Origin of the sequence: Shimia sp. R9_1, assembly GCF_017743775.1 — a bacterium.
GTDB lineage: Bacteria > Pseudomonadota > Alphaproteobacteria > Rhodobacterales > Rhodobacteraceae > Shimia.
This window is the reverse complement of sequence record NZ_JAGHRN010000006.1, coordinates 1-115,343: the sequence shown is the minus strand read 5'-3', so window position 1 is coordinate 115,343 and position 115,343 is coordinate 1. Positions and strand designations below refer to the sequence as shown.

Annotated in this window: 105 protein-coding genes, 1 tRNA gene and 2 riboswitches; of the genes, 50 read left to right on the top strand and 56 right to left on the bottom strand. The window is 55.4% G+C overall.

The window, feature by feature from the left end; genetic code table 11:
• Nucleotides 1-114 precede the first annotated feature (114 nt).
• From J7399_RS17800 to J7399_RS17775, 6 genes are all read right to left on the bottom strand, one after another.
• Complete coding sequence (locus tag J7399_RS17800; protein ID WP_209088299.1) at nt 115-1,017, bottom strand: hypothetical protein; 903 nt, start codon at nt 1,015-1,017, stop codon at nt 115-117.
• Nucleotides 1,008-1,697, bottom strand: a complete 690-nt coding sequence (locus tag J7399_RS17795) for a DUF1007 family protein (protein WP_209088296.1) — start codon at nt 1,695-1,697, stop codon at nt 1,008-1,010. Before J7399_RS17795 ends, J7399_RS17800 begins: the two co-directional genes overlap by 10 nt.
• Before the next feature lie 114 nt (nt 1,698-1,811).
• Complete coding sequence (locus tag J7399_RS17790) at nt 1,812-2,447, bottom strand: DUF1826 domain-containing protein (RefSeq protein WP_209088291.1); 636 nt, start codon at nt 2,445-2,447, stop codon at nt 1,812-1,814.
• A complete protein-coding gene (locus J7399_RS17785) occupies nt 2,444-3,658 on the bottom strand; it encodes a GTP-binding protein (RefSeq protein WP_209088287.1) in 1,215 nt (404 codons plus the stop codon). Before J7399_RS17785 ends, J7399_RS17790 begins: the two co-directional genes overlap by 4 nt.
• A gap of 462 nt (nt 3,659-4,120) precedes the next feature.
• Complete coding sequence (locus tag J7399_RS17780) at nt 4,121-6,052, bottom strand: methyl-accepting chemotaxis protein (RefSeq protein WP_209088284.1); 1,932 nt, start codon at nt 6,050-6,052, stop codon at nt 4,121-4,123.
• 22 nt (nt 6,053-6,074) lie between these two features.
• Entirely contained in the window at nt 6,075-7,001 is a 927-nt protein-coding gene (locus tag J7399_RS17775; protein ID WP_209088281.1) for a hypothetical protein, read from the bottom strand.
• Between the two features lie 286 nt (nt 7,002-7,287).
• A riboswitch (cobalamin riboswitch) is annotated at nt 7,288-7,488 on the top strand.
• A 102-nt stretch (nt 7,489-7,590) separates the two neighbouring features.
• On the opposite strand from J7399_RS17775, the gene J7399_RS17770 reads away from it, so the two are divergent.
• Genes J7399_RS17770 through J7399_RS17755 form a run of 4 tightly spaced genes read left to right on the top strand, consistent with a single transcriptional unit; the run spans nt 7,591 to nt 10,783 of the window.
• Nucleotides 7,591-7,998: a DUF1636 domain-containing protein gene (locus J7399_RS17770; protein ID WP_209088277.1), complete on the top strand. Its 408-nt coding sequence runs from the start codon at nt 7,591-7,593 to the stop codon at nt 7,996-7,998.
• Nucleotides 7,995-8,774: an ABC transporter ATP-binding protein gene (locus tag J7399_RS17765; RefSeq protein ID WP_209088274.1), complete on the top strand. Its 780-nt coding sequence runs from the start codon at nt 7,995-7,997 to the stop codon at nt 8,772-8,774. The genes J7399_RS17770 and J7399_RS17765 overlap by 4 nt, the downstream gene beginning before the upstream one ends.
• Nucleotides 8,775-8,800: 26 nt before the next feature.
• Nucleotides 8,801-9,754: an ABC transporter substrate-binding protein gene (locus tag J7399_RS17760; protein WP_209088271.1), complete on the top strand. Its 954-nt coding sequence runs from the start codon at nt 8,801-8,803 to the stop codon at nt 9,752-9,754.
• A 39-nt stretch (nt 9,755-9,793) separates the two neighbouring features.
• A complete protein-coding gene (locus J7399_RS17755; RefSeq protein ID WP_247742963.1) occupies nt 9,794-10,783 on the top strand; it encodes an iron ABC transporter permease in 990 nt (329 codons plus the stop codon).
• 11 nt (nt 10,784-10,794) lie between these two features.
• Here J7399_RS17755 and J7399_RS17750 read toward each other — a convergent pair whose 3' ends face one another.
• Nucleotides 10,795-11,652, bottom strand: coding sequence for a LysR family transcriptional regulator (locus J7399_RS17750; RefSeq protein WP_209088265.1), 858 nt, complete (start codon nt 11,650-11,652; stop codon nt 10,795-10,797).
• A 105-nt stretch (nt 11,653-11,757) separates the two neighbouring features.
• Here J7399_RS17750 and J7399_RS17745 point away from each other — a divergent pair, with 105 nt between their 5' ends.
• Together J7399_RS17745 and J7399_RS17740 are read left to right on the top strand one after the other, a co-directional pair.
• A complete protein-coding gene (locus J7399_RS17745) occupies nt 11,758-12,897 on the top strand; it encodes a TauD/TfdA family dioxygenase (RefSeq protein ID WP_209088260.1) in 1,140 nt (379 codons plus the stop codon).
• Nucleotides 12,894-13,490: an HD domain-containing protein gene (locus J7399_RS17740; RefSeq protein ID WP_209088257.1), complete on the top strand. Its 597-nt coding sequence runs from the start codon at nt 12,894-12,896 to the stop codon at nt 13,488-13,490. Before J7399_RS17745 ends, J7399_RS17740 begins: the two co-directional genes overlap by 4 nt.
• Here J7399_RS17740 and J7399_RS17735 read toward each other — a convergent pair.
• Together J7399_RS17735 and J7399_RS17730 are read right to left on the bottom strand one after the other, a co-directional pair.
• A complete protein-coding gene (locus J7399_RS17735) occupies nt 13,487-14,392 on the bottom strand; it encodes a CobW family GTP-binding protein (RefSeq protein WP_209088254.1) in 906 nt (301 codons plus the stop codon). The genes J7399_RS17740 and J7399_RS17735 overlap by 4 nt on opposite strands.
• Nucleotides 14,389-16,017: an amidohydrolase gene (locus J7399_RS17730; protein WP_209088251.1), complete on the bottom strand. Its 1,629-nt coding sequence runs from the start codon at nt 16,015-16,017 to the stop codon at nt 14,389-14,391. The genes J7399_RS17735 and J7399_RS17730 overlap by 4 nt, the downstream gene beginning before the upstream one ends.
• Nucleotides 16,018-16,116: 99 nt before the next feature.
• On the opposite strand from J7399_RS17730, the gene J7399_RS17725 reads away from it, so the two are divergent.
• The 5 genes from J7399_RS17725 to J7399_RS17705 all read left to right on the top strand — a co-directional run bounded on the left by J7399_RS17725 (nt 16,117) and on the right by J7399_RS17705 (nt 21,822).
• Nucleotides 16,117-17,058, top strand: a complete 942-nt coding sequence (locus J7399_RS17725; RefSeq protein WP_209088247.1) for a LysR substrate-binding domain-containing protein — start codon at nt 16,117-16,119, stop codon at nt 17,056-17,058.
• Between the two features lie 239 nt (nt 17,059-17,297).
• Nucleotides 17,298-18,296, top strand: a complete 999-nt coding sequence (locus J7399_RS17720) for a TRAP transporter substrate-binding protein (protein WP_209088244.1) — start codon at nt 17,298-17,300, stop codon at nt 18,294-18,296.
• Nucleotides 18,297-18,373: 77 nt separating this feature from the next.
• Nucleotides 18,374-18,913 (top strand): TRAP transporter small permease, encoded by a 540-nt coding sequence (locus tag J7399_RS17715; RefSeq protein ID WP_209088241.1) that lies wholly within the window; start codon nt 18,374-18,376, stop codon nt 18,911-18,913.
• Nucleotides 18,910-20,199 (top strand): TRAP transporter large permease, encoded by a 1,290-nt coding sequence (locus J7399_RS17710; RefSeq protein WP_209079718.1) that lies wholly within the window; start codon nt 18,910-18,912, stop codon nt 20,197-20,199. The genes J7399_RS17715 and J7399_RS17710 overlap by 4 nt, the downstream gene beginning before the upstream one ends.
• 9 nt (nt 20,200-20,208) lie before the next feature.
• Complete coding sequence (locus J7399_RS17705) at nt 20,209-21,822, top strand: amidohydrolase family protein (RefSeq protein ID WP_209088238.1); 1,614 nt, start codon at nt 20,209-20,211, stop codon at nt 21,820-21,822.
• 104 nt (nt 21,823-21,926) lie between these two features.
• Here the strand turns inward: J7399_RS17705 and J7399_RS17700 are convergent, their stop codons facing one another.
• From J7399_RS17700 to J7399_RS17665, 8 genes are all read right to left on the bottom strand, one after another.
• Nucleotides 21,927-22,529, bottom strand: a complete 603-nt coding sequence (locus J7399_RS17700; protein ID WP_209088235.1) for an NAD(P)H-dependent oxidoreductase — start codon at nt 22,527-22,529, stop codon at nt 21,927-21,929.
• A gap of 392 nt (nt 22,530-22,921) precedes the next feature.
• Complete coding sequence (locus tag J7399_RS17695) at nt 22,922-23,578, bottom strand: SDR family NAD(P)-dependent oxidoreductase (protein ID WP_209088232.1); 657 nt, start codon at nt 23,576-23,578, stop codon at nt 22,922-22,924.
• 20 nt (nt 23,579-23,598) lie between these two features.
• Nucleotides 23,599-23,970: a nuclear transport factor 2 family protein gene (locus J7399_RS17690; RefSeq protein ID WP_209088228.1), complete on the bottom strand. Its 372-nt coding sequence runs from the start codon at nt 23,968-23,970 to the stop codon at nt 23,599-23,601.
• Between the two features lie 23 nt (nt 23,971-23,993).
• Nucleotides 23,994-24,533: a nuclear transport factor 2 family protein gene (locus J7399_RS17685; RefSeq protein WP_209088225.1), complete on the bottom strand. Its 540-nt coding sequence runs from the start codon at nt 24,531-24,533 to the stop codon at nt 23,994-23,996.
• Nucleotides 24,534-24,558: 25 nt separating this feature from the next.
• Nucleotides 24,559-25,005 carry a nuclear transport factor 2 family protein gene (locus tag J7399_RS17680; RefSeq protein WP_209088220.1) on the bottom strand — a complete coding sequence of 149 codons (447 nt, stop codon included), beginning with the start codon at nt 25,003-25,005 and terminating at the stop codon, nt 24,559-24,561.
• A 46-nt stretch (nt 25,006-25,051) separates the two neighbouring features.
• Nucleotides 25,052-25,942, bottom strand: a complete 891-nt coding sequence (locus tag J7399_RS17675) for an SDR family oxidoreductase (RefSeq protein ID WP_209088216.1) — start codon at nt 25,940-25,942, stop codon at nt 25,052-25,054.
• A 93-nt stretch (nt 25,943-26,035) separates the two neighbouring features.
• Nucleotides 26,036-26,524, bottom strand: a complete 489-nt coding sequence (locus J7399_RS17670) for a nuclear transport factor 2 family protein (protein ID WP_209088211.1) — start codon at nt 26,522-26,524, stop codon at nt 26,036-26,038.
• Between the two features lie 26 nt (nt 26,525-26,550).
• Entirely contained in the window at nt 26,551-27,450 is a 900-nt protein-coding gene (locus tag J7399_RS17665) for an alpha/beta hydrolase (protein ID WP_209088208.1), read from the bottom strand.
• A gap of 102 nt (nt 27,451-27,552) precedes the next feature.
• On the opposite strand from J7399_RS17665, the gene J7399_RS17660 reads away from it, so the two are divergent.
• Nucleotides 27,553-28,452: a LysR family transcriptional regulator gene (locus J7399_RS17660; protein WP_209088205.1), complete on the top strand. Its 900-nt coding sequence runs from the start codon at nt 27,553-27,555 to the stop codon at nt 28,450-28,452.
• A gap of 245 nt (nt 28,453-28,697) precedes the next feature.
• Here the strand turns inward: J7399_RS17660 and J7399_RS17655 are convergent.
• Nucleotides 28,698-28,787, bottom strand: a tRNA-Ser gene (locus J7399_RS17655).
• A gap of 469 nt (nt 28,788-29,256) precedes the next feature.
• Here J7399_RS17655 and J7399_RS17650 point away from each other — a divergent pair.
• The 4 genes from J7399_RS17650 to J7399_RS17635 all read left to right on the top strand — a co-directional run bounded on the left by J7399_RS17650 (nt 29,257) and on the right by J7399_RS17635 (nt 31,306).
• Nucleotides 29,257-29,724 (top strand): YHS domain-containing (seleno)protein, encoded by a 468-nt coding sequence (locus J7399_RS17650; RefSeq protein WP_209065693.1) that lies wholly within the window; start codon nt 29,257-29,259, stop codon nt 29,722-29,724.
• A 78-nt stretch (nt 29,725-29,802) separates the two neighbouring features.
• A complete protein-coding gene (locus tag J7399_RS17645; RefSeq protein ID WP_348539479.1) occupies nt 29,803-30,174 on the top strand; it encodes a rhodanese-like domain-containing protein in 372 nt (123 codons plus the stop codon).
• Between the two features lie 2 nt (nt 30,175-30,176).
• Nucleotides 30,177-31,013, top strand: coding sequence for an alpha/beta fold hydrolase (locus tag J7399_RS17640; RefSeq protein ID WP_348539478.1), 837 nt, complete (start codon nt 30,177-30,179; stop codon nt 31,011-31,013).
• Nucleotides 31,013-31,306, top strand: coding sequence for a hypothetical protein (locus J7399_RS17635; RefSeq protein ID WP_209088200.1), 294 nt, complete (start codon nt 31,013-31,015; stop codon nt 31,304-31,306). The genes J7399_RS17640 and J7399_RS17635 overlap by 1 nt, the downstream gene beginning before the upstream one ends.
• On the opposite strand, the gene mdoH is transcribed toward J7399_RS17635, so the two are convergent.
• The 6 genes from mdoH to J7399_RS17605 all read right to left on the bottom strand — a co-directional run bounded on the left by mdoH (nt 31,289) and on the right by J7399_RS17605 (nt 40,194).
• On the bottom strand, nt 31,289-33,175 hold the full coding sequence (gene mdoH, locus J7399_RS17630) for a glucans biosynthesis glucosyltransferase MdoH (protein ID WP_209088197.1): 1,887 nt from the start codon (nt 33,173-33,175) through the stop codon (nt 31,289-31,291). The two genes, J7399_RS17635 and mdoH, sit on opposite strands and share 18 nt — an antisense overlap.
• Nucleotides 33,172-34,695 (bottom strand): glucan biosynthesis protein, encoded by a 1,524-nt coding sequence (locus J7399_RS17625; RefSeq protein WP_209088194.1) that lies wholly within the window; start codon nt 34,693-34,695, stop codon nt 33,172-33,174. Before J7399_RS17625 ends, mdoH begins: the two co-directional genes overlap by 4 nt.
• Entirely contained in the window at nt 34,682-35,902 is a 1,221-nt protein-coding gene (locus tag J7399_RS17620; protein ID WP_209088192.1) for an OpgC domain-containing protein, read from the bottom strand. Before J7399_RS17620 ends, J7399_RS17625 begins: the two co-directional genes overlap by 14 nt.
• Before the next feature lie 15 nt (nt 35,903-35,917).
• Nucleotides 35,918-37,282: a tetratricopeptide repeat protein gene (locus J7399_RS17615; RefSeq protein WP_209088189.1), complete on the bottom strand. Its 1,365-nt coding sequence runs from the start codon at nt 37,280-37,282 to the stop codon at nt 35,918-35,920.
• A gap of 109 nt (nt 37,283-37,391) precedes the next feature.
• Nucleotides 37,392-38,606, bottom strand: a complete 1,215-nt coding sequence (locus J7399_RS17610) for a CoA transferase (RefSeq protein ID WP_209088588.1) — start codon at nt 38,604-38,606, stop codon at nt 37,392-37,394.
• Nucleotides 38,596-40,194 carry a thiamine pyrophosphate-binding protein gene (locus J7399_RS17605; RefSeq protein ID WP_209088186.1) on the bottom strand — a complete coding sequence of 533 codons (1,599 nt, stop codon included), beginning with the start codon at nt 40,192-40,194 and terminating at the stop codon, nt 38,596-38,598. Before J7399_RS17605 ends, J7399_RS17610 begins: the two co-directional genes overlap by 11 nt.
• Before the next feature lie 231 nt (nt 40,195-40,425).
• On the opposite strand from J7399_RS17605, the gene J7399_RS17600 reads away from it, so the two are divergent.
• On the top strand, nt 40,426-41,034 hold the full coding sequence (locus tag J7399_RS17600; protein ID WP_209088183.1) for a d(CMP) kinase: 609 nt from the start codon (nt 40,426-40,428) through the stop codon (nt 41,032-41,034).
• Between the two features lie 6 nt (nt 41,035-41,040).
• Here J7399_RS17600 and J7399_RS17595 read toward each other — a convergent pair whose 3' ends face one another.
• Nucleotides 41,041-41,427: a helix-turn-helix domain-containing protein gene (locus tag J7399_RS17595; protein ID WP_209088181.1), complete on the bottom strand. Its 387-nt coding sequence runs from the start codon at nt 41,425-41,427 to the stop codon at nt 41,041-41,043.
• 155 nt (nt 41,428-41,582) lie between these two features.
• On the opposite strand from J7399_RS17595, the gene J7399_RS17590 reads away from it, so the two are divergent.
• From J7399_RS17590 to J7399_RS17580, 4 genes are all read left to right on the top strand, one after another.
• A complete protein-coding gene (locus J7399_RS17590) occupies nt 41,583-42,218 on the top strand; it encodes an NAD(P)H-dependent oxidoreductase (RefSeq protein WP_209088178.1) in 636 nt (211 codons plus the stop codon).
• A 123-nt stretch (nt 42,219-42,341) separates the two neighbouring features.
• Nucleotides 42,342-42,602, top strand: a complete 261-nt coding sequence (locus J7399_RS21005; protein ID WP_280637813.1) for a DUF6525 family protein — start codon at nt 42,342-42,344, stop codon at nt 42,600-42,602.
• Nucleotides 42,603-42,820: 218 nt separating this feature from the next.
• Nucleotides 42,821-44,497 carry a 30S ribosomal protein S1 gene (gene rpsA / locus J7399_RS17585; RefSeq protein WP_209088174.1) on the top strand — a complete coding sequence of 559 codons (1,677 nt, stop codon included), beginning with the start codon at nt 42,821-42,823 and terminating at the stop codon, nt 44,495-44,497.
• A gap of 136 nt (nt 44,498-44,633) precedes the next feature.
• Entirely contained in the window at nt 44,634-45,002 is a 369-nt protein-coding gene (locus J7399_RS17580) for a GFA family protein (RefSeq protein WP_209079699.1), read from the top strand.
• A 21-nt stretch (nt 45,003-45,023) separates the two neighbouring features.
• Here the strand turns inward: J7399_RS17580 and J7399_RS17575 are convergent, their stop codons facing one another.
• Entirely contained in the window at nt 45,024-45,782 is a 759-nt protein-coding gene (locus tag J7399_RS17575) for an isocitrate lyase/phosphoenolpyruvate mutase family protein (RefSeq protein WP_209088171.1), read from the bottom strand.
• 189 nt (nt 45,783-45,971) lie between these two features.
• On the opposite strand from J7399_RS17575, the gene J7399_RS17570 reads away from it, so the two are divergent.
• Nucleotides 45,972-46,352 (top strand): VOC family protein, encoded by a 381-nt coding sequence (locus tag J7399_RS17570; protein ID WP_209088168.1) that lies wholly within the window; start codon nt 45,972-45,974, stop codon nt 46,350-46,352.
• A gap of 59 nt (nt 46,353-46,411) precedes the next feature.
• On the opposite strand, the gene J7399_RS17565 is transcribed toward J7399_RS17570, so the two are convergent.
• From J7399_RS17565 to J7399_RS17555, 3 genes are all read right to left on the bottom strand, one after another.
• On the bottom strand, nt 46,412-47,323 hold the full coding sequence (locus J7399_RS17565) for an ABC transporter permease (RefSeq protein WP_209065612.1): 912 nt from the start codon (nt 47,321-47,323) through the stop codon (nt 46,412-46,414).
• Nucleotides 47,316-48,323, bottom strand: coding sequence for an ABC transporter permease (locus tag J7399_RS17560; RefSeq protein ID WP_209065611.1), 1,008 nt, complete (start codon nt 48,321-48,323; stop codon nt 47,316-47,318). The genes J7399_RS17565 and J7399_RS17560 overlap by 8 nt, the downstream gene beginning before the upstream one ends.
• Nucleotides 48,324-48,436: 113 nt before the next feature.
• Nucleotides 48,437-50,137: a peptide ABC transporter substrate-binding protein gene (locus tag J7399_RS17555; protein WP_209088165.1), complete on the bottom strand. Its 1,701-nt coding sequence runs from the start codon at nt 50,135-50,137 to the stop codon at nt 48,437-48,439.
• A 299-nt stretch (nt 50,138-50,436) separates the two neighbouring features.
• On the opposite strand from J7399_RS17555, the gene J7399_RS17550 reads away from it, so the two are divergent.
• The 3 genes from J7399_RS17550 (at nt 50,437) to J7399_RS17540 (ending at nt 54,412) form a co-directional block, all read left to right on the top strand.
• Nucleotides 50,437-52,257 carry an ABC transporter ATP-binding protein gene (locus tag J7399_RS17550; protein ID WP_209088162.1) on the top strand — a complete coding sequence of 607 codons (1,821 nt, stop codon included), beginning with the start codon at nt 50,437-50,439 and terminating at the stop codon, nt 52,255-52,257.
• Between the two features lie 4 nt (nt 52,258-52,261).
• Entirely contained in the window at nt 52,262-53,425 is a 1,164-nt protein-coding gene (gene argE, locus J7399_RS17545) for an acetylornithine deacetylase (protein ID WP_209088159.1), read from the top strand.
• Between the two features lie 165 nt (nt 53,426-53,590).
• Nucleotides 53,591-54,412 (top strand): arginyltransferase, encoded by an 822-nt coding sequence (locus tag J7399_RS17540; protein WP_209088156.1) that lies wholly within the window; start codon nt 53,591-53,593, stop codon nt 54,410-54,412.
• A gap of 245 nt (nt 54,413-54,657) precedes the next feature.
• Here J7399_RS17540 and J7399_RS17535 read toward each other — a convergent pair whose 3' ends face one another.
• From J7399_RS17535 to J7399_RS17525, 3 genes are all read right to left on the bottom strand, one after another.
• A complete protein-coding gene (locus tag J7399_RS17535) occupies nt 54,658-55,287 on the bottom strand; it encodes a 50S ribosomal protein L25/general stress protein Ctc (protein WP_209065606.1) in 630 nt (209 codons plus the stop codon).
• 103 nt (nt 55,288-55,390) lie between these two features.
• Nucleotides 55,391-55,897 carry a hypothetical protein gene (locus tag J7399_RS17530; RefSeq protein WP_209079691.1) on the bottom strand — a complete coding sequence of 169 codons (507 nt, stop codon included), beginning with the start codon at nt 55,895-55,897 and terminating at the stop codon, nt 55,391-55,393.
• 186 nt (nt 55,898-56,083) lie between these two features.
• Nucleotides 56,084-57,250 carry an alpha-hydroxy acid oxidase gene (locus tag J7399_RS17525; RefSeq protein ID WP_209088153.1) on the bottom strand — a complete coding sequence of 389 codons (1,167 nt, stop codon included), beginning with the start codon at nt 57,248-57,250 and terminating at the stop codon, nt 56,084-56,086.
• Nucleotides 57,251-57,393: 143 nt separating this feature from the next.
• On the opposite strand from J7399_RS17525, the gene J7399_RS17520 reads away from it, so the two are divergent.
• Nucleotides 57,394-57,939: a heme NO-binding domain-containing protein gene (locus tag J7399_RS17520; protein ID WP_209088151.1), complete on the top strand. Its 546-nt coding sequence runs from the start codon at nt 57,394-57,396 to the stop codon at nt 57,937-57,939.
• A complete protein-coding gene (locus tag J7399_RS17515) occupies nt 57,939-59,315 on the top strand; it encodes an ATP-binding protein (protein WP_209088148.1) in 1,377 nt (458 codons plus the stop codon). The genes J7399_RS17520 and J7399_RS17515 overlap by 1 nt, the downstream gene beginning before the upstream one ends.
• Before the next feature lie 63 nt (nt 59,316-59,378).
• Here J7399_RS17515 and J7399_RS21120 read toward each other — a convergent pair whose 3' ends face one another.
• The 4 genes from J7399_RS21120 to J7399_RS17495 all read right to left on the bottom strand — a co-directional run bounded on the left by J7399_RS21120 (nt 59,379) and on the right by J7399_RS17495 (nt 62,491).
• On the bottom strand, nt 59,379-59,753 hold the full coding sequence (locus J7399_RS21120; protein ID WP_348539477.1) for a trimethylamine methyltransferase family protein: 375 nt from the start codon (nt 59,751-59,753) through the stop codon (nt 59,379-59,381).
• 31 nt (nt 59,754-59,784) lie between these two features.
• Nucleotides 59,785-61,008, bottom strand: a complete 1,224-nt coding sequence (locus J7399_RS17505; RefSeq protein ID WP_209088145.1) for a trimethylamine methyltransferase family protein — start codon at nt 61,006-61,008, stop codon at nt 59,785-59,787.
• A 119-nt stretch (nt 61,009-61,127) separates the two neighbouring features.
• On the bottom strand, nt 61,128-61,919 hold the full coding sequence (gene trpA, locus J7399_RS17500; protein ID WP_209088142.1) for a tryptophan synthase subunit alpha: 792 nt from the start codon (nt 61,917-61,919) through the stop codon (nt 61,128-61,130).
• Nucleotides 61,920-62,005: 86 nt separating this feature from the next.
• Nucleotides 62,006-62,491, bottom strand: a complete 486-nt coding sequence (locus J7399_RS17495; protein WP_209088140.1) for an acyloxyacyl hydrolase — start codon at nt 62,489-62,491, stop codon at nt 62,006-62,008.
• Between the two features lie 336 nt (nt 62,492-62,827).
• Here J7399_RS17495 and ychF point away from each other — a divergent pair, with 336 nt between their 5' ends.
• From ychF to J7399_RS17430, 13 genes are all read left to right on the top strand, one after another.
• Nucleotides 62,828-63,925 (top strand): redox-regulated ATPase YchF, encoded by a 1,098-nt coding sequence (gene ychF, locus J7399_RS17490; protein ID WP_209088137.1) that lies wholly within the window; start codon nt 62,828-62,830, stop codon nt 63,923-63,925.
• A 472-nt stretch (nt 63,926-64,397) separates the two neighbouring features.
• Nucleotides 64,398-65,678, top strand: a complete 1,281-nt coding sequence (urtA, locus tag J7399_RS17485) for an urea ABC transporter substrate-binding protein (protein ID WP_209088134.1) — start codon at nt 64,398-64,400, stop codon at nt 65,676-65,678.
• Between the two features lie 64 nt (nt 65,679-65,742).
• On the top strand, nt 65,743-67,710 hold the full coding sequence (urtB, locus tag J7399_RS17480) for an urea ABC transporter permease subunit UrtB (RefSeq protein ID WP_209088131.1): 1,968 nt from the start codon (nt 65,743-65,745) through the stop codon (nt 67,708-67,710).
• Nucleotides 67,711-67,713: 3 nt separating this feature from the next.
• Nucleotides 67,714-68,895 (top strand): urea ABC transporter permease subunit UrtC, encoded by a 1,182-nt coding sequence (urtC, locus tag J7399_RS17475; RefSeq protein ID WP_209088126.1) that lies wholly within the window; start codon nt 67,714-67,716, stop codon nt 68,893-68,895.
• On the top strand, nt 68,892-69,632 hold the full coding sequence (urtD, locus tag J7399_RS17470; protein ID WP_209088123.1) for an urea ABC transporter ATP-binding protein UrtD: 741 nt from the start codon (nt 68,892-68,894) through the stop codon (nt 69,630-69,632). The genes urtC and urtD overlap by 4 nt, the downstream gene beginning before the upstream one ends.
• A 1-nt stretch (nt 69,633) precedes the next feature.
• Nucleotides 69,634-70,329 carry an urea ABC transporter ATP-binding subunit UrtE gene (urtE, locus tag J7399_RS17465; RefSeq protein WP_209088119.1) on the top strand — a complete coding sequence of 232 codons (696 nt, stop codon included), beginning with the start codon at nt 69,634-69,636 and terminating at the stop codon, nt 70,327-70,329.
• A 578-nt stretch (nt 70,330-70,907) separates the two neighbouring features.
• Nucleotides 70,908-71,933, top strand: coding sequence for a LacI family DNA-binding transcriptional regulator (locus J7399_RS17460; RefSeq protein WP_209088116.1), 1,026 nt, complete (start codon nt 70,908-70,910; stop codon nt 71,931-71,933).
• Between the two features lie 90 nt (nt 71,934-72,023).
• Nucleotides 72,024-73,340, top strand: coding sequence for a sugar ABC transporter substrate-binding protein (locus J7399_RS17455; RefSeq protein WP_209088115.1), 1,317 nt, complete (start codon nt 72,024-72,026; stop codon nt 73,338-73,340).
• Between the two features lie 109 nt (nt 73,341-73,449).
• Nucleotides 73,450-74,328, top strand: coding sequence for a sugar ABC transporter permease (locus tag J7399_RS17450; protein ID WP_209088112.1), 879 nt, complete (start codon nt 73,450-73,452; stop codon nt 74,326-74,328).
• Nucleotides 74,329-74,339: 11 nt separating this feature from the next.
• Complete coding sequence (locus tag J7399_RS17445; protein ID WP_209088109.1) at nt 74,340-75,170, top strand: carbohydrate ABC transporter permease; 831 nt, start codon at nt 74,340-74,342, stop codon at nt 75,168-75,170.
• A 12-nt stretch (nt 75,171-75,182) separates the two neighbouring features.
• Complete coding sequence (locus J7399_RS17440) at nt 75,183-76,187, top strand: ABC transporter ATP-binding protein (RefSeq protein WP_209088106.1); 1,005 nt, start codon at nt 75,183-75,185, stop codon at nt 76,185-76,187.
• Nucleotides 76,184-76,957 (top strand): L-iditol 2-dehydrogenase, encoded by a 774-nt coding sequence (locus J7399_RS17435; RefSeq protein ID WP_280637812.1) that lies wholly within the window; start codon nt 76,184-76,186, stop codon nt 76,955-76,957. The genes J7399_RS17440 and J7399_RS17435 overlap by 4 nt, the downstream gene beginning before the upstream one ends.
• Nucleotides 76,957-78,444 (top strand): mannitol dehydrogenase family protein, encoded by a 1,488-nt coding sequence (locus J7399_RS17430; RefSeq protein WP_209088101.1) that lies wholly within the window; start codon nt 76,957-76,959, stop codon nt 78,442-78,444. Before J7399_RS17435 ends, J7399_RS17430 begins: the two co-directional genes overlap by 1 nt.
• A 49-nt stretch (nt 78,445-78,493) precedes the next feature.
• Here the strand turns inward: J7399_RS17430 and J7399_RS17425 are convergent, their stop codons facing one another.
• Nucleotides 78,494-79,459, bottom strand: a complete 966-nt coding sequence (locus J7399_RS17425; RefSeq protein ID WP_209088098.1) for a sterol desaturase family protein — start codon at nt 79,457-79,459, stop codon at nt 78,494-78,496.
• Between the two features lie 44 nt (nt 79,460-79,503).
• Nucleotides 79,504-80,904, bottom strand: a complete 1,401-nt coding sequence (locus J7399_RS17420; RefSeq protein WP_209088093.1) for a DUF4856 domain-containing protein — start codon at nt 80,902-80,904, stop codon at nt 79,504-79,506.
• Nucleotides 80,905-81,286: 382 nt separating this feature from the next.
• Between J7399_RS17420 and J7399_RS17415 the strand changes: the two genes are divergently transcribed.
• Nucleotides 81,287-83,371, top strand: a complete 2,085-nt coding sequence (locus J7399_RS17415; protein WP_209088090.1) for a Hint domain-containing protein — start codon at nt 81,287-81,289, stop codon at nt 83,369-83,371.
• Nucleotides 83,372-83,497: 126 nt separating this feature from the next.
• Here J7399_RS17415 and J7399_RS17410 read toward each other — a convergent pair whose 3' ends face one another.
• Entirely contained in the window at nt 83,498-84,616 is a 1,119-nt protein-coding gene (locus J7399_RS17410; RefSeq protein ID WP_209088087.1) for an aminotransferase, read from the bottom strand.
• Between the two features lie 227 nt (nt 84,617-84,843).
• On the opposite strand from J7399_RS17410, the gene J7399_RS17405 reads away from it, so the two are divergent.
• Both J7399_RS17405 and J7399_RS17400 read left to right on the top strand, forming a co-directional pair.
• Nucleotides 84,844-86,322 carry a DNA polymerase Y family protein gene (locus J7399_RS17405; protein WP_209088084.1) on the top strand — a complete coding sequence of 493 codons (1,479 nt, stop codon included), beginning with the start codon at nt 84,844-84,846 and terminating at the stop codon, nt 86,320-86,322.
• A 59-nt stretch (nt 86,323-86,381) separates the two neighbouring features.
• Entirely contained in the window at nt 86,382-89,699 is a 3,318-nt protein-coding gene (locus tag J7399_RS17400; RefSeq protein WP_247742958.1) for an error-prone DNA polymerase, read from the top strand.
• Between the two features lie 89 nt (nt 89,700-89,788).
• Here J7399_RS17400 and J7399_RS17395 read toward each other — a convergent pair whose 3' ends face one another.
• The 7 genes from J7399_RS17395 to J7399_RS17365 all read right to left on the bottom strand — a co-directional run bounded on the left by J7399_RS17395 (nt 89,789) and on the right by J7399_RS17365 (nt 97,254).
• Nucleotides 89,789-91,153 (bottom strand): ArsB/NhaD family transporter, encoded by a 1,365-nt coding sequence (locus J7399_RS17395; protein WP_209088078.1) that lies wholly within the window; start codon nt 91,151-91,153, stop codon nt 89,789-89,791.
• A gap of 57 nt (nt 91,154-91,210) precedes the next feature.
• Nucleotides 91,211-91,696, bottom strand: a complete 486-nt coding sequence (locus J7399_RS17390) for a CBS domain-containing protein (RefSeq protein ID WP_209088075.1) — start codon at nt 91,694-91,696, stop codon at nt 91,211-91,213.
• Nucleotides 91,697-92,028: 332 nt separating this feature from the next.
• Entirely contained in the window at nt 92,029-92,931 is a 903-nt protein-coding gene (locus tag J7399_RS17385; RefSeq protein ID WP_348539481.1) for an endonuclease/exonuclease/phosphatase family protein, read from the bottom strand.
• A 113-nt stretch (nt 92,932-93,044) separates the two neighbouring features.
• Entirely contained in the window at nt 93,045-94,085 is a 1,041-nt protein-coding gene (gene ugpC / locus J7399_RS17380; RefSeq protein WP_209088072.1) for a sn-glycerol-3-phosphate ABC transporter ATP-binding protein UgpC, read from the bottom strand.
• Between the two features lie 11 nt (nt 94,086-94,096).
• Nucleotides 94,097-94,954 (bottom strand): ABC transporter permease subunit, encoded by an 858-nt coding sequence (locus tag J7399_RS17375; protein WP_247742956.1) that lies wholly within the window; start codon nt 94,952-94,954, stop codon nt 94,097-94,099.
• A gap of 50 nt (nt 94,955-95,004) precedes the next feature.
• Nucleotides 95,005-95,886, bottom strand: coding sequence for an ABC transporter permease subunit (locus J7399_RS17370; protein ID WP_209088065.1), 882 nt, complete (start codon nt 95,884-95,886; stop codon nt 95,005-95,007).
• A gap of 72 nt (nt 95,887-95,958) precedes the next feature.
• Complete coding sequence (locus J7399_RS17365) at nt 95,959-97,254, bottom strand: extracellular solute-binding protein (RefSeq protein ID WP_209088062.1); 1,296 nt, start codon at nt 97,252-97,254, stop codon at nt 95,959-95,961.
• A 241-nt stretch (nt 97,255-97,495) separates the two neighbouring features.
• Between J7399_RS17365 and J7399_RS17360 the strand changes: the two genes are divergently transcribed.
• The 6 genes from J7399_RS17360 (at nt 97,496) to J7399_RS17335 (ending at nt 102,365) form a co-directional block, all read left to right on the top strand.
• A complete protein-coding gene (locus J7399_RS17360; protein ID WP_209088059.1) occupies nt 97,496-98,509 on the top strand; it encodes a LacI family DNA-binding transcriptional regulator in 1,014 nt (337 codons plus the stop codon).
• Nucleotides 98,510-98,616: 107 nt separating this feature from the next.
• Nucleotides 98,617-98,817, top strand: a riboswitch (cobalamin riboswitch).
• Nucleotides 98,818-98,948: 131 nt separating this feature from the next.
• Complete coding sequence (locus tag J7399_RS17355; RefSeq protein ID WP_209088056.1) at nt 98,949-99,734, top strand: DUF4198 domain-containing protein; 786 nt, start codon at nt 98,949-98,951, stop codon at nt 99,732-99,734.
• Between the two features lie 6 nt (nt 99,735-99,740).
• Nucleotides 99,741-100,352: a cobalt transporter CbiM gene (gene cbiM / locus J7399_RS17350; protein WP_209088053.1), complete on the top strand. Its 612-nt coding sequence runs from the start codon at nt 99,741-99,743 to the stop codon at nt 100,350-100,352.
• Nucleotides 100,349-100,930, top strand: coding sequence for a cobalt ABC transporter permease (locus tag J7399_RS17345; protein WP_209088051.1), 582 nt, complete (start codon nt 100,349-100,351; stop codon nt 100,928-100,930). The genes cbiM and J7399_RS17345 overlap by 4 nt, the downstream gene beginning before the upstream one ends.
• Complete coding sequence (gene cbiQ / locus J7399_RS17340; protein ID WP_209088049.1) at nt 100,930-101,712, top strand: cobalt ECF transporter T component CbiQ; 783 nt, start codon at nt 100,930-100,932, stop codon at nt 101,710-101,712. Before J7399_RS17345 ends, cbiQ begins: the two co-directional genes overlap by 1 nt.
• Nucleotides 101,709-102,365 (top strand): ABC transporter ATP-binding protein, encoded by a 657-nt coding sequence (locus tag J7399_RS17335; protein ID WP_209088045.1) that lies wholly within the window; start codon nt 101,709-101,711, stop codon nt 102,363-102,365. The genes cbiQ and J7399_RS17335 overlap by 4 nt, the downstream gene beginning before the upstream one ends.
• 28 nt (nt 102,366-102,393) lie before the next feature.
• On the opposite strand, the gene J7399_RS17330 is transcribed toward J7399_RS17335, so the two are convergent.
• The 10 genes from J7399_RS17330 to J7399_RS17285 form a co-directional block, all read right to left on the bottom strand.
• Nucleotides 102,394-103,452, bottom strand: a complete 1,059-nt coding sequence (locus tag J7399_RS17330) for a 3-carboxy-cis,cis-muconate cycloisomerase (protein WP_209088042.1) — start codon at nt 103,450-103,452, stop codon at nt 102,394-102,396.
• 29 nt (nt 103,453-103,481) lie between these two features.
• A complete protein-coding gene (locus J7399_RS17325; protein WP_209088039.1) occupies nt 103,482-104,318 on the bottom strand; it encodes a 3-keto-5-aminohexanoate cleavage protein in 837 nt (278 codons plus the stop codon).
• Between the two features lie 34 nt (nt 104,319-104,352).
• Entirely contained in the window at nt 104,353-104,967 is a 615-nt protein-coding gene (gene pcaG, locus J7399_RS17320; RefSeq protein ID WP_209088036.1) for a protocatechuate 3,4-dioxygenase subunit alpha, read from the bottom strand.
• Entirely contained in the window at nt 104,967-105,695 is a 729-nt protein-coding gene (pcaH, locus tag J7399_RS17315; RefSeq protein WP_209088033.1) for a protocatechuate 3,4-dioxygenase subunit beta, read from the bottom strand. Before pcaH ends, pcaG begins: the two co-directional genes overlap by 1 nt.
• A gap of 15 nt (nt 105,696-105,710) precedes the next feature.
• On the bottom strand, nt 105,711-106,118 hold the full coding sequence (gene pcaC / locus J7399_RS17310) for a 4-carboxymuconolactone decarboxylase (protein ID WP_209088030.1): 408 nt from the start codon (nt 106,116-106,118) through the stop codon (nt 105,711-105,713).
• Between the two features lie 44 nt (nt 106,119-106,162).
• Complete coding sequence (pobA, locus tag J7399_RS17305) at nt 106,163-107,332, bottom strand: 4-hydroxybenzoate 3-monooxygenase (protein ID WP_209088028.1); 1,170 nt, start codon at nt 107,330-107,332, stop codon at nt 106,163-106,165.
• Between the two features lie 81 nt (nt 107,333-107,413).
• Nucleotides 107,414-108,727, bottom strand: coding sequence for a TRAP transporter large permease (locus tag J7399_RS17300; RefSeq protein ID WP_209088025.1), 1,314 nt, complete (start codon nt 108,725-108,727; stop codon nt 107,414-107,416).
• The gene (locus J7399_RS17295) at nt 108,724-109,308 is read right to left on the bottom strand and encodes a TRAP transporter small permease (RefSeq protein ID WP_209088023.1); all 585 of its coding nucleotides are present in this window, start codon (nt 109,306-109,308) and stop codon (nt 108,724-108,726) included. Before J7399_RS17295 ends, J7399_RS17300 begins: the two co-directional genes overlap by 4 nt.
• Nucleotides 109,309-109,365: 57 nt before the next feature.
• Nucleotides 109,366-110,418, bottom strand: coding sequence for a TRAP transporter substrate-binding protein (locus J7399_RS17290; RefSeq protein ID WP_209088022.1), 1,053 nt, complete (start codon nt 110,416-110,418; stop codon nt 109,366-109,368).
• A 236-nt stretch (nt 110,419-110,654) separates the two neighbouring features.
• A complete protein-coding gene (locus tag J7399_RS17285; protein ID WP_209088020.1) occupies nt 110,655-113,300 on the bottom strand; it encodes a molybdopterin-dependent oxidoreductase in 2,646 nt (881 codons plus the stop codon).
• Nucleotides 113,301-113,857: 557 nt separating this feature from the next.
• On the opposite strand from J7399_RS17285, the gene J7399_RS17280 reads away from it, so the two are divergent.
• A partial coding sequence (locus J7399_RS17280) for a family 16 glycosylhydrolase (RefSeq protein ID WP_209088018.1) occupies nt 113,858-115,343 on the top strand: 1,486 nt, incomplete at its 3' end.

Genomic DNA, 115,343 nt, shown 5'->3' with positions numbered 1-115,343 from the left:
GATCAGGGGTAAATTTTCGAAAGAGCCGTGGGATTTTCTGAAAAAATGATGCGCAGGATGGGCGGGTTTCGGCCAAAAAATGCGCATCTGGGCCTTTGTGGGGCGTAGGGGTTTTTAGAATGTGAAGCCGAGAAGGCCGAGGCTGAAGATCAGGATCATCAGGCCTGTCAACATCTGCAGCGCAGGCAGCATGGTGGCCACGCCGTGCAGGGAGCCCGATGACATCACAGCCAAGCGCCGGGCGGCAGTGCTTGAGACCGCCACGAGGCTTGTCAGGGCGGCAGTGCCCAACCCCATAACCACAACGGCCAAGGCACCGGCGGTTTTGATGTCCATTTGCCATGCGATGACCAGCAGGAAAACGGCGCCGGTGCAGGGCCGGATGGCAATGCTGAGGATCAGCGCGATGGCATCTCTGAAAGATGTAAGTCGGGCGGCTTCCTCAGCCGTCGGCCCATGCGCGTGACCGCAGCCGCAGTCATCATGGGCGTGGTCATGAGAATGATCATGGTGGTGGCTGTGCTTGGCCGTGCTTTTGGGAAGGGCGCGCGCACCCCGCCAGATGATCGCGAGCCCCACACAGGAAATGGCGAGATAGCTGGCCGGGGCCAGAATGTCCTCGGTCCACCCTGTCATCTGTTGCGCGCTGGCCTGCACAATGGAGAAGCCGCCATAGACCAAGATGATCGCCCAAAGCGCCTGTGCGAGGCTTGAGGTCACGGCGAGTGACAGCAGGCGCGTGGCGGAGACTTCTGTACCGAGCCCCACACCGCCAACGAGATATTTGCCATGCCCCGGCCCCAGCGCATGCACAAAGCCGTAGGCGGCGGTCGCGCTGAGAAGCGCAAAGTAAGCGCCCGGCTCGCCCATTTTCAAAGCGCGGACTGTTCCGGCCATCTGGTTTTGAAACCCACGCTGCGCCTCAACCGCCCAAGCGGTGACCGAGGAGAAATCCACCATCCAGAAAACCGCCAGCGCCAGAGCTGCGATCACACAGAAAGACAGTATCAAGCGCATATGAGGATGATCCTATCGGCAAATTCCTTGCCTACATTGGGGATGCTCGGGGTCTCTTCCCGGCTGAGCAGCGCCAATGAGGCTTGCAGGCTGTTGTTCTTGAGCGCTGGGTTGAAGGGGATCACCTCTGCGCGGCACCCTTCTGCGGGGCCCAAGAGTTCGGGCGTGTCGGTGATGGAGAATGCAAAGAAATAGGTGGACTCATAAAAGGCGACCTCTGCTGGGGACGCGCCCAGCGGGAGCGCCGTTTTGAGATCGCGTGTGAAGGTGAGCTGCAAGCGCCCGTCAATCAGCTGCGCATCGAGATCTTTGGGCCAATCGAGCGAAACACGCTCGCCATGCACTGACAAATGGGCGGAGCCGTTGAAATCCAGTGGCCAATTGCTTCTGATGCGGATGAGCTCCTGCCGGTCCGCTTCATCCAAAGAGCCTTCGGCGTTGAGAGACATGCCGTAGGAGGACAGAATGTAGAGCGTCTCAAAGGCGTCGTAGAGCCATGTGACGTTGAGCGCGGTCAGGCGGTTTTCCGCGTCAAACACGAAATCCACACCGCCGTCGACAAAGACATGCGGATGCGCCTTGGCTTGCGGGCTGAGCCCGCAGAGCAGGCCGCAGAGTGCCGTGATCAGAACATTGTGTCGAAGCGCAGTGTAGGCGCGACGCGAAGGAAGATGTCTCAAGACGGTATCGCCTCAGTCCTTGAGGTTGCATGTGATGAGAGGCCTTTGGACCCCTTGTCGTCTAATATCTCTCAGGTTGCGACGTGATCAAAGCCTTCTTAGAGGCAAGCGCGATCAAATTTCCTTTTCCAGATCAAAGACCGGGTCCAGCACCAACACAGAGCGTGTTTCTCCGGTGCCTTCGATGGGAGGCGAACGGTGGAGCAAACCGGATTGTGGGGTTTCCGGCCAGAGCGTGCCGCGCAGGACGATGGGCGCGCCGGTGGGAACTGTGAAGACCCGGTTTGGCTCTTCGCCGTTGGGAGAGATCCCATATTGCGTTCCAGTGCCGCGGTAGGTGCAGACGAGGCGGGCCGTCACCGCATCTATGTGGAAGCGACGGCAAGCGTTGGTGGTGATGATGTCAAAGCGTAGCCGCAGATACGGGGCGTTCAGGATATTGGCAAAGGCCATCGCCATTTCTGAAGCGTCGTCGATCAGAAGCGCGCGTTCCGGGCAGTCGGGCGTTCCTGAGAGGGCACAGACCTGCAACAACGTGTCTTTCACGCGGTCCGGCCGCAGGACCACCCGCGTTTTTGGCAGGTGATCAGAGGGAAGTGATTGCATCCATGTTGTCAGCTCCGGCGCCATTTGCCGCCGCCAGAGCACGGCGGCGCAGCCGGGATGATGAATGGCAGAAAGGGTCGCCAGATTTGGGGCCAAGCCAACACCAATTGCGGCGTCTTTCACCACCTCGCGTGAGACATTCATGCCACGTCCTCGACGCGGCGCCAGCCGGGGAAAGGATCCGGCATGTCCAGTGGGAGCGCCTCTGGCCCCGCTGCCGCGATCACGGGCAGCAAGCAGCCATCCAGCTTGGCCTTAAGCGCGGGCCAGTCGATGTTTGCGCCGATGAACACCAGCTCTTGACGGCGATCACCCCATGGCTCCACCCAATGCTGTTTTAAATACGCTTGTGCGGAGGCATGTTCGGGCCAGCGCTCTTTGGGCACGGTGGCCCACCAGGTGCCCATGGGTTTTACGCTGGACAGTGCGCCAGCCAGCGAGAATTCCGCAACCCATTCCGGGCGGGTGGCAATCCAGAAGTGGCCTTTGGCGCGGATCACACCCGGCATTTCGCCATTCAGGACCGCGAGAATTTTCTCTGGAATGAAAGGCTGGCGGGCGCGATAAACATAGCTTGTGACGCCGTATTCTTCGGTTTCGGGCACGTGATCGGCAAAGCCGTAAAGCTCTTTGGCCCACATGGGGTGTTCATGTGCTTTGTCAAAATCAAACAGACCGGTATCGAGAATTTTCTCTGCGGCCACGTCGGAGTGGTTGGTCTCAATGATTTCGGCATCCGCATTGAGGCTACGGATGATTTTGCGGGCGGCATCGACCTGTTCAGGCGTCGCATCAGCCACCTTGTTCAGGATCACCACATCAGCAAATTCCATCTGATCGGTCAGCAGGTGCACCAATGTACGTTCATCTTCCTCGCCCATGACCTCGCCGCGATCGCGCAGAAAGTCGTGGCTGGAGAAGTCTTTAAGCAGGTTGACCGCGTCCACAACGGTGACCATCGTGTCCAGCCGGGCAACATCAGACAGGCTTTCGCCGTATTCATCGCGGAAATCAAAGGTTGCGGCGACCGGGAGCGGTTCGGCAATGCCGGTGGATTCGATCAGCAGATAGTCAAAGCGGCCTTCGGAGGCGAGGCGGCGCACCTCGTCAAGCAGATCATCACGCAGGGTACAGCAAATGCAGCCGTTGGACATTTCAACCAGCGTTTCCTCGGTGCGGCTGAGTTCGGTGTCCGCGCGCACGAGATCGGCGTCGATGTTCACTTCGGACATGTCATTGACGATGACAGCCACGCGACGCCCCTCGCGATTGTTCAGAACGCGGTTGAGCAGGGTTGTCTTGCCGGCGCCCAGAAATCCGGAGAGGACGGTGACGGGAAGGCGTGTGTCGCGCATGAAGGGACCTCATCTGTGTTGGTGCCAGAGCTGGCGGGTGGTGACGGTTGGTCGGTCAAAAGGGGGAGGGCAATTTCAGGAAGGCACCTGAGGCGAGGCGGTTTGGACATACCGGCGCCAGCGCAGGCATTTAGGGGGTCTGTATGCGCTCCGAATTTGCTGACTCTCCAGATCGCGAATATGTAACGTTATACTATAACATTGTGCAAGGAGCTTTTTTGACCTGGCGCGATTTTCGCGGTGACTGCACCAGCACGCCCCGCATCAAACAAACGATGGGGCTAAGAGTTTGGTTTTTCAATTGAATTGACAGCGGGAGAGGTTCTTGCACCTCACCGTCTCGATGTCTTTGACACCAAGTTTAAGCGGGGGATCGCCGCTTTGCATAAGTCGCATTCAGGCGACTGCAAGGTAGGTGGCCCCTTCGGGAGGGGCCGCCCGATGAATTTGCGCAGGTGTGCCTTAGGCTGCGTTTGCCACAGACTGTTCTGAAGCGTTTGAGAGTGCGTCAGTTTGGAAGAAGCGCACCAATTGTTCCAAGTTGCTCACATCTGAGGCGACCATTTGAATGGCGGCGGTAGCCTCCTCGACCATGGCGGCGTTCTTTTGGGTCATGTTGTCCAGCTGGGACATGCCGACGTTGATTTCATCAAGGCCGACAGATTGCTCTGACGCGCCTTCTGCGATGCCTGAAATCAGTTGCGTGATTTCGTTGATGCGGGTCGAGATGCCGTTAATTGCTTCGCCTGCCTGGCTGACAAGGTCGACGCCATTTTCGATCTGATGCGCGCTGTCTTTGATGCGGGCATTGATCTGCAAAGCGGCGTTGGCAGATTTGAGCGCCAAGGCACGCACTTCGGATGCCACAACCGCAAAGCCTCTGCCAGCCTCACCGGCACGGGCTGCTTCTACGCCCGCGTTCAGAGCCAAGAGGTTGGTCTGGAACGCAATGTCGTCAATCACACCGATGATTTGAGAGATCTCATCGGAGGTGTGCTGCAGGTTGGTCATGGCCTCAACGGCATCATGGACCACTTTGCTGCTTTCTTCAGCCTGTTGTTGCGCGCCGAGTGTGTTTTCTTCCACGCTGCGGGCATTGTCGGCGGTTGTGCGGACGGTTTCTGTCATCGTGGCGAGTGCGGCGGCGGTTTCTTCCAAGGTCACAGCCTGGCTTTCGGTTCGATGGGCGAGACCTGTGGAGGCCTGATTGATTTCAGACGCGCCGTTGGAAATGGAAATCGTGGAGTCGACAACTTGACGCACGGTTTCTGAAAGCCGCTCTATGGCGTTGTTAAAGTCATGCCTAAGCTGCTGATAGCCTTCGGGAAGCTCGTGCGCGATGCGCGCAGAGAGGTCGCCTTGTGACAGTTGGGACAGTCCGGACCCGATGGCATCCACTGCCGACTTTTGTTCGGCAAAGCGCTGCTCTGCCTCTTCTTGTTGAAGTTGCTGCTGCTGCTCAATGCGTTTGCCAAAGGCGGAAACCGCATTCAGAATGTCGCCAATTTCATCGTTGCGGGTGGCTGTATCCGCGCTCTGTTCGGCGCTCTCTTGCTGTCCGGCCTGCTCAATGCGTGCAGGGACGGCGCGAATGGGGCGAATGATGCCGAAATGAACCGATACGAGGGCGGCTGTGGCGGCGACAAAGGCGGTTATGGCCAGAGCGATGTAGGACAGGGTTTCCCGCTGCTTTTGATCCACTTTGGCCGCTGCGATTTGCGCCTCGGTCACTTCGGATTGCACCAGCATCAAACGATCAGACAGGGCTGAGAACTGGATACTGGCCTCATCGAGGCTGCGGCGCAGTGCTTTGGTTTTCAGAAGCTCCTCGAACCGAAAGTTATTGCGGGCGGCCTGAAAATCTCCGGCGCTGGCCAGTCGGAGGGTGCGGCTGTTTGAAACTGTATAGAGCGATGCGAGACGATCAATTTGCCCTGCGGCTCTGGTCAGATAGAGGATGTGCTTTTCCAACTGATCGGTTGGCAAACCCGTGCGTTCGATGGCGGAGGCAAACCCGATGATGCCTTTCAGATAGGCGCGAATGGATTTTTGCAAATCCGCGCGTTTTGCGGCCTCGTCTTCAGGGGCAAAGCGATCAGCCGCCAGGTTGGCGCGGCGGGTGTTTTCCATCTGAACCATGGCGCGGTTGATGTTCAGCAGAGCGTTGGTGACGTTGTTGCTGTTCTGTGTGAGCAAGCGATTGCTGTCTACGATGAGGGATTTTTGTGACAGGAGGCCTGAGGATTGCACATGGGCGTTCCAGATTGAAATCACCACAATGGCGGACAAGAGGATCATCGGCCCGATGACCCATGCCAAAATCCGAGTGGCCAGCCGCATCTGGAACTTTCCGGTGAAGGGGCGTTTTCCGGAGGTTACATTCGAAATTTTCATATTTCTGGTCTCCTCGGAACGCTTAGATGGATGGCTTGGTGAGCGCGGCCAAGATCAGCTGTGCATGTTTGATTTCGCGGTAGACATCAGACGGGGTTTTGCCGCCTTCGTAGGGGGCGAAGACCACATGCGGGGCTGCGTTTGTAGCATTCATCAGCGCCATGGTGTCTGCATAGGCGCGCGAAAGCACCACAATCACATCATCGGGCGAGATCGGACCGGATTTGGCTGCAGGCACGGTGATTTTGCCGGGTACGGCAAACGCCGGATCGTTTTCGGAGAGAGACTGCAGATCTTGAAGAAGTGACAAACCCGCATGGTAGGCTTCTGATGGGGTGCGTCCGGATTCGGCTGCGAGATCGGATTCGTTGATGGAGAGCCCTTGTTTTGCCAGAACGGCGCTCAGGGACTGGCGGATGCTCACGGCCACGCGAAAAACGTCGTTTGGCACAGTGGCGGGCACGCCAAGCGCTTTGAGCTCACCAGACACTCTGAGCAGGCTGCCGTAGACATCTTTGGGTTTCTTGCCGCTTTGGAGATCGACGGAGATGGTGCTCTCCTCAAGTCCGTAAGTCGGGCGGAGATCCTGTGCCTCAATCAGCAGCTGGTCGACGAACTCTTTGACCTCTGCCGGAGTCACTTTGTGGACTTTGACCTGATTGAGACCGTGGGTTTCTAGCCCATTCATAAAGCGGAGCAGCTGAACTTTGCGCCACTGGTCGCGCGCCAAAAACAGCACGTGTCTTGGCATCGCGTCATCATCTGGTGTCGCCGCGGTCGCGCTCTTGGTGAAGTTTTCCTGATTCAGGACCTGAAGTTCTTGTACCAGTGCTTCGGTCACTTGGTAGACATGATCAGGTTTGACCCCCGACGCTGTTGATGGCTGTGCAAGGGCAATCAAGCCGGAAAATGCTATGCTGAATGAGAGAGTGATCTTGGTGATGCTCATTTTGAGGCTCCATCGGTCAGTGTCGCGCGTTTGGTGTCCTAACGTCATCTGGAGAAGAAAGCGTTAAACTGGCTGCCGGGGCTGCAAATTGAATTTGTAGTTGGGAGGTGGAGACTAAAGTGCAGCAAAATAACGATAAAACCGAAGGTTGTGTGAAAGGGACAAGGGCATTCCGTCCAGATTTACGGCGGTGAGCCGTTGTCTCGTGGTGCGAACGTCACGTCACCAAGTCGCTTCGGACCACGCCTCACTGTGCCAGATGGAGTTGACTCGAAGACGCGCATCGTGGATTGCTGCACGAGATGGTATCTGGTGCAGCAGCGCCGGATAAAAGGGAATACGGTGCGGCGATATATGCGCCAAGTCCGTGACTGCCCCCGCAACTGTAGGCGGTGAGCAACCCCAAATGCCACTGGGCCAGAGCCCGGGAAGGTGGGGAAGCCAAGCACCGCGAGTCAGGAGACCTGCCATCATCAAACGTAACTCAACCCGGGCGGGGTGACCCGGAAGGAGGCCAAGATGGCTCTTTTGGCTTATGCCGCAGACATGACTGGTTCCCTGTTCGCCCCGCGCTTTCGCGGAGGGCGAAATGAACCGAACACCCACTCATCGCATCACAGTCTGTACGTCCTGTCGCCACAAGGGCGAAACCTGCAAGCCGGGCTATGAGCTGATTGCGAAGCTCCGGACGGCCATTGCCGCAGCCGGGGACAGTATCGCCGAGGACTTTGAAATCACAGGCACGGCCCGTGTGGCCGCTTGTGACCGCCCCTGCACGGTGGCCTATCACGCAACGCGCAGTGCGTCCTATCTGTTTGGCGATATCACACCTGATGAGGACATTGACGCGCTGATGGATTTTGCCCGGCAACATGATGCGTTGGATGACGGTTGGGGCGGCCCGGTGGAGGTGCCGGATATGCTGTGCGCGTCCAATCTCTCGCGTGTTCCGGCGACCATTATGGCGATCGAGGATTGCATGGAGCGTGTGTCATGACCGCGGCGGCGCTGGAAGTGCGCAATGTGAGCTGGGCACCGCGCAAGCGCGACCCATTGCTGCTGGAAGACACAAGCTTCACCCTCAAGGAGGGCGAGGTGATGGGGCTTGTTGGCCCAAACGGTGCTGGCAAAACGACGCTGTTGCGCATGATTTATGGCTACAATCGCCCCTTGTCTGGCGACATCCTGCTTGGTGGTGACTCACTGCGCCAAATGGCACCGCGTGCCGTGGCTCGCAAAGTAGCAGCTGTTCTGCAGGAACAACCGTCAGATTTTGCGCTGACGGTCCGGGAAGTGGTGGCGCTTGGGCGTGTGCCGCATCGACTTGGCCTGTCCACGCCGGGCAAGCGCGATGCGGATGTGATTGACGGGGCGCTGGCGCGTCTTCAGCTGCAGCATCTGACCGACCGGAGCCTTTCCACGCTTTCGGGGGGCGAACGCCAGCGGGTGATGGTTGCGCGCGCGCTTGCGCAAGAGCCGCAGTTGCTCGTGCTGGATGAACCGACCAATCACTTGGACATCCGCCATCAGCTTGAGGTGCTGCAGCTGATCCGGGATCTGGATCTGACCATCGTCACCTCGCTGCATGATCTCAATCTGGCGGCGGATGTTTGTGACCGCATTCTTGTCTTGAAAGACGGTCGCCCGCAGGGGTTTGGCGCTCCGGTGGATGTGCTGAACGACGCGCTTGTCTCCGACACGTTTCAGGTTCAGGCGCAACGCGAACAGCTCAGCTTGAGTCTGAAGCCCCACCTCACTTTCCGACTTCAATAAAAATAGAGCTCAACAAAGGACCCATTATGAAAAAGAGCACTCTCACCCTCGGGCTGATCCTTGCAGCCCAAACCGCTGCGGCGGAAACCACCGTGCAAAGCTGTAACCGCACCGTCACTTTTGACGCGCCGCCAAAGGCTGCGATCTCCAACGATGTGAACCTGACCGAAATGATGCTGGTGCTTGGCCTTGCAGATCGCATGGTCGGCTACACCGGTATTTCCGGCTGGAAGACGCTGGATGAAGAGATGCGCGCGGGCGTGGAGGAGCTTCCAGAGCTTTCCGCAAAATATCCGTCAAAAGAAGTGCTGGTTGGCGCGGATGCTGATTTCTTCTTTGCGGGTTGGAACTATGGCATGAAGGTCGGCGGCGATGTGACCCCCGAAACCCTCGCGCCGTTTGGCATTGACGTCTACGAGCTGACCGAGAGCTGCATCCATATCGGCGAGAAAGCCAAGGTCAGCATGGACGACATGTATAACGACCTGCTCAACCTCGGCAAAATCTTTGACGTTGAAGCGAAGGCCGAAGCGCTTGTGGATGGTTATAAGGCGGAGCTGGCGGCGTTTACCGACGGCCTGGAAACCGCAGACGAGCCGCTGCGCGTCTTTGTGTATGACAGCGGCGAAGACACACCGTTCACCGCAGGGCTTTACGCCATGCCAACCGCGATGATTGAGGCCGCCGGCGGCACCAACATCATGGATGATTTTGAGAAAAGCTGGGGCACGGTCACCTGGGAAGCAGTTGTCGAGCGCAACCCTGAAGTGGTTGTGATTGTGAACTACGGTAAGGTCACCGCAGAAGAAAAGCGCGCGTTCATGATGAACAACCCGGCCTTTGCCGAACTGGACGCGGTGAAGAACGACCGTTTTGTTGTACTGGAATATGTCGAGGCGACCCCTGGTCCGCGCAACATCAAAGCCGTGAAGAAGCTGGCCGAAGGCTTCTGGGGCTCTGAAGGCGTGGCAAGCCACTAAATGAACAAGGAGCACTTCCGACAAAACGTCTCTTTCTGGATGGCTCTTTTTGGCAGCTTTGCCGCGTTGGGAGTGTCCTTGTCTTTTGCAATTTCGATGGGCGCTATTGCGGTGCCCATCGACACGGTTTGGGGTGTGTTCCTGGATAAGCTGGGTGTCTGGTCCGGCGATCCGACCTGGTCAAAGGGGCGCGCCGCCATCGTTTGGGAAATCCGTTTTCCGCGCGCGCTTTTGGCGGTCATGGTTGGGGCCGGGTTGGCTGTGGTGGGGGCCACGTTGCAGGCGGTGACCCGCAATCCGCTGGCCGATCCGCATCTGCTGGGCATTTCGTCCGGCGGGGCGTTTGGGGCCATTTTGGCTTTGCTGCACACAGGCCTGTTCCTTGGCCTTCTGACCGTGCCGCTTATGGCCTTCCTGGGGGCTGTGGTCGCGACGCTCTGCGTTTTGGTGGTGTCAAAATGGGCAGGTGCGATGAGTGCAGACCGGCTGGTTTTGACCGGTGTCGCCATTTCCTTTGTTGTGATGGCCTGCGCCAACATATTGATTTTTCTAGGTGATCCCAAGGCGACCCATACGGTTGTCTTCTGGATGCTTGGAGGTTTGGGGCTGGCGCAGTGGTCGCATCTGATCTATCCGCTGGCCATTTTGGTGCCCTGTAGCCTGTGGCTCTGGCTGCAGGCACCGCAGCTTAATGCGATGACCATTGGTGATGAGACCGCAAGCTCACTTGGCATTCCGGTGGCCCGATTTCGGCTGACGGTCTTTGTGGTGGGGGCGCTGATCACCGGCGTGATGGTCGCCTTTTCCGGTATGATCGGATTTGTGGGTCTGATGGTGCCCCACATCGTGCGGCTGATTGTTGGCGGCAATTACATCCGGTTGGTGCCGCTGTCGGCGATCTTTGGCGGGATTTTCCTGCTCTGGGCCGACATTGTCGCCCGTACTGTGATGGCGCCTGAAGATATTCCGGTTGGGATCGTGACGGGGTTGATTGGCGGGATCGCGTTTGTGCTGTTGCTGAAACGATGATTGGGAGCTGGCTAAACTGCCGACACGATGGCTTCTGACAGCGCTTTCCATTGTTTGCGCCCAATCGCTTCGCGTGATGCCAAAAGCCAGTAGGTCTCACGGTGCTCCATGACATCATTGCCCAGTTGATGAAGCGCGCCTGAGCGCAAGTCTTCTTCGCACAGCGGGAGGGAGCCAAGTGCAATGCCATGGCCCGCTTTGGCAGCGGCGATGGCGCCATGCAGTGTGTCGATCCGGATCTGCGGTATGGGCGTTGAGGGAATGCCAAACCGCGCGGCAAAAACGTCCCAGTCCGGCCGTGGCCCAGTGCAGGCGATGCGGGGCAGGTGGTGCCAGTCCGTCGAGGCAAGGCTTGGTGCGCAGACCGGAGCGAGCGCCTCTCTGAACAGCGGAAGCTTGTAGTGATGAGGCCAATCCCCTGCACCATACCGGATATGAAGGGAGCTGTCGGGCGTTGAGGTTTGCCCTGTTAAAACGAAGGACTGGAGTGAAACCTGCGCGCCTGTTGCCCGGGTCATCTGGGCCAGTCGTGGCGCAAGCCACATGGAAATCACAGATTGGCTTGCCAGAATTGTCAGGCGGGAGCGGCCTCTGGAAAACAACATCTCAGAACTGTCGCTGAGCGTGCGAAAGGCGGATTGCACATGGGGCAGCCAGGTTTCGCCTTCCACGGTCAGCGTGATTGTGCGGCTTTGACGCAAGAAGAGTTGCGTGCCGAGGAGTTTTTCGAGCTGGGAAATACGCTGGCTGATTGCCGGTTGCGTGAGGCCTGTCTCTTCTGCGGCGGCGGTAAAGCTGCCGAGGCGCGCGGCCGCTTCGAAAGCGCGTACCCATTCGAGGGGCGGTAGGGACGGGATTGGCTTATTCATAAGCTATTTCGATGCTCAGTCGGGCTATTTCAAATTTGAGTTTATGCGGTTTTCCAGGAAAATGTAAGGCGACCGTTCGTGCTGTTAGCCAAAAGGACACCGCCGATGCACACGACTTTGAGCCAAGATGGCGCCGTTTTAACCCTTCATTTTGATGATCAATCGCTCCGTTTCCACGCGATCTGGCTGCGAGACAATGCGCAGGACCCGGAAACGCGCGCCCTTGGCAATGGTCAGCGGCTGATCGCGTTGCGCGACATTCCGAAGGAGACGCATATCATCGCCGCTTCGGTTGCGGGGGAGGACGTAAACGTGACCTTTGCGCCGGAAGGTAAGCAGGTTGTCTTTAACGCGGAGTGGCTGGAGGCGCATGCGTATGATCGGCCTCAGAACGCGGTCCGTGGATGGTTGCCGGATGAGGTCTCCCCATGGGACGCTGGGCTTCAGGAAAATGTGCCGACCGGCGCATTCCCGAGGCTTGCGGAGGGGGGCACCCCATTTGCCACTTGGATTGATCAAGTTGCCCGCTTTGGTTTTGGCAAGATCGAAGGCGGCCCGGTGAAAGAAGGGGGGCTGTTTGACGTCGTCGAACTTTTTGGCCATGTGCGCGAGACCAATTATGGCAAGCATTTTGAGGTGCGCACCGAGGTGAACCCGACCAATCTGGCGTTCACTGGCCTCGGGTTGCAGGCGCATACCGACAACCCGTATCGCGATCCCGTGCCGACAATTCAGGTGCTTTATTGTCTGGAAAGCTCTGCCGCCGGAGGCGAGAATATGGTGGTTGATGGGTTCGCCTGCGCGCGCCGCTTGCAGGCAGAGAACCCGGCCTATTTCGATGTGCTTGCCGATCATTGTGCGCGGTTTGAATATGCGGGCGAAGATGGTGTTTGTCTGACCTCGCGCCGCCCTTTGATCGAGCTTGCGCCAGATGGTGAACTTATTGGGGTGCGTTTTAACAATCGCTCGCTTGCGGCTGTCACGGATGTGCCGTTTGAAAAGATGGACCTGTGGTATGCGGCCTATCGCCGGCTGGGGGAGATAATTGACGATCCGGAGATGGAGGTTGTGTTCCGCCTCGACCCCGGGGAAGCCTTTGTAGTGGACAACACCCGTGTTTTGCATGCGCGTAAGGCGTATTCGGGTACTGGAAAGCGTTGGTTACAGGGGTGTTACGCTGACAAAGATGGGCTGCGTTCCACACGCGATACGTTGCGTCGCAAATCTCCGGAGGCGGCGGAATGAACACTCCGGCAGAAGATTTGACAGCTGACACCATCGTCGCCTTTCTGGCGTCGATTTTTGAGCGCCGCGGATCAGAGGAGTATTTGGGCGAGCCTGTGACGATGGGCGAGCACATGCTTCAGGGCGCGACGATTGCAGAGCGGAATGGGCAACCTGATGAGATCGTTGTGGGGGCTTTGCTGCATGACATTGGCCACTTCACGTCCGAGTTCGGGATGTTCACGATGGATGACACAGAAGACCGGCATCATGAGGATGCCGGTGCGGAGGTGCTTGAGCGGTTCTTTCCGAGCGTGGTGACGGATTGTTGCCGCTATCACGTGGCCGCCAAACGCTATCTCTGTGCCACCAAGCCGAGCTATTTTGACCGATTGTCTGAGGCGTCAGTGCATTCGCTAAATTTGCAAGGCGGGCCTATGAATGCCCAAGAAGTGGCTGAGTTTGAAAAGAACCTAAACCTGAAAGAGATCATCGCGGTCAGGTATCTGGACGAAGCTGGAAAGATCGCCGGGATGGAGACGCCTGATTTCTGGCACTTTGCCCCAAAGGTGCAACGTCTGGTGGATGCGCACCTCGCTCAAGATAACGGCTAGCTTTGGAGCGCTGTTTGGTGGGCTGCTTGGTCGCAAGCGCCTTGCGCCCACCATTCATCACATGTCTCAGGCATAAGGCGCGCAGCAAGGCCGATGCCTATGAGTTCTGTTTGTGGCGGTTGCGCGATCTCGTGAACCTCGACAGATGAACCCACCACTTGAACCAAGTAGCCGGTGTCGTTTGGGCCGCGCATGTGCCCTTTGAGACGGTAGAGCGGCTCTGGCCGTGAGTGCAGCAATTCGGTCAGCTCAGTTTGACCAAGGGAGCGATCTCCGGAGTAGGACCATTTCGCATAAGCGGGGTGGGAGGATTGAAGGATCTGGGTTGGATCCTGCCCCGTCATCAGAAGTTGTTCGATGCCAAGTCGATCAACGGGCAGGATCGTTGCATCTGGATTGAGCTCTGACAGGTTTTGGCGCAGGTCCTCTTGTAAGGGTGCTTTGCTGACCGCAATCACCTGCGCACAGGCAATTTGGTCTTTGAACTGCGCTGCGACCAAGGGATCGCCGCTCAAAGTGTCAAATTGAAGACCGTCCACCACGGTGGCGATCCCGGAGTACAACAGCTCCGGTTCAGCCTGCGCCACATTTGCAATGCGGGCCGGGTCGGCGATGCCGCTGGCTTCGATGATGATGTGATCCGGGCGGGGTTTGCGATCCAGAACATCTCCGATCGCAAGGAACAAGTCTGCTCCTATCGTGCAGCATACGCAGCCATTTGACAGCTCCAAAGTGTCTTGGCTGGCGGAGATCAACAGGCTTGCGTCAATGTTGATTGATCCGAAGTCGTTCACAAGAACCATGATCCGCAACCCGTGGTTGGCGCTGAGAATCTGATTGATCAGGGTGGTTTTTCCTGCCCCGAGGTAGCCACCGATCACGGTCAGGGGGAGCGGGGTCATAGTTGATGCACCTCGCCACCCAGAACGGTGCCCAGCACCGGCACGTCTTTTAAGTCCTCTGGTGTAACGCTCAGAGGGTCTTCGCCCAGAAGCACAAAGTCTGCCCGTTTTCCGGTTTCGATGGAGCCGATCTCGGTGTCCATTTTGAGTGTCTGCGCGGCCCCTAAGGTGATGGCGTAAAGTGCCTCCTCCACCGTGATGCGTTGCGCGGGCCCGAGGGTTTGTCCGCTCATCGTGCGGCGGTTGACGGCACACCAGGCGGTGAACAGCGGCCCCATTGGGGTCACCGGTGCGTCGGAGTGAATTGCGGTGATCACGCCCATATCAAGGCATTCGCGCACGGCGTTCATCGACCGCGCGCGATCGGGGCCGATGGTCAGCGCCGCGTGTTGATCGCCAAAATACCAGATGTGATTGGCAAAGATATTGCAGGCCACGCCCAGTTCGGCGGCGCGCTGGAAGAGCGCTGTATCCATCATCTGGCAGTGCTGCAGCACGTGGCGCGCACCCGGCCATGGGTGTTTGCGTGCCGCCGCTTCTAAGGCATCCAAGGTGACTGCGGCGGCCTCGTCGCCGTTCACATGGATATGCATTTGCAAGCCTTGACGCTGCATCTCTTCGCACAGCTGAAAAATCTGGTCCGGTGCGGTGTTCCAGAGCCCGTTGGGATGTCCCTCAATATAGCCCGGCGCGCGCACGCGGGCTGTCCAGCCCTGAATGGATCCATCGGTCATGAGTTTCACGGCGCCCAAGCGCAGTTTGTCGGTGGAGCGCTCACGCATTGCTAAGGCCTGTGCCGCGACCTCCGCCGGTGTGCCACCTATGGCGCCAAGGGCCGGAACCAGACGTACAGGGAAGCTTTTCTTGCCGGTGGCTTCGGCGAGCCTTGTGATGTCATCGTCGCCCAGCGTGGCAAACAGATCGGTCACTGTGGTCACGCCAGCGCGTTTGCACACGTCGGCATAAGACTGCAGCGCTGCATCGGTTTGCGTGAGTGCGCGAAAGTCGATCCCAGTGCGGCGCATGACGGGAAACATCGCCGCCATTTCCTGTAGCTCACCAGTTGGTTGGCCGTCTGATCCTTTGACGACCCCTTCGACATTGGTCTGGGCGTTGTATCCCACCAAGTCCAAGGCCGCGGTGTTGCCGCAGAGCAGGTGGAAATTTGAGAAGATGATGACGACAGGGCGTTGCGTGCTGACCTGATCAAGGTGATGGCGGCTCAGGCGTTCAGACGTCAGAAAGATCGGATCAAACCCCCAGCCCACCAAAGGCTGATCCGGGGGCAGGGTGGCTTCGAATTCTCTCAGGCGGGCGATGACTTCATCAATCTGCGTCATCCCCCGGTGCATCTGACCCTGCGGGTCAATCCGGTCGTGATAGCCGCAATAGGCATAATCCCACATGGCCCCGGCCATCAAATGGGCGTGGCCCTCAACAAATCCGGGCATCAACACGCTGCCGGAGACATCAATATGGCTGTCTGCTCCGCCCCATGGGGCCGCGCAATCCGGCCCGCCCACCGCCAGAATGCGCCCGTCACGAACCGCCACATGGCTGGCGCGTGGCATGTTCCGGTCCATCGTCACCACGGATTTCGCGTGGAAAAGAAGCGTTTTGCCCATGTGTCTCTCTCTGTTGTTTCCAAACAGCTAGCTGAGCTTGGTTGTGTGGGAAAATGGAATTAGTACTAGAGTAACACACAAAAAATATTGGAATGACCTGTGCGATTTACCCTCAAACAACTTCAGTACTTTGACGCGGCGCTGCGCACTGGCTCAATTGCGCGGGCCTCTGTGGAGATGAAGATCTCGCAATCTTCGATCACCGCAGCGATTGACATGATCGAAAGCACCACTCAGGCGGAATTGCTGCGGCGGATGCCTGCCAAAGGCATTGTTCCGACAGACAAAGGCATTGAGATCGGCGCCCGCATTCGGGATTTTCTAGAGCAAGCGCGTATTTTTGAGTCCGATCTGCTGACACTGACCGGCGATCCGGCAGGAACGCTGCGGCTGGGATGCTATGCGCCTACGGCCCCATATGTTTTGCCGCCAATCCTCAAACGGATTTCGCAGGACTTTCCGCATATCCGTGTAGAAATCAAAGAAGGCGACATGCTGAGCATTGCGGAAATGCTGAACAGCGGGGTTGTTGATCTGGCGCTGACCTATCGGCGTGCAGCCCCCAAGGCCCAACCCTTCCTGCCAATGTTCAAGGCCGCACCCATCGCGATGATCCCGGATGTTTCTCCGTTGGTGCAGCAGGATCAGGTGGCCTTGTCCGATCTGGCGGATTTGCCGATGATCCTTTTGGATTTGCCCGGTGCACCCGATTATTTTGATGCGCTTTTCACCGCAGAGGGATTGCGCCCGCGCATTGGTCATACCACCAAAAGCTCTTCGGTGCTGCGCGGGATGGTTGCTGCGGATTTGGGCTATGCGATCCTGAATATCTGCGGACCGCTGGACCGAATGGGGCAGAATGGTTATGTCACGCGCCCGATTTCTGGCGATCAGGACGCGCCTTATTATGGGGTCGCCTATACGGGCGCGGGTAAGCGTTCGGCCTTGGTGCGTACAGTTTTGGAAACCTGTAGAGAAATTTCAGATCAGGGCGGGTTTGACCATCTGCTCAACCCTTCCGGTAGTCAGGCGGCGCAATAAGTCCAAAAAATGTAAGAATACCCCCAGAAAACAATTGTTTTCTGCATCAATGGGAATTGAGTAGCGTTTCCTTGTCCCACTCACAAGGGTGGGGCCTGAGAACCCCGCGATTGGCTGGTTTTGATGCGCCGGAATTTGCAGAGCGCAATTTGCCGGTATTGGGCTTGTAGAAACTCAGGACAGACGGGGCACAAACGGCAAAAAGCAGACGCTAAAAGCGCACCAACCAGGAGGATCTCATGAAATTATGGAACTTGAAGAAGGTGGCAGTGCCAGTGCTGGCATTTGCACTCAGCGCAACGAGCACATTGGCCGCCGATATCACGATGAATGTTGGTTTTGGCGCCCCGGAAGAATCCTTGTACGGCCGGTTCGGCAAGATTTTCCAGCAAAAGGTGGCAGAGCACTCAGATGGCGCAATTGAGGTCAAACTGCGCTGCTGCAATCAGATTTCGAGCGAGGATGAAGCGTTTAAGGCCATGCAGCTTGGCACCGTGGACGGCTTCTTCATTACCGCAAACAATGTGTCGCCGCACTGGTCGCTGATGGATGTGACCGTACTGCCCTACATCTTCCAGAACGCCGAACACCTGGACCGTGTGCTGAATGGCGAGGTGGGCCAGCAGATGAAAGACCAGCTGCAGGCAGACACCAGCGTGCACCTGCTGGCCTTTGGTCCGGCGCTCTACCGCGATTTTTACAATTCGGTGCGTCCGGTGAACACGATGGCGGATATGGAAGGGCTGAAAATCCGGGTGCCCAAGAATGAGGTGATGATCGCCACGTTTGAGGCCTTTGGCGCAAATCCCGTGCCGCTGGCGTGGTCAGAAACGCCGACCGCCCTGCAAACCGGCACTGTGGATGGTGGTGACAACGGCACCTCCTTCATTCGCGACATGAAATTCTTCGAGTTTGAGCCGCATCTCGTCATCCTTGAGCATTTTGTGGCTTTTGCTCCTTTGTTTGCATCCGACAACTTCATGAAGAAGCTGAGTGATGAGCAGCGCGCGCAGATTCTGGCGGCGGCCGAGGAGGCGGGGGCTGAGTATGCCGCTCAAGTGGCAACTGAGACCGAAGAGGTCCGCAAGTGGTTGGTGGAAGAAGGTGGCATGGCGCGCACCGATCCGGACCGCAGCGATTTCATCGCAGCAGCAAAAGGCGTTCAGCAAGAGTTTGCAGAGCAGCGCGGTGAGGAGTTCATCGCACTGGTAAGTGCGATCCAGGCCGCAGCTGAATAATCCTAAGATTGGGGCACTCCGAATGGGTGCCCCAGTTCGCTTAGTAAGAGCCGGCAACGGATGGGGAATAAAACAATATGAATGGTCTGAGGTGGCTCGAGCGGCACTTCGAGGAGTTGATTTGCTGCACCTGCCTTGCGGTGATCGCGGTGGCGGTCTTTGCGCAGGTGGTGGCGCGCTATGTCTTTCAGGTGGCGCTGCATTGGACCGAGGAAACGGCCGCAATTTGCATGGTCTGGGCCGTTTACATGGGTGCATCGCTTTGCGTGCGCGAGAGGTTCCACATCCGCATCATGGTTGCCGTACAGGCTTTGCCTGTTGGCATAGGGAAGATTGTCATCTTCATTGCAGACCTCTTTTGGGCGTTCTTCTGTCTTTTCATGCTGAAAATCAGCGTGGATTACCTCGCGGTTTTCTGGCGGTTTCCTGAAACCAGCCCCAGCTTGGGCATCAATCAATTCTACCCGCAAACCATTTTGGTGATCGGCTATGGCCTGATGCTGATCCGCCTTGTGCAGACCTATTTCAATTGGTGGCGCGACGGGCGAAACGGGCTTCCGGGCATGTTGAACGAGGAATGGGAAGCAACATCCAAGGATCAGGAGCATCAGATATGAGTGCATTGATGATCCTGGCCATTGCCTTTGTGGTGTTGACCATTATGGGCGTGCCGCTGTTTGTTTCGGTGGGGCTGACCACCGCGCTGGCCCTTTACCTGATCGACATCCCTTACACATTGATGGCGCAAACCGGTTACGGCAGCCTGACGCCTTTCCCGCTGTTGACCATTCCTCTTTTCGTGCTCGCCGGTCGGTTGATGGAAGTAGGCGGGATGGCTACCCGCATGATCTCGATCGCAACCAATCTGGTGGGGGCCTATCGCGGCTCTATGGGGTTGGTGACGGTTTTTGCCTGCATGCTGTTTGCAGCCCTGTCCGGCTCAGGCCCTGCCACCACCGCGGCGATTGGATCGGTCACCGTGCCTGCGATGAAGCGCGAAGGCTACGACGTGCCGTTTGCGGCCGCCATCACAGCCAGCGCCGGAGCGCTGGGGAGTTTGATCCCGCCGTCAAATCTGCTGATCATCTATGGGCTGGTGTCAGAAACATCGATCCCACGTCTGTTTCTGGCGGGGCTGATCCCCGGTGTTTTGGTCACGGCCTTGCTGATGATCACCACCTATATCGTCGCGCGTCGCCGCGGTTATGGCGGAGATGGTGAGCGTTTTTCATGGGGGCCGTTCCTGCGTGCCGCATGGGATGGCAAATGGTCCATCGGGGCACCTGTTCTGATCCTTGGAGGGATCTATGGTGGTGTCTTTACCCCCACCGAGGCCGCGGGCGTTGCGGTGTTCTATTCTCTGTTTGTGGGCTTTTTCATCTACCGTGAGCTGACCCTCAAAAAGCTGATTGAAGCCCTGCGGTTCACCTCTTTGCTGACCGGCATTCTGATCTTGCTGACGCCGACATTGGCGTTTGGTCAGTTGACCGCTTTTTACGATGTGCCCACAGCCGTACAGAACGGCATCACGTCGATCACCGACAATAAGTTTCTCGTGCTGCTGCTGATCGGTGTATTCTACATCTTCATCGGGACGTTCATGGAGTCCTTGGCGCAGATCGTGTTGTTCACGGCGGTGTTTCTCCCGCTGGTCAGCTCGTTGGGCGTTGATCCGGTCATGTTTGGGATTTTCACCGTGATCACTTGCGAGATCGGCTTCCTGACGCCACCGCTGGGCGCAAACCTGACCGTTGCGGCGCGCATCTCCGGGGTGTCGATCGAACGTATATCGGTCGCGGTTCTGCCGTTCATCCTTGCCTATGTGATTGGCATGGTGATCCTGATCTTCTTCCCGGATCTCACGACGTTCCTGCCCGATTGGCTCTACGGAGAAGCGAAATAGGAGGCTGACATGTTCGATCTTGTTCTCAAAGGCGGCACCATTGTCGACGGCACGGGGCAGGATGGGTATGTCGGCGACCTAGCGGTTACGGGGCAGCAGATCAGCGCCGTCTTGCCAGCAGGTGAGCTGGCGGGGCGAAAAGGGGCACGGGAGATTGATGTCTCAGGCCTGATCGTCGCGCCGGGCTTCATTGATATGCACACGCATTCTGATTTCACCCTGATTGCCGATGGCCGCGCTGAAAGCCAGGTGCACCAAGGGGTGACAACAGAAGTCATCGGCCAATGCGGCATCAGTTGCGCGCCGGTTAACAGCCCCGGCGATATCAGCCGCGTTGCGCCCTGGTATACCAACCAGGCCAAGCATGACACCTGGCTGGGGTTTGGCGACTATCTTGACGTGCTTGACCGGACCGAGCTGGGAGTGAACGTGATGGCCTTTGTCGGCCATGGAACTGTTCATCGGGCGGTTCTGGGCGATCAGCTCCATCCGGGTGAGGCGGAAGACGTGGCTAAAATGGCCCGGCTGGTTGATCAGTGCATGGATGAGGGGGCAGGCGGGTTTTCTTCAGGGCTGGAGTATTTCCCCGGCAGTCTCGCCTCCCCCGAGCATCTGGTCCCGATGTGTGAGGTCGCTGCGAAGTATAAGCGTCTGTACGCGACCCATGTACGCAACCGAGACACCCACTATGACCTTGGTTTTGCCGAGGCGATTGCAACGGCCCGGCAATCGGGTGCGAAGCTGCAGATCAGTCATATTCAACCGAAATTCGGTGCGCCCGACTATGCGATGGATCATAGCCTTGAGATGATCGAGTTGGCGCGGCGCCACGATGTGGATATCGCCTTTGATGTGATCCCGCATGACTGGAACCACACGCTAATGGCCGCGATTTTGCCGAAATGGGCTCAAGCTGGTTCTATCGATGATGTGCTTGCTCGGTTGGCAGATCCTGAATGCCGCGCGCGTATCAAGGCCAATCCGCAACCCATGTGGCTGATCGTCAAGGCGGAGAAATGGTCAGATATTGTGTTGCTGAATGCCACCGTCAACAAAGATATCGTCGGAGCCGATTTTGCCGAGATCGGCCGGATGAGAAATTGTCATCCCTATGATGCGGTGCTCGATATTCTGCTGGAAGAAGGCGATCACCTGATGGCGTGTATGTGGTCGTCTAAGTCCTTTCGCAATGCAGATGTCGAGATGTGTCTGGAGCAGCCGGAATGCGCTGTCATCTCAGACACCGTCGCGATCGCAAATGAAGGTGTGTTGAAAGACCACATTGGGTCACTCTCAGGCTATGGCTGGGCCGCGCGGTTTTTACAGTACTATGTGCGCGACAAGGCGGTGCTTTCCTTGGAGCAGGGTGTGGCCAAGCTGACATCCATTCCCGCCAACCGCCTTGGGCTGAAAAATCGCGGGGTTCTGGCGAAAGGTCAGCAGGCTGATATCTGTGTCTTTGATCAAGTCAACATCGCGAGCAACGCCACCGCCAAACACCCCCGACGGTACGCTTCGGGAATTGCTCATGTCCTGGTGAATGGATCGCTGGCCATGGAGAACGGTCAGCGTACGTCGAAGAATTCGGGGCAGGTTCTACGCGATTTTCGTGTGTTTGATTGAGTGCGAAGTGGGTGTTGAGGGCACTATTACAGGGGCGGGTTTTGATCATGCCCTGATCATGAGGAGTAGTGGCCACGTTTTATCTCTTTGCGTCATGTAGGTGCCTAACTCACCGCCGCAGCTTTCTCAGGATCCGCTTCCAATTCCCTCAACAGGCGCGCCTGCTTTACAGCTGGGTCAAGCTCTGGATCGCTGACATGCTGCAGCATGGGCAGGACGCTTGCTTCGATTTCATCGCCGGTCGCCCGCGCCATGCCGTGGAACACGAACGGGCGCAGGTAGCGCATGTGCGCGAGCAAGGCCGTCTGTTGAAAAGGCTTTAAGAACTCATCCATTGAGAAGTTATTGTAGCCGCCAGCGTGATAGCTATCGGCGGGTCCGCCCGTGGAAATGAGCAACAGAAACTCGCGGCCGCTGAGTTTGTCGCCGCCCGGCCCATAGGCAAACCCGTAGCTCAACACCTGATCCATCCAGGCTTTCAGCACCGGTGGCGCGGAATACCAGTAGAATGGAAACTGAAAGATGATCCTGTCATGAGACAGCAGCTCGGCCTGTTCCGCTGCAATGTCAAACGTCATGGTCGGGCCGTCAATCTGGGTCAGATTGCGGAGTGTGACATCTGGCGCGGAAGACAGCGTATCAAACCAAACCTTGTTGATCTGAGAGGTCTCAAGGTTCGGGTGCGCGGTTAGGACAAGAATTTTCATGGTTGGATCTCTCTTAAATCTCAACTGTGTAGTGAGTGATCTGCGGGGTGCCCGCAGCTGTCAGGGAATACCGCCAGTGCTCTTTGGCTGTGATATGGACAGGCGCTCCATCCAGCAGATTTGCATGCATTTCGACGGTAAAGCGGACTTCGTTTTCGGTGATGTGAATGTCGCTCAGCCTGTGCGTGGTGGGGGGGCGTGAAAGTGCTCAGTACAGTGGCGTACCACGCCCTGAACCGATCATGCCCATGCAGAGAGGCGTCGATGTCTGGCATATCCAGATCACATCGGGGTGTAGGTTGGGCAGAAAGGCGTCAACTGGATCCAGACGATCAAATCGGGCGAACCAGTCTGCGATGAATGCCTGCATTTGAGGAAATTGGGTCACGGGGTCACCATGCGATTTTCTTGCGGTCGCGGAAGAAGCCACCGGATGGTCCGCTGTCTTCCAGTGTGGCGAGCCAGATGGCGGTGTCCGCGCCTTCTTCAGGGGAGCGGGACGCCCCCATGCCACCCATCCGCGTGCGCACCCATCCGGGGCACATGGCATTGACCTTGACCGTGTCGGGCAGCGTGTTTGCTGCGGCCACCGTCAGGGCATTGAGCGCCGCTTTGGCAACGCCGTAGACGCCGGGGCCAGACACACCGTCAGAGAAGGCCCCCCAACCCGATGACACATTGACGATGCGCCCGTAGTTCCGATCCTTCATGCCCGGCGTCAGCAAGTGCATGAGCAACATCGGACCATGCACCATGACGTTCATGGCCTCGTCAAAGTCCGCAGGGTTGCTCAACACAGAACCAGATCCAAGCACCCCGGCGTTGTTGACCAGAATGTCGATATCGGGGGTGATTTCTGTGGTGTGCAGAATGCTGGAGGGGGCGCTCACATCCAGCTGGACCGCCGAAGCGCCGATTTTTTTTGCCACTTTCTCGCCAGTGGGGAGGTCGCGGCAGCCGATCACCACCTCATGGCCTTTGGCGATCAAGCCCTGCGCAATCGCAAGGCCGATGCCTCTGTTGCCACCCGTTACAAGTGCCCGTGCCATAGCTTCGCCTTCCTTATGCGTTACTCTGCGTATTGCAGCGACATGCGGGTGATCAGGCCGTCACCGTTCCACCAGTAAGAATAGTGGGCGACCCAACTCAGCCAGTTCACTTCGGTTTTCGCATATCCTTCGCTTTGCTCCAGAATTTTGCGATGCGCGAAACTGGTCCCGCTGGGCATAACCTCACGCAGAGACCAGGCGCGGATGGCCTCCGCTCCATTGAAGGAGCGGGAGACGTCGATCATTTCGGCATCAGGTGTGAAACACGCCATATATGCGTCAATGTCTTCGGCATTTGTGCTGGTCTGATAACAGGTGATGGCTTGGGGCAAATCTTCAGCGCCAGCGGGAACCGCAAGAAGTGCTAGGCAGGTTGTTATGTGCTTCAGCATTGGATTTGCTCCTGTTTTTGCGATCAGTTGTTGCCAGCGGCGACGCGTGCGGTGGCGAGTGCGGGCAGGTTTTCATTGCCCAGTTGCGCCCGCAGGTTCGCGCGCATGAAGGTGATCTTCCAGCCGGCGTCGGTTTTCGCCAGTTCGTGCTGATAGTCACCAATGAACACCCATGTGTCTTCGCCCTCGTTTTCCAGAATATGCGTGGCGTAGATGTTGGCGGTGGTCGTGGCGGTATCCCCATCGATCTGCACGCTTTCGGTGCCCATCAGGTGGTGGGTCCGGTCATAGCCGGGCAGAACGGTTTGCCAGGCGGCCACGATGTCAGCCGGAAGCAATGTCGGCAGATCAGCAGAGGTGCCCGCGGAGGCATTGGCATAAGATGTATAGTCCAGCACTGCGCCCTCCGGGTGGAACTGGGCCGCAACCTGGTCCCAGTCCCCCTGATCGGCATAGTAGCCAACATTGTTGATCGCGTTGAGAACCTGCTGTTCATCTGACATCTCGGCCAGTGCAACAGACGCAGTTGCTACAAAGAGCGCGGAAGTAAGAAGCGTTTTCATTTGGAATTTCCTTGTTGTCTTTGGGTCATGACGCGGCGCGGGATTGCGCCAGCGCGGGGAGGTCGGTGTTGCCGGTCTGGAATTTGAACTGGAAGGTGTTCCCGCTGAGCCTCCAATCGGGGCCGATTTTGGTCAGTGTCAGTACATAGCTGCCGTAGACCGTCCACACTTCGCCCGCTTCTACGCCTGCGATTTGATGATCTGCGGTGACATAGGCGCGCACGGTGGCCGAGTTGCCATCGGTCTCGATGATCAATGGGCTTAGCTGATGATGGGTGCTGTCAAAGCCTGGCAGTACAGACCGCCAGCCGCTCAGGATGTCGGCAGGGGAGAGATCAGCGGCGGGACCAGCGCCAAAGCTGGAATAGTCCAGATGAAACGGGTTGGTCATCAGGCCGTTTGCGGCCGCCCAGTTTTGCGTGTCTACGGCTTCAAAGAAGCGTTGAACGGCATTTGTGATGTCATGTGTCATGGTTTGATCCCGTTGGATGGCGCCAGCTGTGGCTGCGTGGAGCGGCTTAGGCGAGTTGACCGCCTGTTGCGTCCAAGTCTGTTCCGTTGATGGAGCTGGCTTCGTCGGAGGCCAGGAACATCACGCCGACGGCCATTTCATGCGGCGTCATGATGCGCGGGGTGACAAAATTAGGGGCCATGCCTTCGTAGGTCACGCCTTGATAGTCAAAGCTCTCTTGCAGCATCGGTGTGTCCACTGCCAGCGGCGAGATGGAGTTGATGCGAATGTTGTCTTTGGCAGACACATTGGCGCCCGCTTTGGTCAGACCACGCACGGCGTGTTTGGAGGCGCTATAGTGCCCTGTGAAGCCAAAGCCGCGATGGCCCGCAACCGAGGCCATATTGATGATGGCGCCGCCGCCCTGTGCCTTCATCTGTGGAATGGCGTATTTCATGCCGTAGAAGACACCTTCGACATTGGTGGCCATGTGGTCCTGGAACTCTTCCACCGGGATGTCTTCGATCAGCGCAGGGGTCATGAAGATACCGGCGTTGTTGAACAGCACATCCAAACGACCCGCTTCAGAGACGATGGTTGCGATGAAGCGTTCCACTTGGGCCGGGTCGCGCACATCGGTCACCATCCAAGTCACGTCCCCGCCTTTGGCGCGGATCTCTGCTTCCACTTGTTTGCCCAGAGCATCGCGACGGGCGGTGATGTAGACTTTTGCGCCTTCCATGGCGAAGGCATCTGCCGTGGCTTTGCCAATGCCGGAGTTGCCGCCGGTGATGGCCACTACTTTGCCCTGAAAACGGCCTTCTGAGTTCGCGGTGGTCGCGGGCTCTGCGGGGTTCAGCGTATTGGCCGCGGCGGCCCCGGCCATTGCCGCTCCGGCAAGGACAATGCCCCCACCTGTCAGAAAGGCGCGTCGGCTGTTAAATTCTTGATCGGACATAGCTGTCTTGCTCCCTTAATCTCAGGGTTGAAAATTGGATGGGTCTGGGAGGAACGGCGCGCTTTCTCAAGAGATAAGCGCGCCAGGCGCTGTTCAGTCGGCGAGCTGCTCTGGCACAGGCTTCAGCTGATACTGGGACCAGAAGAATGTGTTTGCGGCATCCTGATCCGCAGAGAGGTTTGTGGCTTCGACAATTTTGCCGTCTTCAATCCGGTAAAGGAGCGCCCATGTGGTATCCACATTCGGCATGCCTTCGGCGTTGGACCAGCCACGGTGGATATCAACCACATGGGTTTCATCCGCGCCAAAATAGATCGGATCGGCCTGGAAGCCAGCGACACCGAGCTGCGCGAAGAAGGCCAGAACCTCGTCACGTCCATTCTTGGTGCCCGAAAGTGGGTGGCGGCCCGGGATATGCCATTGAACGTTTTCGTCCATCACGGCAGCAATGCCATCCAGATCGTTTTCACCGTAGGCGGCGAAGAAATCCTGCACGACTTTGATGTTCTCCTCAGATGTACCAGCCATGGACATGCTCCCTGTAAGTGTCGCGGCAATCACGGTTGTGATCAGTGTTTTCATCGGAAAATCTCCCTGCTGAGCGCGGCTTATGCGTTTAGAAAGTCCGCCACGGCGTCAGACGCAGCCTTCACAACGTCGACGCGGTCATAGAAATCAAACTGAGTGACGTTTTCGCCCAGCCAGAATTTTTCCAGCGGGGCATTGGTGCGGGTTTCATAGGCTTCAGCGCCCGCCAGCAAGGCTATCGAGGGTGACCCGACCATGAGAATGGGCTTGGTCAGGCGGTCTGCCGAGGCCTGCGCATCATAGGTCAGCCAAGGCTTCCAACTCGCGACAGAGAATTTGTTGTCATAGGCAGCGATCAGCCCGCGATCTTCTTCGGTATAATATGGCGCCTGATACATTACGGAGTTTGCGTCAGTCGCACTTGCTCCCAACAAAACCGTCTCTGCCGCGCCTTCCGCTTCGCTTGCAGCGATCATGCCGGCAACAGCCTCTGCTCCGCCATAGATGCCTTCAGCCATCGGTGCATCGTGAAGCCAAGGGGCCACCAGAGCGAGTTTGCCGAGCTGTTCGTTGTCTGCAACCGCCTCGGCCATATAGCCGGAGGAGGCACAGATGCCTAAGCCGTGGAGCTCTTTGATGTCCTCGCGGCCTGCCATATAGGCCACCGCTGCGTTGATATCCGCAGTCTTGGTCACCGGGTCTTCGACGTAGCGCGGCGTGCCTGCGCTTTCGCCCCAGCCTGAGAAGTCAAAGGCTAGCGCGGCAAAGCCCCGCGCTGCCAATTCACGCGCATAGGTGCCGGGCATCTGCTCTTTCACAGTGGTCCAGGCGCCTGTGGCGATGACACCCGCTATCCTGCCTTCAGCGTTGTCCGGCTTGTAAAGCGTGCCTTTCAGGGTCACGCCCTTGCTGTCAAAGCTTACAGGCTCTGACGCAACACCTTTTTGGACCGGTTTACTTTGCAAATTGATCGTTGCCATCTGGCCTCTCCCTCAGTGGGTTCTGTTGAAGAGAAGATAGCTTGGCGGATGAAATGTGATAATATGCTCATTAACCACCACTATTGTGTATGAATTCGAAGAATGCGCCTGCCACTTGCCACTTTGGAAATCTTTGACGCAATCGCCCGCGAGGGATCGCTCAAGGGCGCAGCGAAGCGTCTGGGGCTGCAGCCCTCCACGGTGAGCCATCAATTGAAGTCTCTGGAAGACCAGCTCGGGACCGCGCTGTTTATACGCACCACACGCTCCATCAGCCTAACGGAGGCCGGGCGGGCGCTTCTGCGTGGGGCGGCCCCGGCCTTTGATCAGCTTTCTGAAGCGGTGGAGACGGCCCGCACAGTTGGGCACGCACCGCGGGGCTCATTGCGGCTCGCCATGACAGATTTTGTCTATGCCATGCATGTGGGACCGGCCTTGCCCAGCTTCCGCGAGGCCTATCCTGAAATCGAAATCGAGATGTCTTTCACCGATGCGCTGAGCGATCTGTTGGGCGAAGAGCTGCATGCCGGGTTTCGTCTCGGCGACCGCATTGCCCCTGATATGGTGGCGGTGCGCCTCACCCGGTCAGAGCCTTTGGCGGTTCTGGCCAGCCCTGCTTATCTGGAGCGCCACGGCGTTCCACAAACCCCTGCTGAGTTGCTGAACCACAGTTGTATCCGATACCGTTTCCCGACCTCCCGCCAGATTGCCCCTTGGACCTTTTCAGAAGACGGCGGCGACTACACCGTGGACGTTGGCGGAAAGCTCATCGTAAACACGCTCCCGTCCGTCGTCGATCTTGCCAAGGCAGGGCATGGGTTCATATTCACGTTTCGGGACTTTTGCGCAAAGGACATTGAGGCGGGAAATCTGGTCACGGTGTTGGACGCCTATCTGGGCAACGCCGCCGGCAGCTATATCTATTTCCCCCGCGAATACCGCAACATGGTGCCACTTCGGCTTTTTGTGGATCATTTGAAAGCTGTTGTGGCTGGCGCGTGAGTTGAATGAGGGCGCTCAAAGCGCGACGTTTGTGCCGCTGCCAGAGCTTAGCATAGCCAACTAGGCGAACTTACTTACTCGGTCTTGGGGCCAACACACTAACATTTAAGCAGTTACTGTGCTGAGACAATCCGGAGATAACGACGCGAGGACCCATTACGACGCTCCCTTAATCGAATATAAAGATACAGGCTATGGAGATAGGGTACTATCCCTATTTCATTAAAGGCACAAAGATAATTCTATGGCGGAGACGAAGGGATTCGAACCCTCGAAACGGTTTCCCGTTTACTCCCTTAGCAGGGGAGCGCCTTCGACCACTCGGCCACGTCTCCGCGGACCCGTATATGTGCAGGCCTGACGGGACACAAGACCCAAAAACACGTTTTCAAGAATTCCTTGAGTTTCGATGTCACCCCTCGCAAACGTTCCTGCGACTCGTAGTGTGTTAGGCCTTCAGACCAGGAAGCCGAAGCGAGTTTGTGGTTAGGCGCAGCGCAATGATGCGGAGTGGTTCTGTTGCTAGAAGGTCCAGCCGTGGTAACAGACTCGCAATCAATGAGTGAAATTTGTAACGGTCTACTATTGTGGCAAGCCATTGGCTTAGAACAAAAAATGCACAAGTATCTGTTGATATGACCGCGTTAACTTCGCGCTGCTACACAACCAATCACACCCACGCGAGGATGGCTGCGCGCAGCAACGATGCTGTGTTACGCTGATCTCAACTGAAATGATCACGTTATTAGGAGAGTTATCGTGAAGTGGCTAATTGCACCTGCCTTTGTGGCACTGACCTCGACCATGGCCTTTGCTGGCGAGCAGTATGTTGACGAAACCGGCTACGCGGTTTCAGGCTACGATGTCGTGGCCTACTTTGGACTTGAGCAAGCCCCTGTGGGCAGCGCGCAGCCAGCAGCAGTTCCTGGCAACAAGAGCATCACCGCAGACTACAACGGCGCGACCTTTGCTTTTGCCTCTGAGAAGAACAAAAAGGCTTTCTTAAAGGATCCGGAAAAATACGCTCCGAAATATGATGGCCACTGCGCATATGGTGTGTCCAAAGGCGGCAAGGTTCCTGGCAACCCGAACCTGTGGCGGATTGTTGACGGTAACCTCTATCTCAACATCACCAAAAATGTGGTAGGCTTCTGGGAAGAAGATATTCCGGGGAATATCTCGCTGGCACAGGGCAACTGGGGTGGTATTGAATCAAAAGCGGCGTCAGACAGCACGATCCCTAACTTCTCGTCGCCTGCGCCGACAAACTAAGGCGATACTATGAGGCTCTCACGACGGTCTGTGCTCGCGCTCGGAGGTGCGGCTGCAGTTGGGGTGGGGGCCTCTTTTATGCTGCCCACTTCGCGTGCGGATGTTGCGCACATCATGACACCTCAGGAGGCTTTTCAAGCTGCAGAAAGAGGTGAAATCTTGCTTGTAGATATTCGCCGCCCCGATGAATGGGCGGCGACTGGTGTACCGGCGCCGGCGGTGCCGATCGATATGCGTGCGCGCGATTTCATTGAGCAAGTGTCAAATGCACGTGCATTTCCTGCACAGCCTGTCGCCGTTATTTGCGCGCGTGGAGTACGCTCTGCGCGCGTTACTCGGCAGTTGGAAGCGGTCAATCTGACACCGATCATTGACGTGCCGGAAGGAATGCTGGGGTCCCGTGCAGGCCCCGGATGGCTCAAAACAGGATTGCCGGTTAGGACCCAATAGTGATGCGAAGAACCATGTTGGCGGCTCTCGCCTTTACTGCAATGAGTGGTTCCGCTGCTTGGGCATGCTCTAGTGAGACACCCTGTGAGGTGGGGGAGCGCGCCTACTATGTCGCATTGCCTGAGGGGCAAGAACAGTCAGCCCCCGCCGTTGTTTACATCCATGGATGGGGGGGCAGCGGGAAGGGGGCACTCCGCAATGGAGGCATGGTGTCTGCGTTTTCGGAGCGAGGCTATGCTGTGATTGCGCCTGATGGCGTACCTCGAGAAGGGCGTAACGGTCGCAGTTGGGGGTTTCATCCAAATTCAGGCAGGCAGCTTGAGGAAATTGCCTACCTACAAGCTGTGCGAGATGATGCGATCGAACGCTTTGATTTGGACCCGGATCGCATTGTGTTGGCTGGCTTTTCCATTGGTGGATCGATGGTTGCCTATACGGCCTGTCTTGATCCCAATTCTTTTGCTGCCTACGCGCCTGTCGGCGGAAATTTCTGGCGCCCGCATCCGACAGAATGTGCCGGTCAGGTGCGGATGTTGCACACGCATGGGTGGACAGATGGAACGGTTCCGCTGGAGGGGCGCGTGGTGAATCGTGTGCCAGTGACCGATCCGGATGCTTTCGCACAAGGCGATATTTTTTATGCGATGTCTCTATGGCGCGAGACAAACAAATGTGTGCACCTGAAAGCGGATCGCTTTATCACGGAAGGACAGTTCTGGCGGCGTATCTGGGACCGCTGTGCACCGGACTCTGCATTGGAATTGGCACTGTTCCCTGGGGGGCATGCCATTCCAAGGGGCTGGTCTGATCTTGTTGTAGATTGGTTTGAGGGGCTGTGATGCTGGTCGCAGGTATAACAGTTGCTGCGCTTGCCACCGGGATTTTGCTCCCGTTGCGGTGGGGCGTTTATGGGTTTGCTGGCGGCGCAGCAGTTCTTTTCCTGATACAAGTCGGGATCAATTCCGCTGGTGGGTTTGCCGGTGCGAGTTTTGAGGAGAGCCTGCTGTTGTTTAACGGCTCATACCTCTCATATTTTGGATTTAACTTGCAGATAAGCTATCGTGCCTTTGCTGTGCCGCTGTTGGCTTTGGCGCTGCCGATAATCTATCGCTTGTCACTCCGCCGCAATTGATTGCGGCGCTGCAGTTTCTGTCAGCACAGATTTCATCCAAGCCCGTTCATTTCGCGCCAAAGACACGATCTTTGGCTCGATGAGTGTGTGCGGTGTGTCGAGGCGTAGCACGCGGCTTGCGGCATTCGCAACGGGCACTGAGCTGAGCTTTGACAGTGGAACCGCAGCTGCGAGGCTGAAAGCGATCGGCAGGATCAAAAGCGAGATATCTGCAAAAATCATGCCCCCGATCAGCGCAAGGCCAAACACGGTTTCAATCCAATGGAACCGCAAGGTCGCCAACCACCCGTAACCGTTCCCGCTCCGGTCTTGTGGCGCCCACGCATTTTTGCGCCCCAGAAGTGCGGAGGTCGCTGCAATGGTGTGGTGGACCATCATGATCGGAGCATAGAGCACCGAGAGCAGAACTTCGACCAGCATTGATCCGATGAAGACCCGACGGGAGCCATAGGCTGCGCGTGTTTTGGACTGCAGACCAAAGATGACAGCACCGGCGATTTTTGGGAACAAAAGCATGCCGTAGATGAAAGCGAGGTAGAACCAGGCCATACTGGTTGGGGTTTCCTGCCATATCGGCATCAACGGGTTCGCCGGTGAAAAATAGCTGGGTGGAGTGTCGTCGCTGACGCCGACAAAGGCCCAAAGGGTGATCACCGCGAGCCAAGCGGGCGACATCAGAAAGGCGAGGGCGCCCAGCAAAAGGTGAAAGCGAGAAATGACATGGAAGCCGCGTGCCGTAAGAATTCGCAGATGCTGCATATTGCCATGGCACCAGCGACGATCCCGCACGACATAGTCGATCAGGGTTTGCGGTGTTTCTTCATAGCTTCCTGTGACGCGGGGCAGAAGACGCACGGCCCATCCCGCACGGCGCAACATCCCTGCTTCGACAAAGTCGTGGCTCAGTAAAAGATGTTTTGCGCCGCGCCAGCCCTTCAGGTGCGGAAGGCGGGCGCTTTCAGCAAATGCACGCGTGCGAATGATCGCGTTGTGGCCCCAATAGTTGCCTTCGTGTTGTGACCAGCAGGCCAACCCCTCGGCAATCAGCCAGCCGTAGACGGAGTTCGAAAACTGTTGCACGCGGCCAAAAAGTGTCTGAGCACCAATCAACATTGGACGGCTTTGAATGAGACCTGCATCCGGATCAGCCGCCATGGCGCGTGCGAGTTGTCGAATGGCTTTGCCGCTCATCAAACTGTCTGCGTCAAGGATCACCATGGAGTCATAAACGGCCCCCCAGTTTTCGATCCATTCGGTGAGATTGCCCACTTTCTTGTCGGTGTTTTCCTCGCGACGGCGATAAAAAACTTTGGTGTCTGGGTGTGCTGAGCTGCTTAGTGCTTGATAGGCGCGTTCTTCCATCCTGGCGACTTGCGGGTCGCGCGTGTCACTGAGGATAAAGAGTGTGTAGCAATCTTCTCCCGGACCATCGGCCAGCTCTCGCATCATGGCGGAGGCATTGCCAAAAACATCCCAGGGCGTTTCGTTGTAGACGGGCATCAACAGGGCGATTTGAGCGGATTGACCGTTCACTCTGCCACGGGTCATACGCATGCCCCCTAGCGCTGTGCTGACCAGTCCCAGACAGGCATTGGTTGCCGAAAATGCAAGCCACACAGTCGAAAGCGCAATCAGCGCCAAGACAATGGCGTCAATCGTCGAGACGCCGCCGCGGCTTAAATACGTTGAGAAGGACGTGCAGATCAGGGTCGTCAACGTGATGGTTGGTACAAAGGCCGCTAGACGCCAAAGGTGGCGCCCCGGACGTCCGGCATGTTCCATGGAGCGCCTGCTGCCGACTTCCGAAAAGGTCTGAGCCGGCATCGCGAGCGGCGCCCGCGGGGGCATATGGGGATGCTCAGGCGTCATGCGGTCCACCGGTAAAGCCACACCTCACTCAGTGGTGCGTCTTTGAGCCGAAGCTGTGCGCGGAACTCAATGAGCGTCTCGTCTCCTGGATGAAACTTGAAGGCCAGTCGAGGTCCACCGGTTTCCGGATTGCGCTGCAAGACGCCGGAGGACACTTCGCCGGCGCTGCTGTTCACCACAATTTCAATCTCGGAGAGATCTGCCGGCACAGTTTCGCCATCGGCAAAATCAATCAGCACGATGGTTCCGTTGTTCTCAAAAGCGGAACCAATCATCGTGTTGAGCACGGTGAGGCCTTGCCCATAGCTGACCTCTTCGCTCCATGTGAGACGATAAGATAGTTGGGTTTCCGTGCCGCGGGTCAGACCGCCTGCTGGACGCCAGTAACATACGATATTGTCGTAGATCTCGGATTGGGTCGGGATTTCGATCAGCGTGACCGCACCTTCGCCCCAATCGCCTTTGGGTTCCACCCAAACGCCCGGCCGGCGGTGATAGAGCGCTTCAAGATCTGCAAAGTCGCTGTATTCGCGCGCGCGCTGAAGAAGGCCGAAACCTTTGGGATTGTTGTCTTGAAAGGCGCTGATCTGCAGCGCGGAAGGGTTGGCCAATGGACGCCAAATGGTCTCGCCCGCGCCGTTGCTGATCAGCAGACCGTCCGTGTCATGCACGGCAGGTCGAAAGTCGGTGAAGCGATGTCTGTTGGTTTGATCGTATTGGAACATCGACGTCAAAGGCGCGATGCCAATGTTGTCGATATCGCGACGCGGGAACAGATGCGTTGTGATGTCCATGGTGAGGGCTTTGCCCGGCGTTATCTCAAAACGATAGGCACCTGTGCAGCTTGGGCTATCAAGCAATGCATGGACAATGAAGGTTTCTTCGTTGGGGCCAGGTTTCTCAATCCAGAAAGCACGGAAATCCGGGAACTCCTCGCCCTCAGGTGAGGCTGTATCTATGGCCAGACCTCGCGCGGATTGGCCGTAGATGTTTCCGGTCCCAATGGCACGGAAATAGCTCGCGCCCTGGAATACGGCGAACTCCTGATAAATGCCTGCCTTTTCCAATTCTGCGCGGAGCCGCAGGCCGGAATAGCCAAGCGTGTCATCGGTAGGCAGTTCAGGGAACTTGTCAGTTTTGTCAAAGACACCGAAATCGAATTTGAGCGGCTGAGCCATGCCGTTTTCGATAACTGCGATGTCGATCGGATGCGGAAAGTAGAGGCCCGGGGCGAAGACGTCCAACTGGAGCGGGGTCTCGGGTTCTTTGCTCCAGAGCGCATTGCGCACGTCAAACCAGATGGAGACGTAATCCTCGTAGCCAATTTCTGTCCATTCCTGCGGAATGCGCTTCGGTGGTTGGTAGTCCTTCTGGCTAAGCGCACGGGCACGCTCAATCACCTCATTCGGATCAAATGAGACGGGCGCATGCAGTTGCAAACCGGGTTCGTTGCTGGCTTCAGCCAAAGCGGGGCTTGCGGCCAAAGCCGCCAAGCTGGCGATGAACTCACGTCTTAGCATTGGCGCCGCTCCGCTTTTTCCAAGGTTGAGATTTGTAGTAAGATGCGCCATAGGCCACGCCGACTATGATCGCCGCGCCGAGCAGGTTCACCCAGAACATAGTGAAATGTGTCCGGCCCACCTGATCCAACAAAGCTCCCATCAGGCGTGCCAGGAACATGGAGGCGATGAAGACCGCCAAAGATTGCTGACCAACTTTCAGGATGACGGTGATCATGCGCTGCCAGATGTGCCCGATGGGCGAAGCTGGGTCACGCGGCTGAAGGCGGTCGCCATTGCGGCCAGCCAGCACCCAAGCGACATAAGCAAGCGACAGGAAGTGGACATAGCGCAAGATGCCAAAGTTGGTCTTGTCGATCAGCACACGCCACTCTTTGCGCCACTCCAATGCCCAGGACAGCTCGTTATAGAGACGGAAATAAGCAAACGGGAGGGTGATCAGGAGCACAGCGACGGCCACCAGAAACAACCGATTGTCTACGGGAGGAGCGGGGAGCCAACGCGCATTGAGCGCAAATCCCGTGAAGAAAATCAACTGCCAGCCAAATGGGTTGAAGAACCAATGGCGCTCGGACCACGGCTCGGCGGGAAAGTTAAGGTCATAGAGGTTCGCGCACAGCCAGACCGCGACCACGGCTGCAAACGCCAGCGCCTTGTTGATCTTTGCCAAGATCACCACTGCGGGCAGCATCACGAGGATGACCATATACATTGGCAGAATGTCAAAATAGTTCGGCACATAGGTCAAAGTCAGCAGACCAAGCAGATTGGTTGGCGTGTCCTTGAAGAATGGGTGCAGGTTGAGCTGGCCGACGTAGTTGCGACCCTCTGGCAGAAGCGCGTTGAGCGCGACCATGGCGGTGGCAATTGCAAAAAACAGACAGATATGCGCCCAGTAAATCTGCCAGACACGATAACTGATCCGGACAGTGCCCATCATATTGCCCTGCTCGCGGAAAACACGGCCAAAGGCGAGGGCGCTCGCCATGCCAGAGCAAAAGACGAAGATTTCAGTGGCATCTGAAAAGCCGAAGCGGGCCGGGATCCAGAGGGTCAGCCAATTGCCCGGGACATGGGCGATCAAGATGATGAACATCGCGATACCCCGGAAAAAATCCAGACGGATATCGCGTGTTTTGGCGCCGATCTGTGCGGCTGTATTCACTGCCGCCGGAGCGGGAGCAAAGGTCGGGTTTGCCACTCTCATAGTCCTCGTCCAGACTTAGTTTGCTGCCGTCGATGGGGTCGCCAACGTGCGCAGCTCGGCGATTTGTGCCATGCGTGATGCACCAAATGCGTCTTCATGCCCGCCACGCAGCCCAGTGCGCGCCCGCAGCAGCGCTTCGGTTTCCGCCAAATGACCAGCCCGCAGGCCAGCTTCGATGGTGAGCCGTTCGAAGATATCGCGTTGTGCGTGACTGCCCCCCATGGATTGGAAGTTGGTCTGTGCCGCGCGCAGATGAGAGAAGGCAGAGGCGTAGTTTGCTTCGCCAAATGCAGCCAGACCTTCAGAGGTCGCGACACCTGGCGAGAGCATCACGCGTGCCATTTCATCTTCTTTTTTGGCGTTTTCGGCCACGCGGGCATTCAAGCGCGCAACGGCGTCAGGTCGGGTTTCTCCGATCAGCGCAAGCATGTAGTGCATGTCGGCAAAAGTTAGGCAGCCATCGTTAGAGCGCTTCTCTGCAAGATTGGCCAATTCAACCCAGCGATCGCCCACATCAACACCTTCAAGTTCAAGACGCATCAGCAGGGAACTTGCGTTTGAGAAGTCCCGATAGTCGTCAGTTTTCTCATCGCGCACTTTGGTGTCGTAGAGGTCCAGAACCGTGCCAATGTCGCCCTGATCCAGGTGAAGAATGGCCTTGTGCCACCAGACGTGGAACCGGAAGTTGTTGCAGTGGTTCCAAGCATCGAGATTGCTGTCGATGAGTGAGATGCCACTGTCGGTCTGATGCGTCATGTCATAAACATGTGCCACAGCATGAAGGCCCCAAGCGTCGTCTGCGGCGAATTCAAGCCCACGCAGGCCGACGTGTTCAGCCCGCTCATAGCGACCGTTTTCTTCAAGTGCGAAGGCGTGACATCCCAGTGCATATCCGTAGAGCGGATGCGCAACCCCGTGAGCGCTGATCACACGCTCGATCGACCGCAGCATGCCCTGGCTGTCGCCAAGCATAAAGCGAATGCCATGCGAGAGCTTCATGCTGATCGTGTCGGCATGATTGAGGCGCAGCGCTTCCTCCATGCGCGCCACAGATTGAGAAGGCTTGCCGGCCAGCCAATCCGTCAGTGCGGCACACCAAAGACGTTCACGCTTTGTGGCGCCGCCTTGCGTCAGAGCACGCTGCGCATCATCGCTTGCGGATTGCGCAACGCTGACCAGCTCACGACGTCCGAGCATCAAACAGCTCAGGCCCTTCATAGCGTGGCCCATCGCAAAATCAGGTGCCAGGGTCAGCAGGCGGTTAAGATGGTCACCGGTTGTTTGACCATGTGACAAGACACCAAGAATAACATTGTTCCATGCGCTCAAGGCCTCCTCGTTGGACAGACTTACCTCGCAGGCACTGATATCGGTCAGCATTATGAAACCTTTCGAACGCTTCAAGACAGTTTGAAAAATTATAGGTTGGGCACCAAATACGCGCACATCACCAAAACGTTATGGCTCGAAAAGGTGATTGGATCTCAACCTATTGTGATTGACTTTGGCTCATGTGTTGCGACAGCAGGTCAAATACATTTTCGGTGTCTTCTCCAAATTTTGGCGGTGCTTTTGCATATTGAATCGGCGTTTTAGAGAATTTGAGCGGATTGCCCAGCAGATTTACGTTACCTGCGCTGGTTGCTTCGGCTGAAACCTTGACAACAGCGCCTCTTTCTATGGCCTGTGGCGATGTGAGAGCTTCTTCTATGGTGTGTATGGGACCGCAGGGCACGCCCTGAGCTTGCAACATTGCGAGGGTCTCTTGCGAGGAATGGGCGCCAATTGTTTCAGAAACGGCGGTTTCCAGCGCAACGCGGTTCTTCAGGCGCAGCGGATTTGTTGCAAAACGCGGATCCGCAGCCAAATCGCTGCAATTAAAGGCACGGCAAAAAGACTGAAATTGCGTGTCATTTCCGACGGCTAGGATGATATGGCCGTCTTTGGTGGCAAAAACATTGTAGGGCGCAATATTAGGGTGCCCATTTCCGCGCCGTTTCGGCGTCTTGCCAGATGTCAGGTAGTTTGTGCCTTCATTGACGAGCCAGGCCATCTGGCTGTCCACCAATGCCAAGTCGATCTGTTGCCCTTCGCCGGTGGCTTCTGCGTGGCGCAGAGCGGCTAACATGCCGACGGTGGCGTACATGCCGCACATGACATCGGCGATACCGACGCCCACTTTCATGGGCGCGCCATCCGGGTCACCTGTAATGGACATGATGCCCCCAAATCCCTGCGCCATGAGATCATAGCCGGGCCGTTCTCGGTTGGGGCCGGTTTGGCCGAAGCCGGAAATCGAACAATAGACGAGGCTCGGGTTGATCTCACTCAGCGCGGCGTAATCGAGCCCATACTTTTTGAGCCCCCCGGGCTTGTAGTTCTCAATCACGATCTGAGCTTGAGCCGCGATCTGTTTGACAAGCTCTTGCCCCTCAGTGGTCGAGAGATCTGCGGCCACCGAGAATTTGTTGCGATTGGCGGCCATGAAGTAGGCGCTCAGATCACTTTGGCCGTCTGTCGTTTCTGCGTAGGGTGGACCCCAGCGGCGCGTGTCATCGCCGCCAGTGATTGGATTTTCGATTTTGATCACAGTCGCGCCGAGATCGCCCAGAAGCTGGGTGGCTGTCGGGCCAGCAAGAATGCGGCTGAGATCGAGAACCAATACGCCTTCAAGCGCGCGGGGGGCGGTAGGATTAGAAGGCATTGTCATAGGCTTTCCGGTCAATTTGAACGGCGATAACTGTGAAAGTTTCAGCGGTTTGCGCATCGTTCAGTGCCTGACGCAATTCTGCCTCGCTGGAAACACTCACACCATTGCCGCCGAAAGCGCGCCCAACGGCCGCCATATCGGTTCCTTTGAAATCCACGCCAACATTGTCGAGTTTGCGCTCGCGTTGTTTCAGTTCGATAAGAGCCAGGGAGGCGTCGTCGAACACAATGAAGATGGTTTTCAGTTTATGTTCGGCGGCTGTTGCGAGTTCACCCACAACCATCAGAAACCCTGCATCTCCGCTGAAGGACACCACGGTGCGATCAGGTTCGACAAACTGAGCGCCAATGGCGAGCGGTACTGCGCAGCCCATGGTGCAAAACCCTGAGGATTGCGTGAGCGCGCGCGGGAAGCGGCATGTCCACATTTGACTGAGAAGAATGCGATGCGCGCCGCTGTCAGCTGTGGCCAGCGTATCCGCCGGCAAAACGTCCTGACATATTGAGATGGCTTGTGCTGGCCCCCAGGTTTCTCCGGCTGGGAACGCTGCCGCCAAGGCATTTTGGGTGTCTGAGATTGTGGAGCCTGACCAGCCGTTGCGCGCGTTGTCTGGAAGCAGCGCAGCAACAGAGGCGGCGCAATCCCCAACAATATTGTGGCTAGACTGATGCATATAGTGGTGGTTCGGCTCGGCTGTTATGTCGATGACCACCTGCGTCTCGGGATCCCAAGGATTTTGCCAGCCGATCCGCATTTCGATGGGGTCATAACCAATAGCGAGAATGACATCGGCTTCTTTGACAAGCGGCAATAAAAACTTGTCAGCTTTTGGGGAGAGGCCCGCACCGCCGAGTGCAAGCGGATGATCTTCGGGCATTAGCCCTTTGGCTTTGTAGGTGGTGATGACCGGCGCGCCTAAGAGTTCTGCCGCCTGCTGGACTGCGCTGGCTCCAGCCTCAGACAGGGCGTCGACGCCTGCTACAATGAGTGGCTTCTTTGCGTTTGCGAGAGCGGTGCGGGCTGCATCTAGCTCGGGCCCTGCCGGTGCGACCGAAAGGGCCGGGCGGCGCATCACGCCTTCCCCTTCAGAGGGCGCATTCGCCACGGAAATCGGGACATCAATGTGGACTGGGCCCGGGCGCCCTTCGGTGGCGATGCCAATGGCTTTGTCGATGATCACATGGGCTGCCTTCGCGTTGAGCGTAAAGCTCGCCTTGGTGACACTCTCAAAAACCTTTGTCTGATCCAGGACTTGGTGGGTGTAGACTTGGGCTGTGTCCGGATCGACGCATCCGGTCAGTACAATCATCGGCACGCGATCTTCACGCGCATTTTCCACGACATTCACTCCGTTTAAGGCACCAGGGCCAACAGTCGTGAGCAAAATGCCTGGTGCGCCAGTGCGGTGATAGGTGGCTTCTGCCATAAAGCCCGCAGCGTTTTCGTGACGGCACAGGACAAATTCGATGCCGGCTTTGTCCAGTGCATCCAGAAGTGTCAGCACTTCGCCTCCGGGCATACCAAAGGCCCAACGGCATCCTTGCTCATACAACCGTTTCGCAATCACATCTGCTGCGCGCATGTTATCCCCGCCATTGATTTCATTTAGCGGTGTATTGGTCGTAGGCTTGCAGCAAGTCAACGGAGGTGCGGCGAACCCACGTGAAATTCATATTCTGTAATATTAAGATTTGCTGGCGGTGCGAATTTTGGTGGCGTGTCAGCTTGCGCCCCAAGGTGGCTGTGGTGTAGGCCCGCATCAACTTCAAAGCTCTCTGCTGCTAGTCAGGAGCGCATGCGAAAAGGCGAAGCGATGCGATTCACCATTGCGATTGATGGACCGGCGGCGGCTGGAAAGGGCACAATTTCCAAAGCAATTGCTGCGCATTTCGGTTTTGCGCATCTTGATACGGGGCTTTTGTATCGCGCAGTGGGTGCGCGTACACTGGATGGCACTGACCCGATTGATGCAGCGAAAGCGCTGACGGCCGAGGATCTTACTGCGGAAAATCTGCGCACGCCAGAGGTGGCGCAGGCCGCAAGCCGCGTAGCGGTGATAGCGGAGGTGCGCGCAGCACTGATTGATTTTCAGCGCGCTTTCGCCGGACGGGCAGGGGGAGCTGTGCTGGATGGGCGCGATATCGGCACCGTTATTTGTCCGGAGGCGGACGCTAAGCTTTTTGTGACCGCCAGTGCGGAGGTGCGGGCGGAGCGCCGATATCTGGAGCTCGTCGGCAAAGGACACGAAACTACGCAAGACGCTGTTCTGGCCGATGTGAAAGAGCGCGATGCACGTGACGCCGAGCGGGCCGAGGCGCCCATGAAGCCTGCAGAAGATGCGGTGCTGATTGATACGTCTGAGCTGGCTATCGAGGCGGCGGTACAAGCAGCTATCGATGCGGTGGAGGCGCAGCGGAGCTGATAGGTCTCAAGCGCTGTCTTTCAGCGCCGCTTCCCGATCATAGTTTTCCCGTGCCGCATCGATGGTGGGCAGGTTTTCCAACGCCCAATATCCCATCGCTTTTACAGGCTCTAAAAACGAATGCCCCAAATCTGTTAGGGCGTATTCCACTTTGGGAGGAATCGTTGGGTGGTATGTGCGGCTGACCAGCCCGTCGCGCTCCAGCTCGCGCAGGGTCAGCGACAGCATCCGTTGCGAAATACCTAGTCGGCGTTTGAGCTCGTTGAAGCGCAAGACACCGTATTCGCCAAGCGACATCACAATCAAAACAGACCAGCGGTCACCAACTCTGCTCAGAACTTCGTTGATGCGTTGGCATTCCGGGCACTGCGTCTTTTGCGTTGCTTCTGGCATATGAGCCTCCTTGGGTGGTTCCCTTCGTGTGACCGGGGAACGAGAATGTGGCTTCTTGCAGCGGTATTTGGTTCTTTCTATATCGTCAGTATCGAAAATATACCACCCTTGGCGGCTCGGCTGCAGGAGGGGTGAAAGAGAAAGAAAGATCAAAAATGACCTCCCTCAAAGACTTGATGACATGGCGCTATGCCACCAAGAAAATGGACCCTGCAAAAGTGGTTTCTGAAGAAAAAGTAGAAGCCATCTTGGAAGCAATCCGCATGGCGCCGACGTCCAGCGGCACTCAGCCGTTTGAGGTGTTTGTGGTGACGCAAGATGCGATGCGTGAAGAAATCCGCAAAGTGGGCTGGGATCAAAGCCAGATCACCGAATGTAGCCATCTGCTCGTTTTTGCTGCGTGGGACAACTACTCCGCAGAACGGATCGATGCGGTTCGCGCACACATGGAGGAGCTGCGCGGCGAAAACCCGATGATAACGCAGTACTATGAGAACCTCAAAGGCGCTTATTTGCACCGCGAGTCCACCGTAAACCATGATCACGCAGCGCGTCAGACCTACATTGCTTTGGGGTTTGCAATGCTGGCGGCGGCAGAACTTGAAGTGGATTGTTGCCCAATGGAAGGGTTTGATGCGGATGCTGTGGATCAGATTATGGGGCTTAAGGAGCTTGGCTTGAAATCCGTTACGCTGTTGCCGCTTGGCTATCGCGAAGAAGGCGCGGATTGGCTGCTGCCGATGCCGAAAGTTCGTAAGTCGCGAGAGACTCTGGTCAAAACCATCGCTTGATAGCGGGCGATAGCGCTATTGCAGCGGTGCTCGGATTGGCGCCGCTGATTTGCATTTCTGGCTTGTTTTTTTCTCCTGTAATTATGTAATAACATAACATTTTAATGCGAAGGCAGAGTGGATATGCGAAAAAATCTCAACAGCAGCTTGAAAGGGCGACGACGCCAGGGGGATGCGATGCAAGCCTATGATGCGTTACCAGCCGAGTTGCGCCAATGGCTGAGCGTGGCGGCGTTGCCATGGAGCCCTGCATCCGCCATCGGTATCTGGAAGAAGGCCGGGGGTACTCGAGATCCGGAGGCGGCGCTTGAGCGGCTAGATGCGATTGAACAGGCAACACTACGCCGAGATCGCGTAGTGCGCGGAATCGGCTTGCCCACATAGGTGATTGTCGCTAAGAAGCGCACGTCTATAAGGCGCAAATGCCATAAAACAATGAGACGAGCAGGGTCGGAAGCACCGGCCCTCTTTGCTTTTTGTGTGTTTTCTTGTTGTTGGCGCGCCCAAGACCAAATTGTTCTGCCAGAAGGCGGACACCAACCAAGACCGGCGGAGACAACCGCACGGCCAGAAAAAACGTTTGTAAAGGAAGTAAACGCCACATGGCTAACGCAACCATGGAGGAATTCGAAGCCCTCCTCCAAGAAAGCTTCGAAATGGACACACCGAACGAGGGTTCGGTTGTCAAAGGCAAAGTCATCGCTATTGAAGCGGGCCAAGCCATCATCGACGTCGGCTACAAAATGGAAGGTCGCGTTGAGCTCAAAGAATTCGCAAACCCTGGTGAAGCTCCTGAAATCGCTGTTGGCGACGAAGTGGAAGTGTACCTGCGCGCGGCGGAAAACGCCCGTGGCGAAGCTGTTATCTCCCGCGAGATGGCACGCCGCGAAGAAGCATGGGATCGCCTTGAGAAAGCCTACGCAGACGATGCACGCGTTGAAGGCGCGATCTTCGGCCGCGTTAAAGGCGGCTTCACGGTTGACCTCGGCGGCGCCGTGGCCTTCCTGCCAGGTTCCCAGGTTGACGTACGCCCCGTACGTGACGCTGGCCCTCTGATGGGTCTGAAGCAGCCGTTCCAGATCCTGAAAATGGACCGTCGCCGTGGCAACATCGTTGTGTCCCGCCGCGCGATCCTCGAAGAGTCCCGCGCCGAGCAGCGCGCTGAAGTTATCGGCAACCTGTCCGAAGGTCAGGCTGTGGACGGTGTGGTCAAGAACATCACCGAATACGGTGCATTCGTTGACCTGGGCGGCGTAGACGGCCTGCTGCACGTCACCGACATGGCATGGCGTCGTGTGAACCACCCATCTGAGATCCTGACGATCGGTGAAACCGTTAAGGTTCAGGTCATCAAGATCAACAAAGAAACCCACCGCATCAGCCTGGGCATGAAGCAGCTGCAAGACGATCCATGGGATCTGGTTGCTGCCAAGTACCCACTGGAGTCCGTGCACAAAGGCCGCGTGACCAACATCACCGATTACGGTGCCTTTGTTGAGCTGGAAGCGGGCGTTGAAGGTCTGGTTCACGTCTCCGAGATGTCCTGGACCAAGAAAAACGTGCACCCCGGCAAGATCGTTTCCACCTCTCAGGAAGTGGACGTCATGGTGCTGGAGATCGACGGTGCCAAGCGCCGCGTGTCTCTGGGTCTCAAGCAGACCATGCGCAACCCATGGGAAGTGTTCGCAGAAACACATCCAGAGGGCACCGAGGTCGAAGGCGAAGTCAAGAACATCACCGAATTCGGTCTGTTCATCGGCCTGCCAGGCGAGATCGACGGCATGGTTCACCTCTCCGACCTGTCTTGGGACGAGCGTGGCGAAGATGCGATCCAGAACTACCGCAAAGGCGACATGGTTTCGGCCGTTGTCTCCGAAGTGGACGTTGAAAAAGAGCGTATTTCCCTGTCCATCAAAGCGCTGGGTGGTGACAAATTCGCAGATGCGGTTGGCGGCGTGAAGCGCGGCTCTATCGTGACTGTTGAAGTGACCGCGATCGAAGACGGTGGCATCGAAGTAGAATACGAAGGCATGAAATCCTTCATCCGCCGCTCCGACCTGTCCCGTGACCGTGCAGAGCAGCGCCCAGAGCGTTTCTCCGTCAGCGACAAGATCGACGTGCGCGTCACCAACATCGACAGCAAGACCCGTCGTCTGGGCCTGTCGATCAAGGCACGCGAAATCGCAGAAGAAAAAGAAGCAGTGGAACAGTACGGGTCTTCCGACTCCGGCGCGTCCCTCGGCGATATCCTGGGCGCAGCGCTCAAGGGCGACGAGTAAGATCACCCGATCTTTTGCTTTATGAAATGGGAAACCCCGCCAGCAATGGCGGGGTTTTTCTTTTGGGTCGGCGAGCTTGCTTCGTTGTCATTGTTCTTCAAATGTTCTCATGTTGAATGCCGGGTGAGGACGTAAAATGATTTCTGGAAGTTGCAATTGCGGGGCTGTGAAGTTCGCGTTGAGCGCGGCCCCAACAATGATGGGGACCTGCCATTGCTCTCGCTGTCGCAAATCGGGCGCGAGTACGATTGTCTTTGTAAAGAAAGAGAGCCTGCGGTGGGTGTCCGGCAAAGAGCAGGTTGCGCTCTATCAGCCAGAGCTACCGTTCAAATATGGCCGATGTTTTTGCAAGATCTGCGGCACGTCGTTGGGAGAGATCCTGTCAGAGGAAGAGAGTTTCCCGATTTCCGCCAATGCCTTTGATAGTGATCTCGGGTTGCAAATTCAGTTCCAAGAGCATTTGGACGATAAGCCCAGTTGGGTTGCAGTTGGCGACACAGCCTGAGCGTCGCCAAATTTCTAAAACTCAATAGTGTTGCGCCGCCTGCGCTGTCAGCGTTTTCATCGCTGTGCGGTAAGGTGCTGGGCCAAAGCTGATGCGCGCCACTCCAAGCGCCGCCAGCGGTGTGATGTCAGCAGATGTGTCCAGACACAGCACGTTCACTGGCAGAGAGACCTGTTCACAGATCTGTTTTATCAGATCAGGTTCTGTCAGGCCGGGCACAAAGAAACCGCTCGCACCTGCTTTTGTATAAGCCTCAGCCCGCGCGAGAGCATCGTCAATCAAGCTGGCGTGCGCTTCCGGCTTTGATTGTAGAAAGAGGTCTGTGCGCGCATTGATGTAGAGTGGAATTCCGGTTGCATCGGCTGTCGCTCGGATTGCTTTGATACGCGCCACCTGTGACGCGGTATCATGCAGGCCTTCACCGCCGACCACACGGTCTTCAAAATTCAGCCCCACCGCACCTGTGGCCAAAAGGCGTTTGATGTTTAGTGAGAGCTCTTCAGGGTCAGTAGCGTAACCGCCTTCAAAATCGACGCTGACTGGCAGCTCTGTTGTGGCGGTGATCCGGCCTGCGATTTGAAAGAGCAGTTCCATCGGTAGGTCTTCGCCATCTGCATAGCCTTGTGCAACGGCCACCGACCAACTCCCAGTGGCGAGAGCTGATGCGCCAGCTTTGGCCACGGCAGCTGCGCTGCCAGCATCCCACATATTGTATAGCACAACAGGTGAGCCGGGTTTGTGGAGGTCGGCGAAGGCTTTGGCGCGGTCACTTTGAGACATTGGACGTTCCTTGTGTTTTGCGATCAGCTTATATTTGATCGAGGCGTTGAGTTCCGTTCTGCAGTCAGCAGCGCTGTTTGCAGCAACCCTAGCAGGGCAAACGGCCTTTACCGCCTTTATTTGGTGGTGAGCTGTACAACTTTATGTGCGATTGGACGGCTTTTGAGAAAAGATCCTGAAAGTGACCAAATGATCGAGATCGAAAGACTGGACCATCTTGTGCTCACAGTTGCCAGCATCGAGGCAACCGTGGCGTTTTATACTCGGGTTTTGGGATTTCGGGTCGCGATTTTTGGAGAAGGCCGCGTGGCCCTCACATTCGGTCAACAGAAAATCAATCTGCATCAGGCTGGTCGCGAGTTTGAACCGAAAGCTGCACAGCCGATGCCGGGATCAGCCGACCTGTGTTTCATCGCAACGACACCGCTGGCCGAGGTAATTGTGCATTTGGAAAAGCAGGGTGTCACGATCGAGGAGGGACCCGTCGTGCGCACCGGTGCCAAGGGGCCGATCACATCGCTCTATTTTAGAGACCCAGATCAGAATTTGATTGAAGTCTCAAATTACTAAACGCTCTAAATGGAAAAGGCCGGGCGATGTACCCGGCCTATCTGTTGATATTGTTTGACTTACCGGCCGCGAATACGCGGATCAAGCGCGTCACGCAGGCCGTCGCCGAGGTAGTTTACAGACAACACAGTCAGAGAGATCGCAAGACCAGGCCAGAACACGCGCTCCGGATAATCTTGCAGATATTGTACGGCGTCATTCAGCAGGCGGCCCCAGGTTGGGAAGTCCGGCGGGAAGCCGAGACCCAGAAATGAGAGGGCCGATTCCGTGATGATCGCGTTGGCGATACCGAGTGTCGCAGACACCATGATCGGCGAGAGCACATTGGGTAGGATATGCCGTGTGATCATGTTGTGGTTTGACGTCCCGATGGAGCGGGCTGCGAGTACGAACTCACGTTCTTTCAGTGCAAGTACGTCGCCGCGTACAATCCGGGCCGTGGGCATCCAGGAGGTGATGCCGATGGCGACCACGATTAGGATGAAAATACCTCGCTCAGGACCAACAGCGGCGGAGAGGGGCTCTCGGAAGAGCATCATCATCACCAGCAGAAGCGGCAGGATTGGCAGAGCCAGAAACAGGTCGGTCAGGCGCATGAGCGGGCCGTCGAGTTTCTTGAAATAGCCTGCGGTGATACCCACAAAGCTGCCCAGACCCAGCGCCAGCAGCATGGCGGTGAGGCCCACGGCGATCGAGGTTTGCCCGCCCGCCATCATCCGCGCCAGAGTATCCCGTCCCAGCTGGTCTGTGCCAAAGGGATGCGCAAAGCTTGGGCCTTGATTGCGTGAACGGATATCGATGTAGGTCGCGTCATAAGGCCAGAGCCAAGGGCCGATAAAGACACCCAGTACGATCACAATGAAGATGATCCCGCCCAAAAGCGCGCCTTTGTGCGCCTTGAACTGGTGCCAGACGTCCACCCATTGGGACCGCTGTGGTGTGGTCGGTTCGGTGTTGGTGGTATCAGTCATAGCGGATCCTCGGATCAAGAATGCCGTAAAGCACATCTGCGATCAGGTTGAAGAAAACGATCAGGAAAGCGAACATAAAGGTCAGCGTCTGCACGGTGGGCAGGTCGTTGGCCTGAATGGCTCCGATCAACTGAGCCCCGATGCCGTTCACAGAGAACACCTGTTCGGTGATGATTGCGCCGCCAAAGATTGCAGGCAAGCCCAAGGCAATAACGGTCACAACAGGGATCATCGAATTGCGCAGCACATGCACCAAAACCACGACACGCTCGCTCAGGCCCTTGGCACGCGCAGTGCGCACGTAGTCCTGATTGAGATTGTCCAGCATCGAGGCACGCATATAGCGGCTGATCTGGGCGGTGGTTTGCAGCGCCAGCACCATCACAGGCATGATCATCTGTCGCAGCTGATAGACAAAGCTGTCCCAGTCCACCACCTCATGTGTGGTGTCATAGATGAAAGGGAACCAGCCAAGGTTCACCGAGAAGATCACAATGATCAGCGGGCCGGTGAAGAACGGCGGGATCGAATAGCCGATCATGGTGATGAATGTGCCGGCCTGATCAAACACTGAGTATTGTTTGTAGGCAGAGTAGATCCCGATTGGCAGCGCGATCAGGATGCCCACGATGTAGGACATGCCCACAACCCACAGTGTCTGGGGCAGGCGTTCCACCACCACATCCATCACCGGAGAGCGGGTCTGCCAGCTGATGATGCGCAGCTTGCCTTCGGAGAAGGCGGTGCCAAAGAGATGGTCAAACAGCACTTGCGGCTCGACCCAGAAGAACTGAACCAGCCATTTGTAAAACCGGATATAGCCAGGCTCGCCCAAACCAAGGGCCTGGCGCATCTTTTCCTTCACTTCTGGCGGCACGGTGAGTGGCACCTGTGCCATCGGGTCACCGGGGGCCAGTTCCAGCAGAAGGAAAATGACAAGAGAGATGAAAAAGAGCGTCGGGATCGAAAGGATCAACCGTCGTATTGTGAAGGTCAGCATAAAGCGGCGCCTTTGTGCGTCTATTTTTTGATTGGTGGGCTCCGCGCAGCGACCTGCCTGTTCAGAACCGATAGAGGATAGGGCGGACCCGAAAGCCCGCCCTAAGCATTAGTTTACTTCACACGGTGCCAATCGGCAATGTTCCAAAGCTCGGAGTCCCATGTGTTCAGCACTACGCCACCCAGAGAGTTGGCATGTGCGGACACACGACCACGGTGCACCAGTGGCACAATGGTGAAGCTCTCGTTGGTCAGCATGTCGTTCATCTTTTTCGCAATCTCGCCGCGCTTCTCGATGTCGCCGGTGCGGGCCAGTTCGTCGATCAGAGCATCATAGGCCGGATCACAGAAGCGGTTGATGTTCTCACCCTGCCACTGGGAAGAAGGCTTAGGCTCGCCGCCACAACGGTAGGCCGCCAGATACTGCTGAGGGTCGGTGCCGTTGAAGGTGTTCGCATACATTTCCACGTCTGCGTAGAATTTCTGGAAGGTGTCAGGGGAACCTGGGTCACCACCGAAGAACACGGATGCAGACAGGTTGCGCAGCTCGGTTTCAACACCAATCTCGCTCCACCACTGTTTGATCAGCGCCTGGAAGTCCTGACGCACAGCGTTTGTAGAGGTCTGGTACAGGATGGACAGTTTCACGCCGTCTTTGGCGCGGATGCCGTCGCCACCTTTGACCCAGCCCGCTTCATCCAGAAGCGCGTTTGCGCCTGCGATGTCCTGGGTGAAGCAGTCGGTGTTTGCCGAGGCGTAGTTTGCTGGCACAGGCACGAGGTCACAGGTGACTTTGCCCGCTTTGCCATAGCCGATTTCCACCAGCAGTTCGCGGTCGATTGCCATGGACAGCGCTTTACGCACGTTGATGTCAGACAGGAACGGGTGTGGATGCGCAACAGTCGCACGCTCACCTTCAGGCAAGTCGGAGGACGGGTTGGTCATGTTCATTTCGAGACGCTCAACCAATGGGCCAAAGCCCGCGATCGCGATGCCTTTGCCGCCTTCTTCCATCTTGGCAATCACATCGGGTGCCAGCTGGAGGTTCCATGCATAGTCAAACTCGCCGGTTTCCAAAACCGCGCGGCCTGCGCCAGTCGCATCCCCGCCACCTTTGAAGGTTACGGTAGCAAACGCTGGTTTCGCCGGATCGCGATAGTTCGGGTTGGCTTCGTACTGGATCACGTCATTGGTTTTGAATTCGGTCACAACAAACGGGCCGGTGCCGATTGGGCCGAAGTTCTCTGCAGTACACTCAGGTGCTTTGGCACCCATGCAGTTTTCAAACTGCGCTTTCTGCAGAATTGGGGACTGACCGCCAACAAATGGGCCATATGGGTTTGGCTTTGGCTGGTTGAAGGTCACTTTGACGGTTTTTTCGTCCAGCGCTTCGATTTCTTCAACACCGTCAAAGAATGCAGCCTGTGCACAGCCGCCTTCTGGGTGCATGCAGTAGTCGCCGGTGAAAACAACGTCAGCGGAGGTCACCGGTGTGCCATCAGACCACACCATGCCGTCCGCAATGGTCCAGGTGATAGAGGTCAGGTCTTCAGAAACGCCACCGTTGTTCACGGTAGGAATTTCAGCTGCCAGATATGGGACCATTTTGCCGGTTTCGTCGTAACGCGCCAGCGGTTCAATTGTGAGAGAGGCGGATTCGATGTCCTTGGTCCCGGAGGACAGATAAGGATTCAGAATCGAAGGCGCCTGCCAATAGATGATGTTTACGTGGCCATCAGCGCCGCGCTCTGCCATGGCCGCCGGGGCCATCACAAACGCTGCTGCAGCGCCCAGCATCAGGGTTTTTGCTTTCATATCTCACTCCATGTTGGCACGTCGTTCGTGCGAAAAAGGCAGATTTGTTCCGCCCGTTTTTGGTTGTCATAAGAAGAGGAGCGGGTGGCGAATCGCACAGAACCCAATGCACAGATTTGTGTCGTACTCCCCTCCGACTGAGGGCATCACAGACCAGTCGGTAAAAAATTGCAAGGGTTCGTTTGTTTTTCCTGCCGTCGCTTTCCGAGAAAGAAGTTCGCATCGGTTTGACCTTGTGGAACGTCAGCTATAGCGTCGGCGACAAGGAGAAAACAAAAACACTGAGGGGAGTAACCCGCATGCTGGACAACGCCATAGCCTCCATCGAGAACCTGCGCGTCGAATTTCAAACCAAAGACGGCCCGGTGGTTGGGGTCGAGGATGTGTCCTTCAAGGTGAGTCCGGGTGAAACCGTATGTATCGTTGGAGAATCTGGCTCTGGTAAATCCGTTTCCAGCCTCTCTCTGATGCGTCTGGTGGAGTTTGGGGGCGGCGATATTGCGGGCGGGCGCCTGTTGTTTGACCGACGCGACAACGGCGATTTGGACCTCTCCAAAGCCGACCAAGATCTTATGCGGACGATTCGTGGCAACGAGATCGGGATGATCTTTCAGGAACCTATGACGGCTCTAAACCCGGTATTTACAGTGGGTCGGCAGCTAACCGAAGGTCTGCGGTTGCACAAAAAACTGTCAAAAGCCGATGCAGAAGCCCGTGCTTTGGAACTTTTGCGACAAGTGCGCATTCCGGAGCCGGAACGACGCCTGAAGCAATATCCGCATGAATTGTCTGGCGGGATGCGGCAGCGGGTTGTGATTGCGATGGCCATGGCGTGTGAGCCACGCTTGCTGATCGCGGATGAGCCTACAACAGCTCTGGACGTGACCATTCAGGCGGAAATTCTGGCACTGATGGACCGTTTGAAGCGGGAAACCGGCACGGCCGTGATGTTCATCACACACGACATGGCGGTTGTCGCGCAGATGGCTGACCGCGTGGTCGTTATGTTCCGTGGCAATAAGGTTGAAGAGGGCACTGTCGAAGAGATCTTCGAAAACCCGACTCACGATTATACCAAAGCGTTGCTCGCTGCTGTTCCCAAGCTGGGTGAAATGACGGGTACGGATGTCCCAAGCCCGATGAAGTTGTTTGGGGACACCACGCACAACACAGATCCGATCCCCGGGACGGAAGAAACCATCTTGGAGGTCAAAAACCTCGTCACTCGGTTCCCGGTGAAAGGTGGCCTCATGCGGCGCACCGTGGCGAATGTGCATGCTGTCGAAGATGTGTCTTTCACCGTCAACAAAGGTCAAACGCTGTCTCTTGTCGGAGAATCTGGTTGCGGTAAGTCCACGGCGGGCCGTTCGCTGTTGCGTTTGGTTGAGCCAACCTCTGGAGAAGTCCGGTTTGACGGCAAGGATATCATTTCGCTCAATCCGAAAGAGATGCATGCCGCGCGCCAAGATATGCAGATGATCTTTCAGGATCCTTTTGCATCCCTGAACCCACAGATGATGTTGATGGATCAGGTGGCGGAGCCGATGCGAAACTACGGGACGCATTCCGGTGCCGAGCTGCAAAAGCGTGTGGAGATGTTGTTTGACCGTGTTGAGCTGCCGCGCAGCTTCATGCGTCGTTACCCGCACGAAATGTCCGGAGGTCAGCGCCAGCGGATTGCGATTGCCCGCGCATTGGCACTGAATCCCAAGCTGATTGTGGCTGATGAAGCTGTGTCTGCACTCGACGTGTCGGTCCAGGCGCAGGTGTTGAATCTGATGATGGAACTTCAGGCAGAAATGGGAATTTCATACGTCTTTATCAGTCACGACATGGCTGTTGTTGAGCGTGTCAGCCACCATGTTGGCGTGATGTATCTGGGGCGCATCGTCGAGATCGGCCCGCGTCGTGCGGTATTTGAGAACCCGCAGCACCCGTATACGCAAGCATTGATGAAGGCTGTGCCGATAGCGGATCCGCGTCGTCGCAAGTCCGAGAAAGACCTGAACTTCAAGCCAATCCCAAGCCCAATCCATCCGGTTGGCTATGAGGCGCAGCCGTCTGAGTACAAAGAGGTTGGTCCCGGCCATAAAGTTTTGATCACCGACAGCGGGTATTGAGTCTATGGCGGAAAGACTGACGCCCCGCGCCATTCTTGAGAAACTCGTTTCTTTCCCGACAGTGTCGAGTGAAACGAATTTGCCGCTGATCGATTGGGTGGAGGCTTATCTCAAGAGCCATGGTATCGCAGCACACCGCCACCCACACGAAACAGATCCAGACAAAGCTGCTGTTTTTGCGCATGTCGGGCCTGCGGTGGAAGGTGCCATCGTATTGTCGGGTCACACAGATGTTGTGCCGGTTGAAGGGCAACCCTGGACCAGCGATCCTTTTGAGGTTGTTGAGCGGGACGGGAAGCTCTTTGGGCGCGGTACATGCGATATGAAGGGCTTTGACGCTTTGGCCATCTGGGCGATGGTTGAGGCGCACTATGCCAATGTTCAGAGGCCGATCCAGCTTGCTTTGTCTTATGACGAGGAAATCGGCTGCGCAGGCGCTCCGCCGTTGATCAACAGCCTGAATGCTCACTTCCCGCAAGGCAGTGCCACGATCGTTGGTGAGCCGTCCATGATGGGCGCGGTTTCTGGGCACAAAGGCGGAGCTGGCTTCATGGTGCATATACGCGGCTTTGAGGTGCACAGCTCGCTTATGCACACCGGCGTGAATGCAATCATGTATGGTGCCAAGTTGATTGAATGGGCTAACGAAATGAATGTCGCCAATCAGGCAAAGGCCCCTAGCGATACGGCCGCTACATTTGAGCCCCCATGGACCACTGTTCATGTTGGGGTGATCGAAGGTGGCACAGCACATAACATCACCGCGCTTGATTGCCGCTTCGGTCTCGATTTTCGGGTTGTCCCTGGTGAGGATCATGCGTTCTGGATGTCTCAGGCGCGTGCAAGGGCCGCCGAAATTGAGGCAGAGATGCAAGCGGTGGTGCCCGAAACGTACATCGAGATGACGGAGTCCTTTATGGTTCCGGCACTGGCCCCTGAGGAGCAAGGCGAAGCGGAAGCTCTGGTGCGTCAGCTCACCGGAGACAACGCTACGCGCGTTGTCAGCTATGGCACCGAGGGAGGCCACTTTCAGGAAGCAGGCTACTCTACAGTGATCTGCGGTCCTGGCGATATTGCGCAGGCGCATCAGCCGGATGAGTTCCTCTCCGTCGCTCAGTTTGAAGCTGGACAGCGTTTCATGGAAAAACTGATCGAAAGTTGCACCTAGTTTAAGCACGCGACGGATAGAGCGAAGTTGATGGTAATAATCGGTTAATGAAATTCAAATCTTAACCAACAGTGTAAAAACAGGGGGTGGCAACGCTTTGTAGGGGCTTGCGCGTTATTAAATCCTGTTGATAACTTTGTCCTCGTGCCTAGTTGATGGAGTATCATGCGCCACACCCTGCCAATAGCACCGCAGTTCTATGTAACCGCCCCGCAGCCTTGCCCCTATCTGGAAGGGCGCATGGAGCGAAAGCTGTTCACTGCCTTGCAAGGAGACAATGCAACGGCTTTGAACGACGCGCTCTCGCAACAGGGTTTTCGACGTTCTCAGAATGTCTTGTACCGCCCTTCTTGCACGGACTGCACCGCTTGCATGTCGGCACGCATTGATGTGTCAAAGTTTCAGCCCACCAAGAGTCAGCGGCGCGCAGCGCGTCGAAACGCGCATTTGATGCGTCGCGCAACGTCTCCTTGGGCAACAGAAGAGCAGTTTGAGCTGTTTCGGAGGTATCTGGACACCCGTCATGCTGACGGTGGCATGGCTGATATGGATGTCTTTGAGTTTGCCGCGATGATTGAGGAAACGCCCATCCGCAGCCGCGTGGTGGAGTATACGGATCGGGAGACCGATGCCTTGATCGGTGTGTGCCTGACAGACATGCTCGAAGATGGCCTGAGCATGGTGTACTCCTTCTATGATCCGGAGCAGAGTCGGGCATCACTGGGAACTTATCTGATCCTCGATCACATCGAGATCGCGCGGGAAGCAGGGCTGCCTTATGTCTATCTTGGCTATTGGGTGCCGGGCAGTGCGAAGATGGCTTACAAAGCGAAGTTCTCCGGTCTGGAGATCCACTTCGCCAATCAATGGCATCCCATGCGGGACCCGGAGGAGTTTTCTTCTGATACCCATCCCCTGTCCACACCTCCTATTGCAGAGCAAGTTGCAAATATATCTCTGCCTGACTTGCGCGCTCACAAGTTTTGAAGGTGTATACAGTTCTCTAGCTACCACTCCTTTGATGTCTTCTTCGTCTGAGCTCTGACGTGTTCGCAATCGAGTAGGTGGTCTGAGGCGCGAGACGCGAATCTTCGCGCAAGAGCGATTGTGGTTGCTTTGACCTAGCAGGAAGATTGTTCCGAAAGCACAGCGCCACAGCGCGCATTGCCAACAAAAAAACGCGGCGCCTTAGGGCACCGCGTTCACACAGTCCGGACAGGCCGGTGTTGTGTTTATTCTTCCGCTGCGGCTTCTTCGCCTTCCGCTTCTTCTTCGTTGTCTGCAGAGCGCAGGCCGGAAGGTGCGGACAGGTTGGCGATCACGAAGTCACGGTCGATAGTTGGCTTCGCACCAGCTGGCAGGTCGATCTGGCTGATGGTGATCACGTCGCCGATCTCTTTGCCGGTCAGGTCAACAACCAGACGCTCAGGGATGTCACCTGCGGTCACGTTCAGCTCAACTTCCGGACGCACGATGGTCAGAACGCCACCTTTTTTGATGCCCGGTGCCGCTTCTTCGTTTTCAAAGTCAACGTGGATGAACAGGTTGATTTTGGAAGTACGACGCAGACGCAGCAGGTCGATGTGGGTCGGAAGGTCTTTCACGGTGTCACGCTGAACGCCGCGGCAGATCACGCGCACGTCTTCCTGACCTTCAACTTTCAGGTTGAAGAGTGTGGACAGGAAGCGGCCTTCTTTCAATTTCTTGAACAGAACGTTGAAAGGGATCTGGATTGCGAAAGGTTCACCTTCGCCGCCGTAAACAACACCAGGAACAAAACCGTCGCGACGCGCTTGACGAGCGGCGCCCTTGCCTGTCCCCGTGCGTACTTCGGCGTGAAGATCAGGAATCTGACCAGCCATATTGAATTCTCCATAAATAAGGGTGGGGTTCCTCCAAGGCTGTAACCCCACGTGAAGCCGCGCCTATAGCGCGGATTGGTTGAAATGCAAAGGGGATTCGGGGCTACTCGCTGCGAAAATCGCGCAGGATGCCCCCTGCGTCTTTGACGCGGTCATAAAGCGCAAAATCATCTGGGCGCGCAGCGCGAAAGGCGGCGGCAACATCCTCAGAAATCGGGGCAGCCACATCCGGAGATACATTTCGCAAGCCAGGCACGATTGGTTCTTCAAATCGGGCCGATAAAAAGGCCAGCAGAAGCTCGCTCTGATCGTAAGCGAAAAGGTGATGGATGGGGACAATGCCCGGCGTGAGCGACAGAAAAGACGCTTGAGACCCTATGCCAGCTGCTTTGCTTGGTGATGGGCTGATTGCATCCATGACAAATTCGTCAAAACTGATGCCGCCATGGCTTGCCGGGTTGCCAGCTCCCATACGCTCAGGGCTGCGGTACTTGTACCAGCTGCGCGCGTGGTCGATTGGGTTGCGGATCACAGCGACGCGCTCGGGCTCAATGCCGTAGGTCTCGGACAAAAGCGGGGCGAGTTTGGCGTGGAATTTGCCAATTGTCATATGCTTCACACTCTTGGTGAAAATGACGTCCGCTCTTGAACGCAAGGTGCTTTCAAATGCCGTGGAGCCGGTCTTCGGCACAGATAGAAATGCAAGGTTCTGTTTGAAAAAGACAAGCATATACAAGACGTCCTTCTGCCCGGCCCGTTTATGACGTGCCGGGCAGCGGAATGTCAAAGCGTTAGATCAGCCCTGCCAGCGGCCTTCGAAATTTTCCGGCACCAGCAAGATATCGCGGTCCAGATCAGTCACGCTGCGGCGGCCACAAAGCGCCATGGAGACATCAAGCTCCTTGTGGATCACTTCCAGCGCCTTGGTGACGCCGGCTTCGCCCATCGCGCCCAGTCCGTAGATGAAGGCGCGACCGATGTAGGTGCCTTTGGCCCCCAGCGCGAGCGCCTTCAGCACGTCCTGACCAGAGCGGATGCCGCTGTCCAGATGCACCTCAACCTGATCGCCCACGGCCTCCATGATGGAGGGCAGGGCTCGGATTGCGCTCAGCGCCCCGTCAAGCTGGCGGCCGCCGTGGTTGGAAACGATGATCGCATCCGCGCCCACTTTCAGCGCCATCTTGGCATCTTCGGCATCCAGAATACCCTTCAGGATCACCGGGCCGCCCCACATCTCTTTGATTTTGGCGATCTTGTCCCAATCCAGCGACGGGTCAAAGCTCTGCGCGGTCCAGGCACCCAGATCGGCAGTATCCGTCACGCCCTGCACATGGCCCACGATATTGCCGAAGTTACGCCGCTTGGCGCCCAGCATCTCTATACCCCAGCGCCATTTGGTGGCGAGGTTTGCAATCGTCGAAGGAGTCAGCTTGGGCGGGGCGGACAAGCCGTTTTTGAGATCTTTGTGACGTTGCCCGAGGATCTGGAGATCCAGCGTTATCACCAGTGCCGAGCATTTTGCCGCTTTTGCGCGCTCGATCAGGCGGGCCACAAAATCCTCGTCGGTCATGGTGTAAAGCTGAAACCAGAACGGCTTGGTGGTGGCCTCTGCCACTTCTTCAATCGAGTTGATCGACATGGTGGACAGGGTGAAGGGCACGCCGAATTTCTCTGCGGCGCGCGCAGCTTTGATCTCGCCGTCGGCGCACTGCATTCCGGTCAGGCCAACGGGTGCCAATGCCACCGGCATAGTTACGTCTTGCCCGATCATTTGGCTGGCCGTTGTTCTGCCCGACATATCCACAGCGACGCGTTGGCGCAGGTAGATGTCAGCAAAATCAGAGGTGTTTTCCTGGAAGGTTTTCTCCGTCCAGCTGCCGGTTTCGGCATAGTCGTAAAACATGCGCGGCGCTCGGCGCTTATACAGGCGTTTGAGATCGTCAATACAGGTGATCACGGTCATGCGCTCTTAAACTCCGTAATTTGGTAAAGGTTCTTTACCAATATGATCACCTAAGCGCAATCCCCTTGTTTTCTTAGATTTTTGTTTACCATTTGTTCGCATCATGTTCGCGTGAGTTGGTTTTGAGTTTCGCGGAGGTTGCCATGAAAGGCATTGTGTTTGTTGAATTGGTTCGAATGGCTGAATCCGCTCTGGGGGAGGATGTCGTGGATGAAATTCTCGATGAAACAGAATTGGAAACCGATGGCGCATTCAGCGTTGTGGGAAACTACCCCTGCCGAGAACTGCTTACAATCGTGGAGGCGATCGGCGCTCGGGTTAAAGTACCTGTAGAGGATTTGCATGAGCAATTTGGCCAATGGATGTTTGCCCGCTTTGTGGAAAGCTATCCAGTGTTCTTTGAGGGTAAGACTGACGGGTTCGACATGCTGGAGTCCATCGAAAATGAGGTCCATGTGGAGGTGCGCAAGCTCTACCCGGAAGTCGAATTGCCAAGTTTTACCACGGAGCGACTTTCGGCGGATAAGTTCAAAATGGTCTACGACAGTGAGCGTCCGCTCCACCATTTCTGCAAGGGGATGATCCAATCTTGCATGGAGCATTTCCGGCAGGAGGTTGATCTTCAAATGGTGGATCGCTCGCAGGGCGGGCGCTTTACAGCAGAGTTCACATTGCAGAAAGCCGCGTGATGTTTTTACGCGAAGACCTTGCGGCGCCAACCGAGACTGTATCGCGCCGCAGGTACAATCGGCAGATGCGTGCGCGAGAGGAGGCTGAGCATCTTCTTGAGGCAAAAAGTCGTGAACTCTATGAGGCGAACCAACGATTACAGAAGCTTCTAGATACCTTGGAGGTCGCCGTTAAGGAACGAACTCGGGAGCTTGAGGAGGCGCGCGTCGTCGCGGAATCGGCGAACGAGGCCAAGTCCGTCTTTTTGGCCACCATGAGCCACGAAATCCGCACACCGCTCAATGGGATCTTGGGCATGGCTCAGGCCCTTCGGGACAGCGGTTTGTCGGAAGATCAGGGACAGCTGGTGCAGATCCTTCAGGACAGTGGAGGACTGCTCTTATCTCTGATCAATGATGTACTCGACATTTCAAAGATAGAAGCGGGCAAGCTGGAGTTTGAGGCAATTCCCTATGATTTGAGACAGCTCGGTGACGCGATGCTGCAGCACTTCCGGTTGCGCGCTGAGGAGAAGGGGCTGGCCTTTCATGTCAGCCTGTCTGAAGCGGCCCATGCGACAATACGTGCAGACCCAATGCGGCTTCAGCAGGTGGCAGGCAACCTTCTGTCAAACGCTATTAAGTTTACGGACATTGGGAGTGTGTCGTTGCATATAGATCTGCGAGAGACTTTGGCTGGAGGATCTGTTCTGGTTCTGCGGGTCAAGGACACTGGGCGGGGCATTCCAAGATCGCAACAGCCGAGACTGTTTCAGAGGTTCAGCCAAGCCAATGCAAGCATAACGCGCATGCATGGTGGGACAGGTCTGGGTCTCGCGATATCCCGGCATATTTGCGAGCTGACTGGTGGGTCCATCAAGTTGCGAAGCGAGGAGGGCGAGGGAGCGGAGTTTCAGGCGAATCTTCTTGTTGAGAAAGCCCAGTCACAGGGCGACGCGCCCGGTCACATCGCAGAAGGCGATCAAGCTGCCAGTTTGGCAGGGCTTCGCATACTTGCGGCTGAGGACAATCGTACAAATCAAATAGTTCTAAAACACATGCTCAAAAAGGCAGGTCCACCCAAACTCACCATTGTTGACGACGGAGAAAAAGCCGTGCAGGAATGGCAGCGCGGGCGGTATGATATGATCCTAATGGACATCAACATGCCGGTCATGGATGGCATGGAGGCGACGCGGCGTATACGGGAACTGGAGCATGAAAACATGCTTGAGCCCATCCCGATCATTGCTGTCAGTGCCAATGCAATGGTGCATCAGGTGGCCGGCTACCTCAATGGCGGCATGACGGGGCATGTGCCCAAGCCCATTAGCCGGGATAAACTTGTTGCCGCCATGAAAACCGCACTCGCAAAATGCCAGCGCGGGTTAGATTAACCACCCGCTGGATCGCGGGCACCGCGTTCGCGTAGGGGAGTCGGCTTGGGGCAAGAGAGGCGCCTAGATGGTCTCGACCTTACCTGAGTAAACTTCGACGATATGCTTGTCCGCCATCTGTGTGAGCTCGCTGATCTCTGTCATTTGATCGCGCGACAACAGTGGCGCTTCGGGGGCTTTTTCTATTGCGGAAAGGGCTTTGTCGCGAGCGAACTCAAAGGCTGCCTTGCGATCGCCAGCTTCATGATCGTCGCGGCCAATGCGTTGGAACACTTCGCGGGTAAACTGTTCTCGACAGCTCGAAACCGTATGGTCACTGTCCAGAAAATGCCCGCCAACGGGGACCTTCAGCATCTCATCAAAATTAAGCGCGGCATCCGAGATGTCGGGGACACGCAACAGGCGTCGTGCCATCGCGCCGATTTCATTGTCCAGCACCGCCTGAACTGGGCAAAATACGGCAGCGCACTCAAGCTGACCGATCCCCCCAAAAGATGTCTGCGCCGGACAGGGCTGCGGTTTGCATCAACATGGCCCGCTCCGCCATGGATTGGTGGTCTGAATCTGGTGTGTCGGTCCCTGAGCCATAGGTGTGCGCCATCAGCCCGAAGCCATGCTTCACGAGTTGGATTGACAGAGATGCTGCTTGCATCGCTTCCACAGAAGATTGCAGGGCGCTTCCGGTGAGCATATCAAGCGCAAACATTAGCGGGGTTGCAATGATTGGCAAGCCTGGTGAAAGCACATGTGCCATGGTGATCATGCCGACAACTTCCGCAACTGCCACAATAGCCAACGCAGCCGGTGAAAGGGGCGCGGTACCGCCAGCACTTGGCAGCGAGCAGGCGTGAGCGGGCACACCATATTTGCCGCAAGCTATGATCACCTCCGTGTCCATGTACTTGAACTCAAGTGGCGAGAATGAACAGGTGATCGTGCTGGTTGACGGGTTGGCGCGCAGAGCCTCCTCTCCTCCTGCCGCGATGGCTGCGATCTTCAGCAGGTAGTCGATATTTTCCTTCTGGTAAGGCTGCGTCCAAACGTGCTTTTGGGTGCGCGCGGTGATGGTTGCATAGGAGTGAATATCCGCTGTGACCTCTGGAACGCCATGCACAAAGGGGTGCGCAATAAATCCGACCTGATTGAGAATGTTGGCCACCGCTGTGATTTCTTTAACCGCGGTGAGATCCATATTGCGATAGCTCGCGTCTCGTGGATCGACAAACCCGTGGGCTCCCGTACCAGTACGTAGAATGAAGCCCTGATCCATGCGAGGTACAGTGAGATCAAACGATCTGTCCTTGCCCGCAAGGCGACAGGATTTTGGCGTCGCAGCCAAAGCTTCTTGCACCATTTCGCGCGGCATTCGCAGGCGCCCGGCTTCGCGACCTTCTCGCGCGCCAGCTTTCACAAGGGTCTCTCGTGCCAGCGGATGCACAATCATGACGCCGTATTCTGAGAAGAGATCAAGAACCCGCTCTTTCAGAGTCTCCATGCGATCGCTGTCGAGAAAACCAAAACCCGCGCGAGGCCCGATGGTGTGCTCCAAACTGAAGGCATCCGCAGAGGCCCTGCTGACATGTGGGGACTTACGGCCGCGGCGCTTGCGCGTTTTGGGGGTGGGGGATGTGTTTTGGTCGGCGGGGATGTGTTCCTCCTTCGGGTCTGTAGCGTCAGGACCGTTAGGGCACACACCGATTTAGCTCACTGCCTGCTGACTTGAGCAAAACCCGAATAGCGGGGGCTTAGGCCCCCACCAAGATTTTTGATGCGTCAATTGAGGCCTGAAAACTTGCGGCCTGGAAGGGTGGATTAAGCGCGATGAGCCCCATCCGCCAGAGATTTTACAAACTCCAGCACTTCGGTTGTGGATTTGCCTGCGCCAATTTGGCTGACAATGGCCGAGCCAACCACAGCACCATCTGCCACTGTGGCGATATTCTGTGCTTTTTCTGGTGTGTTGATACCAAAGCCAACGATGACGGGAAGATCTGTGCTGGCTTTGATGCGCGTCACCTCAGGGCCCACATCAGTGGCCTCTGCTTCTGCGGCGCCTGTGATGCCGGTAATGGAAACATAATACACAAATCCGGATGTGTTTTGCAGCACTTTAGGGAGGCGTTTGTCGTCTGTCGTCGGGGTTGCCAGGCGGATGAAGTTCATCCCAGCGGCCTGTGCGGGAATGCAAAGCTCACTGTCTTCTTCCGGCGGAAGGTCAACAACGATCAGCCCGTCAATCCCCACAGCTTTGGCATCGGTAAGAAATGCCTCGACGCCGCGAGAATAAATAGGGTTGTAGTAACCCATCAATACGATTGGCGTGGTGTCATCTGTCTTGCGAAACTCAGCCGCCAGATCGAGTGTCTTCTGAAGTGTCATGCCGCCATCAAGCGCACGCTGACCTGCCAACTGAATGGTTGGCCCGTCGGCCATAGGATCCGTAAAGGGTAAGCCCAGCTCAATGATGTCAACACCAGCGCTCGGTAGCCCTTTCACGATTTCCAAAGAGGTATCGTAGTCTGGGTCTCCAGCCATCACATAGGCCACAAAGGCCTTTTTGCCTGCGGCGTTCAGCTTAGCGAATTTGGCGTCGATACGAGTCATCGGCGGATCCTTGTTTTTCGGTCACCTTCATGTGCCGGAAGGTGCGTGGGAAATCAATCCCACGCAAGACCGTTCGCAAGGACGCCCTAAAAATTGTAGTGGTAACGCAAGCTCAGCGTATTGACACCGGGATTGTCATCCCCAAGGCCGCCATTGGATTTGTGCTGAAGCGCAAGTGAGATAGCGGCTGTTTCAGTGACCTTGCGTCCAACTGCAAGCAAGCTGCGAAATTCTAAGGTATTGCCGAGGTCATTGCGTCGGTCGCCATCGGTGTAAAGGCCAGGCATAAAGCTGAATTCAGCGAACCACTTTTCGTTGAAGTCATAGACACTGGAAATACCAGCCCCTAGAAAAGCGTCACCCTCTTCATCCACCGTCAGGACGCCGCCAGCAGCAAGTGTCCATCGGCCGAAATCTCTAAAAGGGTCAAAGTGATATTCAATGTCGAGTTCGACCGTATCGTTCCCGGCGCCGTCGGAGAAATCTGCGTATCCCAATCCAACGACAAGTTGCTGCGAAGCCACTGGAGTGGCGATTAAAATTGCAGCGGCTATTGGTGCCAGAAGTTTCATGTGCGTGTCTTTCCGTCTAAAGAGTCGCCTCCTGTCTTCCCCAAGGTCACCTGTGCGAGAATTCATCTCAGAGGTCAAATTGAAAAAGCATCGTATCACGTGGACTTGAAGTTGTGTGATACCTGTTGGCTAAGTGTTTCATTTCTAAGCGGAAGCATCAGTTCACTTGGTGTCGCTGCGGGTCGAGAGCTCGAAAGGAGGCTCCTGAAGCGCCTGTTGAAAGCGCGCCATTTTTGTCCAGAAGTCGTTATTTTGAAGGGCTGCTATGTCACGTGGCTTGCGTCACCGCGGGACTCTGCCTATGAGCAGCACAAACAAGAGATCAGGAGACCGGATATGGGTTTCAAAATGGGCATCGTCGGATTGCCGAATGTTGGCAAATCCACGCTCTTTAACGCGCTGACAAAAACAGCAGCGGCGCAGGCGGCGAACTTCCCGTTCTGCACCATCGAGCCCAATGTGGGCGAAGTGGGCGTGCCGGATGTGCGCCTTGATAAACTGGCAGCCATTGCGCAATCCAAACAGATTATCCCGACCCGCATGACTTTTGTGGACATTGCTGGCCTGGTGAAAGGCGCCTCCAAGGGGGAAGGCCTTGGCAACCAGTTTTTGGCCAACATTCGCGAAACCGACGCGATTGCCCATGTGCTGCGTTGTTTTGAAGACGGCGACGTGACCCACGTGGATGGCCGCGTTGATCCGGTGGCGGACGCCGAAACCATCGAAACCGAGCTGATGCTTGCCGATCTGGAGAGCATTGAGAAGCGCCGCGCCAATCTGGTGCGCAAGCTCAAGGGCAACGACAAAGAGGCGCTGCAACAGGATCGCCTGCTGCAAATGGCACAGGAGGCGCTGGAAAATAGCCAACCTGCGCGTGTGGTTGAGGTTGACGACGAAGACGCCAAAGCTTGGAAAATGCTGCAGCTGCTGACAACTAAACCGATCCTTTATGTCTGCAACATGGGTGAAAGCGAAGCCGCCGAAGGCAATGCGCATTCTGCCGCTGTGGCGGAAATGGCTGCCAAGCAAGGCAACAGCCATGTCATCATCTCTGCGCAGATCGAAGAAGAGATCAGTCAGCTTGAAGATGAAGATGCGGCCATGTTCCTTGAGGAGATGGGGCTGGAGGAGGCCGGTCTGGACCGCCTCATTCGTGCAGGCTACGAACTTTTGCAGTTGGAAACCTATTTCACAGTCGGGCCCAAAGAGGCGCGCGCTTGGACCATTCGCCGAGGCACCATGGCACCGCAGGCGGCCGGGGTGATCCATGGCGATTTTGAAAAGGGATTCATTCGCGCGGAAACCATCGCGTACGAGGATTATATCAACTGCGACGGTGAAAGTGGCGCCAAGGAGGCTGGCAAAATGCGGGCCGAGGGCAAAGGCTATGAAGTGAAAGACGGAGACGTCATGCACTTTCTGTTTAACACCTGATTGCGACCGCCCCATTCAGTACGAAGATTGGCCCGTAGATTTCTGCGGGCCTTTTTTTGTGGATGGACGATTTATTAACCTGCCTGAGGTTCGAGTGGAGATTGACCGGGAGTGATGAAGAATTAGCGTCCTTACATCAGCTATGCTGTCAAAACACGCATAAGATGTGCGGCGTGCCACTTGGCGTGATTATTTTTTGTGCTTTCTGCGGATATTTGTTCAATTATTGACCAGTGTCACTGGATTTTTTGTCTCTCACCCGCGTGAAAATTGCCAACACGCCGCGCGTGTCAAAGGGTGATGTCGCCAACCGCAGGACGGGATGTCTTAAGAAAGCGGAGGGTGTGTGACGGCCCACGAATTGGACCTCGGTAAAGCCGCCACACGGATGCAACAAAAGTTGCGGGATCAGGTAATGGAAACGTGCGCTTGAGCGCAAGCGTTTCTGCGCCATCCCCGCAGGGAGAAATTTATGACCTTTCTGAAATCCACGCTCGCCGGATCTCTGGTTTTTGCTTCGCTCGCAGGTGCGGTGATGGCGGCGGAAGACACCATCAAAGTTGGCGTGCTGCACTCACTGTCTGGCACCATGGCGATCTCCGAAACCACGCTGAAAGACACCATGCTGATGCTGATTGATCAGCAAAACGCCAAAGGCGGTCTGCTGGGCAAACAGCTGGAAGCGGTCGTGGTAGATCCTGCGTCTGATTGGCCGCTGTTTGCGGAAAAGGCCCGCGAGCTGTTGACTGTGCACGAAGTTGACGTGATCTTTGGCAACTGGACGTCCGTGTCTCGCAAATCCGTACTGCCCGTGATCGAAGAGCTGAATGGCCTGCTGTTCTACCCGGTCCAATATGAGGGCGAAGAGAGCTCCAAAAACGTCTTCTATACCGGCGCAGCTCCAAACCAGCAGGCGATCCCGGCAACCGACTACTTTCTTGAAGAGTTGGGCGTAGAAAAATTCGCGCTCTTGGGCACTGACTATGTGTATCCGCGTACCACCAACAATATCCTTGAGTCTTACCTGAAAGACAAAGGCATCGCGGACGACGACATCTTCGTGAACTACACTCCTTTTGGTCACTCTGACTGGTCCAAAATTGTGGCAGACGTCGTGGCGCTGGGTGCGGACGGCAAGAAAGTCGGCGTGATTTCTACCATCAATGGCGATGCGAACATCGGCTTCTACAAGGAGCTGGCAGCTGCTGGCATTTCTGCCGATGACATCCCTGTTGTGGCCTTCTCCGTTGGCGAAGAAGAGCTGGCGGGTCTGGACACCTCCAACCTCGTGGGCCATCTCGCAGCGTGGAACTACTTCCAGTCCGCTGACTCTGAAGTGAACGCGGCGTTCGTGGAAACCTGGAAAGCCACCATGGGCGAAGAACGCGTGACCAACGACCCAATGGAAGCTCACTACATCGGCTTTAACATGTGGGTGAATGCAGCCACTGAAGCAGGTTCTACCGAAGTGGATGCGGTGCGCGCGGAAATGTATGGTCAAGAATTCCCGAACCTGACCGGCGGCACCGCCGTGATGCTGCCAAACCACCACTTGGCGAAGCCGGTTCTGATCGGTGAAATTCAGGAAGACGGTCAGTTTGACATCATTTCCCAGACCGCAGAAGTGCCGGGCGACGCGTGGACAGACTTCCTGCCAGAATCTGCAGTTCTGGTGTCTGACTGGAAAGAACTGGATTGCGGTATGTACAATACCGAAACCAAAACCTGCGTTCAGACGCTGTCCAACTACTAAGGTTTGACCTTTTTGGGGGCGCGACGACCTGCGCCCCTTTAATCACTCGCGCGGACTTCCTCACATGAGACAACTTTTTTTGGCGGGCCTTGCCTTCTTGGCCGCTTGCCTGATTTCGCCCGGCTTGGGGCAGGCGCAGGACGCCTTGATCCAGCCCATACTACAAGAGCATCAGGCGCTTATTGTGAAAAGCTCGCGCAAGACCATTGGCCCGGCAATTGATGCTGTGGCCGGCTCTGGTTTGCCGCAGGCACAGTCCGTACTTGAGGTTTGGGCCGCCAAAAACATGTGGCAGCGCAAATCAGATGGCCTGTTTTTCATTGGTGAGAAAATTGATAGCAAGACCTACGCGCTGACGGATCTTGACAGTGGCGAGCTGCTCGGTGAGTTTCCCAAGTCGGACCTCAAACAGCTTAAGCCTAATAGCGGCATTCGCGCGCTGATTGGCACGGCTTTGGTGCAGTTCCAGTTGAGCGATCCCGATATTGAGGCCCGCCGCGCGGCACTCCTGTCGATCGAGCGCGATCCAGAAGCCAGTTTGCTCGCGCCGCTGCGCGCCTCGATTGAATGGGAAACGGACGCGGCCCTTAAGGCACAGAAGCAACGTCTCGAACGGTTGCTGACCATTGGCTATGACGAGGGCGAGGACGCGCGTTTGGCCGCCATTTCCGATATGTCGGGTGATCTGGGCGTCGACGTGCGAGCAACGCTCAATCCGCTGCTCACAACCAAACGCGATGTGGTTGCAGGTGCTGCGCCAGAGGGCGCGAACATCGCCGCGCTTCTGAGACCGGGGCAGGGGGAGTTTGATCGCCTCGCTGCCTATGACATGCTTGTCGCCAAAGACCTCGCGCCCGCACGCATCAGCAAGGATGACATCCGCACGCAGCTTGCCGCCCATATCGACGGCGCGCGCGTTGGCGGTGTGCCGGTGGCGCAGCTCAACACCGACGCCAATCGTCTCGCGGCTTACAATGCGCTCGCAGAGGCAGGCACTGTGCCCGCCTTTGTCGGTGACACCACAATTGAGGCAGCACTTGCCGCGCACACTTTCTTTGATGTCTATCTGGAACCGTCCAAGGCAGTGACCGATGCCGCCACGGAAGCGCTAAAAGACATAGAGCTGAAGGTGGGCCTCAACCAGACACTCGATTTGACGCTGGATGCGGTGTCACTCGCATCGATCTACTTCCTCGCAGCCATTGGTCTCGCCATCACATTCGGTGTGATGGGCGTGATCAACATGGCGCATGGTGAATTCATTATGATGGGCGCCTACACCGGTTACGTTGTACAGCAGATCATTCCCGATCATACGGTTTCTATCATTGTTGCAATTCCAACCGCTTTTGCAGTGACCTTTGCTGCAGGTGTTGCGATGGAGCGGCTGGTCATTCGCTGGCTGCAGGCCCGCCCCTTGGAGACCTTGCTGGCCACATTTGGTATTTCCATTGCCCTTCAGCAGCTAGCCAAGAACATCTTTGGCACGCAGGCACGTCCACTTACGGCACCGGGCTGGCTGGACGGTGCTTGGGTCATGAACGATGTGGTGTCGATCTCTTATATTCGGATTGCGATTTTCATCCTCGCCCTGATCTTCTTTGCAACCTTTCTCTACATCATGAAACGTACACGCTTGGGGCTTGAGACCCGCGCGGTGACCCAAAATCCGCGTATGGCGGCCTCAATGGGCATCAATCCGGATCGCGTGAACATGCTGACCTTTGGGCTGGGTTCCGGCATTGCAGGTATCGCCGGCGTCGCCATTGGGTTGTTTGCCAAAGTGACCTCCGAGCTTGGAAGCGACTATATCGTGCAAAGCTTTATGACTGTTGTTGTAGGCGGTGTGGGCAATATCTGGGGCACACTTGCGGGTGCAACCATGATTGGCTTCCTGCAAAAAGGCATCGAGTGGATGAACCCATCCAACACGCTCGCCGCGCAGACTTACATGATCATCTTCATCATCATCTTCATCCAATTCCGGCCGCGGGGCATCATCGCCCTCAAAGGTCGCGCGGCGGGGGACTGATCCATGCAGCGTAGTTTCATTGCCAAAAACCCATCCGTTCTGATTTTCCTGTCAATCCTGGCGCTCTTCACGCTGCTTGTGACTGTGATGTCTGAAGGTTTCGGCGTCGGGGGCATCTCCACCAGCTTCATTAAGACACTGGGCAAGACACTTTGCCTCTGCCTCATCGCCCTCGCGATGGATTTGATCTGGGGGTACACAGGTATTCTAAGCCTAGGGCATTTCGCCTTCTTTGGCCTCGGCGGTTACATGATTGGCATGTGGCTTATGTACGAGCGGACCCGTTTGATTGTGGTCGACAGCCTTACCAGCACCGAAATCCCCCCCACAGACGGCGAAGTAATCGACGCCATCGGCAACCAAATTTTCGGTGTGGTCGGGTCCAGTGAGTTCCCTTTGATCTGGGCTTTTGCAGACAGCCTCACGATCCAGTTGATCCTTGTGCTGCTGGTGCCGGGCGCGCTGGCGCTGATCTTCGGTTGGTTGGCATTCCGCAGCCGGGTGACAGGGGTGTATCTCTCGATCTTGACACAGGCCATGACGCTCGCACTTGCGCTCTATCTGTTTCAAAACGACAGCGGCCTGCGTGGCAATAATGGTCTTTCCGGATTGCAAAACCTGCCCGGCGTGACCGCTTCCCAAGACCATGTGTCGCTCTGGTTTTTCTGGGCATCTGCGGCAGCTTTGGGGGCAGGCTACGTATTGTGTGCTTGGCTGGTAAGCGGAAAATTTGGATCGGTCATTCGCGGTATCCGTGACAACGAAGCCCGTGCGCGGTTCCTTGGATATTCAGTGGAGACCTACAAGCTGGTGATTTTCACACTTACGGCCTGCATCGCAGCAGTCGCGGGAGCGCTGTATTATCCGCAAGCAGGCATCATTAACCCTGCAGAGATTGCACCGATCGCTTCGATCTATCTTGCGGTTTGGGTCGCTATCGGCGGACGTGGACGGCTTTATGGAGCTGTCATTGGTGCGGCTTTTGTGAGCCTGCTGTCCACATGGTTCACTGGCGGGCAAGCTCCGGACATTAACCTTGGGTTTTACACCATCAAATGGGTCGATTGGTGGCTGGTTTTGCTGGGTCTCTCTTTTGTTCTTGTGACGCTATTTGCCCCCAAAGGCATTGGCGGCCTCATTGACATCGTTGCTGAGCGCCGCGCCGCAAAGGAGGCAAATCAATGAGCACACTTCTTGAAGTCTCCGGCGTCTCGGTTACCTTTGATGGCTTTCGCGCGATCAACAACCTGTCGTTCCAGATTGGCGAGGCTGAAATGCGCGCGGTAATTGGCCCCAATGGCGCGGGCAAGACCACGTTCATGGATATCGTGACCGGCAAAACCAGACCGGATGAAGGTCGGGTGATCTGGGGAGAGAAGTCCATCAGCCTTCTGGGCATGAATGAAGCCCGGATCGCACAGGAAGGCATTGGCCGCAAATTTCAGAAACCCACGGTTTTTGAGGAACAGACGGTGCAGGAAAACCTGCTGATGGCGCTTAAAAAGCCCCGGGGCTGGTTTTCAGTGCTAACCTATCGACCGAGCGACGCTGATCTCGCCAAAGTCGATGCACTGGCAGAGGAAATCGGTCTGCGTGATCAGCTGACGCGGACTTCTGGCGAATTGAGTCATGGGCAAAAACAATGGCTGGAAATCGGTATGTTGCTTGCGCAAGAGCCACGCTTGTTGCTGGTTGATGAGCCGGCTGCAGGGATGACGCCTGCAGAGCGTGAGCACACCACCGATATCTTGGTGGAAGCCGCCAAGACCCGCGCCGTCGTGGTTGTTGAGCATGACATGGAATTTGTCCGCCGGCTCAATTGCAAAGTGACGGTTTTGCATGAAGGCGCTGTTCTAGCTGAGGGCAGCCTTGACCATGTGACCTCCGACAAAAACGTGATCGACGTCTATCTGGAGCGCTAAGATGCTGAAACTTAAAGATATCACTCTGCACTATGGCCACTCTCAAATCCTGAACGGGATTTCCATGGAGGCTCAAAAGGGTGAGGTGACCTGTGTTATGGGTACCAATGGCGTGGGCAAAACCAGTTTGATCAAAGCTATCTCCGGCACTCATCCACGTTCTGGCGGGTCGCTCGCGCTTGATGGCGAAACCCTCCCACCTCTACCGGCGCAGGCGCTTGCGCACAAAGGCGTCGCTTACGTTCCACAAGGGCGTGAGATTTTTCCTCTGCTGACAGTGCGGGAGAATATGGAAACCGGATTTAACTGCCTGCCGAAGGGGGAGAGGGCTGTTCCGGAAGAGATGTTTGAGCTCTTTCCGGTACTCAAAGAAATGCAGGGACGTCGTGGAGGGGATCTATCTGGCGGCCAACAGCAGCAGCTTGCCATTGCGCGGGCACTGATTACAAAACCCAAACTCCTGCTGCTGGACGAACCGACAGAGGGCATTCAGCCCAACATCATTCAGCAGATCGGCGAAGTTATCAAACTTCTGCGTGACAAGGGCGAAATGGCCATTGTTCTAGTGGAGCAATATTTCGATTTTGCCTACGGGTTGGCGGATCGCTTTGTGGTTCTGCGGCGCGGGGAGGTGATGCTTTCAGGCGCCAAAGAGGAGTTGAACCGTGAGGAATTGCTGAGCAGCGTTTCCGTTTGAGGCAAGTTTGAGTTCAGAAAAGTTACTGCATTACCAGCGAGAGTGTTGGTGACCAAATCGAGGGCTAGGCGTTGCTGTGTCGGGCCGTTGGGGAGTGTTTGCCAGATACTGGCAGGGCTTGAAGAGCCAGATTCTGTTGATTTGCCGGTTATCGCTTCTTAACATTGGCAGCGCTCTACTGATGGGGAGCGGCATTGACCTTGATTAGGAGCTGCCTTGGCAAGATCTCAGCGTACGGACGTTGTGTCATATGGGGCGAGATACTATCCAGACTTGGCCGACCTAGTTTCCGAAGACAAACCAGATGGAATCATTTCGTCGAAGTCATCGCAGAACGTGCGACGCCGTTCTTTTTTGGAGAAGAAGGTTTGCTAAGTTTACGGGTGGTGACACCGTTCAAAATGCTGAAGGTTCTGGAAAAGCGGCGACTTTGAGACCTCCCAAAGAGCGGTGACGCCAGTTTTTTTGAGTGCGAACAACAGCATATTTTGGCAATTTAAAAATTTTCGCGCGCAAAATAATTTGATGCATCTGGAAATTTTTGTATCTTACCTGTCAAAGAACTTGGAGCGTAATTCATGGCGGGCGAGAAAATTCGAAACATGGAAGAATTCGCACGCATGAGCGGGATTTCTCGACCGACGCTTTCGAAGTTCTTTAATGACCCAACCAGTGTCAGAGCAAGTACGCGCTCGCGGATTGAGGCGGCGCTAGAGCAGTTTGATTATCGCCCGAATATCTATGCGATGAACCAGAACCGTAAGCTCACAAAGAACATCGGGATCGTGGTGCCATTGCTTTCAGATCCCTATTTTGCCGAAATTGCGCGTAATCTTGAACAGCGCTGCATTGCGGCTGGCTATCGCCCCACATTGTTTAGCTCGCACGGCGATACGGCGCTTGAAGTTGAGGTACTGCAAACCTTGCGCTCGTTGAAACCTGCGGGTGTGTTGCTGGCACCGCTGGGGCGGGCATCCGACATTAAGGCGCTAGAGGCGTTTTGCGCCGAAGTCCCGACGCTCATTTTTGACAGCAGTGTCGAGGAAATAGGGCTCTCTTTTGTCGGTTCAGACAATGTGCAATTCACCACGCACATCACGGATTATTTGTGCCGGACGGGTGAACCGCCCAGTTTCTTTGAAATGAAGACCCCAGCCAACCCAAATGCGCACCGTCGCCGCCAGGCCTATATCACGGCCATAGAGAGCTTTGGTCATACGCCCGAAGTGGTGTCTGTCGAAGGTGAGGGCTGGAGCTTTGAGGAGATTGGGCGGCTCGGAGGCCATGAAGCGCTCACAAACAAATGGTTTTCGACAAACACTATTCTCTGCAGCAACGACCGCCTTGCCATTGGTCTTTTGACCGCATGTTACGAGCAGGGCGTGCGTGTCGGAAGAGGGCAGGACTGTGCGATTCGGGTCGCAGGCCAGGACGGTCATCCCCATTCTCGCTATACCTGCCCGCCGCTCACCACAATTTCTCACAACTATGATGCGGTGTCTCAAACGGCTGCAAATGCTTTGTTTTTGGCGATAGAAGGTCAACTATCTCCTTGGAAAAGCACGCGTTTGGAAGGGCAACTCATATTGCGTGATTCAGCTTAACAGTCAAAATTTACGCGCGTAAAAAATTTATTGACGCCGCGTCGTGTTGAAGGCTAGCCTGTTTCCACATCCAAATAGGGAGGAAACCGGATGTCCTTTAAAAGCACACTTTGTGCTGCGACCGCGCTTTCGCTGATCACAGCAAGCGGCGCTTTCGCAGACGGCCACTCCAAAACGATCACAATCGCCACCGTTAACAATGGCGATATGATCCGCATGCAGGGCTATACAGACGAATTCACCAAAGCGACCGGTATCGACGTCGAGTGGGTGACGCTCGAGGAAAACGTCCTGCGTCAGCGCGTAACAACGGATATCACCACCAAAGGTGGGGCTTTCGACATCATGACAATCGGCATGTACGAGACCCCGATTTGGGGCGAGAACGGTTGGCTTGTCGCACTGGATGATCTGTCTGAAGAATATGATGTTGACGACATCCTGCCTGCGATGGCGGGCGGTCTTTCCCACAACGGTACGCTCTATGCCGCACCATTTTATGGCGAAAGCTCCATGATCATGTACCGCACGGATCTGATGGAAAAAGCCGGGCTGGACATGCCTGAAGCGCCAACTTGGGAGTTTATCGCTGAAGCCGCGGCTGCAATGACCGATCGGGACAACGAAATCAACGGGATCTGTCTGCGCGGTAAAGCGGGCTGGGGCGAAGGCGGAGCGTTCATCACCGCGATGTCCAATTCCTTTGGTGCCCGTTGGTTTGACGAAGACTGGAATGCCCAGTTCGACACGGAAGCTTGGGCCAACACGCTGAATTTTTACAAATCCATGATGGATGCGGCGGGCCCAACTGGCTACGCAACCAACGGTTTCAACGAAAACCTGTCGTTGTTTCAACAAGGCAAGTGCGGCATGTGGATCGATGCGACGGTCGCCGCAAGCTTTGTGACGAACCCAAAAGACTCGACCGTTGCGGACAGTGTGGGTTTTGCGCTCGCACCGGATACGGGCCTCGGCAAACGGTCCAACTGGCTCTGGGCTTGGGCGCTCGCCATTCCGGCTGGTACACAACAACAAGCAGAAGCCAAACAATTCATCGAATGGGCAACCTCAAAGAGCTACATTGAATTGGTTGCGGCCAACGAAGGCTGGGCGAATGTACCACCGGGCGCACGTACATCTCTGTACGAAAACCCGAACTACCAATCGGTGCCTTTTGCCAAAATGACGCTGGATTCCATTCTTTCTGCCGATCCGAACGACTCCACGGTTGATCCCAGCCCGTACGTTGGCATTCAATTTGCCGCAATTCCGGAGTTTGCGGGCATCGCGACTGAAGTGAGCCAAGAGTTCTCTGCGGCTTATGCTGGCCAGCAGAGCATTGCCGTCGCGCTTGAAAAAGCACAGGCACTCACAAACGATGCGATGGAAGCTGCGGGTTACCGTTAAGCTCCCCATTCAGGTGGCAGCTCACAGCTGCCCCTGATCTCTCTCATCAATTGCCTAACATTTGCTAAGGTCACAGGCGAAATCATCGCCAACAGGAGAGGTCCATCCAATGTCCACCAAAGCCTCCAGATCTGCTGCCCGCGTGATGATGGCGCCAGCGGTTGTCCTGCTTCTGGGGTGGATGCTCGTGCCCTTGATCATGACGCTGTGGTTTTCCTTTACAAAATATCTGCCTTTGAGAGGCGATAGCATCCAACGTGGGTTGGATTGGGTCGGCTTTGCCAATTACGGCCGCTTTCTCTCTTCCAGTTCATTTTGGCCTGCGGTGCAAACCACGCTTGTGATGGTGGGCGGCGTCCTGCTTATCACAGTTGCCTTGGGCATACTGCTTGCGTTGCTTCTGGATCAGCCGATCTGGGGGCAGGGCGTGGTCCGCATTCTAGTTATTGCGCCTTTCTTTGTCATGCCAACGGTCTCCGCATTGGTATGGAAAAACATGCTGATGGACCCTGTGAATGGCATTTTTGCACATTTATGGCGGTTCTTCGGAGCAGAGCCTGTGGCGTGGCTCCAAGATGTTTCGCTTGGCTCTATCATCCTCATTGTTTCGTGGCAGTGGTTGCCCTTCGCAACGCTCATTTTGCTCACCGCGATTCAATCGTTGGACCGGGAGCAGCTTGAAGCAGCCGAAATGGATGGTGCTCCCACCTTGAAGCGCTTTTGGCACATCATCCTGCCGCATCTGGCTCGGGCGATCACGATCGTGATACTCATCCAGACAATCTTCCTACTGTCTATCTTTGCGGAAATCTTTGTTACCACCGGTGGGGCCTTTGGAACTCGCACGCTGACCTATCTGATCTTTCAGCGCGTCATTGACAGTCAAAACATCGGCCTTGGCTCTGCCGGTGGTGTTTACGCAATCATTCTTGCCAATCTCGTTGCTGTCTTCCTGATGCGCATCGTCGGCACAAATCTCGACGCTTAAAGAGACGCAACATGGCACGCTCTGTAACACCGCACCGCAAGATCGTCACCACAGCTGCTGCTTGGACTGTTGCGCTGATCATCTTCTTCCCGATCTATTGGACAATTTTGACAAGTTTCAAAACGGAAGCCCAAGCCATCAACGATCCTCCGCTTTTCTTTGCATTTGACTGGACGCTGGAAAACTATGCCATTGTGCAAGAGCGTTCTGACTACATGAAATTCCTTTGGAATTCGGTGATTATCGCTGGCGGCTCTACCATTCTGGGCATTCTGATCGCGATCCCTGCTGCTTGGTCCATGGCGTTCGTGCCCTCCAGGCGCACCAAGGATATCCTGCTCTGGATGCTGTCTACGAAGATGCTACCTGCGGTGGGTGTTCTATACCCGATTTCGCTCATCTTTGTGGAATTCAACCTTTTGGACACTCGAGGCGGGCTTATGGTCGTGCTGATGCTGATCAATCTGCCGATCATTGTCTGGATGCTCTACACCTATTTCAAGGAAATCCCCGGTGAGATACTGGAAGCGGCCCGTATGGACGGTGCCACGCTGAAAGAAGAGCTGCTCTATGTGCTCACACCGATGGCGGTGCCTGGCATCGCATCGACTCTTCTTCTGAACTTTATCTTAGCGTGGAATGAAGCCTTCTGGACTCTCAATCTCACCGCAGCAAATGCAGCTCCACTCACGGCATTTATTGCGAGTTATTCCAGCCCCGAAGGTCTATTTTTTGCGAAGTTAAGCGCGGCGTCCACGATGGCGATTGCCCCCATCCTCATTCTTGGCTGGTTCAGCCAGAAACAACTCGTCCGCGGCCTCACATTCGGCGCTGTTAAATAAGGAAGCTGATACATGGGACAAATTCAACTCAAGCAAGTCTCCAAAAGCTTCGGCAGCACCGAGGTGATCCCGCCACTCGATCTGACGATCCAGGATGGAGAATTCACCGTTTTTGTTGGCCCATCTGGCTGCGGGAAATCCACTTTATTGCGTTTGATCGCAGGACTTGAGGATATCACCAGTGGAGATATCGAGATCGACGGAGAAGACGCAACTGGCGTGGTCCCTGCCAAGCGCGGTCTTGCGATGGTCTTTCAGTCGTATGCGCTCTATCCGCATATGACGGTGCGCAAGAACATCGCCTTCCCCTTGCGGATGGCAAAACTTGAAAAGGCGGAAATCGACAAGCGCGTGGAAGCGGCTGCTTCGGTCCTGAACCTTAGTGATTATTTGGACCGTCGCCCCGGCCAGCTTTCCGGTGGTCAGCGCCAGCGTGTCGCAATTGGTCGGGCCATCGTGCGCGAGCCGGCCGCATTCCTCTTTGATGAGCCGCTTTCAAACCTGGACGCAGCCCTGCGGGTGGGTATGCGGTTGGAAATCAGCGAGCTGCATGAGCGTCTCAAAACCACCATGATTTACGTGACACATGATCAAGTTGAAGCAATGACGATGGCCGACAAGATTGTGGTGCTTCAGGCAGGCGTTATCGAACAAGTCGGCTCTCCGCTTGAGCTTTACCGAACCCCCCGCAATACCTTTGTGGCAGGCTTCATTGGCTCGCCGAAAATGAACCTTCTTACGGGCAGTGAAGCGCAAAAACTCAACGCTCATACCATTGGCATCCGCCCCGAGCATATCGATGTGGTCGAAACGGATGGGCAATGGCAGGGCACCGTTGGTGTCGCAGAGCATCTGGGCTCAGATACGTTTTTCCACATCCACAATACGGGATTAGCGGAAACACTGACGGTACGTGCTATCGGGGATGTCAGCCTTAGACATGGCGACACCATTCATCTCAACCCGCGCGCCGAAGAGATACACCGCTTTGGTGCTGATGGACTGCGGATTGTTTGATGAGACTTGCCGGGAAAAACGCTTTGATTACCGGGGCTGGGCGGGGCATCGGATTGGCATTTGCAAAAGCATATGTCGATGAAGGTGCTCGCGTGGCCATTGCCGATATCGACGTGGATTTGGCGCAAACGGCTGCCCAGTCCATTGGGAATGCTGCGATCGCCGTGGAAATGGATATTTCAGATCAGGCGAGCATTGACGCGGCGGTGGCTGCGACAACTGAAGCCTTTGGGAAGATTGACATACTGATAAACAATGCCGCGATCTTTAGCGCAGCGCCTGTCTGCGACATTACCCGAGCAGATTATTCTCGTGTGTTTGACGTCAATGTCGCGGGCACATTGTTCACGCTGCAGGCCGTTGCACGTCATATGATCGAAATTGGCGTGAAGGGTCACATTATCAATATGGCCAGTCAGGCCGGGCGCCGTGGTGAAAGCCTTGTGGGGGTCTACTGTGCGAGCAAAGCCGCAGTGATTTCCCTGACGCAATCTGCTGGCCTGAATTTGATACAGCACGGTATCAACGTGAATGCGATCGCACCTGGTGTGGTCGATGGTGAGCATTGGGTCGGCGTAGATGCTCTTTTTGCCAAATACGAAGGTAAGCCTCTCGGACAAAAGAAGAAAGAAGTTGGAGCTGCGGTGCCATTTGGCCGGATGGGCACTGCCGAAGATCTTTGTGGCATGGCTGTTTTCCTGGCCAGCGAAGAGGCAAATTACGTTGTCGCTCAGACTTACAATGTTGATGGCGGGAATTGGATGAGCTGATGAAGACACCGGCTTCAAAAACGCCCGCAATTGATTTGACCGACGGTGCGCTTGAGCGCCTGCCTGCCAGCGTCATTACTCCAACCTATGACCGAAGCATGATCACGCCTGGGATTGTTCATATCGGACTTGGAAATTTCCACAGAGCGCATCAGTCTTGGTATTTGCACCGCCTGATGCAGCAAGGGCTTGCTATGGATTGGGGTATCATCGGGGCAGGTGTTCGGCCAAATGATTCAGAAATGCGGCAAAAACTGCTAGCGCAGGACTGCCTGACCACATTGATTGAGTTGGATCCCGAAAGTTCAGCGAAAGAGGTCGTCGGCCCAATGGTTGACTTTGTGGAGGTGGCCCCAACCAACGGACCGCTTATCAGAGCAATGAGTGACGCGCGCATCCGTATTGTATCGCTCACCGTCACCGAAGGGGGATATTATCAATCTGAGGACGGCGCTCTGAATACAGCGCATCCTGATATCATGAATGATGTTGCACACCCAGATCAGCCAAAGACAGCGTTCGGAGCCATAGTTGCCGCCTATCGCGCCCGCTATTTAGCCGGGATGCTCCCGTTTACCGGGCAGAGTTGTGACAATCTCCAAAACAACGGTGATGTTTTGCGTAGCACAGTCGTTGGCTTGGCAAGGCTGTCTGATCCGGATCTCGCAGATTGGATCGACAAAAACGCGACATTTCCCAATGCGATGGTCGATTGCATCGTGCCGGCTACCGGCGACGCCGAGAGGGCAATGACACGGAGCATTGGCATAAATGACGCCGCTCCGGTGACGCACGAAAACTTTCGGCAATGGGTCCTGCAGGATGAGTTTTGTGCGGGCCGCCCGCCTTGGGAGCGGGCTGGTGTCACCATCACCGAGGATGTGCATGCCTATGAAAGCATGAAAATACGCGTGCTCAATGCCGGGCACCAGATGCTTGCCAATGTTGGGGAAGTGCTGAGCTTGCCGACAATCTCGGACTGCATGGCGCACCCAGAAGTCTCAGCATTTTTTTGTAAAGTGCAGGCGCAAGAGGTGCTGCCGCAGGTTGAGGGGGTCGATGGGATGACACCCTCCGACTACCTTGCTTTGATTGAGGCTCGCTTCTCAAACCCTAAAATAAAAGACACAACACGACGGGTCGCCTTCGATGGATCCTCACGTCATCCCGGGTTCGTGCTTCCGATTGTGAGAGATGCTGTGGCAACCGGCGGTTCGATCTCAGGCCTTGCTCTGATTGAAGCGCTCTGGGCGCGTATGTGTCTGGGAACCCGCGAGAACGGCGAGATGATCGAACCAAACGACCCCAATTGGGACCGGCTTACGGAAATGGCGCATAGAAGCAAAGCCGACCCATCGGCATGGCTTAGCATGAGTGAGATTTACGGGGATCTATCGAAGAATAAGGCTTTTGCTGAAGCGTTTACACATTGGCATACGGTCGTTTTTCAGTCGGGCAGCCTCGCGGCTCTCAAGGCTTATATTTGATCCTTACTCGCCCGTTTAAGACGAGCCTTCTAGTCTGATGCCGAGTGTTTCAACGCACTCTCAGCAACCGTTGTCCTCGTCTTTTGAGATAGCGCCAGATGTCTGAAAATGGTCGAAAGTAGATATCGATCAGATCGGTTGCACTGGCCTCTTTGTCCGGAAGACCAAAAGTGAGATCCTCATCCTTCTCCGAGAGATGTAGTGAGCCAAACAGCCAGTCCCAGATTGCCAGCGCTGCCCCGAAATTTTTGTCGAAATGCCTTTCGGCTGTGGAGTGGTGCAGCTGATGCTGTGCGGGGGATATCAACAGGCGCTCAAGCCACGGCCAATAGCTGATGTTGATATGCGAATGTCGCAAGTTTGATCCTGTGACGTGGAACAAGAACACCAGCACGTTGACGCCTACAACCGTATAGAGATCCACAGTATTGCCGAAACTGAAGATAAACACCGGCAATACGAGCCCCTGCGCAAAGGCGCTTCGTAGTGCGTAAAGCACACCCTCAAATGGATGCACGCGATAAACTGTGATTGGGGTGAGCGTTTCCGCGGAATGATGTACTTTGTGAATGGCCCATAGAGGTGGCCATCTGTGCATCCAGCGGTGCAGCCAGTATTTGGTCAAGTCATCGACCATAAACAACGTGGTGGAGAACGCAGCAACTACGAGCGGTTTGTTTACGTCTTCAAATAGACCCGGCACAACGAAGCTTTGACGGTGCAGCGCAAAGTATATTGCTGTTGCGATGGCCAGCTGCGTAATGAGCAGGGGAGAAACAAACAGCGTAAAGACGCGGTTGATGAAGAAAATCTGGTAGTCCGCCAAAGCGGATTTCGAGAAGAACACCTTTCGATCAAACACGCGGGCAACGGCGTCTCGGAACGATTGGCGTTCGATAAAGAGCAGCCAGAGAAAAGCGATTAACAGAGACAGCACAAGATAGCCGACAAAAATCCGTTTTTTCGGGTCGGCAAAATCAGCAAAGAAGGGCGTAAGTGTCTGTATCCAATCCATTGAGTTAGAACGAGCGGCACCTCTCAGGTGCCGCCCTGATGAGTTTAGTCAGTTTCAGCGCTGTCCGCAGAGTTCAGCTTGCCTGCCAGTGTTTCCAGATCGGCAAGTGCATCATTGGCGCGGGACTTCAGGCCAAAGGTGTCGGCGAGAAGCTTCTGGGTCTCCAGCATCTGCAGCTGGTAGTCGCTCCAGGTTTTGCGACGTTCACGCACAAAGTTCCCGTCCGCATCGATACCGGTCACATAGGTGTTGTCCAGCGTCACCGGACCAAAACCGATCAGTTTGTTCAGCTCGGTTGCAGTCGCACCCAGATTGTTTTTGCCGGTTTGCAGAGCCATGGCAAAGCCTTTCAGCTCACCCCAGTGCTTGACATAGTTACGATAGGCTTTGGCCAGCTCTTCACCTTCCAGTTCGCCCATCTTGCCGATGTCTTTGTAGACCGAACCCGCGTATTTGAAGGTCGCTTCCGCCAGCACTTTTTCCCAGTTGCTCTCGATGACTTCCGCGTAGCCTTTCAGCTGTGCACGTTGATCATCGGTGAGAGCTTCGCCATTTGCATCCGCGATCAGCTGACGGCCGTCGACGAAGGCCTGCATGATCGTGTGCATGTAGTTGGTGGACTTGGTGCCGCCTTTGTCTGCGCCGGCAGCGTAGTAAGCCGGGCCAAATACGTGCTCGGATTTCAGGTCAACCACGCCGTCGCCATTGGCGTCTGCAGCAGTCAGGTCTTTCTGCTTGGCAATGCTGTAGGCCTGCTCTGGGCTCAGGCTCAGAGTGTGCGCGGGGCCACCCCAATAGCCAAAGGCCTCATCCCAAGAGTGCTCTTTACCGGTGTAGTAAGCGCCGTCTTTGTAAGGTTTGTTGTTTGGCTTGTTGTCAGCATCAAGCTTTTCGTCGAGATAGTTGTCGACCGCTTGGTTATACATCATGGCGCCCATGGTGTATTTGGAGATCACCTGGCCCCAGTCATAGCCGTTCTCAGCATCAAAGCCACCGTTTGATTGCGCGGCGTGTTTGATCATGTGCAGCATGGCTTCTTTACCGCTCACATTGCCGGGCCACGCAGGCATCGCACCGTCGTAGAATTTGCCGGAGATGTTCTTGCCTTTAGAGATCGCGTTTACGGTTGCTTGTTTGACCGGGTAGCCATCTTTGGACGCGGGCGCCATGATTTCAAGATCTGCGTCAGAGCCGTTGAAATACGCCAGCAGCATCGCTTCTACGTCAGCTGCATTTGCGCCGCCGTTTCCTTTGCCAGCTGCTTTTTTAAGGCTGTCGTGCAGTGCGTGGCGAGCGATTTGGCCGGAATAGGAAACAGAGTTGGTCTTGTCGCCTTCATAGCCTTTTACGGTCACCGGAAACGGGCCATAGGTATCGGCGCTTGCAATGCTTGCCGCCGCACACACTGCAAGCGCAGTGGTCAATTTCAAAGTCGTTTTGAACATTCGCGTTCCCTCCAATAAACCCGACAAAGTCAGTCGGGTAAAATCCTGAGCGAACTAATCAATTAAAAATTTTGAGGTGTCAAGCGCTTGTCGCGCTGTTGATCTTCACGAATTTGGAGCGTGCTATCTAGCTGCCCAAAAGTGTCGTTTCAATGAATGGCACCTTGATCATTTTGCGCGCTACCGAGGGTATGGTGCGTTTTAGAAAAAATTTCGCCAATTAATTGTTTTTCAAACTTTTCAAGACTGCGTCCAATTTAGGCCGCAATTAACGGTCAGAAATTAGCTCTGCTGTTCGGCTGGATTGCTTATGTGATTCAGTCGTTTCAAGGACTTTGGGTGAGACATATGCCATACTTGTCATGTGTCTTGGAGTGGGCTGATGCCAAGAGAGACATTCACGTTTGACAGCAGCAATGAAGGCTGGCGTGTCTATGATAATAATTCCGACTCTTTCATTGGAGGAGCCCGGTTCAACTCCTTCTTTGGTGGCGCCCAACACGGTGACAACGAAACGGGTCCGTCCCCTTGGTTGACCACGCCAACCGATTTCGGAGGCGACAACAGCGCCCTCGTCGGCGGCACAGTCGATTTCTCCTACCGCAATGCAGATGCGCAGCCTTTTACGGCCGACGCTCCAATCAGCAGCATTGATGTGATGCTGGTGGCGAATGACGGAACCAAGCTTTTTGCCTCTGTTTCGTTCCAGCCAGAAACTGGCACGCTTGTCAAAAATGTTTCGTTTGACTTGGACTCCGCGACCTTCAAGACTCAGGGGGGCGGCAACGTCACGCCTGCACAGTTTGAAGCGGTGATGAGCGATCTTGCATTCTTTGGAATCAATGCAGATGCGCGTAGCCTTTCTGAAAACACCCTCATTGATAATGTGCGTTTTGATGCTCCGCCGGATGGCACCGTTGATGGTGAGCAGACCGGCGAGAACATGGGCCTTGGGTATAATGATGAAACCGGCGCTGAAGACGGCGGGGGAGATATCATTACCACTGGCGATGACCGGATCGAAGGCAACGGTGGCAATGACACAATCGATGGGGACAAAGGCAACGACACAATTGATGGCGGCACCGGTGACGACACCATCATAGGTGGGGATGGCGCAGATTACCTGTCCGGCGGCGAGGGCAACGATTTTATCGATGCCTTTAGCGGTAGCCGATTTGGGTATGAGAACGGCGCCGGCACCGATACGGTTTTTGGTGGTGCAGGTGATGACACCATTCATGGTAGCTTTGGGAGCGGGGAGGCCCTAGACGGTGGCGCCGACATTGACACGTTGACGTTTCGCTCTTTCGGCCCAGCATCTTTTGCTACCGTAGACCTTGGCCAAGGCACTTACACCCTTGGGACGGGCGACTACGGTACGATTGTCAGCATCGAGAACGTCCACGGTACCTTTGGCGGTGACAACATCACCGGAGACAGCAATGACAACCTGCTGCACGGTGGTGGTCTTTTAGGGGAGGGCGATGATGTCCTGTCCGGCGGCGATGGCGAAGACACACTGATTGGCGGGAAGGGCAATGACACCCTGAGTGGGGGAGCAGGGGATGATACCTTTGCTCTCACAGATCTTGGCGAGCACGACGTTGTCACCGACTTTGACATGAGTGATGACGATGGCGATGGCTTCACCAACGACCAACTCGACGTCTCGCTGCTTACCAACGCGAACTCCGATCCAGTCAAAACCACCGATGTGGTGGTTGCGGATGACGGTAATGGCAACGCACTGCTGACGTTTCCCAATGGTGAAACCGTCTTGTTGCGCGGCGTTACGCCGGATCAGCTGGACAATGGGATCAAGTTGAACTCAATCGGCATTCCTTGTTTCACCAAAGGTACTTTGATCATGACCCCAAACGGTGAAGTGCCCATTGAAAGCCTCCGCGCCGGAGATCTAGTGATGACACGCGATCGCGGTCCGCAGCCGATCAAGTGGATCACATATACCCATCTGGATCGGCAGGCTTTGGAGGCCAATCCGGAATGGCGTTCCGTACGTTTGCCTGAAGGGTATCTCGGCAATCACAGCCCGCTTTTTGTCTCCCCGCAGCACTGCATGCTGATGCCAGATATTGCTGGCAACCCGGACGAAGCATTTGTGCGGGCAAAGCATTTGGCGCAAGCGCTAGGGCCTGTGCGGGTGGCGAGCGGACGGCGTCAGGAGACGTATTTCCACATGCTCTTTGAGCACCATGAGGTCGTTTATGGCAATGGCGCAGCGAGCGAGAGTTTCTACCCTGGGCCAATTGCCCGCGCGATGCTTTCACCTGAGAGTCTGCGGTCTTTGGAGGACGTAATCCCAGCGATCCGCCGTCAGCCGGTGGAGTGTGCGTATGGCGCGCGGGCGCGAAAATTGGTGTCCAAGAAAGACGTTTTGCGCCACCTCAAACGGCGGCAGAAAGTCGCAAAGAACACCCCGCGCTGCGTGGCTAATGCGGCTTGATCTCGGTTGAGTTTGGATACGGCTTTGATTTATGTGATAAGTCGCTTTAATGACATAACACTGATTATGCCTGAAATCTCCAAGAACTTACCTCAAGCTCGCAGATAACCTGTCTTCGCCTCGGCCTCACTGACACGCAAGGAAGTTAGAAAGCTTTTCCAATCCTTCACGAAGCACGTCGGTATTGTTGGCAAAGCCAAGTCGAACGTAGCCTTCCATATTCAATGCTGATCCCGGTGTAAGCATAACGCCGCAATCTTCCAGCAACGCAACGCAGAACGCGCGCGATGTCAGTGGTAGGTCGTACTTCAGAAGCGCTGTGGTGCCGGATTGTGGCGTTACCCAGCTCATACGTGGCTCCTTCGCGATCCAGCGCTCTACAATCGCTATGTTCTCGCGCGTTATCGCATGGCTGCGTTCCAGCACCGCGTGCCTGTTTTCAAGTGCGATGGTGGCGAAGTGGTCGTCCAGCATGCCGACAGAGATGGTGTCGTAGTCCCGGTGGATGGCGATTTCATGGATCAAAGCCTCCGGTCCTGCGACCCAGCCCAATCTCAATCCGGCAAGAGAATAAGCCTTAGACATACTCGCTGTGCTGATGCCCTTTTCATAGAGGTCCGCGATGGATGCGGTTGTACCATCCCCGGATTGATCTGTCCCGCGATAGACTTCGTCGCAAAGTATCCAGGCATCCGCGGCGCGCGCGATCTCCACGATCTGCAGGAGCATGTCACGATCAATCAGTGCGCCTGTTGGGTTGTTCGGATTGTTTAGCGCAATCAGTTTTGTACCCGGTGTCACTGCTGCACGCAAAAGATCCAGATTGGGCAGCCAGCCATCTTCTTCTCTGAGCTGTACAGCCTGCACATCAGCGCCAATGCTGGCGGGTATCGAGTAATGCTGCTGATAAGTTGGCACGACGGCCACCACCCTATCGCCTTGCGATACCAGAGTTTTATGCACGAGCATGTTCGCGCCAATGGTACCGTGGGTCGTGATGATGTTGGCGGGCGTTTGCTGTGCGTAGGTGCGCGCTATAGCTTGTCTCAGGCGTGGAGACCCTTCGATGTCGCCATATGTCATCTTCATTGACAGTAGATCGGACAAATCGGTGTCGTTTTTGCCTGAAATTTGCAAGAGCTCTTCGATTGTCAAGCTTTCCACGCAGGTTTCAGCGAGGTTCAGGGCGCATTTTGTTTCCCACTCGTTCATCCATTGCTCTACGCCAAATGGTTCAATGTACATGGGATGATCTCTCTGTGTTTCATGGGCCTGTGTCACACGCATACAGCCTAGAACGGGGCGCATCCAAGTGGTTTGTTTACATTCGTGCAACGAACGATGGCGGGGGCATGCCCCCTCACCCACCATTCGCCTTCGGCGCAAGTTGCTTCTGTTAGCCACGTGCCATGACTCGACTCCATATAGGAGATCGGCTATTTAGAACAAATAGAGAACACTTGGTGTCTGGCATGTTCGATGGGATACGACGTCGCATTGTTTCATTATGGTTCCCTAGGTTGGCTAGTGACCGGGTTCTGCGACGGCGCCCGGTCGACGGCCCTTTTGCGCTGACGTTGAAACAGCAGAACTCCAACCGGATTTATTGTCTAAATGCAGCCGCGTCAGATCATGGATTGCATCAGGGTATGGCCTATGCCGATGCGCGGGCATTCTGCCCGGATCTACAAAGCCATGTGGCGGATCCCGAACAAGATCAGAGGTTTCTGCATCTGCTGTGCCGCTGGGTCACACGCTATTGTCCATGGGTAGGCCTGGAAGGTCGCGATGGCTTGGTGATGGACATCACAGGGTCAGCACATCTTTTTGGCGGCGAAGAGGCCCTGCTGGCGGACATACATGCACGCCTGATGCGTTCCGGACTGTCTGTTTGCATAGGCCTCGCAGATACCCGCGGTGCCGCTTGGGCTTTGGCGCATTACGATGAGGGGGTGGCCAAGCCTGGAGAGATGTTGCCAGCGCTCAGCAACCTGCCTGTTGCGGCCCTCCGCATAGATGAGCAAACCTCTGTCACGTTGCAGCGATTGGGGCTGCGCAGTATTGGGGCGCTGGCCCAGGCGGCCCGAGGCCCCCTCACGCGCCGTTTTGGTCCGGGCTTGCTGCTGCGGCTTGACCAGGCGCTGGGGGCGCAGGCCGAAGAGATTACGCCGCGCACCGATCCCCCGCATTACAGCATACGCATGACCTTGCCAGAGCCTATTGGCCTTTTGTCAGATGTCATGGCGGGAACGGAGCGCTTGCTGGCTCAACTCTGTGCAAAACTGAAGGCGCAGGAAACAGGCGCGCGCAGGCTTTGCCTTACGCTGCGCCGTGTGGATCAAGACCATCAGCAGGTTGAGCTACAATTGGCGCGCGCCTTGCGAGACCCGCAACGCATTTTGCCTCTTTTTGAACGTGGCTTGATGGAGATCGATGCGGGGTTTGGAATTGATATGTTGCGGCTGGCGGCCACACAGGTTGAGGCACTGCCCGTGCAGCAAATCAGCCATGTCGCCATTGGCGGCAAGAATGAGTTGGATGACTTGATCTCGCGACTTGGCACAAGGATCGGGCTGGATCACATACAGCGCGTCTTGCCGGCGGACAGTCACATCCCCGAACGCAGTTTTTTGATCGCCTCAGCAGCCTATTCAGATCCGGTAAAGAGCTGGGGTCATGTGCAATTGCGTCCCATCTGTCTCTTCCCACCAGAGCCGATTGGAGGAAGCGGTCACCGCCCCCCTACCCGGTTTAACTGGCGTCGCATGCCGCTCACAACAGAGCGTATGGCCGGGCCGGAGCGCATCGCTCCGGAATGGTGGATGCAGGATGAAAATTGGCACTCCGGACTGCGCGATTACTGGCGGGTATATACCGCGCAAGGACGGCGGCTTTGGTTGTTTCATACGCCACAGAACCCAGGCTGGTTTGTGCAAGGGGAGTTCGCATGAACGATATCCAGCACAGCACGGCACTATCGGAACGGCAACAGGATACGCGAACGCCGCGCATGTCGGGTCAGGCTTATGCAGAGCTTTGCGTAACCACGAATTTCACGTTTCTGACAGGTGCGTCGCATCCAGAGGAACTGGTTGTGCGGGCCGCGGAGCTGAGACTGTCTGCCATCGCGATCACCGATCGCAATTCCCTGGCTGGTGTGGTGCGTGCGTGGTCCGCCTTAAAAGAGCTGAAGCGAGAAACGCTGGAACAGGTGCAGATCCGCTCGCAACAGCAAATGGATTCCTCCTCCCGGCAGGATGTGGGGCAGAGCAATCCGCTTGCCAAATCGGACATCATATCCTTCCCCAAGCTGATTGTGGGCTGCCGCTTGGTGCTGCAGGACAGCGCTGTTGAGTGGATTGCCCTGCCCCGCAACCGCGCGGCTTACCAACGCTTGACCCGTTTGCTGACACTGGGGAAACGTCGAGCTGAAAAAGGACAATGTGTCCTCTATGTCAACGATTTGGTTGCTGCCTGTAGCGGCATGATCCTGATTGCCCTGCCACACAGCAGGCCGGAGGCAAGCATCGCAGATATCCAGCATATGCGGCGCCAGTTTCCCAATCATGTCTTTCTGGGCGCTGCGCCGCGTTATGACGGCAGCGATCAAGACTATTTTGCGGCTTGCGCGTGCGCAGCCCAAAAATCCTCAGCACCTCTGGTGGCTGTAGGTGATGTGTTGATGCACCACGCAAGCCGTCGACAGCTCGCTGATGTGCTTACATGTATGCGTGAGCATGTCACCATTGATGAAATCGGCACCCGCGCTTTACCTAATGGAGAGCGCCGGATCAAAGCCGGGGCAGATATGGCGCGGATCTTTCGCGATTACCCGGCTGCACTGCGTCGAACGCTCGAGATTGCGGACAGGTGTAGTTTTGACATGAGTGAGCTGTCTTATGAGTATCCGCATGCAGAAACAGAGGATGAAACGCCCCAAGAGCGTTTGGAGCGGCTTGCCAAAGAGGGCTTAGAGCGCCGTTACCCTGAAGGCGCACCGGATAGGGCGGTCGAGTTGATGCAAAAAGAGCTCTCTGTGATCAAGGAACTGCAATTTCCTGCCTATTTTCTGACCGTGCATGACATTGTGCAATTTGCCAAATCGCAGGGTATTTTGTGCCAAGGACGTGGCTCCGCTGCAAACTCTATCCTGTGCTATCTGTTAGGCATCACTGATGTCAGCCCTGATATGATCGCCATGGTGTTTGAGCGCTTTGTTTCCAAACACCGCGGTGAGCCGCCGGATATCGACGTGGATTTCGAACACGAACGCCGCGAAGAGGTCATTCAATGGATTTATAAAAAATACGGGCGTCATCGCGCGGGGTTGTGCGCAACGGTCATCCATTTTCGCACCCGCGCTGCAATCCGTGAAGTTGGCAAAGTGATGGGCCTCAGTCAGGATGTCACAGCAGGTCTGTCCGGGCAAATCTGGGGCATGACAAATGGCGGCGTTGATCTGGACCGCGTGCGCGAGTTGGGTCTCAATCCCGAAGATCGCCGGCTGATGCAGACCCTCCGGCTGATTGGCGAAATCATCGGATTTCCCCGCCATCTTTCACAACACGTGGGAGGTTTTGTCATTACCCGCGGGCGATTGGATGAGCTTGCGCCCATTGAAAATGCGGCGATGGAAGACCGCACTGTGATCTGCTGGGACAAAGATGACATCGACGCTCTTGGCATTTTGAAGGTCGATGTGCTGGGTTTGGGTATGCTGAGCTGCATTCAAAAGGCCTTTGCCTTGATGCGCCAGCATGAAAACCTCAGTCATAGCATTGCTTCCATCCCGCAGGGGGACGCTCCCACATATGACATGCTTTGCCGCGCGGATGCCGTTGGGGTCTTTCAGGTGGAAAGCCGCGCACAGATGAATTTTTTGCCGCGGATGAGGCCTCGGGAGTTCTATGATCTGGTGATCGAAGTGGCGATTGTGCGCCCCGGCCCTATTCAGGGAGATATGGTGCAGCCCTATATCCGTCGACGTAACAGGCAGGAAAAGTCGGAGCCTTTCGGGCCTGCTTTAGAAGAGGTGACCAGGCGGACTCTGGGCGTGCCACTCTTTCAGGAACAAGCGTTGCAAATTGCCATGGTTGGTGCTGGGTTTTCTGCGGAAGAAGCCGACCACCTGCGCCGCTCACTCGCTTCTTTCCGGCGTATGGGCACCATCGGCAAACATCGCGACAAATTCATCGCCGGGATGCTGAGCAACGGCTACTCTCCGGAGGTGGCCGAACGCTGTTTTGGCCAGATCGAAGGCTTTGCAGATTATGGCTTCCCCGAAAGTCATGCTGCCGCTTTTGCGATGCTGGTCTATGTCTCAGCGTGGATGAAGTGCCATCATCCAGCCATTTTCGCCTGTGCACTCCTCAATTCCCAGCCGATGGGGTTTTATGCCCCGGCACAAATCGTGCGTGATGTACGGGAACATGGTGTGGAGACCCGCCCGATCTGCGTAAACCACTCAGAGTGGGACAACACGCTGGAGCGCCGCCCGGATGGTGCTTTGGCGCTGCGGTTGGGATTCCGGCAGATCAAGGGCTTCAAAAAGGAGGACGCCCATTGGATCGTTGCGGCCCGTGGCAATGGATACCCTGATCCCGAAGCGCTCTGGTTGAGGGCCGGTGCACGGCCCGATGTTTTGGCGCGATTGGCGGAGGCCGATGCATTCGCAGACACTGGCCTGACGCGGCGGGATGCCCTGTGGAAGGTCAAAGCCATTCAAAGCCCGAAACCCCTACCGCTGTTCAATGATCCGATTGATGGTGAAAGCGTTTCTGAGCCACAGGTGATATTGCCTGCGATGCGTCTGGGGGAAGAGGTGGTGGAGGATTATGTGTCCACACGGCTCACCCTGCGCGCGCATCCCATGGAACTTCTGCGCCCGTCCCTGCCGGGCATTATAACCCATGCGTCTTTGCCGCAGGTTGCCTTGGGCCGCTACAGCGTGTGTGGCCTTGTCATCACACGGCAACGTCCGGGCACTGCGTCAGGGGTGATTTTCCTCACGCTGGAAGATGAAACAGGTGTCAGCAACATTGTGGTTTGGCCCAAGATCTATGAGCAGTACCGGCGCATTGTTATGAGCGGACGACTGTTGCATGTCACAGGCTATCTGCAACGCGAAGGGATCGTGGTGCATCTGATCGCGCAGGACATTCAGGATCTCTCTTATAAACTGGCAGAATTGGGCCATCCGGAGCCGAAAGCTTTGACCACCGAGGGGCAGCGCACCGACGATACGCCCAAAGCGGCCCGTTATCCCGCACGGGCAATGCATCCCCGTGACCAGGCCAAACGGCTCTTCCCCAGCCGTGATTTCCACTAAGCGGCCTTTCGGAGCGACCCACCGTGGGCAGGCCACAAACAAAAAGCCCGGTGCAATGCACCGGGCTTTTCGAATACTTTTACACAAACTTAGAAATAGCGCAGCCAGAGGTAAACATTGGCAATCATGAGCGTCAGGATCATGATGGGGAACGCATATTTCATGAACGTCAGGAAGCCGATCGGCTGCTTTGCTTTTTCAGCAAAGGCTGCAACGGTCAGGTTGGCAGATGCGCCCAAGAGCGAACCGTTGCCACCCAAACACGCCCCAAGCGCCAGAGACCACCACAGCGGCTCGATTGCCTCCGGGCCACCAAATGTGTCAGCGGTGGATTCAATCAGTGGGATCATCGTCGCAACAAACGGGATGTTGTCGAGGATCGCGGACAGAATGCCGGACGCCCAGAAGATGAAGAACGAGGTCCACATCATATCGCCCTGTGTCAGCTCTAGCACTTTCTCACCGAAGTACTCCAGCAGACCAACCTGCTCCACACCGGCCACGATCACAAACAAGCCGCCAAAGAAGAAGATGGTGACCCATTCCACTTCGCCAAAGATGTGGTGCACGCTTTCGGTCTGGTCTTCGCCGTGCTGGTGGCCATAGGCCAAAAGCATCAGAAGTGCCGCGCCTGCGAGAGCAGAGGTGCCAGGCTGAACGCCATAGCCGTGACCAACCACAAAGCCGAAGATCACCAGCGCCAGAACGCCGAGGGATTTCACCAGCAGCACTTTGTCGGTGATGGCTTCTTTTTCATTGAACTGCATGATGCGCGCGCTGGCTTCCGGCGGGATCTTGGACAGTTCTTTGCGGTTCATGAAGTAGATGATGCCGGTCAGAACCACCAGACAGATCGCGGAAATGGGCGCGAGGTTGTACAGGAAGTCATTGAAGCTGAGGTTGGCAGCAGAACCGATGATGATGTTGGGCGGGTCGCCAATCAGCGTTGCGGTACCACCAACGTTGGAGGCCAAGATCTCGGCTAAGAAGAACGGGAACACACGTGTTTCAAGCGCATCAGTGATCAGCAATGTGATCGGCGCAATCAGCAACACGGTGGTGACGTTGTCCAGCATCGCGGAGAACACAGCGGTGATCAGCGTGAGCATGATCAAAATCCCTGTGGGATCCGCTTTCACCCATTTGGCTGATTTGATGGCCACATACTGGAAAAGGCCACTTTTACTGGTGATCGCAACCACCACCATCATGCCGATCAGAAGCGCCAGCGTGTTGGAGTCGACCCCGTCCACAGCCTGTTGTTGGTTCAAGATCCCAAACAGCACCATAAGCGAGGCGCCAAGCATTGCTAGGATGGCACGGTTGATTTTTTCGGTGATGAGTACGGCATAAACCAGAACCAGAATACCGGAAGCGATCCACAGGGGATCAATCCCAAGCATTTCCGCCAAGGAAAAGCCTGCCTCAGAGTGTGAGGAAGAATGTGCAGACAAGATACTGTCCCGTTTTCGTTTGATTTCAGTGAGTTGGGCTCAGCGGCAGCGCTGACCTTATAAGACTTTGTCCATCAGCGAGTTTGCACTCACTGTGCCCACAAAACGCTGGGTTTTGGGCTCCACAAGCATCACGTGACGCTTGAATTTATAGACAAGGAAGATGCCTTCCATAATCGGCGTATCCGGTGCAGCCACTGGAATGTTGCTCGGATTGGACATGTTGTCCGCAACTTGCTCTTGCTTGAGGCGCTCGATCTGGTTGCGGAAGTCTTCTTTATCCAAGCTCATGAAACCGAGGTGGTCCATGGAGACACGCATGCTCTCCGTGTTCAAACCAATGGTTGCCGCTTTTGGCAGGATCAGCTTCAGCATTGTGGGAGCACTGAAAACACCGCAGTACTCGCCGCTCTCGTCCACCACTGGCAGGAAACGGGCACGAGTTTCTTTCAGGATCGCAAGGGCATCAGCAACGCTTGCATCAGGATGAATGGTTTTCTGCAGGTCGGGCGAAACCATGACATCAAAACATGTCAGACCCATAATCGTGACCTTTCTTTGAGTGGCACGCTTGAAATCGCACCAGTGTTGCAACCGGCGGCGGCGCAAAGGCAACGTGCAGAGTCGCAAAACGCACATCATCTATTGAATCGCCAGAGTCGGGCGCTTACTTCTAGTGTTTTTACGGCAATTACCAGTGCAGAAATGATGAAAAGCCGATTGGAAGGCTTAACCTCTACGTAGTTTTGTTGGTGAAAGCCTCTTTCGGGTTCGCGCGAAACAAAAGCGTACAAAGCATTCATGCAACAAATGCATCAGTAGACAAAGCCTCCCGATGTCCGGAAGGAACGCTCAGGGGGCATTGCTACTAGGGATTACTCGGGCTGAGAATGTTTAAGGCTCACAGAACACCAAACGCAATCATGGTCTGACAAAGGACGTTTCGTTGCGTCAATGGAGGGCAAGATGCCCTTTTCATCACAGTGCAGCCCCCTGCCCGCAAACCAATCCAACTTCATCACCCGATCAGGGTGCGGGGTTATGAGGCTTGGTCGTGTGGTCATCCCTTCGGCGGTAAATTCCCATGAAAAACCCTGTGTTTCAGCCAAATCGAAAAGCGTTTCTCGCTTCCAGTCGAAATCCGGAGGAATGTGATTGCCTGTGTTCAGGTCTCCGCCGATCAGAATGGGCATATCAGGGGCAAATTCTTCTACCGCAGCCAAAAGGTCCGCGAACTGCGTATGGCGATGTGCGGCATTAGCATTGCTCTCCAAATGTGTGGAGACGACACAAAGAGGGCCAGCCTCTGTGGGCACAATGGCCGCAAGCGCCATACGCCCACCAAGCCGAGGTTGATCAGGATCGGAGGCGCCAGCATCTGCAGCAAACCAATGACCGTCTTGGTCGAGCCTGATCATGCCAACGCGCTTAAACGGAACGGAAGACAAAATAGCGTTGCCATGCCAACCAAGGCTATTGAAGGAATCTTTGCAGAACTGCCGCTCGGTTGGCCCGCCAAGATCCAGCTCAAGGAACTCGACGCCGAAGGCGTATTGCATGCCCAAAAACGCAGCCATGTCCTCAGTTGTGTGGCGTTGCCCTGTGCGGGACATACCGTGATCTACCTCAGACAAAAGCACGATGTCTGGCGACACTATGTTCAATTGGGCGGCAGTGTCTTCCGGAAACAGGCAACGTTCCACATTCCAGGCTGCGACCGTAGGTGTTGTTGGCAGCACGGACTGTGCGGCAGTCCCACCAATTTGCACGGCGTTCATCGCGGGGGTTTGCGCAAGCAACGCCCTATGTGCTTGTGCGGTGCGAGGGGCCTCAAAAAGGTGTTTTTGTTCGGCAGCGGTGATTTTTGGCAGCGTATCAACGGTATGAGTGATCACAGCGCTTTCCCCGTTTCCACATCAAAGAGACGCAGCGCATCGGGCTTAAGCGCTACACGTGTGGCACCCGGAGCTGCCGCGATTTCTTTGCTGACGTGAATAGTAAAGTTTTGCTCTGCCAACTGACCATGCAAGAGACGGTGCGCACCGAGCTCTTCGACGATGTCGACGTGGAAATTCAGCGGTCCTGCTGCGTTGAGTTCGACATCTTCCGGGCGGATGCCCAACGTCACAGCGCCTGCTCCCGGCGCTTTGGCCAGTGGCGTGCCGCCGTTCACAAGCACTTGCCCTCCCTCCAGACGAGCGTTGATCAGGTTCATCGGAGGCGCGCCCATGAAGCTTGCAACAAAGGTTGATGCGGGGGAATGGTAGATATCCGCCGGGGTGCCAATTTGCTCAATCTGACCTTCGTTTAACACGATAATCCGATCTGCCATAGTCATGGCTTCGACCTGATCGTGGGTTACATAGATCGAGGTGACCCCAAGGCGACGTTGCAGCGCCTTGATTTCGATACGCATTTGGTTGCGCAATTTAGCGTCGAGATTGGAAAGCGGTTCATCAAACAGGAACAACGCCGGATCACGCACCACCGCGCGCCCCATGGCGACACGCTGACGCTGCCCCCCGGACAACTGGCTTGGCTTGCGGTCAAGATACGGCTCAAGGTTCAGCATCTTGGCCGCTTCGACCACTTTACGTTCAATCTCTTCAGCCGGCGTTTTGCGGTTTTTGAGGCCATAGCCGATGTTTTTGCGAACCGTCATATGCGGATAGAGCGCATAGTTCTGAAACACCATCGCGATGTCGCGATCCGCAGGATCAACGTCATTCACGACGCGATCACCGATCGACAGGTGGCCTTCGGAGATGTCTTCCAGCCCGGCGACCATGCGCAACAAGGTGGATTTGCCGCAGCCAGAAGGGCCAACCAGCACGACAAACTCACCGTCGGCGATGTCAAAGCTGGTGCGGGTGACGGCTTCAAAGCCGTTAGGATAGATTTTGCGGATGTTTTGCAGAGAGACTTGAGCCATTTCTCTTGTCCTTATTTGTCAGATTCCGTGAGGCCCTTGACGAACCAGCTTTGGAAGAAAATCACCACGAGCACAGGCGGCAGGATCGCAATCAATGCGAGCATATTGGCGCGGCCGTACTCGGGAATATTGGTGCCTTCGAGATCTTGGGTGATCTGTTTGATCCCGCGCACCAGCGTGTACATGTGCTCTTCGGTCGTGATCATTGTTGGCCAGAGGTATTGGTTCCAGCCAAAGACAAACATTATGATGAACATGGCGGCGATCATCGTTTGGCTGAGAGGCACCAGGATATCGATGAAGAATTTCACCGGCCCCGCTCCGTCAATCCGCGCGGCCTCCACCAGCTCTTCAGGCACGGAACGGAAAAACTGACGGAAGAAGAAGGTCGCTGTCGCTGAGGCGATCAGCGGCACAATCAAACCGCTATAGCTGTTGAGCAACCCGAGCTTTTGCGCAATCTCATAGGACGGCAGAATGCGTACCTCGAGTGGGAGAAGCAGCGTCGTGAAGATGAGCCAGAAGGCAAAGGTAGCAAACCGAAGCCGGAAGTAGACCAGCGCATAGGCCGCCATCATGCCAATCGCAATTTTGCCAAGGGCAAAGCCGAGGCCAAGGATCAGCGAGTTTTTCAGCATCGACATACCGGTGTTCTCGCCAGAGAAACCGGACGCTTCAAACATCGCCTTGTCAAAATTGGCGCCAAACTGATCTCCGATCACCAGCTCGGGGCCGTTTTTGATGGTTGCGACATCGGTGGTTGTGGTGGTTTGCAGCACGATCAGCAAAGGCACCAGCATGAAGAGCGAGCCGAGGATCAGTACCGCGTGATCGCCCACATCGCTCCAGCGGATGCGGAACTTGCGCATGGGCATCGTGGGCGCCTGGCTTTGGGAGATATCTGTCATGATTTGCGCCCTTATGTGTAGTGAATGCGCCGCTCAACCAAGCGGAACTGGAAGATGGTCAGTGCCAGCACAAGCACCATGAGCACGACGGATTGTGCGGACGATCCGCCAAGGTCGTTGCCGCGGAAACCATCCACATAGACTTTGTAAACCAGCGTCATCGGGTTGTTACCGGGTTCCCCTTTCACCAGCGTGTCGACGATGCCGAAGGTGTCAAACAGCGCGTATGTGATGTTGATGATCAGGAGGAAGAAGCCGGTTGGTGCCAGCAGTGGGAAGGTGACTTCCCAAAAACGGCCGGTGGCGGATCGGTTGTCGATCAGGGCGGCTTCACGCACGGCTTTCGGGATGGATTGCAGCCCTGAGAGGAAGAAAATGAAATTCACCGGCACCTGTTTCCAGACGGATACGATTACCATGGCAATTGCGGTGTCATTGAAATTCACACCCAGTTTGAAATCCCAGCCGATGCTGCGCGCGAGCTCGGTCAGCGGCCCCCAGCTCTGATCAAACATGATCAGCCCGACAAAGCCCGCAACCGGGGGAGCAACCGCGTAGACCCACATCAGCAGCGTTCGGTAACTGCGCGCTCCGCGCAGAACTTTGTCTGCCTTCACCGCAAGCAAAAGCGCCAGGGCAAGCGAGAAAAAGGTCACCAGTATCGTGAATACCAGCGTGAACCGCGCGATCTTCAGATATTCGCCGCTGCCTGCGAGGTCCGTATAGTTGTCGACCCCTACAAAGGTTGAGCCAAACCCAAAAGGATCTTGCAGATAGAATGATGACTGCACCGCGTGGGCGGCTGGCCAATAGAAAAAGATGGCGATGATAATCAACTGCGGCAAGAGCAGCAGGATCGGCAGCCATCTGGTGGTGAAACCGGCGCGTTTCATTGAAGGTGTCCTTTGAAAGAGGGGACGGCCGCGATCTCGCGCGGCCGCCCATTATCTGTCTGGAAGAGAAGCTTAGCTCTGGGTCTTGGCGAATTTCGCAAGCAGATCGTTGGCTTCTTTTTCGATGGTTACGAAGGCGTCTTCCACAGTGGTTTCGCCGGTCAGGATGCGGCCGTATTCGCGGTTCATCACGTCACGGATCTGCACATAGAAACCCATGCGATAGCCTTTGGTGTTGTCACCTGCTGGCAGGGACAGCTGTTTGATGCCAATCTCAGCAGCTGGCGCGCGGTCATAGTGGCCATCCGCTTTTGCCATTTCATAGGCTGCTTCTGTGATCGGCACATAACCGGTTTCCTGGTGCCAGAAATACTGCGTCTCAGGCTGAGTCAGGAATTCAAAAAACGCCGCGGTTGCTTCGTTGTCAGCCGCGTCGTGGCCAGCCATAGCGAAGAGAGATGCACCGCCGATGAAGGTTTGCTTTGGCTCGGCAGTCACAGCTTCCCAGTAAGGCAGGTAGGTCGCGGAGAAATCAAACGGCAGGTCTTTCTTGGACAGGCCGCCGAAAGAGCCGGAAGAGCCCAGCCACATGCCAACTTTGCCTTCTTCAAATGGGGTTGCGTTGTCACCCCAACCGGTGCCGAACCACTCAAAGTAGCCCGCATCCTGCCATTCGGTCACAGCGGTGAAGTGGGCTTTGATCGCGTCGTTGTTCACGAGGATCTTGGTGCCTTCAGCGCCTTCATAGCCGTTGTTGTTGGTGGCAAACGGCAGATCGTGACGAGACATGAAGTTCTCGGTGAAGATCCATGGCAGGTGGGATTGCGTCAGCGCGGTATAGCCAGCCTCTTTCAGAGCCGGAGCTGTGACAGTCTGAAACTCTTCCCAGGTTTTTGGTGGCTCAACACCCGCTTTTTCAAACGCCTGCACGTTGTAGTACATGATTGGCGAAGAAGAGTTGAACGGCATGCCGATCATTTTGTCGTCGGCGTCAGCATAGAAGTAGCGCACGCCGGAGATGTAGTCGTTGATGTCAAAAGCAACACCATTGTCGGTCAGCAGATCCTGAACCGGAACAGTTGCGCCCTTGGCGCCGATGACGGTTGCGGCGCCAGCATCAAACACCTGAAGGATGTTTGGCTGTTCGCCAGCGCGGAAGGCGGCGATGCCTGCGGTCAGGGCTTCTTCATAGGTGCCTTTAAAAACCGGGGTGATTTTGTATTCGTCTTGAGACGCGTTGAAGTCTTCGGCGATGGCATTCACAGTTTCGCCCAATGCACCGCCCATAGCGTGCCACCAGGTGATTTCAGTTTCAGCAAAGGCAGAGTTTGCCGCCATTGCGAATGCGGCCGCAGCCGTGCTTGTCATGAAATGTTTCACAATCGGTCTCCAGTTGAGTCGGTAAACCCTGTTTGGATTCACCAGCGTTTTCCGACCCCCATTGCCCTCTGACAAAGGTGATCTGTGTAAATTCTGTGCGCCTGCAGATTGCTCAGCGCGAGGGTTGTGCAATATCTGCACACGTGTTCAGGTAGCGAAGATATGCGACAGTTCTGTGAAGCGAATTTTGCGTTTTTGTTAAGTTTCACCCGGGAGGCACCAAGCGGAGATGAATCATGGCGTTGACAAAGAGCGGCCCAAATCACGCCGGGTGACCGCCCAAGCGGTAGCAGATGCAGTTGGAGTGTCTCGTTCCGCTGTGTCCCGGGCATTTACCGAAGGCGCATATCTGGACAACGCGAAGCGTCGGGCGATTTTGCAGATGGCCGCGAGAATGGGGTATCAACCCAATGCCTTGGCTGCAGGGCTTCAGGGAGGCAGATCCCACCTTGTCGCCATCTTTGTTGGAAATATGCGCAGCGCCTATGACTCTATGTTTGTCAGCCAGCTGGTACGAGAGCTCAATGGGATCGACAAATGGCCGGTTCTGATCGATGGCGGCGGCAAACGTGCTGCCACGGCCATTGACGAAATCATGCGCTACCCGCTGGACGCTCTCATTCTGCGCGGGGGAAGCATGTCTGCTGACATCGTCACCCATTGCGCGCGCTTTGGCATACCAATGATCTCCTCGGGTCGGCCGGTAGATGCATCCGGAGTTGATAACGTCTGCTGTCGCAATGCGCTTGGGAGCAGGCTGATAACAGAGCGGTTGATAGCCAGCGGGAGAAAACGGTTTGGACTTATTGCAGGCCCAAAGGATTTTCATTCAGCTGAAGGCCGCCGAGAAGGCGTGCTTGATGCCCTCGGTGAAGCAGGGCTGTCTCTGCGATGTGAAGCTTTCAGTGACTACACCGTGGATTCTGGTCACCAGATTGCGCTTGAGATGCTGGCTTCCAATGTCATTGATGCCTTGGTTTGCTCCAATGACGCTTCCGCCATCGGTGCTCTGGCGGCTGCACGCGAACTGGGGCGCGCGGTTCCGGGTGAATTGGCGATTGTCGGCTTTGATGATATCGACATGGCCAAGTGGCCGATGTTTGACCTGACCACTGTGCGCAACCCCATTGACGCCTCCGTGCGCGAGATCATTGCGCTCTTGGAGCGCCGACTCGCCGATCCCACGAAAGACGATGAGACTGCCTACGTCGATCCCAGCGTCGTTGAACGCGGCACGCACTAATTTTTGGGCAATCTCGCGCCATTCCGTTTCATATTTATCTACTTTGATTCCGCAATTGTGTCCGCTGAGGTCGCAATCCGTTATTGACCCGCTCTCCCCGCATCTGGCAAGAACGCGCCATGTTCGGTTCCGGGTTAACCCGGAAGCAATAGGGAATGTAGTGCGGCGATATCGGTGCCAAATCTGCAACTGCCCCCGCAACTGTAAGCGGCGAGCACGGCTGAAAACGCCACTGGGGTTTCCCGGGAAGGCCAGCATCGTGTTTTGACCCGCAAGTCAGGAGACCTGCCGGACATGCGCCCTTGGAAGGGGCGTTCATTATCGGCGACGGGGTGTGCGCCGGGTCCACTTGGTTTGGAAGCTGAGTGGCTCCGTGCTCTCCGAAGTCACACAAAAATAAATGCGCCGGGGAAGGCGCAACGTGATAAGGACCAAACAAATGAAAAAGCTGCTTTTGGCGGCCACCGCTGCTCTTTCCATCCCTGCGATGGCGCAAGCGCATTTTCTTCTGGAATACACCGAAGACACGATGATTGAGCGCCCCGGTGACGTTCCAGTCAAGCTTATTTTCTGGCATCCACACGAAGCGGGTCATGTGATGACCTTGGACAAGCCTGAAGAATTTTTCGTTATCCACAACGGTGAGAAAACGGATCTCTTGGGTACGCTTGAAGAGACCACCTTTGACGGTCCTAACAACAGCGCAAAAGCATTTTGGGGATCGGTTCCGGTAAAGCGTTCGGGGGACTATGTCGTTGTGACGGTGCCCGCACCTTACTATGAAGAGTCCGAGGATATCTACATTCAGCAGATCACCAAGACCTATCTGAACCGCAACGAGCTGCCGACCGACTGGGATCAGCCCCAAGGGCTCGCAACCGAGATCCTGCCCCTGAACAAGCCGTACAACATTATTGCGGGATCGACCTTCACGGGCCGTGTTCTGAGCGAAGGTCAGCCGGTGGCGGGTGCTGAAATCGAGATCGAATATATGGCAGCGGAGCCAGATCTGGAAGGCACCGGAGCCAAGGCAGCGACTGCGTCGCCTCTGCCAGGCGGCGCAATCGTCGCGATCTCTGACGACAATGGCTACTTCACTTTCGGTGTGCCAAAAGCAGGTTACTGGGGTTTTGCCGCTCTGGGTTCTGGGCCGGCAACCGAGCATGAGGGCAAAGAGCTGAGCCAGGATGCGGTGATCTGGATCCGCGCTTGGGATCTGGAGTAACGCTTCATGCACATTGTTGACGGAGCCTTGTCCAATCCGGTTGTCATCGGCGGCGCACTCGCAGCGGTCGGCGGCATCGCGATGGGGCTAAAATCGCTGGACCTTGACCGCATTCCGGCTGCTGGCGTGTTGTCGGCAAGCTTTTTTGTGGCATCTCTGATTCATGTCCCGATTGGCCCGTCATCTGTGCATTTGATTTTGAACGGTCTGGCCGGGCTCTTGCTCGGCTGGGCCGCATTTCCCGCCCTCTTTGTAGGGTTGCTTTTGCAAGCGGTATTCTTTGGCTTTGGCGGTTTAACCGTGCTCGGGATCAACGCCGTCAATATCGCGTTTCCTGCGGTATTAGCCTGGATGTTGTTTGGCCGCCTAATCGGCCGAGGCTCGCCTGTTCAAGGGGCAATCTGGGGCGGGATCGGCGGGGCCTTTGCAATTGCGGCCACAACCGCACTTGTCGCGGTTTCATTGGCACTTTCAGGCGAGGAATTCATTCCCGCGGCGAAACTCGTGTTTTTCGCCCATATTCCCGTGATGGTCGTTGAGGCCTTTCTCACGGGATTTGCGATCTTGCTCACGCGCAAAGTCAAGCCTGAGCTATTTTTGAAGGGGCGAGCCGCATGAAAAAGCTGATATTAATGTGTGTGCTGGTTCTTTCACCGCTGCCTGCCCTGGCCCATAAGGTGATTGCCGGAGTGTTCCCGTCGGGTGATGCGATCGAAGGAGAATTAGGTTTTTCAAACGGTGACATGGCTGAAGATCAAGAAGTTGTCGTCACTGGTCCAGATGGCACCGAATTGGGGCGCACGATGACTGACGCAGATGGTTTTTTTGTGTTCACACCAAGCAGCCCGGTCGCGCATACATTTTTTGCCGATCTTGGTGCAGGCCACATTGCTGAGGTAACCATGCCTACCGAGGAAGTCGCGGAGATTTTGGGGGTTGCGGCAGAAATAGTGGATCCAGCACCAGCCGCCCTGTCAGGCTCAAATATCAGCGGCGTGACCGTTGCCTCGCTTTCTGAGGAAGAACGCGCCGCTATTGCCCAGACAGTTAGGGACGAGATGCGCCCCCTGCGTCGCGAGATTGCCGCGTATCGTGAGCACAATGACTTTCAGAGCATTCTGGGAGGCATTGGCTATATTGTCGGCTTGTTTGGGCTCGGATTTTATATTGCCGCACGCAAAAAGTTGGTGCGCTGATGGCGCACGCACTGGAACCACAAGCAAAAACGCTCTCTGAGGCTGGCAGAGCCAGTCTCTATGGCAAGCTCACAGAGCTTGATCCTAGGATGCGTATTCTAGCGGTGTGTCTTTTTGCTGTGGTGACCGTCGCTTTGCAAACACTGTCAACTTTGGTTGCTGCATTTTCGGTCTCCCTATGCCTGCTTATTCTGTCAGGCCTTCCCAAACGTCGAACCTTAAAGCGCATGGCGATGATGGACGGCTTCATCATATTCATGCTCGTGCTAATGCCATTCTCAATGCCGGGCGACGCGATGTTCACGGTTTTTGGCTTTCCGGCGAGCTGGCAAGGGCTTTGGAAGGCAATAGAGATTGCACTAACAGCAAACACAGTGATCCTTGCTCTCATGGTTCTGGTTGGGACAATGGAGCCGGTCACCCTAGGGCATGCTCTCCACCGTTTGCGATGCCCTGAAGTCTTGGTTCATCTCTTGATGTTCACCATCCGCTATATTGAGGTGCTGCGAGAGGAGTATCTCCGGCTCCGAGGGGCCATGAAAATCCGCGGATTTCGTCCGGGAACCAACTGGCACACATATCGAAGCTTTGGCTATCTGGTAGGTATGATGCTTGTGCGGGCCATCGAACGATCAGAGCGTATCCTTTCGGCAATGAAGTGCAGAGGCTTTTCAGGGCGGCTTTTCCTGCTACAAGATTACGCACTGACTCGGCGGGATCGCCTCTTTGCCGTTTCGATGTTCGCGCTTTGTGCGGGCCTTCTCATTCTGGACCACCTATGACGATCCTAAGGCTCGACGACATTCACTTTGCATACCCTGGCCACGCTCCAGTGCTGAGTGGTGCCTCACTGCATCTTGAACCTGGAGAGCGATTGTCCATTGCTGGGGCGAATGGTGCTGGTAAATCCACATTGTTTCGCATTGCGCTTGGCCTTCAGAAGCCAGACGCAGGTACCGTCACTATTTTCGGTAAGGAGCGCAGTGTCGAGGCCGATTTCCATGAGGTGCGCCAACGCATTGGCATGGTGTTTCAAGACCCTGACGACCAGCTATTTTGCCCCACGGTCGCTGAGGATATTGCCTTCGGGCCGCTCAATTTGGGGCGCAGTAAATCCGAAGCAATTGCCATCGTAGATCGTGTCCTCACCGACCTTGATCTGATGCATCTGCGCGATCGCATCACGCACAAGCTGTCAGGAGGCGAGAAACGTTTGGTAACCTTGGCGACGGTGCTTGCAATGGAGCCTGAGGCGCTTCTTCTTGATGAGCCGACAAATGCACTGGATACGAAGAACGAAGCGCGGCTTCTGGAAATCCTTCAGGGGCTGCCGCAAGCAATTTTGTTGGTCAGCCATACGCCCTCATTTCGCGAGGCCTTGGCTCCAGATACGCTGGAGCTGCGTGAAGGACAACTCGTGGACTTGCGCACTTAACCTGCCATCGCGTGTTACGGGGATACTGTTAGGCGGCTCCTATTCGCTCAACGTTTTTTAACAGCTCAGACGCTGTTTTAAGCGCGCTTCCGGTGACCAAAGCCATGTTGGGCAAGAGCATCCATTCCAATGTCCAAGAAACACCAGAACGTTCCTGTTCATGCAATGCCGCCAAGTGGATGCCCGACATCTGTGTGGCGTTAAACTGTGCAGAGACTACGAGTAGCTCAGCTTGTATCGGATTATGTTTGTGCGGCATTGCCGAGGAGCGGCCGCCACCCGAAACCTTAATTTCTTCAATACCTTGCTGCGCCATCAGTGTGATGTCCTGGCCAATCTTCCCGAGCGCTGTAGAGATGCAGGACAGCAGGTTGGCGAAATCTACAATGCTGTTCCGATTAGTATGCCAAGGCTGCCCTGGGACGGTTAGACCTAGTGCCTTTGCCATATGCAACGAAATCTGATCGACTTTATCTCCCAAGCTACTTTGATCCCCGACTGGTCCCCCTAGCTGCAAAGTAAACCCATTGGACTTCTGCGCGTGTAGAAGGTTTAGGCAATCCGCCAATCCATCCCTCCACTCCATCAGCCGATGTTCTGTGGAAATGGGCAGGGCTGCCTGCATGCGCGTACGCCCCATCAGAGGAGCATCTCCAAATTTTGATACCAGCGTATCGACTAGTGAAACAATTTCATTAAGGCGGTACTCAAAGAGATCGCAAAGGCGGCCCAGTGTCATCATCAATGAGGTGTCCACCACGTCTTGGGATGTCATGCCGATATGCAGCGCGGCGTGACTCCTTTGAGGGAATTGAGACCGCAATTCTTTGACAAGCGTAGGTACAACAACACCGTCAATCGCGGTGCCAGCTTTGAGCACCGACCAATCAGGGACAAAAGAATCTATAGCGTCGCATGCCTCTTGAACCGCGCTGTCAGGAACCAAGGCGTTAGCGCACAGAGCAGTCGAGTAAGCCCGTTCTACTGCAAGCATATGATCCAAACTGGTCTGACCGGAAAGCAGAGTGGCTGTTTCGAGGTCATCAAAGAGTCCAAATAACCAGTGATCTTGATCCTGAAAAATCATGTTTGAGGTCTCCCAGTGACCCGAGCTTGTTACGCAAACACAGGTGTGAGTTGCAGCATCTCGCGCGCTTGTTGCCATGTGGCGACGGGGCGTTGGTATTTTTCACAAAGTTCTGCTGCGCGGGTGACCAACGCTGCATTTGATGGCGCGAGCGTGTTGCGATCAAGGCGCACATTGTCTTCAAGACCGGTGCGTGTATGACCGCCAGCGGCAATCGCCCATTCATTCACCACGAGCTGGTTGGCTCCGATCCCGGCCGCGCACCATTCCGCGTTTGGCGCACGGCTTTGCATGGTTGCAACGTAGAAATCGAACACGTCTTTATCGACTGGCATGGCATTTTTTACACCCATCACAAACTGTACGTAGAGCTTGCCGGGCAACATGCCTTCAGCGTTCATTCGGATCGCGTGCAGGATGTGGCTCAGGTCAAAAGCTTCGATTTCTGGTGTCACCTTGTAGCGTCTCATTTCTTCTGCAAGCCAGGCGACCAGATCGGGCGCGTTAGGGTAAATCCTTGTAGGGAAGTTTACAGAACCGACAGAAAGTGAGGCCATATCTGGGGATAAGGGCAGCATGCCGCCACGTTCCTTGTCGGCCCCGGAGCGCCCGCCGGTGGAGAACTGAATGATGAGCCCCGGACAGTGCTTTTTTATCTCTTCTTGAAAACGCGCGAATTTATCCGGGTCTGAAGTGGGTGTTTGATCGTTATTTCGTACATGTACATGAACGATACTCGCTCCCGCTTCAAAAGCTGCCTGTGTGCTCTCGACTTGCTCTGCAATGGAGATCGGCACTGCCGGATTGTTCTCCTTACGTGCCACGGACCCCGTTATGGCGCAGCAAATGATGCAGGGTTTGCCCATCGTGTTTCCCTCCCTCTTTCCTCACACCCGATACCTAAATGTCAAAAAATACTGTTTCGCCCTCACCTTGAAGCGTTATGTCAAAATTATAAACCACTGCATCGCCTTGAATAACGCGTGTCGCAAGTAGGGAGGCACGGCGTTCTTCCTGTTCGATCAGATTGAGGGTAGGATCACCCGCGTTGGCCTGTTCTTCATCATCAAAATACAGCCGAGTATTCAGACCCAGATTGATACCTCGAGCTACGATCCAGAGATTGATATGCGGAGCCTGAACTCTGCCATTTGGGGCCCGCGTCTGGCCGGGCTTGATGGTCTCAAAACGCCACAGGCCAGTTTCAAAATCGGTAACCGCCCTGCCCCATCCCCGAAAACCTTCTTCTATGGCGCTGTCAGAACCCGCGTAGTTGCCGTTTGCATTGGCTTGCCAGACCTCGATAAGCGCGTCTTTCACTATCGCGCCAGTGCCGTCTTTGATGTGGCCTTCTATTCTAATCCGTTCCCCTTCGGCATTTGGTCCAGCGATGTCAGACCCAAGATCTTTATTGTAGATTTCAATGCCGGTGGCGCGAGGCGCGAGGCCAATATGGACATAGGGCCCAGCAGTTTGAGAAGGCGTTTCCTGTAAGTAGGGTAGTTTTTGCGCCATCAGTTACCCTCCAGTCGATTTTCAAATAACGTAGAGTGCTGTCCTCGTAGCACCACGTCGAATTTATAGGCCAAGCAATCAAAAGGAATGGCCGCATTGAGGTCGAGCGGTGCAATCAGTTGCTCAATCGCTTCCGGATCAGGAACGGCATTTACGATTGGGCATTTGGCGATCAGGGGATCACCCTCAAAATAGCACTGTGTAACCAGACGTTGCGCAAAGCCTGTGCCAAATACCGACAGATGAATATGTGACGGGCGCCAACTGTTAACCCAATTGCGCCAAGGGTAAGCACCGGGTTTTAAAGTGCGAAAGGCATAGTGCCCATTCTCATCAGTTAGAGTTCGGCCACAGCCACCAAAGTTAGGATCAAGTGATGCGAGATAGCGGTCGTTCTTGTGTCGATACCGGCCGCCAGCATTTGCCTGCCAGATTTCAACCAAAGTGTTTGATACAGGTCGGGCGTTTTCATCGAGCACTCGGCCATGCAGGATTATTCTTTCACCAAGTGGGACTTCACCATTTTGTGCGAAATTTTGGAGCAGGTCGTTGTCCAGCGGACCGATATCATGATGCCCAAAGACGGGTCCGGTCATTTCGCCAATCGTATTTTCCAAAGCAATCCGAGGATAGTTGGGCGAACGGCTGACACTGGTTTTGTACGCCTTTGCACGCGCGGGAGGTTGGCGTTGCATATCCCTCTGATAGAAACTCCCTGGTTTGGTCATGGGTTTGGGCCTCGCTCAATCGTTCATACTGCGCATAGGTAAAGGTGGATCGCCTTCCATTTCAGCATAAGTCTGTTTTGCAAGCTTCAAAGCATGATTTGCACGTGGCACCCCTGCGTAAATCGCCACATGTTGAAAGACTTCCAAAACATCTTCTTTCGATGCGCCTGTGTTGGCCGTCGCCCTGATATGCATGGGGATTTCATCGAAGTTTCCCAGCGCAGCCAATAATGCCAATGTAAGCATGGACCGTTCGCGGTCTGATATGCGACCGGATGCCCAAACATGCCCCCAAGCGGCTTCAGTAATGAGAGTTTGAAACGGATGGTCGAATTCGGTTTTGGCCTGCTCAGCTTGGTCCACATGGGCGTCGCCCAAGACTTTGCGCCGCACTTTCATACCTTCTTCAAAACGGTCCACCAAAGCTGGCCTCCCTGCTCCAAAACGTCATGCATTTTACCTCAAATTCAATAGGGTAGCCCAACATAGTTCTGGGCAAAGACGGTCTGAGCCGCGCTATTTTCTGCCAGAAACGCCACATCAGCTTGCTGCATCTTTCGGTCGAAATCGCTATCATCAGGAAAGCGGTGCAAGAGCTTTGTTGTTGCCCAGCTGAAACGTTCAGCCTTCCAAACACGCGCCAAGGCTTTGGCAGAATACTCATCGATACCCCGGGTGTCGCCCTCCTGATAGAACTGCTGAAATCCATTAAAGAGATAGTGCACATCTCCCATCGCAGAATTGAGCCCCTTCGCGCCTGTGGGTGGTACGATATGCGCGGCATCTCCACACAAAAACAGCCTACCCCAGCGCATCGGTTCGCTCACAAATGAACGAAGAGGAGCGATAGATTTCTCAATGGATGCACCCGTCACAAGTCTATCTGCGTACTCGTTTGGTATCCGGCGCTTTAGTTCTTCCCAAAAAGCTGTATCGCTCCAATCTTCAGGCTGATCAGTCAGGGAGCATTGTATGTAATACCGGCTCAGGTTGGCATTGCGCATGGAACACAGCGCAAAGCCGCGGTCAGACCCTGCATATATGAGTTCATCATGGACCGGCGGCGTTTCCGAGAGAACGCCAAGCCAGCCAAAAGGGTAGAGTTTTTCATATTCTCGCCTCAACTGAGCAGGGATTGTTGTGCGGCTTACCCCATGAAAGCCATCGCATCCCGCAATGAAGTCACATTTGATCGTATGTGTAAGCCCCTCCTGTTCATAGCTGACCGAGGGTGTGTCGGTATCTGCGCCTTGAATAGTGACATTTTCAATATTGAAGAGGGTTTTCGCACTTGCAAGCTCTCGGGCTTCGTAAAGGTCGCGCGTGAGCTCTGTTTGCCCATAAACCACCACGTGTTTGCCCGCGCGTTCAGAGAAGTTGACGCCAAATTGCATCTCACCATGGCAGATTACGGTGCCATCATGACGAAAGCACTCTTTTTCAAGCCGCTGACCAACGCCCGCCTTATGCATCAGTGCGACGGTGCCAGTTTCAAGAATACCCGCGCGAATGCGGCTTAGGACATGCGCTTTGGACTGTCGCTCAAGCACCACGGTGTCAATCCCGGCACCATGAAGCAATTGCCCCAGCAAGAGCCCAGACGGTCCTCCTCCAATGATGGTCACCTGCGTGCGCATCGTTATCCTCCCTGCCCCTTCTTTAGATATTGGTTAACAATCGCGTTAAAGTAAATTGATGTTCCGCCCTGTCGCCTTTGACTAAAGTATCAGAAACAGCGTGATTGTCGGAAAAAGCACCAGCAAGATGACGCGGAGTATGTCTGAGGAGACAAACCAAAGCACGGACCTGTAGGTTTCCATCATCGGCGTGGTTCGATCCATCGCGTTGATGATAAACAGGTTCATTCCGACAGGCGGGGTGATCAATCCGACTTCCACGACAATAAGAACTAAGATCCCAAACCAGATTGCGACATGTTCCGCGCTCATGCCGAAATCAAGGGCGCTGATCACAGGAAAGAAGATTGGAATTGTCAAAAGGATCATCGAGAGGCTGTCCATGAGGCAGCCAAATACCAAATAAAAAACCAGGATCAGGCTCAAAACCATCCAGGGACTAAGGCCCACACTCACCACCCAGTTTGAAAGCTCTTGCGGCACTTGGGTGAGCGCGAGAAACCCATTGTAAAGCGCGGCCCCCAAAATAATGAAGAAGATCATTGCCGTACTGGTGGCCGTCGCGACGATGCTATCAACAAAGATCTTCCAACTGAGGCTGCCGGATAACAAGGCAATGATACCGGTTCCTGCTGCACCTACCGCTGCACCTTCTGTTGGAGTGAACCAACCGAGATAAATTCCTCCGACAACCAGTGCGAAGATCAGCAGGACGGGCCAAACGTCCAGCAGTGCTTTCATGCGCTCTGCGTATGGAACAGCAGGTCGTGTACCAGCGGCATCAGGGTTGACCCGAACATAAATTGATATGGTCGCAATATATCCCAGCGCAGCCAAAAGGCCTGGGACAAAAGCCGCCAAGAAGAGCTTGGCGATATTTTGTTCGGTCAGAATAGCGTAAATCACCAGGATCACGGATGGCGGTATCAGAATGCCCAGCGTGCCTCCAGCAGCCAAAGTCGCCGTTGAGAACCCGCCTGAGTAGCCATATCGACGCAACTCTGGCAGGGCGACGCGGCTCATCGTGGCAGCTGTGGCCAATGAAGAGCCACATATCGCACCAAAGCCAGCGCATGCGCCCACCGCGGCCATTGCGACCCCACCTTTGCGATGGCCGAGCCAGCTTTCAGCAGCCTTGAAAAGCGCTGAGGACATGCCAGACAGCGTCGCAAACTGCCCCATGAGCAGAAACATCGGGATAATTGTCAGTGAGTAACTGGAAAAGGTGGAATAGGTCTCTGTTTTCAGGCGCGCCATGAACATATTGGTGCCGCCCATGGCAAAGTAGAGGCCGCCTATACCGCACAAGAACATAGCCAAGCCAATCGGCGCGCGCAGAAAAATCATCAAAAGGAGGACAGGGAAGGACAGATAACCCATCTCTAGCATGCTCATTGACCGCTCTCCTCGGAGCCGAGCAGATGGTCTCGCCCTGCAAACATTTCAATCAAGCGCATGGCCGCACAATAGATGCTCACGATTGAGGCGACACACGCAGCGATGAAGCTCAAGCCGTAGGCCCACCAGATCGGAAACTGCAGGATAAAGGTTGTTTCCCCATAGCTTAGCTTGTTCTGCGTCCCGACAAATAGGCGCCAGGTGATCAGCAAAATCACAGCGGACAGTACCAGTTCCCAGAATGCGGTGAGAATTCGATTAGCACCGCGCGGTAGAGCATTGGTGAAGATATCTACCGTCGCATGCGCTTTGTAGAGTTGGCAGATAGGTAAAAAAGAAAAGATAGCGAAAGCCACTCCCGCCTCGACCAACTCAAAGTCACCATTGATCGGCCCGACGCCGCTGCTGATCAACCCACCTGCCACCCTCTCCGACAAGCTTCCAAGAAGATCGGAATGGCCTAAGGTATTAAGTCCGCGGCCCAAAACACTCAGGCAAGTAAGCCCAACCAGTAGCGTGAGCACCACTCCGCCTGCCACGGCCATAAGCCGCGCGAGGCGTTCCACCCATTTGTACATGCCCGTACCCTCAATTTACGCCCCCGTTTTTACAGACGGGGGCATGTGCCTTCGCGCTTAGTTTTTGGAATTTTCGGCGATCAATTCGAGCGCCCGCGCGCGCAATCCCGTGCCATCCAAACCCTTGCCGTCCATTTCTGTTACCCAAGCTTCTGTGGTGGGCTGCGCAGCAGCTTTCCATTCATCCACTGCTGCCTCAGAAAGTGTGATGATATTGTTGCCGCGCTCCTTGGCTGCCTTAGCGGGACCGGCATCATCAGATTGCATCTGTTTGCCAGCAAAACCCGAAAACTCGAGCCCGGAATTTGCGTCAATCACGGCTTTCAGATCATCGGGCAGTGCATTCCAGCGATCTTTATTCATCGCGAAAATAAAGGTGGTTGTGTAGAGGGTTTCGTCTCCAAAAGTCGTATGATTGTCCACCAACTCGTTGACCTTGAGAGCCCCTGTGACCTCCCAGGGGATTACAGTCGCATCAATCACACCTTTTGAAAGCGCTTCGGGTACAGCGGGCACGGGCATACCGACAGATGTTGCTCCCATGGAGCCAAAGAGCTGTGTGGTGACACGCGTTGGCGCGCGCAGTTTGATGCCATTGAGATCAGAAACGCTTTCGATTGGTTTTTTGGAATGGATCAAACCTGGCCCATGCACCCACAAACCAAGCACTTTGAGCTGCCTAAAATCTGCGTCCATCATGGTTTCTTCGGCAAGCTGCCAATAGGCCCGTGAAACCGCTTCTGCACTGGTCATCGTGAAAGGAAGTTCGAACACTTCGGCACGTGGAAAACGCCCAGGCGTATACCCAGCAACGGTCCAGACAATATCTGCCACGCCGTCAATCGCCTGATCAATGAGCTGTGGCGGGGTGCCGCCAAGTTGCATCGACGGGAAACGCTGAATTTCGATCCGGCCCTCTGACGCTGCTTCGATTTTGTCCGCCCAAACATCCAGAATATTCTTTGGCACATTTGCCTGCGCAGGCAGGAACTGATGCATCCGCAATGTGACGTCAGCGGCAAACGCAGGCAGTGCTGACAATCCCATTGTGATCGCCGCACAGGCCGCCGCTCCAGCCGCTTTCACGAAAGTTCTTCGCATTTTGGTCATGTTATCCTCCCATTATGACCTAATGCGATGTTGGGAAAGCTGCGCGCGCGATGCAATGTTTTTTATCTATCGTCGTACCCGCAACTGCTGCCACCGCCTGTAATTTCGCTGTTTGCGGTTGCAATTTGGCGCCAATTCGCAGCGACTCCGGTGTTTCTTAGTTTGATTATTGCTAGCGCTGCGACAGTCCACATCCGCCGGATCAGAGTAAGCCCACGAGATCCACTGAGATGATATCAATCCGGCTTTGCGTATTTATCCAAGAACTCCAAAATCAACGCTTGTTGTTCTTCGTCTACCCCGGCATTGGGGAACATGCTTGCGGTAATGCTGCGCCATTGCGCCTTGGTATGTGCCGCGGGATCCTGAGGTACGTGACAAAGCGTACAGTATTCATAGAAGAGCTTCTCACCCGGATCCATGTTTGAGGTGAATTCTTCTTGGAGTCCGTCGGCCCTCTCTAACCCAAAGCTTGCCACATCCAGTGAAACTACTTCCGAGATCGTGGCTGGCCCGTTGTAAGCCATATTGGGTCCCTCAACATCTGTAGCCTTTCGCAATCGCGCCAGACAGCTATTGGCAGTGGTCGCTTGACTGAGGCCCGAGGAGCGGCGGCTCGATGTAAGCATATTGATAGCCCCTGAGTTGCAGCGCCCTTTACTGTCAAACGAGAACCACGCCCCTTCATAAAGCGACACCACACCGGGCATAATATTGTCTGTTACGCCTGCGCCAACAATCACTGCGCCGCGGTCGTTGTAGAGCTCGACAAGGTCGCCATCTTCAATATCGTGATCCAAAGCATCGTCAGTGTTGATCAATAGGAATTCGCGGTCTTCAATATTGAGCTCATGACGAAGATCGGACTGTGCGAACTGAGAATGAATGCGATTGTAAGGATGCGGGCTGACAACGTGCAATTGGTCCGACTCCGCGTTCCCAAGATACTCTGCTGGCTCAAGCCATGTTGGCATTGGCGGGCAGTCTTCTAAGTTCATATCTGCGATCGTCTGGCTGAAGAGCTCAATTTTCCCTGAAGGCGTCGCAAGAGGATTTGCAGCGGGATCTGTTCGGAAGGCGCCGTGCCGCACCCAATTAAATTCTTCAGGAGGCTGAGGGACGCGCGCCACACCGGTTTCCCAAAACTCCTCAAAGTCCATATACTCGGAAGCTGTCGATTTGTCGTAAGACGTTTGGATAATCTCCATCCGGTCTTGATTGTTCGTGAATTGCTCTTCCACATTGAACATTGCAGCTAGCCGCCGAAAGATCTCAAAATCGTCTAAACTCTCACCAAGGGGTTCGATGATTTTTCGCATCGCATACACTTTATCCTTGGAGTATGTGCCACCCGAGCTGATCTCATCGCGCTCTACAGTTGATGTTGCAGGCAAAACAATATCAGAAAACTGTGCTGCGGCTGTCCACCAAGGGTCTTGGCAAACAACCGTTTTGACCTTCTCCATCGCTTTCAAGAGCTCGTTGGTATCTTGTTGATGAGAGCCGAAGTTGTTTCCAGCATTGTAGATCATATGGACATCTGGGAATGTGAAAGTACCGCCGTTGCGTGTGAACTCTTTCCCAGGATTGAGAAGCATCTCATTCAGGCGAGAGGCCGGGCAGATCCCCACGACGCGATTGCGCCCTTGGGGGAGGCCTCCTGGTGCGCGTGCCTGAGCAAAAAGCGCGCCACCTTGCCCCCAGTGCCACGAGAAGCCAACCCCGCCGCCCGGCAATCCGATCTGCCCAATCATTGCGGCAAAGGCTGTTATCGCCCAATAGGGCATTTCGCCATGATGTGCTCTTTGGATCGCCCAAGAACCGGCAAACTGAGTGCGCGTGCGGGCGCAGCGATTGGCCAGCGCGCGAATACGATTGGCTGGAATTCCCGTAATGGCGGCCGCCCACTCAGGCGTTTTGTGAATGCCGTCATCTTTACCTTGCAGATAGTCGACAAAGCGTTCCCAACCCACGGTATAGGTTTCAAGGAAGTCTTTATCATACGTCCCTTTCTCAAAGACGTGGGTCGACATCGCGAGAAAGAGAGCCGTGTCTGTGTTTGGAATGATTTTCAACCACTGCGCTTTGAGCCATTCATCAGTCGTCGTACGTTGAGGATTGATTGAAATAACGCGAACGCCAGCTTCTTTAATGACTTCCCATCTTGGGAACATCGAATGGTCGGTTGTGCCGCCTTCAGCCCGGCCATTCTTGTGTGGGTCGGTGCCGATCAAGACAAAGGTTTCACAGTGTTTGAGTATTTGCCACCAAGCGGTCTGACGTGAATAAACCTCCATGTCTCCAAGAACATGCGGCATGATGATTTGGCCAGCACCACCGGAAAAATCGCCGACAGTTACAGACGCCCCACCAATTAGGTTGAAGAAGCGGCCCTGCAGAACATTGGGCGTGAGCACCCCGCCATGCGCCCACCCACCATAGGAAGTTGAGAAAATCGCCTCATTCCCATGCTGTTCAATGGTGTCCAATATGGCTTTGGCCGTAAGGCCAAGGGCGATGTCCCAGTCGACACGAACAAACTCTTCTCGAGCGCGACGTTCTGGTTTTACATCTTCCACGCCATTTTGAACCGCTTCCAAATAAGACTTACGGACATGCGGATAAAGAACACGTGTCTTACTGTAGGTTCGACTGACAATTCCCTCGGATATCATTTTGGTTGGGCGCGGATCAAATTCAGTACGCGGTATAGCTTTTACCAATTCCCCATTCTCAACCATTCCCCAGAAGACACCGGCTTGGCCGGCGTGCGGAATGAATTGCACATCGCGATCCGCCTGAGCATAGGCACTCAATGGAGCGAGGGAAGAGAGGGCAATCGATGACGTCGACTTCAGAAATTTCCGGCGAGAAATGTGCATTTTTGCCTCCAATTTTTGCCGAATAACAGAATTGGGTCGCACGTTTTGAATGCCGGCAGACTAACACAGCGTTTAGGCGGTTCCTACCGGGAGGCTCGGAGCCTTATTGGTTTTCATATAGGGCCGAAAACAAAGAAGATGCACCACCCATAAATTACAACGCAGTAGAGTACTTTGCTTTGTTCTTCGAAGAAGCGCCATTCAGGGGTTATTCCAATAGATCATTCAACACATTGGTTTCGAGCATGCTGTAGAATTGAAGAAATAATCGCGTTGAATTTCGAACGGTTCGTTGATTCTTTTTTATTGACGAGGGCAGACTCAAAATCCGCCCAAAATGCGCGCTCTGCCCTCACAATGCGAACTTCGACGGCTCACTGTTGCAGTTCCGGAAACAGCCCTCGCTATCTTTACGCAGAGTTGATTTGCTAGGTTCTCGACATTTGTTATAAATGCGTTAACAAGGTTCAAGACTATTTAATTATATTAGCATTTTAAGCGACATTTCTTGTTCCTTAATAAGTCGTATTTTTGTGGGATTTTATGGGTTTGGATGCATGTCTAATTTTTCTGATGACTTTAACAGCCAGTTAGATTCGAACGTCTGGCTGATTTCAGATTATGCACTGCCAGGAGGATGGATCGACACTGCTTGGTCTCCGGGCAATGTTGCTGTTTCTGCAGGGCAGCTGACCCTGACACTTGATGATCAACCGTCTGACGGGAAATCATATAGCGGTGGGGAAGTTCGCACGATCAACGAGTATAGTTTTGGGCGTTATACCGTCGAAATGCAGACCGCATCTGGCAGCGGTGCAAATTCGACATTTTTTCTCTATTCTCCGGAAACAGAGATAGATTTTGAGTTTCTAAGCGAAGATCCTACAAAAGCCTGGCTGACCTACCACTTTGAGGGTGAAAGCGTTGGAACAGTGGTCGATCTCGGCTTTGACTCCTCCGCTGGTTTCCACACTTATGAAATTGAATGGGGGCCGGACTCAATTTCATGGTACGCGGATGGCGTTCTTTTACATTCAGTTGTCGACCCTATGGATCTGGATGTACCGACTGCTGACGCTCAAATATTCATGAGCATTTGGCACGGTACACCTAGCTGGATGGGGGACCCGAACTTTGCTCCGTCCACCACGGTATCTTACGAAAGTGTCAGCTTCACTGCGCGTTCTGCCGCGATCGCAAAAAACGATTGGTTCTTCAGCGAAACAAGCAGCCCCATGGAGCTCGACTTACTGGCCAACGACTATGATCCAGATGATCTCTCCCTAGACGATTTAAACATCACCATTACCCAAGCTCCGGTTTATGGAAGTCTGAACCAGGATCCTATTTCTGGAGTCTTTACCTACACTCCTAGTAGCGTAGATTTCGTGGGTGTTGATCGTTTTGAGTACTCAGTTGTTGATGCTAATGGCGAAACATCCAATACCGCATGGGCCGTGGTGCAAGTAGGCTTGGATCCCATTAATCCTAATGCGACGCAACTGACAAACGCTGCTGATGATGGTTTGTCCTACCTGACCGGCGGCAATGATGCGATCGACGGGTTGGCGGGTAATGACACGCTTTATGGCGGTGATGGTCTAGACACGCTTTATGGCAATATCGGCGATGATGCCCTCTATGGTGGCAGCAGCGCGGATATTCTTTACGGCGGTTCCGGCAACGACAGCCTGTTCGGAGAGAAGCAGAACGACACTTTGGACGGCGGAGCCGGTGCGGACACGCTGACCGGCGGCAAGGGCAACGACACCTATAAGTTCTCTGTGGTGGATGGCGCGGTGGATACGGTCACCGATTATGCCTGGTGGAACTTCATTGATGTGACGGAAGCGCTGGTTGGCTATAACTCCGCGACTGATGACATCACGGATTTTGTACGCTTCACCACCACCGGTAGCGACACGCTGATGGAGATCAATCCGGATGGGGCCAGTGGTTTTGTGCCCGTGGCCATCCTGCAAGGCGTGCGTAATCTGCAAGGCACCGAGGCATCTTTGGAAGCTAGTGGCGGTCTTCTGACCG

Bases quoted from the DNA above. Each gene is read 5' to 3' on its own strand.
- J7399_RS17800 (WP_209088299.1), bottom strand. From the start codon at position 1,017: ATGCGCTTGATACTGTCTTTCTGTGTGATCGCAGCTCTGGCGCTGGCG.
- J7399_RS17790 (WP_209088291.1), bottom strand. From the start codon at position 2,447: ATGAATGTCTCACGCGAGGTGGTGAAAGACGCCGCAATTGGTGTTGGC.
- J7399_RS17785 (WP_209088287.1), bottom strand. From the start codon at position 3,658: ATGCGCGACACACGCCTTCCCGTCACCGTCCTCTCCGGATTTCTGGGC.
- J7399_RS17780 (WP_209088284.1), bottom strand. From the start codon at position 6,052: ATGAAAATTTCGAATGTAACCTCCGGAAAACGCCCCTTCACCGGAAAG.
- J7399_RS17775 (WP_209088281.1), bottom strand. From the start codon at position 7,001: ATGAGCATCACCAAGATCACTCTCTCATTCAGCATAGCATTTTCCGGC.
- J7399_RS17770 (WP_209088277.1), top strand. From the start codon at position 7,591: ATGAACCGAACACCCACTCATCGCATCACAGTCTGTACGTCCTGTCGC.
- J7399_RS17765 (WP_209088274.1), top strand. From the start codon at position 7,995: ATGACCGCGGCGGCGCTGGAAGTGCGCAATGTGAGCTGGGCACCGCGC.
- J7399_RS17760 (WP_209088271.1), top strand. From the start codon at position 8,801: ATGAAAAAGAGCACTCTCACCCTCGGGCTGATCCTTGCAGCCCAAACC.
- J7399_RS17755 (WP_247742963.1), top strand. From the start codon at position 9,794: ATGGCTCTTTTTGGCAGCTTTGCCGCGTTGGGAGTGTCCTTGTCTTTT.
- J7399_RS17750 (WP_209088265.1), bottom strand. From the start codon at position 11,652: ATGAATAAGCCAATCCCGTCCCTACCGCCCCTCGAATGGGTACGCGCT.
- J7399_RS17745 (WP_209088260.1), top strand. From the start codon at position 11,758: ATGCACACGACTTTGAGCCAAGATGGCGCCGTTTTAACCCTTCATTTT.
- J7399_RS17740 (WP_209088257.1), top strand. From the start codon at position 12,894: ATGAACACTCCGGCAGAAGATTTGACAGCTGACACCATCGTCGCCTTT.
- J7399_RS17735 (WP_209088254.1), bottom strand. From the start codon at position 14,392: ATGACCCCGCTCCCCCTGACCGTGATCGGTGGCTACCTCGGGGCAGGA.
- J7399_RS17730 (WP_209088251.1), bottom strand. From the start codon at position 16,017: ATGGGCAAAACGCTTCTTTTCCACGCGAAATCCGTGGTGACGATGGAC.
- J7399_RS17720 (WP_209088244.1), top strand. From the start codon at position 17,298: ATGAAATTATGGAACTTGAAGAAGGTGGCAGTGCCAGTGCTGGCATTT.
- J7399_RS17715 (WP_209088241.1), top strand. From the start codon at position 18,374: ATGAATGGTCTGAGGTGGCTCGAGCGGCACTTCGAGGAGTTGATTTGC.
- J7399_RS17710 (WP_209079718.1), top strand. From the start codon at position 18,910: ATGAGTGCATTGATGATCCTGGCCATTGCCTTTGTGGTGTTGACCATT.
- J7399_RS17705 (WP_209088238.1), top strand. From the start codon at position 20,209: ATGTTCGATCTTGTTCTCAAAGGCGGCACCATTGTCGACGGCACGGGG.
- J7399_RS17700 (WP_209088235.1), bottom strand. From the start codon at position 22,529: ATGAAAATTCTTGTCCTAACCGCGCACCCGAACCTTGAGACCTCTCAG.
- J7399_RS17695 (WP_209088232.1), bottom strand. From the start codon at position 23,578: ATGGCACGGGCACTTGTAACGGGTGGCAACAGAGGCATCGGCCTTGCG.
- J7399_RS17690 (WP_209088228.1), bottom strand. From the start codon at position 23,970: ATGCTGAAGCACATAACAACCTGCCTAGCACTTCTTGCGGTTCCCGCT.
- J7399_RS17685 (WP_209088225.1), bottom strand. From the start codon at position 24,533: ATGAAAACGCTTCTTACTTCCGCGCTCTTTGTAGCAACTGCGTCTGTT.
- J7399_RS17680 (WP_209088220.1), bottom strand. From the start codon at position 25,005: ATGACACATGACATCACAAATGCCGTTCAACGCTTCTTTGAAGCCGTA.
- J7399_RS17675 (WP_209088216.1), bottom strand. From the start codon at position 25,942: ATGTCCGATCAAGAATTTAACAGCCGACGCGCCTTTCTGACAGGTGGG.
- J7399_RS17670 (WP_209088211.1), bottom strand. From the start codon at position 26,524: ATGAAAACACTGATCACAACCGTGATTGCCGCGACACTTACAGGGAGC.
- J7399_RS17665 (WP_209088208.1), bottom strand. From the start codon at position 27,450: ATGGCAACGATCAATTTGCAAAGTAAACCGGTCCAAAAAGGTGTTGCG.
- J7399_RS17660 (WP_209088205.1), top strand. From the start codon at position 27,553: ATGCGCCTGCCACTTGCCACTTTGGAAATCTTTGACGCAATCGCCCGC.
- J7399_RS17650 (WP_209065693.1), top strand. From the start codon at position 29,257: ATGGCCTTTGCTGGCGAGCAGTATGTTGACGAAACCGGCTACGCGGTT.
- J7399_RS17645 (WP_348539479.1), top strand. From the start codon at position 29,803: ATGCTGCCCACTTCGCGTGCGGATGTTGCGCACATCATGACACCTCAG.
- J7399_RS17640 (WP_348539478.1), top strand. From the start codon at position 30,177: ATGCGAAGAACCATGTTGGCGGCTCTCGCCTTTACTGCAATGAGTGGT.
- J7399_RS17635 (WP_209088200.1), top strand. From the start codon at position 31,013: ATGCTGGTCGCAGGTATAACAGTTGCTGCGCTTGCCACCGGGATTTTG.
- mdoH (WP_209088197.1), bottom strand. From the start codon at position 33,175: ATGACGCCTGAGCATCCCCATATGCCCCCGCGGGCGCCGCTCGCGATG.
- J7399_RS17625 (WP_209088194.1), bottom strand. From the start codon at position 34,695: ATGCTAAGACGTGAGTTCATCGCCAGCTTGGCGGCTTTGGCCGCAAGC.
- J7399_RS17620 (WP_209088192.1), bottom strand. From the start codon at position 35,902: ATGAGAGTGGCAAACCCGACCTTTGCTCCCGCTCCGGCGGCAGTGAAT.
- J7399_RS17615 (WP_209088189.1), bottom strand. From the start codon at position 37,282: ATGCTGACCGATATCAGTGCCTGCGAGGTAAGTCTGTCCAACGAGGAG.
- J7399_RS17610 (WP_209088588.1), bottom strand. From the start codon at position 38,606: ATGCCTTCTAATCCTACCGCCCCCCGCGCGCTTGAAGGCGTATTGGTT.
- J7399_RS17605 (WP_209088186.1), bottom strand. From the start codon at position 40,194: ATGCGCGCAGCAGATGTGATTGCGAAACGGTTGTATGAGCAAGGATGC.
- J7399_RS17600 (WP_209088183.1), top strand. From the start codon at position 40,426: ATGCGATTCACCATTGCGATTGATGGACCGGCGGCGGCTGGAAAGGGC.
- J7399_RS17595 (WP_209088181.1), bottom strand. From the start codon at position 41,427: ATGCCAGAAGCAACGCAAAAGACGCAGTGCCCGGAATGCCAACGCATC.
- J7399_RS17590 (WP_209088178.1), top strand. From the start codon at position 41,583: ATGACCTCCCTCAAAGACTTGATGACATGGCGCTATGCCACCAAGAAA.
- J7399_RS21005 (WP_280637813.1), top strand. From the start codon at position 42,342: ATGCGAAAAAATCTCAACAGCAGCTTGAAAGGGCGACGACGCCAGGGG.
- rpsA (WP_209088174.1), top strand. From the start codon at position 42,821: ATGGCTAACGCAACCATGGAGGAATTCGAAGCCCTCCTCCAAGAAAGC.
- J7399_RS17580 (WP_209079699.1), top strand. From the start codon at position 44,634: ATGATTTCTGGAAGTTGCAATTGCGGGGCTGTGAAGTTCGCGTTGAGC.
- J7399_RS17575 (WP_209088171.1), bottom strand. From the start codon at position 45,782: ATGTCTCAAAGTGACCGCGCCAAAGCCTTCGCCGACCTCCACAAACCC.
- J7399_RS17570 (WP_209088168.1), top strand. From the start codon at position 45,972: ATGATCGAGATCGAAAGACTGGACCATCTTGTGCTCACAGTTGCCAGC.
- J7399_RS17565 (WP_209065612.1), bottom strand. From the start codon at position 47,323: ATGACTGATACCACCAACACCGAACCGACCACACCACAGCGGTCCCAA.
- J7399_RS17560 (WP_209065611.1), bottom strand. From the start codon at position 48,323: ATGCTGACCTTCACAATACGACGGTTGATCCTTTCGATCCCGACGCTC.
- J7399_RS17555 (WP_209088165.1), bottom strand. From the start codon at position 50,137: ATGAAAGCAAAAACCCTGATGCTGGGCGCTGCAGCAGCGTTTGTGATG.
- J7399_RS17550 (WP_209088162.1), top strand. From the start codon at position 50,437: ATGCTGGACAACGCCATAGCCTCCATCGAGAACCTGCGCGTCGAATTT.
- argE (WP_209088159.1), top strand. From the start codon at position 52,262: ATGGCGGAAAGACTGACGCCCCGCGCCATTCTTGAGAAACTCGTTTCT.
- J7399_RS17540 (WP_209088156.1), top strand. From the start codon at position 53,591: ATGCGCCACACCCTGCCAATAGCACCGCAGTTCTATGTAACCGCCCCG.
- J7399_RS17535 (WP_209065606.1), bottom strand. From the start codon at position 55,287: ATGGCTGGTCAGATTCCTGATCTTCACGCCGAAGTACGCACGGGGACA.
- J7399_RS17530 (WP_209079691.1), bottom strand. From the start codon at position 55,897: ATGACAATTGGCAAATTCCACGCCAAACTCGCCCCGCTTTTGTCCGAG.
- J7399_RS17525 (WP_209088153.1), bottom strand. From the start codon at position 57,250: ATGACCGTGATCACCTGTATTGACGATCTCAAACGCCTGTATAAGCGC.
- J7399_RS17520 (WP_209088151.1), top strand. From the start codon at position 57,394: ATGAAAGGCATTGTGTTTGTTGAATTGGTTCGAATGGCTGAATCCGCT.
- J7399_RS17515 (WP_209088148.1), top strand. From the start codon at position 57,939: ATGTTTTTACGCGAAGACCTTGCGGCGCCAACCGAGACTGTATCGCGC.
- trpA (WP_209088142.1), bottom strand. From the start codon at position 61,919: ATGACTCGTATCGACGCCAAATTCGCTAAGCTGAACGCCGCAGGCAAA.
- J7399_RS17495 (WP_209088140.1), bottom strand. From the start codon at position 62,491: ATGAAACTTCTGGCACCAATAGCCGCTGCAATTTTAATCGCCACTCCA.
- ychF (WP_209088137.1), top strand. From the start codon at position 62,828: ATGGGTTTCAAAATGGGCATCGTCGGATTGCCGAATGTTGGCAAATCC.
- urtA (WP_209088134.1), top strand. From the start codon at position 64,398: ATGACCTTTCTGAAATCCACGCTCGCCGGATCTCTGGTTTTTGCTTCG.
- urtB (WP_209088131.1), top strand. From the start codon at position 65,743: ATGAGACAACTTTTTTTGGCGGGCCTTGCCTTCTTGGCCGCTTGCCTG.
- urtC (WP_209088126.1), top strand. From the start codon at position 67,714: ATGCAGCGTAGTTTCATTGCCAAAAACCCATCCGTTCTGATTTTCCTG.
- urtD (WP_209088123.1), top strand. From the start codon at position 68,892: ATGAGCACACTTCTTGAAGTCTCCGGCGTCTCGGTTACCTTTGATGGC.
- urtE (WP_209088119.1), top strand. From the start codon at position 69,634: ATGCTGAAACTTAAAGATATCACTCTGCACTATGGCCACTCTCAAATC.
- J7399_RS17460 (WP_209088116.1), top strand. From the start codon at position 70,908: ATGGCGGGCGAGAAAATTCGAAACATGGAAGAATTCGCACGCATGAGC.
- J7399_RS17455 (WP_209088115.1), top strand. From the start codon at position 72,024: ATGTCCTTTAAAAGCACACTTTGTGCTGCGACCGCGCTTTCGCTGATC.
- J7399_RS17450 (WP_209088112.1), top strand. From the start codon at position 73,450: ATGTCCACCAAAGCCTCCAGATCTGCTGCCCGCGTGATGATGGCGCCA.
- J7399_RS17445 (WP_209088109.1), top strand. From the start codon at position 74,340: ATGGCACGCTCTGTAACACCGCACCGCAAGATCGTCACCACAGCTGCT.
- J7399_RS17440 (WP_209088106.1), top strand. From the start codon at position 75,183: ATGGGACAAATTCAACTCAAGCAAGTCTCCAAAAGCTTCGGCAGCACC.
- J7399_RS17430 (WP_209088101.1), top strand. From the start codon at position 76,957: ATGAAGACACCGGCTTCAAAAACGCCCGCAATTGATTTGACCGACGGT.
- J7399_RS17425 (WP_209088098.1), bottom strand. From the start codon at position 79,459: ATGGATTGGATACAGACACTTACGCCCTTCTTTGCTGATTTTGCCGAC.
- J7399_RS17420 (WP_209088093.1), bottom strand. From the start codon at position 80,904: ATGTTCAAAACGACTTTGAAATTGACCACTGCGCTTGCAGTGTGTGCG.
- J7399_RS17415 (WP_209088090.1), top strand. From the start codon at position 81,287: ATGCCAAGAGAGACATTCACGTTTGACAGCAGCAATGAAGGCTGGCGT.
- J7399_RS17410 (WP_209088087.1), bottom strand. From the start codon at position 84,616: ATGTACATTGAACCATTTGGCGTAGAGCAATGGATGAACGAGTGGGAA.
- J7399_RS17405 (WP_209088084.1), top strand. From the start codon at position 84,844: ATGTTCGATGGGATACGACGTCGCATTGTTTCATTATGGTTCCCTAGG.
- J7399_RS17400 (WP_247742958.1), top strand. From the start codon at position 86,382: ATGTCGGGTCAGGCTTATGCAGAGCTTTGCGTAACCACGAATTTCACG.
- J7399_RS17390 (WP_209088075.1), bottom strand. From the start codon at position 91,696: ATGGGTCTGACATGTTTTGATGTCATGGTTTCGCCCGACCTGCAGAAA.
- J7399_RS17385 (WP_348539481.1), bottom strand. From the start codon at position 92,931: ATGAACGCCGTGCAAATTGGTGGGACTGCCGCACAGTCCGTGCTGCCA.
- ugpC (WP_209088072.1), bottom strand. From the start codon at position 94,085: ATGGCTCAAGTCTCTCTGCAAAACATCCGCAAAATCTATCCTAACGGC.
- J7399_RS17375 (WP_247742956.1), bottom strand. From the start codon at position 94,954: ATGCGCAAGTTCCGCATCCGCTGGAGCGATGTGGGCGATCACGCGGTA.
- J7399_RS17370 (WP_209088065.1), bottom strand. From the start codon at position 95,886: ATGAAACGCGCCGGTTTCACCACCAGATGGCTGCCGATCCTGCTGCTC.
- J7399_RS17365 (WP_209088062.1), bottom strand. From the start codon at position 97,254: ATGACAAGCACGGCTGCGGCCGCATTCGCAATGGCGGCAAACTCTGCC.
- J7399_RS17360 (WP_209088059.1), top strand. From the start codon at position 97,496: ATGAATCATGGCGTTGACAAAGAGCGGCCCAAATCACGCCGGGTGACC.
- J7399_RS17355 (WP_209088056.1), top strand. From the start codon at position 98,949: ATGAAAAAGCTGCTTTTGGCGGCCACCGCTGCTCTTTCCATCCCTGCG.
- cbiM (WP_209088053.1), top strand. From the start codon at position 99,741: ATGCACATTGTTGACGGAGCCTTGTCCAATCCGGTTGTCATCGGCGGC.
- J7399_RS17345 (WP_209088051.1), top strand. From the start codon at position 100,349: ATGAAAAAGCTGATATTAATGTGTGTGCTGGTTCTTTCACCGCTGCCT.
- cbiQ (WP_209088049.1), top strand. From the start codon at position 100,930: ATGGCGCACGCACTGGAACCACAAGCAAAAACGCTCTCTGAGGCTGGC.
- J7399_RS17335 (WP_209088045.1), top strand. From the start codon at position 101,709: ATGACGATCCTAAGGCTCGACGACATTCACTTTGCATACCCTGGCCAC.
- J7399_RS17330 (WP_209088042.1), bottom strand. From the start codon at position 103,452: ATGATTTTTCAGGATCAAGATCACTGGTTATTTGGACTCTTTGATGAC.
- J7399_RS17325 (WP_209088039.1), bottom strand. From the start codon at position 104,318: ATGGGCAAACCCTGCATCATTTGCTGCGCCATAACGGGGTCCGTGGCA.
- pcaG (WP_209088036.1), bottom strand. From the start codon at position 104,967: ATGGCGCAAAAACTACCCTACTTACAGGAAACGCCTTCTCAAACTGCT.
- pcaH (WP_209088033.1), bottom strand. From the start codon at position 105,695: ATGACCAAACCAGGGAGTTTCTATCAGAGGGATATGCAACGCCAACCT.
- pobA (WP_209088028.1), bottom strand. From the start codon at position 107,332: ATGCGCACGCAGGTGACCATCATTGGAGGAGGACCGTCTGGGCTCTTG.
- J7399_RS17300 (WP_209088025.1), bottom strand. From the start codon at position 108,727: ATGAGCATGCTAGAGATGGGTTATCTGTCCTTCCCTGTCCTCCTTTTG.
- J7399_RS17295 (WP_209088023.1), bottom strand. From the start codon at position 109,308: ATGTACAAATGGGTGGAACGCCTCGCGCGGCTTATGGCCGTGGCAGGC.
- J7399_RS17290 (WP_209088022.1), bottom strand. From the start codon at position 110,418: ATGACCAAAATGCGAAGAACTTTCGTGAAAGCGGCTGGAGCGGCGGCC.
- J7399_RS17285 (WP_209088020.1), bottom strand. From the start codon at position 113,300: ATGCACATTTCTCGCCGGAAATTTCTGAAGTCGACGTCATCGATTGCC.